The sequence below is a fragment of the Oceanicola sp. D3 genome, from assembly GCF_006351965.1.
Classification (GTDB): Bacteria; Pseudomonadota; Alphaproteobacteria; order Rhodobacterales; family Rhodobacteraceae; genus Vannielia.
The window spans coordinates 720,523-829,351 of sequence record NZ_CP040932.1 but is presented as its reverse complement, the minus strand read 5'-3'; the positions used below and the strand labels follow the sequence as shown (position 1 = coordinate 829,351).

General features: G+C 64.6%; 118 protein-coding genes, 2 tRNA genes and 1 riboswitch (1 of these 121 cut by a window edge). Of the genes, 60 read left to right on the top strand and 60 right to left on the bottom strand.

Annotation, left to right across the window (positions count from 1 at the left end; translation table 11 throughout):
• The first annotated feature begins 14 nt into the window (after positions 1-14).
• The 11 genes from fabA (at position 15) to FHY55_RS04280 (ending at position 10,567) form a co-directional block, all read left to right on the top strand.
• Complete coding sequence (fabA, locus tag FHY55_RS04330; protein WP_140013017.1) at positions 15-524, top strand: bifunctional 3-hydroxydecanoyl-ACP dehydratase/trans-2-decenoyl-ACP isomerase; 510 nt, start codon at positions 15-17, stop codon at positions 522-524.
• A gap of 30 nt (positions 525-554) precedes the next feature.
• Positions 555-1,781, top strand: coding sequence for a beta-ketoacyl-ACP synthase I (gene fabB, locus FHY55_RS04325; RefSeq protein ID WP_140013016.1), 1,227 nt, complete (start codon positions 555-557; stop codon positions 1,779-1,781).
• Between the two features lie 5 nt (positions 1,782-1,786).
• Positions 1,787-2,575 carry an enoyl-ACP reductase gene (locus FHY55_RS04320; protein WP_140013015.1) on the top strand — a complete coding sequence of 263 codons (789 nt, stop codon included), beginning with the start codon at positions 1,787-1,789 and terminating at the stop codon, positions 2,573-2,575.
• Between the two features lie 54 nt (positions 2,576-2,629).
• Entirely contained in the window at positions 2,630-3,415 is a 786-nt protein-coding gene (locus FHY55_RS04315; protein WP_140013014.1) for a metalloprotease, read from the top strand.
• A gap of 96 nt (positions 3,416-3,511) precedes the next feature.
• On the top strand, positions 3,512-4,198 hold the full coding sequence (locus FHY55_RS04310) for a haloacid dehalogenase type II (RefSeq protein ID WP_140013013.1): 687 nt from the start codon (positions 3,512-3,514) through the stop codon (positions 4,196-4,198).
• Positions 4,198-5,019, top strand: a complete 822-nt coding sequence (locus FHY55_RS04305) for an alpha/beta fold hydrolase (RefSeq protein ID WP_371707330.1) — start codon at positions 4,198-4,200, stop codon at positions 5,017-5,019. Before FHY55_RS04310 ends, FHY55_RS04305 begins: the two co-directional genes overlap by 1 nt.
• Before the next feature lie 8 nt (positions 5,020-5,027).
• On the top strand, positions 5,028-5,987 hold the full coding sequence (locus tag FHY55_RS04300) for a threonine/serine dehydratase (protein WP_140015993.1): 960 nt from the start codon (positions 5,028-5,030) through the stop codon (positions 5,985-5,987).
• Positions 5,984-7,174: an endonuclease/exonuclease/phosphatase family protein gene (locus tag FHY55_RS04295; protein ID WP_140013012.1), complete on the top strand. Its 1,191-nt coding sequence runs from the start codon at positions 5,984-5,986 to the stop codon at positions 7,172-7,174. Before FHY55_RS04300 ends, FHY55_RS04295 begins: the two co-directional genes overlap by 4 nt.
• Positions 7,175-7,306: 132 nt before the next feature.
• On the top strand, positions 7,307-8,389 hold the full coding sequence (locus FHY55_RS04290; RefSeq protein WP_140013011.1) for a zinc-binding dehydrogenase: 1,083 nt from the start codon (positions 7,307-7,309) through the stop codon (positions 8,387-8,389).
• Positions 8,390-8,577: 188 nt separating this feature from the next.
• A complete protein-coding gene (locus tag FHY55_RS04285) occupies positions 8,578-9,801 on the top strand; it encodes a mandelate racemase/muconate lactonizing enzyme family protein (RefSeq protein WP_140013010.1) in 1,224 nt (407 codons plus the stop codon).
• A 43-nt stretch (positions 9,802-9,844) separates the two neighbouring features.
• Positions 9,845-10,567: a glutamine amidotransferase gene (locus FHY55_RS04280; protein ID WP_140013009.1), complete on the top strand. Its 723-nt coding sequence runs from the start codon at positions 9,845-9,847 to the stop codon at positions 10,565-10,567.
• On the opposite strand, the gene FHY55_RS04275 is transcribed toward FHY55_RS04280, so the two are convergent.
• Positions 10,564-11,466 carry an endonuclease/exonuclease/phosphatase family protein gene (locus tag FHY55_RS04275; RefSeq protein WP_140013008.1) on the bottom strand — a complete coding sequence of 301 codons (903 nt, stop codon included), beginning with the start codon at positions 11,464-11,466 and terminating at the stop codon, positions 10,564-10,566. The genes FHY55_RS04280 and FHY55_RS04275 overlap by 4 nt on opposite strands.
• A gap of 96 nt (positions 11,467-11,562) precedes the next feature.
• On the opposite strand from FHY55_RS04275, the gene FHY55_RS04270 reads away from it, so the two are divergent.
• The gene (locus FHY55_RS04270) at positions 11,563-12,471 is read left to right on the top strand and encodes an MBL fold metallo-hydrolase (protein WP_140013007.1); all 909 of its coding nucleotides are present in this window, start codon (positions 11,563-11,565) and stop codon (positions 12,469-12,471) included.
• 202 nt (positions 12,472-12,673) lie between these two features.
• Here FHY55_RS04270 and FHY55_RS04265 read toward each other — a convergent pair whose 3' ends face one another.
• From FHY55_RS04265 to FHY55_RS04205, 13 genes are all read right to left on the bottom strand, one after another.
• A complete protein-coding gene (locus tag FHY55_RS04265; RefSeq protein ID WP_140013006.1) occupies positions 12,674-13,735 on the bottom strand; it encodes a YeeE/YedE family protein in 1,062 nt (353 codons plus the stop codon).
• A 78-nt stretch (positions 13,736-13,813) separates the two neighbouring features.
• On the bottom strand, positions 13,814-14,242 hold the full coding sequence (locus FHY55_RS04260; protein WP_140013005.1) for a DUF302 domain-containing protein: 429 nt from the start codon (positions 14,240-14,242) through the stop codon (positions 13,814-13,816).
• Between the two features lie 86 nt (positions 14,243-14,328).
• A complete protein-coding gene (locus tag FHY55_RS04255) occupies positions 14,329-15,597 on the bottom strand; it encodes an NAD(P)/FAD-dependent oxidoreductase (protein WP_140013004.1) in 1,269 nt (422 codons plus the stop codon).
• 30 nt (positions 15,598-15,627) lie between these two features.
• Positions 15,628-16,335 carry a c-type cytochrome gene (locus tag FHY55_RS04250; RefSeq protein ID WP_140013003.1) on the bottom strand — a complete coding sequence of 236 codons (708 nt, stop codon included), beginning with the start codon at positions 16,333-16,335 and terminating at the stop codon, positions 15,628-15,630.
• The gene (locus FHY55_RS04245) at positions 16,332-17,612 is read right to left on the bottom strand and encodes a c-type cytochrome (protein ID WP_140013002.1); all 1,281 of its coding nucleotides are present in this window, start codon (positions 17,610-17,612) and stop codon (positions 16,332-16,334) included. The genes FHY55_RS04250 and FHY55_RS04245 overlap by 4 nt, the downstream gene beginning before the upstream one ends.
• Positions 17,596-18,861, bottom strand: a complete 1,266-nt coding sequence (gene soxC / locus FHY55_RS04240; protein WP_140013001.1) for a sulfite dehydrogenase — start codon at positions 18,859-18,861, stop codon at positions 17,596-17,598. The genes FHY55_RS04245 and soxC overlap by 17 nt, the downstream gene beginning before the upstream one ends.
• A gap of 42 nt (positions 18,862-18,903) precedes the next feature.
• Complete coding sequence (gene soxB / locus FHY55_RS04235) at positions 18,904-20,601, bottom strand: thiosulfohydrolase SoxB (RefSeq protein ID WP_140013000.1); 1,698 nt, start codon at positions 20,599-20,601, stop codon at positions 18,904-18,906.
• Between the two features lie 87 nt (positions 20,602-20,688).
• Positions 20,689-21,549: a sulfur oxidation c-type cytochrome SoxA gene (gene soxA, locus FHY55_RS04230; protein ID WP_210410535.1), complete on the bottom strand. Its 861-nt coding sequence runs from the start codon at positions 21,547-21,549 to the stop codon at positions 20,689-20,691.
• A gap of 30 nt (positions 21,550-21,579) precedes the next feature.
• On the bottom strand, positions 21,580-21,909 hold the full coding sequence (gene soxZ, locus FHY55_RS04225) for a thiosulfate oxidation carrier complex protein SoxZ (RefSeq protein ID WP_140012999.1): 330 nt from the start codon (positions 21,907-21,909) through the stop codon (positions 21,580-21,582).
• Positions 21,910-21,936: 27 nt separating this feature from the next.
• Positions 21,937-22,356, bottom strand: coding sequence for a thiosulfate oxidation carrier protein SoxY (soxY, locus tag FHY55_RS04220; protein WP_140012998.1), 420 nt, complete (start codon positions 22,354-22,356; stop codon positions 21,937-21,939).
• A gap of 46 nt (positions 22,357-22,402) precedes the next feature.
• On the bottom strand, positions 22,403-22,888 hold the full coding sequence (gene soxX, locus FHY55_RS04215) for a sulfur oxidation c-type cytochrome SoxX (RefSeq protein WP_140012997.1): 486 nt from the start codon (positions 22,886-22,888) through the stop codon (positions 22,403-22,405).
• Positions 22,889-23,017: 129 nt separating this feature from the next.
• Positions 23,018-23,578, bottom strand: a complete 561-nt coding sequence (locus FHY55_RS04210; protein ID WP_140012996.1) for a thioredoxin family protein — start codon at positions 23,576-23,578, stop codon at positions 23,018-23,020.
• Between the two features lie 15 nt (positions 23,579-23,593).
• Positions 23,594-24,331 (bottom strand): cytochrome c biogenesis CcdA family protein, encoded by a 738-nt coding sequence (locus FHY55_RS04205; RefSeq protein WP_254695412.1) that lies wholly within the window; start codon positions 24,329-24,331, stop codon positions 23,594-23,596.
• A gap of 48 nt (positions 24,332-24,379) precedes the next feature.
• On the opposite strand from FHY55_RS04205, the gene FHY55_RS04200 reads away from it, so the two are divergent.
• The 6 genes from FHY55_RS04200 to FHY55_RS04175 all read left to right on the top strand — a co-directional run bounded on the left by FHY55_RS04200 (position 24,380) and on the right by FHY55_RS04175 (position 30,713).
• The gene (locus FHY55_RS04200) at positions 24,380-24,796 is read left to right on the top strand and encodes a hypothetical protein (protein WP_140012995.1); all 417 of its coding nucleotides are present in this window, start codon (positions 24,380-24,382) and stop codon (positions 24,794-24,796) included.
• Positions 24,793-25,167 carry an ArsR/SmtB family transcription factor gene (locus tag FHY55_RS04195; RefSeq protein WP_371707321.1) on the top strand — a complete coding sequence of 125 codons (375 nt, stop codon included), beginning with the start codon at positions 24,793-24,795 and terminating at the stop codon, positions 25,165-25,167. The genes FHY55_RS04200 and FHY55_RS04195 overlap by 4 nt, the downstream gene beginning before the upstream one ends.
• Positions 25,168-25,221: 54 nt before the next feature.
• Positions 25,222-26,280 carry a YeeE/YedE family protein gene (locus tag FHY55_RS04190; protein WP_140015989.1) on the top strand — a complete coding sequence of 353 codons (1,059 nt, stop codon included), beginning with the start codon at positions 25,222-25,224 and terminating at the stop codon, positions 26,278-26,280.
• Between the two features lie 15 nt (positions 26,281-26,295).
• A complete protein-coding gene (locus FHY55_RS04185) occupies positions 26,296-27,891 on the top strand; it encodes an FAD/NAD(P)-binding protein (RefSeq protein ID WP_140012993.1) in 1,596 nt (531 codons plus the stop codon).
• A gap of 194 nt (positions 27,892-28,085) precedes the next feature.
• On the top strand, positions 28,086-29,642 hold the full coding sequence (locus tag FHY55_RS04180; RefSeq protein WP_140012992.1) for a hypothetical protein: 1,557 nt from the start codon (positions 28,086-28,088) through the stop codon (positions 29,640-29,642).
• 3 nt (positions 29,643-29,645) lie between these two features.
• Positions 29,646-30,713 (top strand): glycosyltransferase family 2 protein, encoded by a 1,068-nt coding sequence (locus FHY55_RS04175; RefSeq protein WP_140012991.1) that lies wholly within the window; start codon positions 29,646-29,648, stop codon positions 30,711-30,713.
• Here the strand turns inward: FHY55_RS04175 and FHY55_RS04170 are convergent, their stop codons facing one another.
• The 3 genes from FHY55_RS04170 to FHY55_RS04160 all read right to left on the bottom strand — a co-directional run bounded on the left by FHY55_RS04170 (position 30,714) and on the right by FHY55_RS04160 (position 32,568).
• Positions 30,714-31,598, bottom strand: a complete 885-nt coding sequence (locus tag FHY55_RS04170; protein ID WP_168222927.1) for a lysylphosphatidylglycerol synthase domain-containing protein — start codon at positions 31,596-31,598, stop codon at positions 30,714-30,716.
• Complete coding sequence (locus tag FHY55_RS04165; RefSeq protein ID WP_140012989.1) at positions 31,582-32,385, bottom strand: hypothetical protein; 804 nt, start codon at positions 32,383-32,385, stop codon at positions 31,582-31,584. Before FHY55_RS04165 ends, FHY55_RS04170 begins: the two co-directional genes overlap by 17 nt.
• Positions 32,386-32,491: 106 nt before the next feature.
• Positions 32,492-32,568 (bottom strand) — tRNA-Arg (locus FHY55_RS04160).
• Between the two features lie 107 nt (positions 32,569-32,675).
• On the opposite strand from FHY55_RS04160, the gene FHY55_RS04155 reads away from it, so the two are divergent.
• The 4 genes from FHY55_RS04155 to arsB are packed head-to-tail and all read left to right on the top strand — an operon-like array spanning position 32,676 to position 36,773.
• The gene (locus FHY55_RS04155; protein ID WP_140012988.1) at positions 32,676-33,518 is read left to right on the top strand and encodes a helix-turn-helix domain-containing protein; all 843 of its coding nucleotides are present in this window, start codon (positions 32,676-32,678) and stop codon (positions 33,516-33,518) included.
• Complete coding sequence (locus tag FHY55_RS04150; protein WP_140012987.1) at positions 33,518-34,516, top strand: ArsJ-associated glyceraldehyde-3-phosphate dehydrogenase; 999 nt, start codon at positions 33,518-33,520, stop codon at positions 34,514-34,516. Before FHY55_RS04155 ends, FHY55_RS04150 begins: the two co-directional genes overlap by 1 nt.
• 56 nt (positions 34,517-34,572) lie before the next feature.
• Entirely contained in the window at positions 34,573-35,769 is a 1,197-nt protein-coding gene (arsJ, locus tag FHY55_RS04145; RefSeq protein ID WP_254695486.1) for an organoarsenical effux MFS transporter ArsJ, read from the top strand.
• Positions 35,766-36,773 carry an ACR3 family arsenite efflux transporter gene (gene arsB, locus FHY55_RS04140; protein WP_140012985.1) on the top strand — a complete coding sequence of 336 codons (1,008 nt, stop codon included), beginning with the start codon at positions 35,766-35,768 and terminating at the stop codon, positions 36,771-36,773. The genes arsJ and arsB overlap by 4 nt, the downstream gene beginning before the upstream one ends.
• Positions 36,774-36,926: 153 nt before the next feature.
• Here arsB and FHY55_RS04135 read toward each other — a convergent pair whose 3' ends face one another.
• Together FHY55_RS04135 and FHY55_RS04130 are read right to left on the bottom strand one after the other, a co-directional pair.
• Entirely contained in the window at positions 36,927-37,259 is a 333-nt protein-coding gene (locus FHY55_RS04135) for a hypothetical protein (RefSeq protein WP_140012984.1), read from the bottom strand.
• A gap of 11 nt (positions 37,260-37,270) precedes the next feature.
• Positions 37,271-38,584 (bottom strand): thiamine pyrophosphate-requiring protein, encoded by a 1,314-nt coding sequence (locus FHY55_RS04130; protein ID WP_217524713.1) that lies wholly within the window; start codon positions 38,582-38,584, stop codon positions 37,271-37,273.
• A gap of 572 nt (positions 38,585-39,156) precedes the next feature.
• Between FHY55_RS04130 and FHY55_RS20950 the strand changes: the two genes are divergently transcribed.
• Positions 39,157-39,300: a hypothetical protein gene (locus FHY55_RS20950; protein ID WP_371707316.1), complete on the top strand. Its 144-nt coding sequence runs from the start codon at positions 39,157-39,159 to the stop codon at positions 39,298-39,300.
• Positions 39,301-39,498: 198 nt separating this feature from the next.
• Here FHY55_RS20950 and FHY55_RS04120 read toward each other — a convergent pair whose 3' ends face one another.
• The 4 genes from FHY55_RS04120 to FHY55_RS04105 all read right to left on the bottom strand — a co-directional run bounded on the left by FHY55_RS04120 (position 39,499) and on the right by FHY55_RS04105 (position 42,823).
• The gene (locus FHY55_RS04120) at positions 39,499-40,377 is read right to left on the bottom strand and encodes an EamA family transporter (protein WP_140012983.1); all 879 of its coding nucleotides are present in this window, start codon (positions 40,375-40,377) and stop codon (positions 39,499-39,501) included.
• Between the two features lie 186 nt (positions 40,378-40,563).
• Positions 40,564-41,202: a DsbA family protein gene (locus FHY55_RS04115; RefSeq protein WP_140012982.1), complete on the bottom strand. Its 639-nt coding sequence runs from the start codon at positions 41,200-41,202 to the stop codon at positions 40,564-40,566.
• Complete coding sequence (gene wrbA / locus FHY55_RS04110) at positions 41,202-41,828, bottom strand: NAD(P)H:quinone oxidoreductase (protein WP_140012981.1); 627 nt, start codon at positions 41,826-41,828, stop codon at positions 41,202-41,204. Before wrbA ends, FHY55_RS04115 begins: the two co-directional genes overlap by 1 nt.
• A gap of 107 nt (positions 41,829-41,935) precedes the next feature.
• Positions 41,936-42,823 (bottom strand): LysR family transcriptional regulator, encoded by an 888-nt coding sequence (locus FHY55_RS04105; protein WP_140012980.1) that lies wholly within the window; start codon positions 42,821-42,823, stop codon positions 41,936-41,938.
• Between the two features lie 263 nt (positions 42,824-43,086).
• Here FHY55_RS04105 and FHY55_RS04100 point away from each other — a divergent pair, with 263 nt between their 5' ends.
• Positions 43,087-44,472, top strand: a complete 1,386-nt coding sequence (locus FHY55_RS04100) for an IS1182 family transposase (protein ID WP_140012979.1) — start codon at positions 43,087-43,089, stop codon at positions 44,470-44,472.
• Between the two features lie 122 nt (positions 44,473-44,594).
• Here FHY55_RS04100 and FHY55_RS04095 read toward each other — a convergent pair whose 3' ends face one another.
• The 4 genes from FHY55_RS04095 to FHY55_RS04080 all read right to left on the bottom strand — a co-directional run bounded on the left by FHY55_RS04095 (position 44,595) and on the right by FHY55_RS04080 (position 47,156).
• A complete protein-coding gene (locus FHY55_RS04095) occupies positions 44,595-45,227 on the bottom strand; it encodes an alpha/beta family hydrolase (RefSeq protein ID WP_140012978.1) in 633 nt (210 codons plus the stop codon).
• A gap of 15 nt (positions 45,228-45,242) precedes the next feature.
• The gene (locus tag FHY55_RS04090; protein ID WP_140012977.1) at positions 45,243-46,178 is read right to left on the bottom strand and encodes an MYG1 family protein; all 936 of its coding nucleotides are present in this window, start codon (positions 46,176-46,178) and stop codon (positions 45,243-45,245) included.
• 195 nt (positions 46,179-46,373) lie between these two features.
• Positions 46,374-46,685: an ETC complex I subunit gene (locus FHY55_RS04085; protein ID WP_140012976.1), complete on the bottom strand. Its 312-nt coding sequence runs from the start codon at positions 46,683-46,685 to the stop codon at positions 46,374-46,376.
• A gap of 102 nt (positions 46,686-46,787) precedes the next feature.
• Positions 46,788-47,156: a hypothetical protein gene (locus FHY55_RS04080; RefSeq protein WP_140012975.1), complete on the bottom strand. Its 369-nt coding sequence runs from the start codon at positions 47,154-47,156 to the stop codon at positions 46,788-46,790.
• A 95-nt stretch (positions 47,157-47,251) separates the two neighbouring features.
• Here FHY55_RS04080 and uvrB point away from each other — a divergent pair, with 95 nt between their 5' ends.
• A complete protein-coding gene (gene uvrB / locus FHY55_RS04075) occupies positions 47,252-49,459 on the top strand; it encodes an excinuclease ABC subunit UvrB (protein WP_140012974.1) in 2,208 nt (735 codons plus the stop codon).
• Between the two features lie 88 nt (positions 49,460-49,547).
• A complete protein-coding gene (locus FHY55_RS04070; RefSeq protein ID WP_140012973.1) occupies positions 49,548-49,796 on the top strand; it encodes a hypothetical protein in 249 nt (82 codons plus the stop codon).
• A 103-nt stretch (positions 49,797-49,899) separates the two neighbouring features.
• Here FHY55_RS04070 and FHY55_RS04065 read toward each other — a convergent pair whose 3' ends face one another.
• The 5 genes from FHY55_RS04065 to FHY55_RS04045 form a co-directional block, all read right to left on the bottom strand.
• Positions 49,900-50,424, bottom strand: coding sequence for a transposase (locus tag FHY55_RS04065; RefSeq protein WP_140012972.1), 525 nt, complete (start codon positions 50,422-50,424; stop codon positions 49,900-49,902).
• A gap of 73 nt (positions 50,425-50,497) precedes the next feature.
• Entirely contained in the window at positions 50,498-50,797 is a 300-nt protein-coding gene (locus FHY55_RS04060; protein ID WP_140012971.1) for a zf-TFIIB domain-containing protein, read from the bottom strand.
• A gap of 84 nt (positions 50,798-50,881) precedes the next feature.
• Complete coding sequence (locus tag FHY55_RS04055) at positions 50,882-51,460, bottom strand: rhodanese-like domain-containing protein (RefSeq protein ID WP_140012970.1); 579 nt, start codon at positions 51,458-51,460, stop codon at positions 50,882-50,884.
• Positions 51,460-51,777 carry an antibiotic biosynthesis monooxygenase gene (locus tag FHY55_RS04050; RefSeq protein ID WP_140012969.1) on the bottom strand — a complete coding sequence of 106 codons (318 nt, stop codon included), beginning with the start codon at positions 51,775-51,777 and terminating at the stop codon, positions 51,460-51,462. Before FHY55_RS04050 ends, FHY55_RS04055 begins: the two co-directional genes overlap by 1 nt.
• Positions 51,778-51,834: 57 nt before the next feature.
• The gene (locus FHY55_RS04045; RefSeq protein WP_140012968.1) at positions 51,835-52,242 is read right to left on the bottom strand and encodes a universal stress protein; all 408 of its coding nucleotides are present in this window, start codon (positions 52,240-52,242) and stop codon (positions 51,835-51,837) included.
• A 73-nt stretch (positions 52,243-52,315) separates the two neighbouring features.
• Between FHY55_RS04045 and FHY55_RS04040 the strand changes: the two genes are divergently transcribed.
• Entirely contained in the window at positions 52,316-52,813 is a 498-nt protein-coding gene (locus FHY55_RS04040; RefSeq protein WP_140012967.1) for a HugZ family protein, read from the top strand.
• A gap of 24 nt (positions 52,814-52,837) precedes the next feature.
• Here the strand turns inward: FHY55_RS04040 and FHY55_RS04035 are convergent, their stop codons facing one another.
• The 3 genes from FHY55_RS04035 to FHY55_RS04025 all read right to left on the bottom strand — a co-directional run bounded on the left by FHY55_RS04035 (position 52,838) and on the right by FHY55_RS04025 (position 57,353).
• Positions 52,838-55,129, bottom strand: a complete 2,292-nt coding sequence (locus tag FHY55_RS04035; RefSeq protein ID WP_140012966.1) for a glycosyl hydrolase family 28-related protein — start codon at positions 55,127-55,129, stop codon at positions 52,838-52,840.
• Positions 55,130-55,310: 181 nt separating this feature from the next.
• Positions 55,311-55,724: a DUF4864 domain-containing protein gene (locus FHY55_RS04030; protein WP_140012965.1), complete on the bottom strand. Its 414-nt coding sequence runs from the start codon at positions 55,722-55,724 to the stop codon at positions 55,311-55,313.
• Between the two features lie 54 nt (positions 55,725-55,778).
• Positions 55,779-57,353: a lysine--tRNA ligase gene (locus tag FHY55_RS04025; protein ID WP_140012964.1), complete on the bottom strand. Its 1,575-nt coding sequence runs from the start codon at positions 57,351-57,353 to the stop codon at positions 55,779-55,781.
• 146 nt (positions 57,354-57,499) lie between these two features.
• On the opposite strand from FHY55_RS04025, the gene FHY55_RS04020 reads away from it, so the two are divergent.
• The gene (locus FHY55_RS04020; protein WP_140015988.1) at positions 57,500-57,901 is read left to right on the top strand and encodes a tellurite resistance TerB family protein; all 402 of its coding nucleotides are present in this window, start codon (positions 57,500-57,502) and stop codon (positions 57,899-57,901) included.
• 55 nt (positions 57,902-57,956) lie between these two features.
• Here FHY55_RS04020 and FHY55_RS04015 read toward each other — a convergent pair whose 3' ends face one another.
• The 3 genes from FHY55_RS04015 to FHY55_RS04005 all read right to left on the bottom strand — a co-directional run bounded on the left by FHY55_RS04015 (position 57,957) and on the right by FHY55_RS04005 (position 61,500).
• Positions 57,957-59,243: a PAS domain-containing protein gene (locus FHY55_RS04015; RefSeq protein ID WP_140012963.1), complete on the bottom strand. Its 1,287-nt coding sequence runs from the start codon at positions 59,241-59,243 to the stop codon at positions 57,957-57,959.
• Between the two features lie 93 nt (positions 59,244-59,336).
• On the bottom strand, positions 59,337-60,836 hold the full coding sequence (gene dacB / locus FHY55_RS04010) for a D-alanyl-D-alanine carboxypeptidase/D-alanyl-D-alanine-endopeptidase (protein WP_140012962.1): 1,500 nt from the start codon (positions 60,834-60,836) through the stop codon (positions 59,337-59,339).
• A gap of 58 nt (positions 60,837-60,894) precedes the next feature.
• Entirely contained in the window at positions 60,895-61,500 is a 606-nt protein-coding gene (locus FHY55_RS04005) for a nicotinate-nucleotide adenylyltransferase (RefSeq protein ID WP_140012961.1), read from the bottom strand.
• Between the two features lie 94 nt (positions 61,501-61,594).
• Between FHY55_RS04005 and FHY55_RS04000 the strand changes: the two genes are divergently transcribed.
• The 3 genes from FHY55_RS04000 (at position 61,595) to FHY55_RS03990 (ending at position 63,971) form a co-directional block, all read left to right on the top strand.
• Positions 61,595-62,473 (top strand): helix-turn-helix domain-containing GNAT family N-acetyltransferase, encoded by an 879-nt coding sequence (locus FHY55_RS04000; protein WP_140012960.1) that lies wholly within the window; start codon positions 61,595-61,597, stop codon positions 62,471-62,473.
• Positions 62,470-63,084 (top strand): GNAT family N-acetyltransferase, encoded by a 615-nt coding sequence (locus FHY55_RS03995; protein WP_140012959.1) that lies wholly within the window; start codon positions 62,470-62,472, stop codon positions 63,082-63,084. Before FHY55_RS04000 ends, FHY55_RS03995 begins: the two co-directional genes overlap by 4 nt.
• 86 nt (positions 63,085-63,170) lie before the next feature.
• A complete protein-coding gene (locus tag FHY55_RS03990) occupies positions 63,171-63,971 on the top strand; it encodes a hypothetical protein (RefSeq protein ID WP_140012958.1) in 801 nt (266 codons plus the stop codon).
• A gap of 57 nt (positions 63,972-64,028) precedes the next feature.
• On the opposite strand, the gene FHY55_RS03985 is transcribed toward FHY55_RS03990, so the two are convergent.
• The gene (locus FHY55_RS03985) at positions 64,029-64,226 is read right to left on the bottom strand and encodes a hypothetical protein (RefSeq protein WP_140012957.1); all 198 of its coding nucleotides are present in this window, start codon (positions 64,224-64,226) and stop codon (positions 64,029-64,031) included.
• Positions 64,227-64,568: 342 nt separating this feature from the next.
• Between FHY55_RS03985 and ettA the strand changes: the two genes are divergently transcribed.
• Positions 64,569-66,224: an energy-dependent translational throttle protein EttA gene (gene ettA / locus FHY55_RS03980; RefSeq protein WP_140012956.1), complete on the top strand. Its 1,656-nt coding sequence runs from the start codon at positions 64,569-64,571 to the stop codon at positions 66,222-66,224.
• A gap of 40 nt (positions 66,225-66,264) precedes the next feature.
• Positions 66,265-67,302 (top strand): sugar-transfer associated ATP-grasp domain-containing protein, encoded by a 1,038-nt coding sequence (locus tag FHY55_RS03975; protein ID WP_140012955.1) that lies wholly within the window; start codon positions 66,265-66,267, stop codon positions 67,300-67,302.
• A 21-nt stretch (positions 67,303-67,323) separates the two neighbouring features.
• Here FHY55_RS03975 and FHY55_RS03970 read toward each other — a convergent pair whose 3' ends face one another.
• Entirely contained in the window at positions 67,324-67,887 is a 564-nt protein-coding gene (locus FHY55_RS03970) for a transposase (RefSeq protein WP_140012954.1), read from the bottom strand.
• Between the two features lie 201 nt (positions 67,888-68,088).
• On the opposite strand from FHY55_RS03970, the gene FHY55_RS03965 reads away from it, so the two are divergent.
• Entirely contained in the window at positions 68,089-68,295 is a 207-nt protein-coding gene (locus FHY55_RS03965) for a cold-shock protein (protein WP_140012953.1), read from the top strand.
• A gap of 234 nt (positions 68,296-68,529) precedes the next feature.
• Complete coding sequence (locus FHY55_RS03960; RefSeq protein ID WP_140012952.1) at positions 68,530-68,991, top strand: hypothetical protein; 462 nt, start codon at positions 68,530-68,532, stop codon at positions 68,989-68,991.
• 3 nt (positions 68,992-68,994) lie between these two features.
• Here the strand turns inward: FHY55_RS03960 and FHY55_RS03955 are convergent, their stop codons facing one another.
• From FHY55_RS03955 to FHY55_RS03945, 3 genes are read right to left on the bottom strand one after another with little or no spacing between them, the layout of a single operon-like run.
• A complete protein-coding gene (locus FHY55_RS03955; RefSeq protein WP_140012951.1) occupies positions 68,995-69,198 on the bottom strand; it encodes a dodecin family protein in 204 nt (67 codons plus the stop codon).
• Positions 69,199-69,239: 41 nt separating this feature from the next.
• Complete coding sequence (locus FHY55_RS03950) at positions 69,240-69,851, bottom strand: SOS response-associated peptidase (RefSeq protein ID WP_140012950.1); 612 nt, start codon at positions 69,849-69,851, stop codon at positions 69,240-69,242.
• A 3-nt stretch (positions 69,852-69,854) separates the two neighbouring features.
• Positions 69,855-71,684: an ABC transporter ATP-binding protein gene (locus FHY55_RS03945; RefSeq protein ID WP_140012949.1), complete on the bottom strand. Its 1,830-nt coding sequence runs from the start codon at positions 71,682-71,684 to the stop codon at positions 69,855-69,857.
• 160 nt (positions 71,685-71,844) lie between these two features.
• On the opposite strand from FHY55_RS03945, the gene puuE reads away from it, so the two are divergent.
• Positions 71,845-73,266 (top strand): allantoinase PuuE, encoded by a 1,422-nt coding sequence (gene puuE / locus FHY55_RS03940; RefSeq protein WP_140012948.1) that lies wholly within the window; start codon positions 71,845-71,847, stop codon positions 73,264-73,266.
• A 155-nt stretch (positions 73,267-73,421) separates the two neighbouring features.
• Here puuE and FHY55_RS03935 read toward each other — a convergent pair whose 3' ends face one another.
• From FHY55_RS03935 to gcvT, 5 genes are all read right to left on the bottom strand, one after another.
• A complete protein-coding gene (locus FHY55_RS03935) occupies positions 73,422-73,679 on the bottom strand; it encodes a hypothetical protein (protein ID WP_140012947.1) in 258 nt (85 codons plus the stop codon).
• Between the two features lie 127 nt (positions 73,680-73,806).
• A tRNA-Ala gene (locus FHY55_RS03930) sits at positions 73,807-73,882 on the bottom strand.
• A 284-nt stretch (positions 73,883-74,166) separates the two neighbouring features.
• The gene (gene gcvP, locus FHY55_RS03925) at positions 74,167-77,001 is read right to left on the bottom strand and encodes an aminomethyl-transferring glycine dehydrogenase (protein ID WP_140012946.1); all 2,835 of its coding nucleotides are present in this window, start codon (positions 76,999-77,001) and stop codon (positions 74,167-74,169) included.
• 98 nt (positions 77,002-77,099) lie between these two features.
• On the bottom strand, positions 77,100-77,459 hold the full coding sequence (gene gcvH, locus FHY55_RS03920; RefSeq protein WP_140012945.1) for a glycine cleavage system protein GcvH: 360 nt from the start codon (positions 77,457-77,459) through the stop codon (positions 77,100-77,102).
• 17 nt (positions 77,460-77,476) lie between these two features.
• Positions 77,477-78,580: a glycine cleavage system aminomethyltransferase GcvT gene (gene gcvT, locus FHY55_RS03915; protein ID WP_140012944.1), complete on the bottom strand. Its 1,104-nt coding sequence runs from the start codon at positions 78,578-78,580 to the stop codon at positions 77,477-77,479.
• Positions 78,581-78,700: 120 nt separating this feature from the next.
• Positions 78,701-78,789: riboswitch (glycine riboswitch) on the bottom strand.
• Between the two features lie 62 nt (positions 78,790-78,851).
• On the opposite strand from gcvT, the gene FHY55_RS03910 reads away from it, so the two are divergent.
• The gene (locus FHY55_RS03910; RefSeq protein ID WP_140012943.1) at positions 78,852-79,412 is read left to right on the top strand and encodes a gamma-glutamylcyclotransferase family protein; all 561 of its coding nucleotides are present in this window, start codon (positions 78,852-78,854) and stop codon (positions 79,410-79,412) included.
• 180 nt (positions 79,413-79,592) lie between these two features.
• On the opposite strand, the gene gltX is transcribed toward FHY55_RS03910, so the two are convergent.
• The 3 genes from gltX to FHY55_RS03895 all read right to left on the bottom strand — a co-directional run bounded on the left by gltX (position 79,593) and on the right by FHY55_RS03895 (position 82,090).
• Positions 79,593-80,915, bottom strand: a complete 1,323-nt coding sequence (gene gltX / locus FHY55_RS03905) for a glutamate--tRNA ligase (protein WP_140012942.1) — start codon at positions 80,913-80,915, stop codon at positions 79,593-79,595.
• Positions 80,916-80,994: 79 nt separating this feature from the next.
• A complete protein-coding gene (locus FHY55_RS03900) occupies positions 80,995-81,456 on the bottom strand; it encodes a DUF1801 domain-containing protein (RefSeq protein ID WP_140012941.1) in 462 nt (153 codons plus the stop codon).
• Between the two features lie 253 nt (positions 81,457-81,709).
• Positions 81,710-82,090, bottom strand: a complete 381-nt coding sequence (locus tag FHY55_RS03895; protein WP_140012940.1) for a VOC family protein — start codon at positions 82,088-82,090, stop codon at positions 81,710-81,712.
• A gap of 74 nt (positions 82,091-82,164) precedes the next feature.
• Between FHY55_RS03895 and soxR the strand changes: the two genes are divergently transcribed.
• The 6 genes from soxR to FHY55_RS03865 all read left to right on the top strand — a co-directional run bounded on the left by soxR (position 82,165) and on the right by FHY55_RS03865 (position 86,433).
• Positions 82,165-82,650, top strand: a complete 486-nt coding sequence (gene soxR / locus FHY55_RS03890) for a redox-sensitive transcriptional activator SoxR (protein WP_140012939.1) — start codon at positions 82,165-82,167, stop codon at positions 82,648-82,650.
• A gap of 117 nt (positions 82,651-82,767) precedes the next feature.
• A complete protein-coding gene (locus FHY55_RS03885) occupies positions 82,768-83,211 on the top strand; it encodes a MaoC family dehydratase (RefSeq protein WP_140015987.1) in 444 nt (147 codons plus the stop codon).
• 193 nt (positions 83,212-83,404) lie between these two features.
• Positions 83,405-83,911, top strand: a complete 507-nt coding sequence (locus FHY55_RS03880; protein ID WP_140012938.1) for a hypothetical protein — start codon at positions 83,405-83,407, stop codon at positions 83,909-83,911.
• A gap of 100 nt (positions 83,912-84,011) precedes the next feature.
• A complete protein-coding gene (locus tag FHY55_RS03875) occupies positions 84,012-84,947 on the top strand; it encodes a bifunctional riboflavin kinase/FAD synthetase (RefSeq protein ID WP_140012937.1) in 936 nt (311 codons plus the stop codon).
• Complete coding sequence (locus FHY55_RS03870) at positions 84,944-85,387, top strand: YcgN family cysteine cluster protein (RefSeq protein ID WP_140012936.1); 444 nt, start codon at positions 84,944-84,946, stop codon at positions 85,385-85,387. Before FHY55_RS03875 ends, FHY55_RS03870 begins: the two co-directional genes overlap by 4 nt.
• Entirely contained in the window at positions 85,387-86,433 is a 1,047-nt protein-coding gene (locus FHY55_RS03865; RefSeq protein ID WP_140012935.1) for a low specificity L-threonine aldolase, read from the top strand. The genes FHY55_RS03870 and FHY55_RS03865 overlap by 1 nt, the downstream gene beginning before the upstream one ends.
• Before the next feature lie 43 nt (positions 86,434-86,476).
• Here FHY55_RS03865 and FHY55_RS03860 read toward each other — a convergent pair whose 3' ends face one another.
• Positions 86,477-88,603 carry a lytic transglycosylase domain-containing protein gene (locus FHY55_RS03860; protein WP_140012934.1) on the bottom strand — a complete coding sequence of 709 codons (2,127 nt, stop codon included), beginning with the start codon at positions 88,601-88,603 and terminating at the stop codon, positions 86,477-86,479.
• Positions 88,604-88,754: 151 nt separating this feature from the next.
• On the opposite strand from FHY55_RS03860, the gene dapA reads away from it, so the two are divergent.
• The 5 genes from dapA (at position 88,755) to FHY55_RS03835 (ending at position 92,886) form a co-directional block, all read left to right on the top strand.
• Complete coding sequence (gene dapA / locus FHY55_RS03855) at positions 88,755-89,627, top strand: 4-hydroxy-tetrahydrodipicolinate synthase (RefSeq protein ID WP_140012933.1); 873 nt, start codon at positions 88,755-88,757, stop codon at positions 89,625-89,627.
• Positions 89,627-90,094 carry a tRNA (N6-threonylcarbamoyladenosine(37)-N6)-methyltransferase TrmO gene (tsaA, locus tag FHY55_RS03850; protein ID WP_140012932.1) on the top strand — a complete coding sequence of 156 codons (468 nt, stop codon included), beginning with the start codon at positions 89,627-89,629 and terminating at the stop codon, positions 90,092-90,094. The genes dapA and tsaA overlap by 1 nt, the downstream gene beginning before the upstream one ends.
• A gap of 60 nt (positions 90,095-90,154) precedes the next feature.
• The gene (smpB, locus tag FHY55_RS03845; protein ID WP_140012931.1) at positions 90,155-90,631 is read left to right on the top strand and encodes an SsrA-binding protein SmpB; all 477 of its coding nucleotides are present in this window, start codon (positions 90,155-90,157) and stop codon (positions 90,629-90,631) included.
• Between the two features lie 124 nt (positions 90,632-90,755).
• Complete coding sequence (gene sseA / locus FHY55_RS03840) at positions 90,756-91,607, top strand: 3-mercaptopyruvate sulfurtransferase (protein ID WP_140012930.1); 852 nt, start codon at positions 90,756-90,758, stop codon at positions 91,605-91,607.
• Between the two features lie 94 nt (positions 91,608-91,701).
• The gene (locus FHY55_RS03835; RefSeq protein WP_140012929.1) at positions 91,702-92,886 is read left to right on the top strand and encodes an amino acid aminotransferase; all 1,185 of its coding nucleotides are present in this window, start codon (positions 91,702-91,704) and stop codon (positions 92,884-92,886) included.
• A gap of 57 nt (positions 92,887-92,943) precedes the next feature.
• On the opposite strand, the gene FHY55_RS03830 is transcribed toward FHY55_RS03835, so the two are convergent.
• Entirely contained in the window at positions 92,944-94,152 is a 1,209-nt protein-coding gene (locus FHY55_RS03830; RefSeq protein ID WP_140012928.1) for a cytochrome P450, read from the bottom strand.
• 145 nt (positions 94,153-94,297) lie between these two features.
• On the opposite strand from FHY55_RS03830, the gene FHY55_RS03825 reads away from it, so the two are divergent.
• Positions 94,298-95,041, top strand: a complete 744-nt coding sequence (locus tag FHY55_RS03825; protein WP_140012927.1) for a GntR family transcriptional regulator — start codon at positions 94,298-94,300, stop codon at positions 95,039-95,041.
• 119 nt (positions 95,042-95,160) lie between these two features.
• The gene (locus FHY55_RS03820) at positions 95,161-95,604 is read left to right on the top strand and encodes a hypothetical protein (protein ID WP_140012926.1); all 444 of its coding nucleotides are present in this window, start codon (positions 95,161-95,163) and stop codon (positions 95,602-95,604) included.
• 75 nt (positions 95,605-95,679) lie between these two features.
• On the opposite strand, the gene FHY55_RS03815 is transcribed toward FHY55_RS03820, so the two are convergent.
• Together FHY55_RS03815 and FHY55_RS03810 are read right to left on the bottom strand one after the other, a co-directional pair.
• The gene (locus FHY55_RS03815; protein WP_140012925.1) at positions 95,680-96,354 is read right to left on the bottom strand and encodes an SOS response-associated peptidase; all 675 of its coding nucleotides are present in this window, start codon (positions 96,352-96,354) and stop codon (positions 95,680-95,682) included.
• A gap of 5 nt (positions 96,355-96,359) precedes the next feature.
• Positions 96,360-96,662 carry a DUF1992 domain-containing protein gene (locus FHY55_RS03810; RefSeq protein ID WP_140012924.1) on the bottom strand — a complete coding sequence of 101 codons (303 nt, stop codon included), beginning with the start codon at positions 96,660-96,662 and terminating at the stop codon, positions 96,360-96,362.
• A gap of 103 nt (positions 96,663-96,765) precedes the next feature.
• On the opposite strand from FHY55_RS03810, the gene FHY55_RS03805 reads away from it, so the two are divergent.
• Positions 96,766-97,875 carry a glycine cleavage system protein T gene (locus tag FHY55_RS03805; protein WP_140012923.1) on the top strand — a complete coding sequence of 370 codons (1,110 nt, stop codon included), beginning with the start codon at positions 96,766-96,768 and terminating at the stop codon, positions 97,873-97,875.
• Between the two features lie 48 nt (positions 97,876-97,923).
• Here the strand turns inward: FHY55_RS03805 and FHY55_RS03800 are convergent, their stop codons facing one another.
• A complete protein-coding gene (locus FHY55_RS03800) occupies positions 97,924-98,391 on the bottom strand; it encodes a GFA family protein (protein WP_140012922.1) in 468 nt (155 codons plus the stop codon).
• A 385-nt stretch (positions 98,392-98,776) separates the two neighbouring features.
• Between FHY55_RS03800 and FHY55_RS03795 the strand changes: the two genes are divergently transcribed.
• Both FHY55_RS03795 and FHY55_RS03790 read left to right on the top strand, forming a co-directional pair.
• Positions 98,777-99,175 carry a GFA family protein gene (locus FHY55_RS03795; RefSeq protein ID WP_140012921.1) on the top strand — a complete coding sequence of 133 codons (399 nt, stop codon included), beginning with the start codon at positions 98,777-98,779 and terminating at the stop codon, positions 99,173-99,175.
• A gap of 74 nt (positions 99,176-99,249) precedes the next feature.
• Complete coding sequence (locus FHY55_RS03790; protein ID WP_140012920.1) at positions 99,250-99,513, top strand: hypothetical protein; 264 nt, start codon at positions 99,250-99,252, stop codon at positions 99,511-99,513.
• Positions 99,514-99,570: 57 nt separating this feature from the next.
• Here FHY55_RS03790 and FHY55_RS03785 read toward each other — a convergent pair whose 3' ends face one another.
• Positions 99,571-101,139: a bifunctional UDP-sugar hydrolase/5'-nucleotidase gene (locus FHY55_RS03785; RefSeq protein ID WP_140012919.1), complete on the bottom strand. Its 1,569-nt coding sequence runs from the start codon at positions 101,137-101,139 to the stop codon at positions 99,571-99,573.
• Between the two features lie 198 nt (positions 101,140-101,337).
• Here FHY55_RS03785 and FHY55_RS03780 point away from each other — a divergent pair, with 198 nt between their 5' ends.
• From FHY55_RS03780 to arsC, 4 genes are all read left to right on the top strand, one after another.
• Positions 101,338-101,874 carry a DUF421 domain-containing protein gene (locus FHY55_RS03780; protein WP_140012918.1) on the top strand — a complete coding sequence of 179 codons (537 nt, stop codon included), beginning with the start codon at positions 101,338-101,340 and terminating at the stop codon, positions 101,872-101,874.
• A 72-nt stretch (positions 101,875-101,946) separates the two neighbouring features.
• Positions 101,947-102,285, top strand: a complete 339-nt coding sequence (locus FHY55_RS03775) for a DUF952 domain-containing protein (RefSeq protein ID WP_140012917.1) — start codon at positions 101,947-101,949, stop codon at positions 102,283-102,285.
• Complete coding sequence (locus tag FHY55_RS03770; protein WP_140012916.1) at positions 102,282-103,340, top strand: quinone-dependent dihydroorotate dehydrogenase; 1,059 nt, start codon at positions 102,282-102,284, stop codon at positions 103,338-103,340. The genes FHY55_RS03775 and FHY55_RS03770 overlap by 4 nt, the downstream gene beginning before the upstream one ends.
• Positions 103,337-103,681, top strand: coding sequence for an arsenate reductase (glutaredoxin) (gene arsC / locus FHY55_RS03765; RefSeq protein WP_140012915.1), 345 nt, complete (start codon positions 103,337-103,339; stop codon positions 103,679-103,681). Before FHY55_RS03770 ends, arsC begins: the two co-directional genes overlap by 4 nt.
• 63 nt (positions 103,682-103,744) lie before the next feature.
• On the opposite strand, the gene FHY55_RS03760 is transcribed toward arsC, so the two are convergent.
• The 3 genes from FHY55_RS03760 to FHY55_RS03750 are packed head-to-tail and all read right to left on the bottom strand — an operon-like array spanning position 103,745 to position 106,075.
• The gene (locus FHY55_RS03760) at positions 103,745-105,088 is read right to left on the bottom strand and encodes an MATE family efflux transporter (RefSeq protein ID WP_140012914.1); all 1,344 of its coding nucleotides are present in this window, start codon (positions 105,086-105,088) and stop codon (positions 103,745-103,747) included.
• Entirely contained in the window at positions 105,066-105,590 is a 525-nt protein-coding gene (locus FHY55_RS03755) for a PaaI family thioesterase (protein ID WP_140012913.1), read from the bottom strand. The genes FHY55_RS03760 and FHY55_RS03755 overlap by 23 nt, the downstream gene beginning before the upstream one ends.
• Positions 105,587-106,075, bottom strand: a complete 489-nt coding sequence (locus tag FHY55_RS03750) for a PaaI family thioesterase (protein WP_140012912.1) — start codon at positions 106,073-106,075, stop codon at positions 105,587-105,589. Before FHY55_RS03750 ends, FHY55_RS03755 begins: the two co-directional genes overlap by 4 nt.
• 137 nt (positions 106,076-106,212) lie before the next feature.
• Here FHY55_RS03750 and FHY55_RS03745 point away from each other — a divergent pair, with 137 nt between their 5' ends.
• The 3 genes from FHY55_RS03745 to FHY55_RS03735 all read left to right on the top strand — a co-directional run.
• Positions 106,213-106,593: a MerR family DNA-binding transcriptional regulator gene (locus FHY55_RS03745; protein ID WP_140012911.1), complete on the top strand. Its 381-nt coding sequence runs from the start codon at positions 106,213-106,215 to the stop codon at positions 106,591-106,593.
• Between the two features lie 268 nt (positions 106,594-106,861).
• A complete protein-coding gene (locus FHY55_RS03740) occupies positions 106,862-107,260 on the top strand; it encodes a MerR family DNA-binding transcriptional regulator (RefSeq protein ID WP_140012910.1) in 399 nt (132 codons plus the stop codon).
• Between the two features lie 24 nt (positions 107,261-107,284).
• Positions 107,285-108,829, top strand: partial view of an acyl-CoA dehydrogenase C-terminal domain-containing protein gene (locus tag FHY55_RS03735; RefSeq protein WP_140012909.1) — the 5' portion only. The gene runs 234 nt beyond the window's last position; 1,545 of the gene's 1,779 nt are visible here — the first part of the coding sequence; the start codon lies at positions 107,285-107,287; its stop codon lies beyond the right edge, outside the window.

Sequence of the window (108,829 nt, the reverse complement as noted above, 5' to 3'; positions counted from 1 at the left end):
GGAGGCGGGGCCGAATGGCGAACCATCCGAACACATTCGACAAGGAAGGGCTGCTGAAATGCGCCCGCGGCGAGCTGTTCGGGCCGGGCAATCCGCAACTTCCCGAGCCGCCGATGCTGATGATGGACCGGATCACCGAGATCTCGGCCGATGGCGGCGAGCACGGCAAGGGCCACGTGGTGGCCGAATTCGACATCAACCCTGACCTCTGGTTCTTCTCCTGCCACTTCCCGGGCGATCCGGTGATGCCCGGCTGCCTTGGCCTTGATGGCCTGTGGCAGCTGACCGGCTTCAACCTTGGCTGGCGCGGGATGCTGGGCCGGGGCCGGGCGCTGGGTGTGGGCGAGGTGAAGTTCACCGACATGATCACACCGGCCAATAACCAGATCGTCTATCACGTTGATTTCACCCGCGTCATGGACCGGAAGTTGAAACTCGGCATCGCCAACGGCAAGATATTCGCTGACGGAAAGCACGTCTTCACCGCCGAGGGCATGAAGGTCGGGCTGTTCCAGGACGAATAACAACGGGCACACCCCAGAATACGAGGTTACATGCGTCGCGTCGTCATCACCGGGATCGGGATCGTCTCTCCCATCGGGATCACCGCCGAAGAGGTTACCGAGAGCCTGAAGACCGGGCGCTCGGGCATTACCGCCGCGCCGGAATACGTTGAAAACGGCTTCCGCTCCTGCATTCACGGCAAGCCCGACATCGACGTTGCCGAGCACATCGACAAACGCAACCTGCGCTTCATGGGCATGGGCGCGGCCTATAACTTCATCGCCATGGATCAGGCGGTGAAGGACAGCGGGCTTGAGCAATCCGATGTGTCCAATGTGCGCACCGGGTTGATCATGGGCTCCGGCGGGCCTTCGACCTCCAACTTCTTCACCGCGCATAACATCGTGAAGGACAAGGGCTCTCCCAAGCGGATGGGCCCCTTCATGGTGACGCGCTGCATGAGTTCCACCAACTCGGCCTGCCTTGCCACCCCCTTCCAGATCAAGGGCATCAACTACTCGATCACCTCGGCCTGTTCGACCTCGCTGCATTGCGTGGGCAACGCGGTGGAGCAGATCCAGATGGGCAAGCAGGATGTGGTCTTTGCCGGCGGCGGCGAAGAGGTGGATTGGACGCTCTCCTGCCTGTTCGACGCGATGGGCGCGATGAGCAGCAAGTACAACGACACCCCCACCAAGGCCTCCCGCCCCTATGACGCCACCCGCGACGGCTTTGTCATCTCTGGCGGCGGCGGCGTTGTGGTGGTGGAAGAGCTGGAGCACGCCAAGGCGCGCGGTGCAAAGATTTACGCCGAAGTCACCGGCTACGGTGCCACCTCCGATGGTGCCGATATGGTTGCGCCCTCCGGCGAGGGTGGCGAACGGGCGATGAAGCTGGCGCTCTCGACCATCGGCGATCACAAAGTGGATTACATCAACGCACACGGCACCGCGACGCCGGTGGGCGATGTGTTGGAAGTCGAGGCCATCCGCCGGGTGTTTGGCGAAGGAAGCACCCCGCCGATCTCCTCTTCCAAGTCGCTCGCGGGCCATAGCCAAGGCGCAACTGGCGTGCTCGAAATCATATACTCCATCTTGATGATGGAAAACCGCTTCATCCAGGCTTCGGCCAACATCACCGAGCTCGACCCGGGCCTGAACCCCGGCGAGATCGTTACAGAAACGCAATTTGACGTTGATCTCGACTCGGTCCTTTCCAACAGCTTCGGCTTTGGCGGCACCAACGGATCTCTGATTTTGAGCAAGTATCACGGATAAACACGATGGCTGAATTGATGCGAGGCAAGCGTGGCCTCATCATGGGGGTGGCGAACGACCGCTCGATTGCCTGGGGCATCGCGAAGGCCATGGCCGCCGAGGGCGCCGAACTGGCGTTCAGCTATCAGGGCGAGGCGTTTGGCAAGCGGGTGGCACCGCTGGCAGAGAGCCTCGGCTCCGATTTTCTGCTCGATGTTGACGTGATGAACGATGAGAGCATGGATGCCGCATTTGGCAAGATCGGCGACCGCTGGGGTGAGCTCGATTTTGTGGTGCATGCCATTGCCTACTCGGACAAGAACGAGCTGACCGGACGGTTCATCAACACCACGCGCGACAACTTTCGCAACTCGATGACCATCTCCTGCTTTTCCTTCATCGACGTCGCGCGCCGGGCTGCACCGCTGATGAACAAAGGGGGCACGCTGCTGACCCTGACCTATCAGGGCTCCAACCGCGTGACGCCCTATTACAACGTGATGGGCGTGGCCAAGGCCGCGCTGGAAAGTTCGGTGCGCTACCTTGCCAACGATCTTGGCCCCGATGGCATTCGGGTGAACGCCATTTCGCCCGGCCCGATGAAAACGCTCGCAGGGGCGGCGATTGGCGGGGCACGCAAGACCTTCCGCTTTACCGGGGCCAACGCGCCGCTGCGTGAAAACGCAACGCTTGATGCTGTGGGCGGCACGGCGGTTTACCTTGCCTCCGACTACGGGGCCTGCACCACGGGTGAGATCGTGCGGGTGGATGGGGGCTTTCATGTGTTGTCCATGCCGCAGCCGGACAACCTCTAGCCTTTTCCCTTCTTGCGCCAAATTCAGGCCTGATTTCATGACGATACGGAGCGCATGACACTCTTGCTCCTCGCCGTGGCGCTTTGCGCATTTACTGCCTTTTCGCTGCGTGGCGGCCTCATGGCTCCGCGCGGGATGGTGGTGCATTCACTGGATACCAACGGCATCCTGCTGGGTCTGGCCGCCTTTGGCCTGGCTGCGTGGCTTCTCGGCCCGCTTTACGGAATCGCTCTGACGCTTTCGGTCGTGGTGCACGAGTTTGGCCATGTCGCGGCCTACCGCGTGGCAGGCCACTCTGACGCCCGGTTTCGGCTTGTGCCTCTTATGGGCGGCGTGGCGATTTCAAACCGGCTGCCCGACACCCAAGCCGAAAGCTTCTTCATCACCCTGATGGGGCCGGGCATTTGCATTGCGCCGATGGTACTGGGCTTCGCCGTCTCGGAATATTTCACATGGCGGGCGCCGGAAATCGCCCATGCTGCATGGGTTTTTGCCATCGTCACTGGGGCGCTCAACTTCTTCAACCTGCTGCCGTTCTGGCCGCTGGACGGGGGACGCTGCGTGAAGATCCTCGCGCAAACGTTCTGGCCACCGCTGGGCCGCGTGGTGGGCATGGCAATGAGCGCCGCCTTTGCCGCCACGGCGCTGTGGATGCAGTCGACGATGCTGTTCTTCTTCGCGCTGATCTCGGCCCAATCGCTCTTCAGCGAACATGACGAGGCGCGATACCAGCGCCCGATGAGCCGCACGCAGGGCGCGCTGGCGGCGGCGGCCTATCTCTTCACGACCGCCGCACACCTCTGGGGCGGCTGGGCCTTGCTTGACCGCTACCTGCTCTGACGCGAGCGCCTTCGCGGCGATTCCTGCCAGCAGCCAACTGCTGCCCCTTCCGCCCCGGACGCCCCTGTGCCAGTCTGCCGCGAGAAAGGGGGCGGCATGACAATCAAAGCCTGTGTTTTCGACGCCTATGGCACACTTTTCGACGTGTCCGCCGCCGCGCGTGAAGCAGCCGCGGAACCGGGCCGGGAGGCGCTGGCGCGTTGCTGGCAGGCCCTCGCCGCAACGTGGCGTGAGAAGCAGCTTGGCTATAGCTGGCTCCGCGCAATCACAGGAGAGCACGCCGACTTTTGGCAGGTGACCGGCGAGGCGCTGGACTATGCGATGGCCGAGCAAAACCTCACCGACGAAGCGCTGCGCAAGCGGTTGATGGCGCTTTATTTCGAACTGTCCGCCTACCCGGAAGTGCCCGGAATGCTTGAGCAATTGAAGGATGCGGGCTTTGCCACGGCGATCCTCTCCAACGGGTCGCCCGAGATGCTGATGGGGGCCGTCACCTCTGCCGGGATCGGCGCGGTGTTGGATGATGTGATTTCGGTCGAGGATGTTGGCGTGTTCAAGCCGGATCGCCGGGTTTACGATTTGGTAGGCACCGCGCTCGACGTGGCCCCACAGGATGTGCTCTTCGTGTCGTCCAACGGCTGGGATGCCGCCGCCGCCGCGGGCTATGGCTTTCAGACCGCATGGGTCAACCGCGCCGGGTTGCCGATGGACCGCATGCCTTGGCGCCCCGCTCACGTGTTGACCGACCTATCCCCCATACCCGACTTCGCAGGAAGGCTCTGATGCCCAGCTTCACCGCTTCTGACGGCACCCGCATTCATTACCGCGACGAAGGCAAGGGCCTGCCACTGCTCTGCCTCGCCGGGCTGACCCGCAACGCCAGCGACTTCGACTATGTCGCCCCGCATCTGAACGGCTGCCGCCTGATCTGCCCCGACTATCGCGGGCGCGGCGGCTCTGGCTGGTCAGGCGCCGAAACCTACACCGTGCCGGTGGAGGCGAAGGACCAGCTTGAACTGCTCGACCACCTCGGGCTGGCCCAAGTGGCCATTCTGGGCACATCGCGAGGCGGCCTGATCGGCATGGGGCTCGCGGCGATGCAGCGCGACAAGGTGCTGGGCCTCTGCCTCAACGATGTAGGCCCGGCCCTGAGCCGCGACGGGCTGGAACGGATCTTCGATTACGTAGGCCGCAACCCGGCGGCAAAGACCCACGCTGAACTGGCCGCTGCGCTGCCCGGCGCGATGCCCGGCTTCGTTAACGTGCCGCCCGAGCGTTGGCTGGAAGAGGCGCGGAAACATTACGATGAAACGCCAGAAGGGTTGAAAATCAATTACGATCCCGCCCTACGAAAGTCTTTTCTGGCCGCGTTCGAGGGGGATATCCCCGAGGCGTGGCCGCTTTTCGAGAAGCTGAAGGGCCTGCCGCTGGCGCTGATCCGGGGCGAGAACTCTGATCTGCTGACGCCCGAGGCCGCCGGTAAGATGCGCGAGATGAACCCGGATATGATTTATGCGGAAGTGCCAGACCGGGCGCATATCCCCTTCCTCGACGAGCCCGAGGCGCTGAAGGCGCTGGATCAGTGGCTGGAGAAAATCCGTTGAATTTCGAGATGATAGAGGCCGCCGCCGAAAGGTTGCGCGGGCATGCGCGGGTGACGCCGCTGCTCAACTCTCCGTTCCTTGACGAAATCGCGGGCCGGCGTGTTTGGGTAAAGGCGGAGTGCCTTCAAGTGACCGGCAGCTTCAAGTTTCGTGGGGGCTGGTCGGCCGTGTCGGCCTTGGAGGGCGATGGCGGCGTGCTGGCCTATTCCTCGGGCAACCATGCGCAGGGCGTGGCGGCGGCAGCAAGGGCGCATGGGCGAGAGGCCGTGATCGTGATGCCGCGGGATGCCCCGGCGATAAAGGTCGCCAACACAAAGGCTTATGGCGCGCAGGTTGTGCATTACGACCGCGCCACGGAAAGCCGCGAGGAGATTGGCGCCAAACTGGCCGAGGCGCGGGGGCTGACGCTGATCCGCCCCTATGACGAGCCTCAGGTGATTGCAGGGCAAGGCACCTGCGGGCTGGAAATTGCCCGCCAGACCGCCGAGGTGGAAGTGGACGGCGGCGAGGTGCTCGTGTGCTGCGGCGGCGGTGGGCTTACCTCGGGCATTGCGCTGGCGTTGGAAGAGGCCGCGCCGAGCTTTCGAGTGCGCACGGCAGAGCCGGAGGGGTTTGACGACGTCGCCCGCTCGCTGGCTGCCGGAAATATCCAAAGCAACGAAGCACTTAGCGGATCAATCTGCGATGCGATCGTGACGCCGCGACCGGGCGAGCTGACCTTTCCGATCATGAAACGGCTCTGCGGGCCGGGCATGGCGGTGAGTGACGCGGAGGCGCTTCGCGCAATGGCGCTGGCCTTCTTGCGGCTGAAGATCGTAGTGGAGCCCGGCGGGGCCGTGGCGCTGGCATCGGCTCTGTTTCGCGGCGATGACATCACCGGCGAAGATGTGGTGGTGGTGGTCAGCGGCGGCAATGTGGACGCGCGGATTTTTGCAAAGGCAATAGACACTTACGGAGATGCGGCATGACCGATTGGACGGTGGCGAGCTTCAACGTGAAAAACCTTATCGGGGCGGAGAAAGAGTATTACCGCTTCGAGAAATACACGCCCGAGGAATACGCGTGGAAGGCCAATTGGCTGGCCGATCAGGTGGCCTCGCTCAACGCTGATCTCATTGGTTTTCAAGAGATTTTCGAGGAGGAGGCGCTGCGCGATGTGGTTGCGCAGGCGGATCGGATGGGCGAGGCCTCCAACGCGGTATCGGTGCCGGACAAGGGCAAGCCCTATCACCGTAAGGCGATCTTTCGGAAACTGGCCTATGAGCCCTATGGCGATGCTGCGCTGGCCTTTGCGCCCAATGCGCAGGACGGCGCGCCGGGAGAGCGCAGGCCGGGGCTTGCGGTGCTATCGCGCAATGGGTTTGTCGGGGCGCCGAAGGTGATCCAGGTGCTTGATAAACCTCTTGAAATTCCGCTGCGCGACCTTGGCGGCGAGGGCTCGGGGAGCTTTAAGCTGAAGCGGATTTCGCGACCCATTTTGAAGGTGAAAGTGCCGGTGGGCGCGCATGTGGTGACGGTCTTCAACTGCCACCTGAAGAGCAAGCTGGGCGAGTTCATCACCCCTGAGGGGGCGGAATTTGCCAATGAAGCCAACCTGTTGGACTATGACGCCGTGGGCCGGGCGATGGGCTCGCTTCGCTCGGCGCTGAGGCGGATGGCGGAGGCTTGGGTGCTGCGGCGCGAGGTGGTGGCGGAACTGGAAAGAGGCAATCCTGTCATCGTGTTAGGCGATCTGAACGATGGCGAGCATGCGGTGAGCAGCGAGATCATCACCGGAGAGGCCCCCTTCAAGAATTATGCTTGGATGCGGCGGCATGATGCCAAGCACCAAGGGGACCGCTATAGCGTTGAAGAAAATGCACAAATTACAGAAAGCGTAGACTCGACGCGGCTGCATTCGGCGGAAAAGCTGTTTGTGCGTAAGAGCCTGCGCGACATGGTTTACACGGCGGCTTTTGGCGGGGTTTATGAGAGCATCGACCAGATCCTGCTCTCCCGCCACTTCCACCCGGACTTCGAACAAGCCATTGGAAGCATGGACTATTTCAGCGTCCTCAATGACCACCTGACCGACGGCTCGCACCCGGAGGCCCCCTACAACAAACTGGCGTCTGACCATGGGCAGATCATGGCGCATTTGCGCTTTGACGACTGACCTATTCAGAAATGTATGGATGGGCGGGAAATTAACCGTGTTGAGACGGGGTGTGCGGGAAAGCGCACATGCACAACCCATGCACATCCTATGCACAAACCATACCTATGCAAATATGAATAGGAGCGGCGAATGGTGACGATCAAGGCCGCTGTGGCCCGCGAATTTGGCTCGCCTTTGGCCATCGAAGAGGTGGACCTCGCCGCCCCGCGCGAAGGCGAGGTAGAGGTGGTTTTGGAGGCGGTGGCGATTTGCCATTCGGACATCCACTTTGCCGAGGGCGCATGGGGCGGCGGGCTTCCGGCGGTTTACGGCCACGAAGCGGTGGGCCGCGTTGCCGCGACCGGGCCGGGCGTGCGCGGGCTGGCAGAGGGCGCGCGGGTGCTGGTGACGATGCTGCGGGCCTGCGGGCACTGCGGCTGCTGCGCCGAGGGTGCGCCGGTTTACTGCGAAACGGGCTATGACCGGGACGCGCAGAGCCCGATCAGCCAGAACGGCGCGGGGGTGAACCACGGGCTGAGCACCGGGGCCTTTGCCGAGCGGGTGGTGGTGGACCAGAGCCAGCTTGCGCCGCTGGATGAGGATATTCCGGCCACCTCGGCCTGCCTGCTGGCCTGCGGGGTGATTACCGGCGTGGGCGCGGTGGTGAACACCGCCCGCGTGCGCCCGGGCGAGACGGTGGTGGTGATCGGCGCGGGCGGCGTGGGGCTGAACGCGGTTCAGGGCGCGCGGATCGCAGGCGCGGCGCGGATCGTGGCGGTGGATATGAGCGCCGAGAAGCTGGCTGCCGCGAAAGAGTTTGGGGCGACGGACGGGATATTGGCGAGCGCGCCGGAACCGTGGAAAGCGATGCGTGAGATTGCGCCCAAGGGGGCGGATGCGGTGTTTGTGACCGTTGGCGCGACGCCGGTGTATGAGACGGCGCTCAATTATGCGGGCTATCGCGGGCGGGTCTTTGCGGTGGGGATGCCGCACTCGGGCGAGCAGGCGGCATGGGAGCCGGTGATGGTGGCGGCGCTGGGGCAGAAGATTGAGGGGTCGCTGCTGGGCGAGGTTGTGCTGAAGCGGGATATTCCGTGGATGGTGGAGCTATATCGGCAGGGGCGGCTGAAGCTGGATGAGCTGGTGAGCGGGACGTGGCGGCTGGAGCAGATCAACGAGGCGATTGCGGACACCAAGGCCGGTGGGGCGCGGCGGAATGTGATTGTGTTTTGAGGGGTGCTGGGTGGGCTCATCCGCCCTTCGCGGCGTCTTCGCGGGGGTGTTTTGCTCGTTCGCCCTTCGAGGCGTCCTCGCGGAGGATGCTTTGCTCGTCCGCCCTTCGGGGCGTCCTCGCGGGGGGCGGGGCGAAGAAAGGTCCGGAGGCCTTGATGAGCCGGGCTGGAACGTGATGGGGTAGTGCGATGAAACTTGCCGATCTGGATATCATCGTGACCTCGCCCCCTGCCCCCGGTTGGGGCGGGCGTTACTGGATCTTGGTGAAGCTCACCACGGCCTGCGGGATCATAGGCTGGGGCGAGGTTTATGCCGCCTCGGTGGGGCCGGAGGCGATGCGAGGTGTGATCGCGGATGTGTTTGCGCGGCATATGGAGGGGGAGAACCCGGAGAATATTGAGCTGATGTTTCGGCGGGCCTATTCGGCCGGGTTTACCCAGCGGCCTGACCTGACGGTGATGGGGGCGTTCTCCGGCCTTGAGATGGCCTGTTGGGACATCATCGGCAAGGCGCGGGAGCGGCCCGTTTGGGCGCTGATCGGCGGGCGCACGAATGATCGGCTTCGGGCTTATACTTACCTGTATCCCGAGGACGGGATGGCGCTGCCCGAGTTTTGGAGCAGCCCTGAAATGGCCGCTGAGGTAGCGGCACAGCGGGTGGCAGAGGGCTGGACGGCGGTGAAGTTTGACCCGGCGGGGCCTTACACGGTGCGCGGGGGGCATGAGCCTTCGGCCTCGGATATTTCGCGCTCGGTGGCGTTTTGCGAGCAGATCAGGGCGGCGGTGGGGGACCGGGCGGATTTGCTCTTTGGCACCCATGGGCAGTTTTCGGTTTCCGGCGCTTTGCGGATAGGGCGCGCGATTGCGCATTGCGACCCGCTCTGGTTCGAGGAGCCGGTGCCACCAGACAACGTGGGCGCAATGGCAAAGGTGGCCAGCGGGCAGCCGGTTCCGGTGGCCACGGGCGAGCGGCTGACGACGAAGGCGGAGTTTGCGCCGGTGCTGCGGGCCGGGGCGGCGGCGATCTTGCAGCCCGCGTTGGGGCGCGTGGGCGGTATTGGCGAGGCGCGGAAGGTGGCGGCGATGGCGGAGGTTTACAACGCGCAGGTTGCGCCGCACTTATATGCCGGGCCGGTGGAGTTTGCGGCCAATATCGCGCTTGGCGTGGCGATTCCGAACCTGCTGATGGTGGAGTGCATCGAGACAGCGTTTCACCGTGATCTGGTGAAGGGCGCGATCCGGGTGGAAGGTGGCCATGTGGTGCCGCCGGAGGGGCCGGGGCTGGGCATCGAGGTGGATGAGGAATTGGCGCGGGCGCATCCGTGGGAGGGCGACGGGCTGCATTTGGAGATGCAGGACGGGCCTTGCGAATATGGCGCGCCGAATGCCTTTGAAGGCGGGGCGCCGCGGTGAAACTTCGGGATTGGGGAGGTGGGCAGATTGCCCACCCTACGGGATGAAGCCATTTTTGATTTTGCAATTGCGGCCTGAGGCGGAGGCTTCGGACGACGAGTTTGCGGCGATCTGCGCCAAGGGCGGTTTGGCCGAGGCCGACACGCGCCGGGTGCGGCTGGATTGCGAAGAGCTGGGCGCGGTGCGGCTGGAGGATTATTCCGGCGTGATCGTGGGCGGCGGGCCGGGCTGCGTGAGCGACCCGCCGGAGGAGAAGAGCCCGGTAGAGGCAAAGATTGAGGCCGCTGTGCTGGGGCTGATGCCCGAGGTGGCGGCGCGGGATTTTCCCTTTTTGGGCTGCTGTTACGGGATCGGGATTTTGGGCAAGGCGCTTGGCGGCACGGTCGGCAAGGGGCGCTATGGCGAGGCCGTTGGGACGAGTGCGTGCCGGGTGGTGCAGGCCGACCCGTTGCTGGAGGGGGTTGCGCCGGAGTTTGATGCCTTTGTCGGCCACAAAGAGGCGATGGAGGTGTTGCCGGAGGGCTGCGTGCAGTTGGTGGAGAGCGGGCCCTGCCCGTTTCAGATGGTGCGCTATGGGGCGAATGTTTATGCCACGCAGTTCCATCCCGAGGCGGATGCGGGCGGCTTTGAAACGCGGATCAGGGTGTATCGCAACAAGGGGTATTTTGACCCCGGCGAGGCGGATGGGCTGATTGCGATGTGCCGGGCGGCGCGGGTGACGGAGCCGGAGAAGATCTTGCGGAACTTCGTGGCGCGCTTTGGTTAAGGCAGGGTGATGTCGGCATAGACGGGGTAATGGTCTGACGGCCATTCGCCCATGAATTTTTCGCGCAGGACCAATGGCTTGGTGACGGTGATGCCGTGCGAGGCGGCGATATGGTCGATCGCGCCGAGGAGGTTGATGCCGGCGTTGAGGTGGTAGGTCGCACCGCGGGTGGGGGCGAAGGTGAGGCCGGCCTCTTCGAGGGTGCGGAGCGTGTAGGCACCGTGCATAGCGTTGAGATCTCCGAGCAGGATGGTGGGCGTTCCGGCGGCGATGACGGGGGCGAGACGGTCGCGCACGAGGGCGGCGGAGAGGCGGCGGTTGGAGCGGCTTTTGTATTCGAAATGGACGTTGACGACGCGGAGGCGTTTGCCGCCTGCGGTTTCGAACTCGGCCCATGAAGCGAAGGCGGGCCAGGAGCCGTTGAAGGTGCGCGAGTAGATTACATCCGGGGTATCGGAGAAGAAGAACCAGCCTTCGTCCACCGGTGTGAGGCGGGAGGCGCGGTAGAAGATGGGTTGGGTGGCCGGGAAGCTCTGCCAAGGGCCGGAGGCGGCGGCTTGGAGGCCGGGGAGTTCGGCGAGGAGGTAGTCGCGGGCGAGGTTGGTGGAGCCGTCATCGCCGCGCTGGAAGCTCTCCATCTCCTGAAAGGCGATGATGTCGGCGTCGATCTTGCGCAGGGCCTCGGCCATGGGGGCGCGGCGGCGCTCCCAGTCGGCAACGGACCATGCGCCCTCGGGCTTGTTCAGCAGGATGTAATGGGTGTTGTAGGTGGCGATGCGGAACGTGCCTTCGGGGCGCGGTGGCACCGGCTCGGAGCCGGAGTTGGCGACGTGGAGGGCGCAGGCCAGCAGCGGCAGGGCGAGCAGGGTGAGGGCGAGGATCTTGAGGGTGCGGCGCATGGGCGGAAGATAGCGGGCGGCGCGGCGGCGTCCATCTTTCGTTGCCGTGGCGCGTGGGTTCAGTCATATTCACAAAAATAGATATGGGAGGATGACATGCGGATAACACGGCGCGGATTCGTGGCGGGCGCGGCAGCGGGTGTGGCGGCGGGTGCAGGGCTGCCACTGCGCGCACTGGCGGAGATTTCGCTGGGCGGGGCGCGGCTGACCACGGTGAGCGACGGGCACCTGATGTTGCCGGGCTCTTTCGTCTTCGAGGGGCTGCCCGAGGCGGAGGTGGCGGCGATTGTGGAGCCGATGGGGGTTTCTCCCTCTGCGCTGGAGCCGCCCTGCAACGTGACCCTGCTGCGGATGGGCGACAGGGTTGTGCTGTTTGACGTGGGCGCGGGGCCGGACTTTATGCCATCGGCGGGGGAGTTGGCCGCCAATCTCGACGCGGCGGGCGTTGCGCCGGAGGATGTGACGGATGTGATTTTCACCCATGCCCACCCCGATCACATCTGGGGGCTGCTGGATGACTTTGACGAGCCGCTCTTTCCCGAGGCGAATTACATGATGGGCCGGGCCGAGTGGGACTATTGGTGGAACCCGGAGACGGTGGACAGCATCGCGGCGGAGCGGCAGGCCCATGCGGTGGGAGCCAAGCGGCGGATGGAAGTGATCGAGGACCGGGTGAAGCGGTTTGACGATGGCGAGGAGCTTTTGCCCGGGCTGGCCGCCGTGGCGAGCTTTGGTCACACGCCGGGGCATATGAGCTTTGAGCTTCGGGCGGGCAGCGAGAGCGTGATGATCTTGGGGGACAGTATCAACAACCATCATGTTTCTTTCGCCAAGCCCGGGTGGGAGATCAACGCAGATCAGGATCCGGCGCTGGCGGCGGCAACGCGGGTGGGTTTGATGGATCGGCTGGCTGCCGAGCAGATGACAGTGGTGGGCTTTCACCTGCCGGGCGGGATTGGCCGGGCGGAGAAGGATGGCGCGGGCTATCGCTGGGTGGCGATGTAGGCTTTCGGGCCCGGGCCTCGTTTTTGGCTGAGGTGTCGTAGTGGGGGGCCAGCCCCCCACACCCCCCGGAGATATTTTCAGCAAGAAAATGGGGTTGGCGGGGTGACCTGGGGGGCGGGTGCGCGCAATTCTAACCGAATTGGAAAGGTTAATTGCGGGGGCGGTTTGTGGATTTGGCTGCAGGGCGAATTTTAAACTGATTTTAGGCGGCTGCGATGGTGCGGGGGCGGGCGAGCAGTCGGTAGGTGACCATGGCGGAGAGCCACATGGCGGTGAGGGCGAGCCATGCGGTGGCGCTGAGAGCCGAGCCGCCGGAGACCCCTGCCCCGACAGCGCAGCCACCTGCGAGCATCGCACCGAAGCCCATGAGGGCGCCGCCGATGAGGTAACGCTCCATCGGGGTATCGGGCTGGAAACGCTGGAGGGCGAAGGTGCGGGCCGCGAGGGAGGCGGCGAGGGCGCCGAGGAAGACGCCGGGCACGAGGCCGACGCCGAAGGAAAGCGGCAGGGAAGGGTTGCCGACGAGGCCCATCAGCGTGTCGGTCGCCGGGCCGGTGAAGCTGATGGAGCTGACCGAGACCGGCTCGAAGGCGATCTGGCTCGCGTGGTAGGTGACATACCAGCCTGCGGCGACCGCCACGCCGACGAGGGCGGAGGCGAGGATTTGGCCGGGGCTTTTGCGGGCTGCGAGCACGGCCCAGGCAAGGGCTGCGCCGAAGGCGGCGAGAGAGAGCGCGGCGGTGGCAATGGGCGCGAGGCCTGCGAGCGCGCCGAGGTCGCGCGCCGGGCCGGGCGGGACTGTCCAGAGCGAAAAGAGCCAGAGGCGCGCCGGGCCGAGGATGCCGGTGAGCGAGGCCTGTGCGACAAGCGTGAGCACGAGGCCGGTGACCAGCGCGCGCAGGTTACCGGTGGCCGAGAGCACCAGCAGGCGGGAGGCGCAGCCGCGCGCGAGGATCATGCCCGAGCCGAACATCGCCCCACCGATCACCGCGCCGGAGATGGAGCCGGGTTGGGAAAACTGGCGGGCTTCGGAGAGATCGAGCCAGCCCAGCGCGAGGCCGCCCTGCACCAGCGCGAGGGCGGTGGTGAAAACGATGAGCCAAGTTGCAAGCCGGGGGCCGAGCGAGAGGGTGGCGACCTCGATGGTGGCGGCGCGCAGGCAGAACGCGGAGCGCTGCGCCGCCGCGCCGAAGAGCAGCCCCACGAAGAGGCCCAACAGGGCGATGGCGGCGGCTTCGCCGAGGGTATCGAAGAGCCAGATCATCAGGGGTGTCTCCGGTTTTCACCGGGCTACCACGCAGCCGCGCGGGGCGCGTTGACCCGGATCAAACCGGGGTGGGCTTTAGCCGCCGATGGCCTCTGTGATGATGGTTTCCAGCAGATCCTCGACCGCATCCATCGGGCCTTCGGGATAGTCGCGGTGGCCGATCTGCACCTTGCCCTCTTTCTCGGTGACGAAGATGCCATAGGGGCAGTGCTGGATGTTCATCGGGTCGGCTTCCATCACCTGCCGCGAGACCACGGCGGAGCAGAAGAGGAAGATGTCGGCGGCGTCGAAGATTTTTACATCCGAGCCGACATCCTCGCCGGTGCGGGCGAGCATATCGCCGACGTGGCTGGTGTAGTCGATCACGAGGCCTTGGCCGACGATGGCGCTTTCGACCGCGAAGGTGGCATCATCGAAGCTGCCTTCGAAGTCGTGCAGCACGGCATCCTGCGCCAGAGCGGGGGTGGCCAGCGAGAGCGCGGCGGCGAGTGCGATGTGTTTCATGGGGGTCTCCTCCGTGGGTGTGCCTTCAGAATGGAGATAGCTCGGCGGGGCGCCATGACATGTGTCAAACGCCCCGCCGGTGTGGCTTAGCCGAACATGTCGGTGGTGATGCCTGCGTACCAGCCGATGCTCTCTTCATAGGTGGCCTTGCGCAGGGCTGCGTCCTCGCCGGTTTGAGAGATGAAGCTGTCGGTGCTGGCGATCTTCTCTTCGGTCGGCTCGTAGGAAGCGCCCACCTTCACCCCGTCTTCGGTGGCGATGAGCGACCAGCAGGTGTTGGAGAACTTGGCCGGGAACACCCGGCTATCGGTCAGCGCGCCACGAATGGCGTTGGCGGCCACCTTGGCCTGGCTATTGGCGGAGAAGCCGGATTTGGGCATGTCGCCCTGTGCCGAGGCGTCTCCCAGCACGTGGATATCGGCGTCCATCTTCGAGCTCATGTCGGTGGGATTGACCGGGGCCCAGTTGCCCTCTGTCAGCCCGGCGGCATCGGCGATGTGGCCCGCTCTCTGGGCGGGGATGACGTTGCAGACATCGACGTTTTCGACGGAGCCGTCGATTGTGAGGGTCATCTCACCGGGGTTTACCTCGACCTTGTCACCGCCGAAGTCGGGGCCGATGCGCTCGATCATGCCGGTGTAGTGCTTTTGCCAGCCCTCCTCGAAGAGCGCCTGTTTGGAGAACTTCTCCTTGGGGTCGACGATGAGGATCTTGGCGGTGGGGTTCCGCTCCTTCAGCACATGCGCCACCATCGAGATACGCTCGTAGGGGCCGGGCGGGCAACGGTAGGGGTTGGGCGGGGCGACCATGCAATAGGTGCCGCCTTCCGGCATGGCCTCGATCTGGGCCTTCAGCAGCTCGGACTGGCTGCCGGCCTTGTAGGCGTGGGGCATCTTGTTTTGGCTCAGGACCGACCAGCCGGGGACGGAGCCGGGCACGAAGTCGATGCCCGGCGAGATCACCAGCTTGTCGTAAGGCACCGAGCCGCCGCCTGCGAGGGCGACGGTTTTGGCGTCACGGTCCACGCCGATGGCCCAGTCGTGCACGACGTTGATGCCATAGTCGGACGCGAGCGTGCCGTAGCTGTGGGCGATGCTTTGCAGGTCTCGGAAGCCGCCGATGTAGAGGTTGGAGAAGAAGCAGGTGTAATAGGTGCGGGTGGGCTCGATGAGGGTGACATCTATCGCGCCTTCGCTGTCCTTGGCGATGTAGCGGGCTGCGGTGGCGCCCCCTGCCCCGCCGCCGATCACCACCACGCGGGGCATGCCGTGGGCGGCGGCTTTGACCATGGGGGCCGAGAGCGCGGCGGTGCCTGCGGCAGCGGTGCCGAGGAACGTCCTTCTGTTGAGTTTCATGTGTACTCCTCCCTGTTCTATGCGGCCCCTTTACTCCTCCAGGGTCGCAAAATAGGCGGCCAGCGCCGCGATCTCTTCGTCGCCGAGGCGTCCGGCGACCATGTTCATCACCGGGTGCGTGCGCGTCTTTTGCTTGTAGGCGTGCATGGCGATGACGAAATCTTCCTCCGGCCAGAGGGTGATGGAGGGGATGCCCTCGTCACCGCCGGAGGTCTGGTGGCAGGTGGTGCACTCCGACGCCAGATATTCACCATACTCCGGATCGCCCGTCAGAGCGAGGATCGCCGGATCAAGGTCGTGGTCGGTGGCTTGGGCCGTTGGATCGGCCTCGGGAATATTGGCGGGAGAGTCGGAGAAGCGGCGCAGGTAGGCGATGAGGTCGGCGCGCACCTGCGGATCCGCCTCGCCGCGATAGCTCATACGGGTGCCGGGGACGAGTTGCTTGGGGTTTTCGAGAAAGGCATCGAGCGTATCGGCGTGCCACTCAAGGCCCTTGGCCCCGGCCCGCTTGAAGGCGTTGGAGTAGCGGAAGCCCTCAAGCGAGGCGGCGCGGCGGCCGAAGAGGGTGTTGAGGTGGGGACCGATGCGATTGGTGGCCTCGGGGCCAAGCTGGTGGCAGCCTTTGCATTTGGAGAAAGCCGCCTCGCCGCGCTCCGCATCCCCGACCTCGGACGCGAGCGCCGCGCCCGGCGCGAGGCCGAGCGCGGCGATGAGAAGGGCGGCGCGGGGACGGATCATTCAGCGAACGACCCCAGATAGGCTTCGACCGCCTCGATATCACTTTCCTTGCGCAGGCCGTTGAAGGACATTTTGGTGCCCTTCAGGAAGGCTTTGGGCTTGGTCAGAAATCCGGCGAGGGTTTCGCTGTTCCATGTGAGGCCGGCCTCGCCTGCCTCGGCCATCGCCTTGGAATATCGGAAGCCCTCAACGGTGCCTGCCGTGCGGCCCATGATGCCGTTGAGCTGGGGGCCGGTCTTGTTTTCGGCACCCTCGCCCACTTGGTGGCAGGCCTTGCACTTGCGGAAGACCTTTTCGCCTGCGGCGATCAGCTCCGGGTCGGCGGGAGCGGCGGCCATGGTTTCTTCGACGGGGGTTTCTTCGGAAGCAGCCTCCTCAACCACGGCTTCGGCCCCGGCGTCGGCGGTTTCCTCCACGGGGTTTTCGACCACCATCTCGGAGGCGGCCTCCTCAGCCGGAGCGGCCTCGGATGCGCCTTCCTCTTCCGGGGTCACATCGAGCACAGTGGCGCGCATGGTGATTTCGACGCTGTCCTTACAGTTTTCCATGCAGGGCTCGGTGCGCCAGTTCGGGTATTCGGTTTCTGCCCGGTCATCGACGATGAAGCCGTTGGCGTTAGGCATTTCGACGTCGAGAAAGTTTTCGCGGGTGAGCACGAAGTCGTCTTCGACGAGGAAGTTGGAATAGAGGATGTAGGCGGTGATGGCGTAGGTATCATCCGCCGAGAGGGTTTGTGCCGCGCCGAAGGGCATGGAGCGATGGACGTAATCCCATGTGGTCGAGAGGTAGGGCCAGTAGGAGCCGACGGTCTTGAGCGGGTCTTCATCGGCGAGGGTGCCGTCGCCGCCCGCGAGTTTGGGCCAGTTGCCGGAGCCTTCGGCAAATTCGCCGTGGCAGACGGCGCAGTTTTCGGAAAACAGCACCTCGCCGTCTTCGACGGAGCCGGAGCCGGGCGGAAGGCCGCGGCCATCGGGCATGACCTTTACATCCCAAGCGGCGATTTCATCTTCGGTGGCGGGGCGACCGAGGCCGAATTTGGCCTGTGTTACCGGAACGCCCTCGGCTGCCGCCTCGGCGGGGGCGGCCTCATCGGCGGCTTGCGCCGTCTCTTCGGCCTTGGGTTCGGGCGCGCTTTGGGCTGATGCGGCGGGCACGCTTTGGCCGCGCAGGGGGGCGGGGATGTCGGCGACGAACTGATCGGCGAGGATATAGGCGGAGCCGAGGAGAACGGCGGTGCCCCCCATCGTGGGGGCGAAGATATTAAGAAACTTCGACATTTTCAGCGCTCCCGTCGGTGTTTACATGCCAGGTCTGGATGCAGTTGTTGTGGTAGACCGAGTTCAGCCCGCGCACCTCGCGCAGCTGGGTCTTGGTGGGCTGGACGTAGCCGGTTTCGTCCATCGCGCGGCTTTGCAGCAGCATCTCGGAGCCATCCCACTCGGTATCGAGGTAGAAGCGGGTGAGCGCCTTGGTGTCGCCCTGGGTGCGCCCCAAGCGGGCCGTCTCCCAGGTTTTGCCGCCGTCCTTGGACACATCCACGCGGGTGATGCGCCCGTGGCCCGACCAGGCCATGCCGGTGATGACCAGCGGGCCGGGGCCGTGAGTGATGGGGGCTTGCGGCGAGGGCGAGGTGACGACGGATTTGGCATCCATCACCCATGTCCACTTGCGCGCGGTGCCATCGGCCAGCGTGTCGGTGTATTTGGAGGTTTCTTCGCGGCTTTCGACGGCGGCATCTGTGACCTCGATGCGACGCAGCCACTTGATCCACATGTTGCCCTCCCAGCCGGGAACGACGAGGCGCACTGGGTACCCGTGCTCTTTACGCAAAGCCTCGCCGTTGGCCTTGAAGGCAACGAGCACGTCATCAAGCGCCTTTTCCATCGGGATCGAGCGCCCGTTGGAGGAGGCGTCAGCTCCTTCGACATAAACCCAGCGGCCCTCGGTGGTGCCATCATAGCCCGCCTCGGCCAGAAGCGTGCGCAGGGGGATGCCGGTATATTCCATGTTGTGGATCATGCCGTGGGTGAACTGGGCGCCATTGAGCTGGGCCCCGGCCCATTCCATGCCGGTATTGGCGGCACATTCGCAGAAATACACATGGTTTTCGCGCGGGAAGCGCTCCAGATCGGCGTAGGTGAAGACGAGCGGCTGGCCCACGAGGCCGTTGATCATCAGCCGGTAATCTTCCTTCTTCAGCTCGATGGCACCGGAGTGATGGCGCTCGAAGGCGCAGCCTTGTGGCGTGATGGTGCCGTCGAGCGCGTGAATCGGGGTGAAGTTGATGGAGGAGATCGGATCGGCGGTGAGCCAGGGCACGTTGCGGCGCACCACGTCGGCTTCATACTCGATAGGCATGCCGTAGGGGGTGGCATCGACGCCTTCGCCCAGCCCGCTGGCCCATTCCTGCACCTCGGTGATCAGCGGATCACCTTCGGCGCGGGCCTGCGTGGCCAGCGTGCCAGCGGCTGCGGCCGCGGTGCCGGCCAGAACGGCGCGGCGGGAGAGTTTGAGATCGTCGCTCATGGGGGTGTGCTCCTCATTCACGGGGGGGGGTGTGGGTGGTGGTCAGTCGACCACCACTTTCACGTTGTCATGGTCACCTGCGGTGACCGTGCCGAGTTTCTTGATATGGCTTTCGACCACATCCCAGATGGGCGGGCCTTCAGTGCCTTCGTTCACCGAAGCCCAGCCGGCGACGGTGTAGCTCTTGGCAGGGTCGATGGCTTCGCCGGAGGAGAGCAGGGTCATGCCCGAGATGCGCTCGCCCTGGGGCTTGTTGATGTCGATCTGGTAGCCCATGCCGCCGATGCGGACCATGTCGCCGCCCTGCTGGTAGTAGGGGTCGGGGTTGAAGATGTTGTCGGCCACGTCTTCGAGGATGACCTTGATGAACTCGCCCGTCATTTCAGTGCGGTAGGCGTTGGGATAGGTCATGGAAGTGACGTTGAAGATGTCCTCGCGGGTGATGTCCTGCCCCGGGATCATCGAGGCGCCCCAGCGGACGCCGGGGGACATGGCGATCTGGGCGTCGCGCTCGGAGAGGAGGGCGTCGCAGATCAGGTCGTCCCATGTGCCATTGAAGTTGCCGCGGCGGTAGAGGGTGGTGTCGTTCTGACCGATCACTTCGGCCATCTCGGCCTCGTAGGGCGCGCGTTGTTCGTCGATGAGGGCGGTCATCTCCGGGTCGGCGGCGATGACGTCGGAGAAGATGGGGATGAGCTTGTGGCGGTAGCCCATCATCCGGCCATCGCGCACGTCGAGATCCACCCGGGAGACGAACTTGCCGTGGGAGCCGGAGGCCACCACGATGGTGTCGCCCACCACCACCGGCTCGGGGAGCGCATCGTGGGTGTGGCCGGAGAGGATCACGTCGATCCCTGGCACGACGGAGGCCATCTTCTTGTCGACGTCAAAGCCGTTGTGGGAGAGCACGACGACCACCTCGGCCCCGGCGGCGCGGGCCTCCTCCACCACTGCGGCCATATGCTCGTCACGGATGCCGAAGGAATACTCGGGAAACATCCAGCCGGGGTTGGCGATGGGCATGTAGGGGAAGGCCTGGCCGATGACGGCGATCTTGGTGCCGCCGCGCTCGAACATCTTGTAGGGGGCGAAAAGCTCGGCGGGTTCGTCCCATTCGGCGTCGAAGATGTTTTGGCCGAGGGCGGCGAAGGGGAGGCCCTCGACGATCTCGTTCACGCGGTCGGAGCCCAGCGTGAACTCCCAGTGGAAGGTCATGGCGTCGGGGCGCAAGGCGTTCATCACGTTGACCATGTCCTGCCCTTGCGTCTTCAGGCAGGTGTAGGAGCCGTGCCATGTGTCGCCACCATCGAGCAGGAGGGCATCGGGGCGGTCGGCGCGGATGGCATTGATGACGGTGGCGACGCGGTCCATGCCACCGACGCGGCCGTATTGCGCGGCAAGGGCAGAGAAATCACCGGAGGAGAGGGCGTAGTGCGAGGGGGTGCCATCTTCGATGCCGTAGAGGCGGCGGAAGTCGGCGCCGGTGACGTGGGGCACCGCGCCCTTGTTGGCACCGACGCCGAGGTTGACGGAGGGCTCGCGGAAGTAGACGGGCTTCAGCTGCGCGTGGATATCGGTGACGTGGATGAGGGAGACGTTGCCGAAGGTGTCGAACTCCAGAAGCTGATCTTGCGTCAGGGCCTGCTGCGCCGAGAGGCGGGCCCAGTTGCCGAAGCCGGAGGTGCCGAGGAGGGCGGAAGCGGCCATGCCGACTTGAAGGAAATCGCGGCGGGAGATCATGGAAGACTCATCCTTTAGTTATATGCGCATGTATGCATCTGTCGGGGACAGAAAACCCGCGCCGGATCACTCCGACGCGGGCCTAGCTTACTGGCGAACTGCCGGAGTTTCGACCGAGAGACCGTTGCCGCGCGAGGCGACGTAAAGCTCCAGCGCGCGGAACTCGTCGGAGCCTTCGGCGAAGGTCTCGGCGCGGGTATCGCGGATGCAGCCACGGAAGCGGTTGTGCTTGGAGATCAGCTTGGCCTGCTTCAGCCGGTAGGTGGGGAAGCCGTTGGTTTGCCCCTGGCTGAGGTGGTCGGCGCGGATCATGTTGCCGTAGTTGTCTTCGTGGCAATTGGCGCAGGACAGCTCAAGCTGGCCGTAGCGGGTGTAATACATCTCCTTGCCCTGCTCCCAGAAGGGGGCGGCGGGCCCGTCGATGGCCACGCTCATCGGCATGCCGCGCGATTGCAGGCCGATCAGGGCGACCATGCCCTGCATGTCGTTGCCCGACCACTTCCAGGCATCGGCCCCCATCCGCTCGGTGCGGCAGGTATTGATCTGATCTTCCATCGTCACCAGCTTGCCGGTCTCTTCATCGACCTTGGGCATGGTTGGCGTCAGGCCCGCAAAGCTTTCGACGCCTTCGTGGCAGCCCTGACAGCTTTTGCCGGCGGAGCCTTCGGCGGTGGAATAGGCATCCATCGCGGCATCCACGGTGAGCATACCGGGGTTGTCGAAGTCGTCCATTTCGAGCGACTGGGTTTCGTCGGTGCGGAAGCGCCAGCCGGAGTAGATCGTATCGATGGCATCCGACAGGTGGTCGGGGGCGGCCGTTTCGGTGACGATCTCGGTCTCGCCATTGATGACGAGGCTGTCTTCATCCGGTCCGGCATGGGCGGCCACCGCGAAGGCGGAAGCCGCTATGAGTGCGATGTAGCTTGCGCGTTTGCTTGCTTTTGTCACGCGTCCCTCCCTGAACGTGCGCGGCGGCGATCAGCCGACGGTGATTTCCTTGGACTCGGTGTAGGTTGAGCCGTCGTCGTCCTGCCATGTGAACTCGAAGGTCCCCGACTCGGGCACGGTGGCCTCGAATTCAAAGTAGGGGTTGGTCGAGATCGCGGGCTCCATCTTCACGTCGATCACGGTCTCGCCGTTGAAGGTGCAGGTGAACTGATTGATGATCGAACGGGGAATGACGTTGCCGTCGCCGTCCTTGCGCTGGCCGCTCTCCATGGGGTGCGAGATCAGCGTTTTGATCGTGATCGCCTCGCCGGCAGAGGCCGACTTGGGGACTTTGACGCGGGGTTTGACACCAGATGCCATTTTGCTTGTCTCCTCTAACTCTCTGCCTCAGCCGCCGCAGCCGCCGATGGTGACCTTCACGGTTGCCGACGCCCGCTTGAAGCTGCCGTCGGACATTTTGGCCACGGCCACGACATCCTGGGTCTTGGCGAGGCGGATGCGGGTGGACCCGGCCTGGCTGGCGGCCAGCGGGCCGAAGGTGAAGGTGGCGACGGCGGGCGTGGGGTTGCCCGTGGCCAGCACCATGATGCTCTCTGCGCCCTCGGCGCTCACGCCGATCGGCACGGTGTTACCGTTCTCCGCGATTTCGGGCGCGTCGATGTCAACGCCGCCTTCGGCCACGTCGGCCCCGCCAGTGAATTCGGCGATGAGATCGGCCACGGCGTCGGCCATGGCGGGCATGGGCAGCGTGGCGGCCAGTGCGGCGCCCGCGCCCAGAAGCAGGGTGTCTCGTCTTGTCAGGATCATGGTGCCTCCTATGCGGCCCGCCGGTGCGGGCGCGGCTGTGGGTCTGTTACTCGTCCTTGAGCGTCATCAGAAAGGCGACGACGTCTTCGATCTGTTCGGCGGTGAGCAGCGGGGCCACCTCGCCATCAGCATGGGCCTTGCCGGTGTAGGCATTGCCCAGACGGATGAAGCCTTCGGTCTTGTAGAACGACGGCATCATGGTGCCTTCGAAAGTTTTCTTGGCGTTGGCGACGATGCCGCGCAGTTCGGCTTCGCTCCAGCGGCTGCCTGCGCCGTCCAGCGGCGGGCCGATCTCGCCCTGGAACGCCAGTTCGGGCAGGGCCGAGATTTGGTGGCAGGCCACGCAGTTGCCCGAGCCCTTGTTCATCAGCACGGCGCCGTTGGCGACATCGCCCGGCGCGCCGGTCAGCGACCCCTCGATGGCACCGTATTCGTCGTAGACGACGGCGGTGGGTGCGACGGTTTCGGCCATGGCCGCGCCTGTGGCTGCAGCCAGAGACAGGGCGACGATCGCTCCGAGTGTTTTTTTCATGGTCCCTCCCTTGGGTAGCCGGGCGCGAGCCCGCTGCCTCGTCTGTATACGGTAGCGCAGATAGGCGCGAGGCCGCAACAACAAATTCATTTACCTGAATTTTTGATTATGTTGCACTGCAGCATTCGCCTATCCCTGCTGCTCGGAAAACTTGCGGGCGTGATACTTTTGAAAAGGTTCTTCGCCTTCATAGCCCTTTTCCAGCACCCAGTTGAGCAGGTTGATCGTGGTCCATTTGCCGAAGGCGCCCGGCATGGTGACAACGGCGGCCTCGGCCCCGGTTTGCCCAGCGGCGACCTCCTCAGGAAAGAAGAGAATCGTTGGGGTGAAGAGGGCGTTCCAGCGTTTGACCATGTCTTTCTCGGCCATTGCCTCGCCGTCGAAATCGACAACCTCGATGTCGCCGAACATGTTGAGCTGCACGACGAAGTAGTTTTCTTCGATCAGCTGTTTCACCGCCGGGTCGGAGAACACCTCTTCATGCATCTTGCTGCAGTAGATGCAGCCGCGTTGCTCGATGATGACCATGAAGCGTTTGCCCTCCTCGCCTGCCTCGGCAAGGTCTTCGGACATGTCCTTGAAGGTGTCGCGGAACCAAGGCTCCTTGTGCAGCCCGTCGTCACCGATCTCGGCCTGCGCCGTGGTGGTGGCCATGAAGAGGGCCGCGAAGAGGGTTAGGAGGCGTTTCATGGGTCTCTCCCGTTGCTAGCTGGTGAAGGCCGGGAACTTCTCGATCAGCCACCATGCGATGGCGTTGACGGTCCCGGTGAGAATTAGGACGGCAAAGAGGATGAGCAAGATGCCCATGACTTTCTCCATCTTGCCGAGGTGTTTGCGGAAGGCCCCGGCGAACTGCATGAAGGGCGCGGTGAAGAGGGCGGCGATGATGAAGGGCAGCACCATGCCCGCGCCGAAGACGTTGACCATGAGCAGCCCGCGCCATGCGGTTTCATCCGTGGAGGCCATCATGAAGACGCCGGTGAGCACGCCGCCGACGCAGGGTGTCCAGCCAGCCATGAAGGCGAGGCCGACGAGGTAGCTGGACCATATGGTCATGTTGGAAGTGTCGCCCGCGTCCATCTGGAGCGTCCTGTCGAGAAAGCCGATGCGATAGACGCCAAGGAAGTGCAGGCCCATGATGAGCACAAGGGCCCCGGCGGCGTAGCGGAAGTAGTCGATATAGGTTTTGAACAGCTCGGAGATGGCAAAGGCCCCTGCCCCGAGCACGGCAAACACCGTCATCATGCCGAGCGAGAACATGACCGCCGAAGCGATCAGGCGGAGCCGTGCACCCCGGGCCAGCGTGCCATCGGCGGAGATTTCGGACATGCCGACCCCGGCCATGTAAGACAGGTAGAACGGCACGATCGGCAGCACGCAGGGGGAGAAGAACACCACCAACCCGCCTATGAAGGCACTCCAGATGCCCACGTCGAGCAGCATGGCCCGTCCTCCCTTGTTTCAGACCCATTATCATATTAAGTTTGTTGAATGGAACGTCAATCGGGATCGGTGCCCTTGCGGCTTGCGGCCCTTCTTCTGAGCTTGACCCTCACGGTCCTGCCCATTGCGGCACGGGCCGAGACGGTGCTTGTTATGGTGGAAGAGGCCGGGTGCGCATGGTGTGCGCGCTGGAACAAGGAGATCGGCCCGATTTATGGCAAGACGCCAGAGGGCCGCGCCGCGCCGCTGCGCCGAGAGATGATCGGCGCGCCGCCGGATGACATTGCCTTTGAGCGTGGCTTACACTTTACGCCGACCTTCGTGCTGGTGCGCGATGGCGCGGAGTTGGGGCGGATTGAAGGTTATCCGGGCGAGGACTTCTTTTGGGGCTTGCTGGGGCAGATGATGGAACAGAACGGCGTGGCGCTGCCCGCCGGATCACAGGAGGCCGGGGCCGAGGGATGAGGACCGAGGGGACGCAAAACATGCTGGATGACAAGCCGGGCCTTCCGGTGTTTGACAAGAACATGTGCGCTGAGGACATGGACAGGATGGTGGCCAATGCCACCAACGCGGCGAACTTTCTCAAGGCGATCAGCCATGAGGGCCGCCTGATGATCCTGTGCCACCTCGCGACGGGCGAGAAGACGGTGACCGAGCTGGAAGAGCTGCTTTCGGCCCGGCAGGCGGCGGTTTCGCAGCAGCTTTCGCGGCTGAGGCTGGAAGGGCTGGTGACCCCGCGGCGCGAGGGCAAGGCAATTTACTACAGCCTTGCGGATGAGCGCCCGAAGAAGATCATGGAAGTTGTCTACGAGATGTTCTGCAAGGAGGGCTGACCGGCCCGCTGCGGGCGTCCGGGGCTTGGGGAGGAGAGCCGGGTGTTCGACACAGTGCTAGACCGCATCGGCGATGCCAATGCCGTGGCCCTCGTGGGGCTGGCCGGTGGCATTTTGCTGGGGCTGGCCGCGCGGATTGGCCGGTTTTGCACGCTCGGCGCGATTGAAGACCTGCTTTATGCGGGTGACAGCCGCCGTTTGCGCATGTGGGCGCTGGCCATCGGCACCGCCGTCATCGGCGTGGCGCTGGCCAGGGCGGGCGGGCACTTCGACCCTGCCGAAACCCTTTACCTCTCCCGCGTCTGGACCCCGCTTGGCAGCATCCTTGGCGGGCTGATGTTTGGCTATGGCATGGCGATTGCGGGCAACTGCGGCTACGGCGCGCTGGCCCGGCTGGGCGGCGGCGATTTGCGCGGGTTCATCATTGTGCTGGTGATGGGGCTTTCGGCCTATGCGGTGCTGTCCGGCCCGTTGGCGCGGGCGCGGGTTTGGCTGTTTCCGGTGGATGACATGGCGGTTGCGCCGCAGGGATTTGCCGAGAGCCTCGGCGGCATGGCCGGGATCTCGCCGGTGGTGGTGGCGCTCATCGTGGGCGTGGCGCTTCTGGTGCTGGGGCTCGCCAGTCGGGAGATGCTGCGCGCGCCCGGGCACATGGCCTGGGGCGTGGCGGTGGGCTTGGCGGTGCTTTCAGGCTGGCTGGGCACATTCTGGGTGGCGCACACGGGCTTTGCGGGCGAGCGGATCACCACGCACACCTTTTCGCAGCCGTTGGGCGATACGATGTTTTGGGTCATGACGGCGAGCGGAAACACCCTGAGTTTTGGCGTGGGTTCTGTGGCGGGCGTGCTCATCGGCGCTTTCGCGGGCTCGCTCATCAAGGGGCATTTTCGCTGGGAGGCCTGCGAAGACCCGCGCGAACTGAAGCGCCAGATGGCGGGCGCGGCGCTGATGGGGCCGGGTGCGGTGCTGGCGGTGGGCTGCTCTGTGGGACAGGGCATAAGCGCGTTTTCGGTGCTTGCATGGTCGGCGCCCGTCACCTTCGCCGCGATCTTTGCCGGTGCGGCACTTGGGCTGCGGCAGCTCATTTCAGGCTTCCACATCGCGCAGGGATAGCCGACAACTCTCGCCATGACAGACCAGATCGGCGGATGCCGCATTGCCATCATCGGAATGGGGCCAAGGGGCCTTGGCGCGGCCGAGGCGCTGGCCGCACGGCTGCCGGAAGCGCGGGTTGAGATCTTTGACCCGGTGCGGCCCTGCGGTGCTGGGCCGAACTTTTCGCCTATGGAGGCGGAGCTATGCCTGCTGAACCTGCCCATACGCGAGGTGCGCATCGACGACGGCCCGGTGGGGGCCTTCGGGGACTGGTTGCGGGAGGCGGATGCTGAGCGCTTTCCGCCCCGCGCTGACCTTGGGCGGTATTTTGCGGCGCGGTTCGAGGCGCTTCAGGCCCGCCTGCGCCCCCAGCTTCATGCCGCCCGCGTCGAGGCGATTGAGCACAGGGGCGATGGCTGGTGGCTGCGTGCGGATGGAGAGCATGGGCCCTTTGCCGAGGTTTTGCTGACTCAGGGCCAGCCGCGCTCTGCCCCCGATCCGCAGCTTGCGACGTGGAAAGACCACGCGGCGCGCCATGATCTGCCGCTGCGCCCCGCCTACCCCGGCACCGCGCTGGCCGAGGCGGCGCAAGACTGGGCCGGCAAGGTGGTGGGCGTGCGCGGGCTGGGGCTATCGACGCTGGATGTGCTGCGGCTGCTGACACTCGGCCAAGGCGGGCGGTTTGAGGGGGAGCGATACCTGCGCTCGGGGCGGGAGCCGGAGCGGATTGTGCCATTTTCGCTGGACGGGCACGCGCCTGCCCCCAAGCCCGCCGATGCTGCGATTGACGAAGCGTTTGCGCCGGACAAGGCAGAGACAGAGGCTTTTCTCGCAGGATTGGAAGAGGCGACTGGGATGGCCGCGGAGGCCGCGCTAAAACGGGTTTGCGCCACGCTGGAAGCCCCGGTGGCCCGGCTTGCGAAGGCCCAGCGCGCACAGGTGCGGGCATGGCTGGAGAAGGAGCGAGAGGCCCCAGGCAGCCAAGAGACGCGCGGCGCCATAGAGGCGCTGCAGGCGCAGGTCGCGATGGCGCGGGGCGCGCCGCCGGATGTGGGCTACGCGCTTGGGCAGCTTTGGCGCAAGTGGCAGGACGCTTTGCGGCAGGGCTTCAACCCGTCGCGCATGGCACCGGAAACGGCGGCGGCGCTGCTGAAGTTTGACGATGGGCTGAAGCGCTTCTCGTATGGCCCGCCGCTGCGCTCGGCGGAAGAATTGCTCGCGCTGATCGGCGCGGGCGTGGTGGACCTGCGGGCGGTGGACGACCCGGACATTCGGTTGGTGCCGGAGGGCTGGGTGCTGGATGGCGATGCGGCGACGCTGACGGCGCAGGCCATGGTGGATGCGGTGCTGCCCTCCCCTGCCCTCGCCCCGGTGACCGACCCGGCCCTCGCCGGGCTGCGCGAGGCCGGATGGCTGCATCCGCTGGCCGATGGGCTGGGCGCGGCCACCGCAGCAGACGGGTTGGCCCTGATGCGCGACGGCCGCCCCGCCCCGGGCCTCGCGGTGCTGGGCCGAATGGCTGCCGGAAGCGTGATTGCCGTGGACTCGATTCACGATTGTTTCGGAGCCGCCGCCGACCGCTGGGCCGAGGGCGTGGCGGCGCGCGTACTGGACGCCGCCCCCGACTGACACAGGGCCGCTGCGCCCCTTTATTTACTTCATCTCAGAGCATCTTGGCGACCGGTTGATTGCTGGCCGGGCAATGCCTGCTGCCTTTGCAAAACTTCACCCATAAACGCCCCGCGAAGGACGCAATCCCGCCACCTTTTGTTTCCAAATTGGTGACAAAGACAGCGGTGAGACGCGACGAAGAAGGGGCAAACATGCAGACGGGTTCAACGCTCGCTCAGGACGGACATGGCCGTGCTCTATGGGCGCGGGCAGGCCAATCTGCCTTGCTGCCAGCTCTGCTTGCCTTGCTTGCCGGCGGATTTGTTCAGGGGCTGACCTATCTCAACCATGACGTGGCCTGGGTGCTCAACTCTTCGGAGCGTTTGCTGGAGGGCGGCACCTTTGGGCGCGAGATCGTGGCGGCAAATCCGCCGCTGATCTGGTGGCTGAACGCGCCGGTGGCCGGACTGGCCGGGCTGCTGGGCAGCGATCCGGTGGCCACCTTCCGCGTAGTGGTGCTTGGGCTGCTTGCGTTGAGCCTTGCGGCCTTCAACCGCGCCCTGCCCGCCTCGCTCAACCAACTCCACCGCGCGGTCCTGCTTACTGGGCTGGCGCTTTTGCTGACGCTCGGCGCCGGGCGTGACTTTGGCCAGCGAGAACATCTGGCTGTTGCGCTATGCCTGCCATGGCTGATGCTGATGGCCGCGCGCGCCGAGGGACGCCAAGTGCCGCGGCTGACGGCGGTGCTGGCAGGGCTGGCGGCGGGTGTGGGCCTTTGTTTCAAGCCACATTTCCTTGCGGTTCCGGTCTTTGTGGGCCTCTACGCAATGGTCCGCCAGCGCAGCTTGCGCCCGGTGCTGCGCATCGAGAGCCTGGTGATCGTGCTGACGGGCGTGGCCTATGTGGGCGCGACATGGGTGTTTGCACGTCCCTACCTCGCCGAGGTGGTGCCGCTGATTTCGCAGGTTTACTGGGGCTTCAGCCATTCAATTGCGCAGGTTGTTCTGGTTCAGATTTCTCCCACCGTCCTGTGCCTCGTGGCGCTGCCAGTGGCGCTTGGGCGCGGGCGCACTGCCGAGGCCATGGTGATGGCGCTGGCGGCAGCAGGTTTTCTGGTGGCGGCTTTGGCGCAGGCCAAGGGCTATAGCTATCATTTTTACCCGGTCACCGCGCTGGCCCTGCTTTCACTGGCGCTCACGACGCTTGCCCCCGTTGCCACATGGCACCGGATGGTGGCGGTTGGTGCCTTGGTGCTTGGGCTGGCGCTTCCGGCGCTTCAGAACACGCTTGCACTGAGACACCGTATGGCCGGGGGGGCGTATGGCATCGACACCGGCTGCCTCGTCGGCATGGTGCAGCAGCATGTGCCCGAGGGCGGTGGGTTCATGGCCTTCTCGACGCACCCCTACCCCGGCTTCCCTGTGGCGAACTACAGCCACCGTCGCTGGGTCGCGGCCACCAACAGCCGGCTCTATCTGCCAGCAATCGTGCGGCTGCGCGCGCAGGGCACCGCCACGCCCGAGGCCGCCCGGGTGCTGGCACTGGCCGAGCAGGCCGAACGCGCCGCTGCGCTGAAAGACATGGCCCATCGCCCCGCGCTGGTGCTGATCGACGCCCGCGAACACCGCCACGCGATCGGCACCCTGCCAATGGATTTTGAAGCTTTCTACACCGAGGATCCCGCCTTCGCGCGGATCTGGTCGGGTTATCAAGAAATCAACTCCTGTGTGCCAGGCATACGGGCATTCAAGCTGACCGAGGGAACCTGAACCATGCGCAGCTCACCGCTTTCCAACACCGCCGTCGTGATCCCTTGTTATAAGGCCGCAGGCAGTATCCGAGACGTTGTTGCCGAGGTGCCCGAGGGGATTGGGCGGATCTACTGCGTCAACGACGCCAGCCCCGACAATCTGGCCGAAGTGCTGGCCGAGCTCGCCGCCGAAGACCCGCGCGTGCAGGTTGTGACCCATGAGGTCAACGGCGGCGTGGGCGCGGCGACCGTCACCGGCTATCGCGCGGCCATCGAGGGCGGGGCCAAAGTGATCGTGAAGATCGACAGCGATGGGCAGATGGACCCGCGCCTCATTCCGGCTCTGATCGAGCCGATCCTGCGCGGCGAGGCGGATTACGTGAAGGGCAACCGCTTCTTCGACATCGCCGGCGTGCAGAAAATGCCCACCGTGCGGCTGATCGGCAATGCGGGGCTGTCTTTCATGAGCAAGCTGTCCTCCGGCCTCTGGCACCTGTTCGACCCGACCAACGGTTTCACCGCGATCCACGCCGATGTGGCTGCGATCCTGCCGCTGGACAAGCTCCACAAGCGCTACTTCTTCGAGAGCGATCTGCTGTTTCGCCTCGGCACCGTCGGCGCAGCGGTGAGCGACGTGCCGATGGAGGCCGTTTATGGCGACGAAAAGAGCGGGCTGAGCGAGATGGACGCGCTGCTGAAGTTTCCGTGGCTTCATGCCCGCAACCTGATGACGCGGGTGTTTTACAATTACTTCCTGCGCGGCTTCTCCACCGCGTCGCTGATGCTGATGATGGGCACGCTGCTGTTTGCCTTCGGCGGCATCTACGGCGTAACCCAATGGATCGAGAGCGCGCGCAGCGGAGTGCCGGCCACGGCAGGCACCGTCATGCTCAGCGCCTTCCCGGTGTTACTGGGGGTGCAGATGTTGCTCAACTTCCTTGGCCATGACGTAAGCGCCTCGCAGCGCCCGGCCGTGCATCCACATATTGCCCGGGTTCGGGTGCTGAAGGCACGACCGATGGGCGCGAGCGCAAAGGAAAAGGCGAAGGCCAAGGAGCCGGACAGGCTCGCAGCCACCGGCACCCAGTAGTCAGGCCAAGGCGCGCCCGGTCAGCCGGGTGACGGCCTCGATCACACCGCTGGCTGCAGCGTTGGAGAGCAGCAACAGCGGCCGGGCGACGATGGCCAGCGCCGCCGCCTCGGCCATAGGCATGCCAAGAAACACAAGCACGCCTGCCGCGCCGGCTTCGGCCACACCAAGCCCGGCCAGCGAGAGCGCCAGCGCGCCGGCCACGTTGAGGCCCGCCAGCATGACCCAGGCCTCGAATGGCCCCAGAGGATAGCCGGCCGCCGCGAAGCCCGCCATAATCCCGCCTGAGGCGGTGAGCCAGAGCAGCAGCGTGAGCAATGCGGCGAGCAGGCGGGTGGGCGCAAATTGCGCCGGCTCAGGTGGCGGCACTTTGCGAAGGCGGCGCAAGAGACGCCCGGCGAGCGCCACGGTGACATCGGAGAAGTAGAGCGCAGCGCAGCACACCGCCGCCCCGGCCCCGGCCAGCAGCGGCACATGCCCGGTGCCCGCGAGCCCAGCGCAACCCAGCCCGAGAACGGCACAGATATCACGCAGCCGCGCCCCGGCGATGAGCGCCGCTCCCGGGACGGTGGCCAGGCCCACCATGCGCTTTGCGAGCAGTGGAAAAGCCAGGTCTCCCGCGCCAGAGGGCGAGAGGATGAACACCAGTTGGTGACGCCCGGCAAGCGCGACCCAGCGGCCATGGCCCGCGCCGGTGGGCGGGGCCAGCAGGCGCAGTTGTGCGCCCCGCAGCGCCAGCACGGCGACATAGGCCGCGACAGCGGGCAGCAGCAGCACGGGGCGTATGGCGGAGAGGTCGATGGCGCCGACATCGGCAACCCAGAGCACCAGCGCCAGAAGCCCGGCGCTGACGGCAAGGGCGAGGGCGCTACGCCTTGATATCATAGCCGAAGTCCGCCGCCGCCGCGCCGCAAATGGCCCGCTCGGCGGCGGCATTGCGCAGATCGGCCCCGGGGGGCGCGGGGTTGACCCGCTGGCCGAATTCCTCGGGATCGACGCTTGCGGGCGGCTCCAGTTGCAGCACGTCGAACACCCGGCTCATCGCCGCGTCACGCAGGGCGGCCTCGCCCGAGAAGATATCTTCGCTGCGGACTAGGGCGTAGGCCTCGGCATGGGGGGCAAGCGCGGCGATGCGCCGGTTGCACCAGACCCAGCGGTGCAGGCTCTTCTCGAAGGGGCTGAGCCCGCGCCAGCCCGCCGGGCGCGGCGATGGGAAGGGCTTGGCGAAGGGCACATAGTCGATCACGTAGCGATAGCGGCTAGAGGCCTTGAAGGTGGTCATCGACTGCGCCCAGCCGCCCGGCTCGCGCACCACATGCACGATCCGCAGGGGCCGCGTGGGATGCGGCAGGAGGTCTGTCACTGCGCAGAGAAAGGGGTTCACCTCGATCCGCTTGCCCGAAGTCCCGTGAAAGGCGCGCTGGTGGCGGCGCGACAGCCAGCGCGCGGCCGCGCCCATGACACCGAAATCATTGCGCAGGTTTCCGAGCATCATCAGCGAGCGCGTCGGCGCAGGCTCATGTGCGATGGACACCTCGGGGAAATGCCGGTTTATCAGGTTTTCCAGAAAGACGGTGCCTGTGCGCCCGGCTGAAAGCACATAATAGAGCGGGCGCGCGTTTGCATCGCTTGAGGGCGCAGCTGTGTGGGGAGGGGCGTTCATCGGGCTCATCGCTGCTGGTTAGCCTGTCTTTGAGGCAAAGAATAGCCGGGGGCGGCCCCATCCGGAAGCCGGGTGGCGCGTGAGACACGGGCTGGCGGCGGTATGCCGGCTAAACTGGCGATCCCACGAGGACTCGAACCCCGAACCTGCTGATTAGAAGTCAGCTGCTCTATCCAGTTGAGCTATGGGACCGCTTGCGACGTGGTAGCCCGCAGGCGGGGAGTGGTCAACGCGGGCGGCGTGGCGGTGTCATGAAAGTTTCACTTGGGCCTCGCCACTATTTCGCTTATTCGTGAAATATGGAAACAGTGATTCCCGACCGTCTGACAATTCTTGGCCACCCCCAGCGGCTGGCCCTGTTTCGGCTGCTGATGCGCCGCTACCCCGACCGCCTGCCAGCGGGGGAGATCGCGGAGGCGATGGGGCTGAAGGCCAGCACGCTCAGTGCCTATCTTTCGGCGCTGAATGGGGCGGGCCTTGTCACCCAGACGCGGGCGGGCACATCGCTGCTCTATGCGATTGATATGGCAGGCGTGCGACAGACCTTTGAATATCTCCTGCTTGATTGCTGCCGGGGCCGCCCGGAGCTTTGCGCCACTTTCCCTGACCTTATAACCCAAGGAAACGACCCGATGGCTGACCGCAAATACAACGTGCTGTTCATCTGCACCGGAAATTCCGCCCGCTCGATCTTTGCCGAAACCCTGCTGCGCGATGCGGCGGGCGACCGGTTTAACGTGTTCTCCGCCGGCACACGGCCGCAATCGGAGCTGAACCCCTTTGCGGTGCGGTTGCTGGAGGAAAAGGGGCATGACGTTGGGCACCTGAGGGCGAAGAACGTGGATGAGTTTACCGGGCCGGATGCGCCGGACCTCGATTTCGTGTTCACCGTCTGCAACCAGGCCGCCAACGAGGAATGCCCCGCGTGGGAAGGCCAGCCGGTGAGCGGGCATTGGGGAATGGAAGACCCGGTGAAGGTGGAGGGCACGGACGCCGAGAAGGCGCTGGCCTTTCAGCAGGCCTATGGCGCGCTGAAGCACCGGATTACCGCCTTTACCGCTCTGCCGCTGGCCACGCTGGACCGGATCGCGCTGCAATCGGCTGTGGATGAGATTGGCCGCGAGAAAGAGGACCACGCCTGATGACCGCCTATGCTGTGAACGGCCTTGGCCGGATCGGAAAGCTTGCCCTGAAGCCGCTGCTGGAGAAGGGCGCAAAGATTGCCTGGATCAACGACGCGGTGGGCGATGCGGCGATGCACGCGCATCTGCTGGAGTTCGACACGGTGCACGGGCGCTGGGATGCGGAATTTGCGAGTGATGAGGAGAGCGTGACGATTGATGGCGTGCGGCTGCCGTTCATCGGCACGCGCGACTTGGGCGAGTTGCCGCTTGAGGGCGTTGACGTGGTGATCGACTGCACCGGCGTGTTCAAGAGCGAGGCCAAGCTGGCGCCCTACTTCGTGGCGGGCGTGAAGAAGGTGGTGGTGTCGGCCCCGGTGAAGGACGGGCCGACGGCGAATATCGTGATCGGGGTGAATGACGAGAGCTATGACGCCGAGGCGCACAGCATCGTCACCGCCGCCTCCTGCACCACCAATTGCCTCGCGCCGGTGGTAAAGGTGATTCACGAGGGGCTGGGCATCAGGCATGGCTCGATCACCACGATCCATGACGTGACCAACACGCAAACCATCGTGGACCGGCCCGCTAAGGACTTGCGCCGGGCCCGCTCGGCGCTGAACTCGCTGATCCCGACGACCACGGGCAGCGCCACGGCGATTACGCTGATTTACCCCGAGCTGAAGGGGCGGCTGAATGGCCATGCGGTGCGGGTGCCGCTGCTGAACGCCTCGCTGACCGATTGCGTCTTCGAGGTGGAACGGGAGACGAACGCCGAGGAGGTGAACGAGATGTTCCGCGTGGCCTCTGAAGGGGAGCTGAAGGGCATTCTCGGCTATGAGACCCGGCCGCTTGTTTCGACCGATTACACCAATGACACCCGCTCCAGCATCGTTGATGCGCCCTCCACAATGGTGGTGAACGGGACGCAGGTGAAGATTTATGCGTGGTATGACAACGAGATGGGCTATGCGCACCGGCTGGTGGACGTGGCGATGATGGTGGGGGCCTCGCTTTGAGCAAGCCTGAGGGGCTCTCGGCCTATATCGCTGTTACCGCCGCCTATTGGGCCTTCATGCTGACGGATGGGGCGCTGCGGATGCTGGTGCTGCTGCACTTTCATACGCTGGGCTTTTCGCCGGTGCAGTTGGCCTATCTGTTTGTGCTCTACGAGATCGCCGGGATGGTAACGAACCTGTCCGCCGGCTGGATCGCCGCGCGCTTCGGGCTGGTGGCGACGCTTTATGCGGGGCTTGGGCTTCAGGTGGTGGCGCTGCTGGCGCTGACGCTGCTTGACCCGGGTTGGGCCGTGGGCGCCTCTGTGGCCTTCGTGATGTGTGTTCAGGGCGCGAGCGGGGTGGCGAAGGACTTGGCGAAGATGTCTTCCAAGTCTGCCGTGAAGCTTCTGGCGCCTTCGGAGAAGGGCGGGTTGTTTCGCTGGGTTGCGGTGCTGACCGGCTCGAAGAACGCAGTGAAGGGCCTGGGCTTTCTGCTTGGAGCGGCGCTGCTGGCGGTGATCGGGTTCACCGGGGCGGTGTTGGCGATGGCCGTGGTGCTGGGCGTGATATTGGCGGCGATCGCGGCGCTGATGCCGAGCGGACTGCCGACCGGGCGCAAGGGGGCGAAATTCTCTGAAGTGTTCTCGAAATCGGCCAATGTGAACTGGCTTTCTGCTGCCCGGGTGTTCCTGTTCGGGGCGCGGGACGTGTGGTTCGTCGTCGGTATCCCGATCTACTTTTACGCCGTGCTTTCAGACGGCACGGAAGAGGGTAACCGGGCGGCGTTTTTCATGATCGGCACGTTCATGGCGGTTTGGGTGATCCTCTATGGCGCGGTGCAGGCCGCCGCGCCCCGGCTGCTGCGGGCGGCGGAGCGTGACGAGGGCGACCTGATCCGAGCGGCGCGGGGCTGGGCGGGGGCGCTGTTTGTGGTGCCTGCCGCGCTGACGGCCGCCGTGCTCGCCTCGCCCGAGCCGCAACCGTGGCTGACGGCCACGCTGGTGGTGGGATTACTCGCTTTTGGCGCGCTCTTTGCCGTGAACTCCTCGTTGCATTCCTACCTCATCCTCGCCTTCACGCGGGTCGAGCGGGTGACGATGGATGTGGGGTTTTACTACATGGCCAATGCTGGCGGACGGCTGCTGGGCACCGTTCTTTCTGGCCTCACCTACCAGATCGGCGGGCTGGGCCTTGTGCTGGGCACCGCTGCCGTCATGGTGGCGCTCGCCGCGCTGCTCTCTGGCCGGCTCGATGCGGAGGCGCAACCGGCGTGAGTGTTTTTGAACGTTACCTGACCGTCTGGGTCGCGCTGGCCATGGCCGGGGGCATCGCCCTTGGTGCGGCGCTGCCTGCATTGGTGCAGCTTGTAGCGGCGGCGGAGGTGGCGCGGGTCAACCTCGTGGTGGCCGTGCTGATCTGGGCGATGGTCTATCCGATGATGGTGGGCGTGGACCCGGCGGCGCTGAAATCGGCAGTGAAGCAACCCAGGGGGCTGGCGATTACGCTGGCGGTGAACTGGCTGATCAAACCCTTCAGCATGGCGCTGCTGGCGGTGCTGTTCTTCGACTACGTCTTCGCGCCGTGGATCGCACCGGAGGATGCGGCGCAATACACCGCCGGGCTGATCCTGCTGGGCGCGGCGCCCTGCACCGCGATGGTTTTTGTATGGTCGCAGCTGACCAAGGGCGACGAGAACTACACGCTGTTGCAGGTGAGCGTGAACGACGTGGTGATGGTCTTTGCCTTTGCACCCATCGTGGCCTTTCTGCTGGGTGTGACCGACATCGAAGTGCCTTGGGAGACGCTGCTGCTTTCGGTGCTGCTCTTTGTGCTGTTGCCACTGGTGGCCGGGGTGCTGACCCGGAAGCGGCTGGCCACGGCAGAGCGAATTGCGGGGTTTCAGAATAGGGTGAAACCTTGGTCGATGATCGGGCTGATTGCGACGGTGGCGATATTGTTTGCGCTTCAAGGGTCAACGATTTTGGCCCGCCCGCAGGTGATTGCGCTGATCGCGGTGCCGATCATCCTGCAAAGCTACGGGATCTTTGCGTTGGCCTATGCTGCGGCCTTTGCGCTGAAGGTGCCGCACCGGATTGCCGCGCCCTGTGCGCTGATCGGCACCTCGAACTTTTTCGAGCTGGCGGTGGCGGTGGCAATCTCGCTCTTCGGGCTCAACTCGGGCGCGGCGCTGGCGACCGTTGTAGGCGTGTTGGTGGAGGTGCCAGTGATGCTGTCGCTGGTCAGCTTTGCCAACCGAACGCGGGCGCGGTTTGCTTAAGGCTTTGCGGATGACCTGCCTGCGCTACTGAAGATTGCCCAGGTTCAAAAGAGCCTTTCACCACTGGTGGTTCATGCAAGCCCGATGCGCCTGCTCCCGGCTTGTTCTAACCGGTTTTTCGGGCGTCATTCCTCGTCCAGTTTGACCGGCACCCTAGCGGAACAGGGAGTCCACGTAGTCCGCGCCTAGTCCGACCTTCTCGTTATGGGCGTGGCATAGCTCGATGTCGTTGCGCACATCAAAGAACCCATCCGGCTCGCCTGCTTCATCGAGCCAGATCAACGGGCCGTGGACTTGGAAGAACACATTGATCGGCTCGTCATGTTCATAGGCCACCAGCGTATGCCTCTCGCCGAGGCTTTCGAAGATGAAGTCGCCCGCCGCGGCCGCGTCGGGCAGGTAGGCCTCGGGCTTGGCATCGGGGCGGAAGATGTTGGCAATCGGTTTCAGATCGCGCCAGAATTCGGTGGTGGGTTCTTCGGCCATGTCTTTTCTCCTCAGGGGCGCACGCGCACGTCCAGCAGGGCCAGACCGCGCTTTTCATCAATATGGGCCAGGGCGGCGCTGATCGCGGCTGGTAGGTCTTTCCCGGTTTCAACCCGCTGCGCCCAGGCGCGGCTGCCTTCGGCCACCTTGGTGAAGTCGGGCACGGGCGACAGCTGGGTCGGCGGCATCTCGTTGGTGCGCGCGGCAAAGCTGTCGGGGTAGATGCCCAGCACCGACTGGCGCACCGCGCCCCACTCGGCATTGTTGACGATCACCATGAGCAGCGGCAGGTCCAGCGCCTCGGCGATCTGGTGGCAGACGACCGGGTTGGAGAACATGTAGGAGCCGTCGCCCATGGTCGCGACGATCAGCCTGTCGCGATTGGCAAGCTGCATCCCCAGCGCCGCCGGAAAGCTCCAGCCCAGGCCCCCGGCATGGGGTTCCTGAAACCACGCCTGGTGGTGGCTCAGCGTCATCGGCGCCATCGGGCAGCCAAGTTCCGACAGCACGGTGGCCTCGCGGTCTTGGATGGCGCGCGACAGGCAGAGGCAGACCCAGTCCTTGGTCATCTGCCCGTCACAGCCGGCTTCCGCCCCGGCCATGATCCGGGCGCGTGCCTCGGCGTTCTTCGCGGCAACCGCGGCGCGACGGGGCGCGAGCGCGCCTGCCTTGCCGTCACGCAGGCCATCCATCGCCTGTTTCAGCGCCAGGATCCCCTCTGCCGTGTCGCAGGCGATAGAGAGGTCGGAGCGGAAGTTGCGGATCGGGGTGCGGGTTTTCAGCGGGTCCTGCGCCAGTTGAATGATCTTGCAATCGGCCTTGGGCTTGTGCGCATCCGGTGCCCAGGGGGCCAGCGCGTTAAGCACCAAGATCGCGTCCGCCTCTTCGATCAGCGGGGCCGGATCGGGCGCGGTGGCCATCGGGTGATCGGTGGGCAGGGCAAGCGCCACGGCCCAGTATTGGCAGACCGGAATGCCCCAGTCCTCGGCCAGCGCAGAAAGCGCGGCAAACCCCTCGGCGCTGCCTGCGCCGTGCTGGGCAAAGATCACCGGGTGTTTCGCAGCCGCGAGGATCTGCGCGGCCTTCGCGATTTTATCGGCGCTGGCATGGCCGCGGGTGGGCTGCATCGTTGCCGGCAGGTCCAGCCCGTCGGACGGGGTCTCTTCGCAGAGCACCTCGCGCGGGAGGCTGACATAGACCGGCCCGCGCGGCGTGGAATTTGCAATCGCCCAGGCCCGGTCGGCAACCTCGGCCACCTGCTCGGGAAAGCGCAGCTCGTAATCCCACTTGCTCGTCTCGCGCACCAATGCGGTCTGGTCGCGCATCTCCTAGCCCCAGCCGATCGGCACCGTGCGCGCGCCAAAGCGGTCCCGTTCGGTGGTTGGCGTCCGGCCCGAAAAGTGAAGTGGTCCCAGTTTTTCGGACAGGTCAGCGGCTGGTCTAAGGTGTATCCGGGTTGGTTTTCATGCCGCCAGTTTCACCGTCACGGTCAAAGCGGGTTGGTGTTTATGTTGGTCCTTTACAATCTTGACGGCTCTTTGCGAGACGGGTTTGCAGGACTGGCGCGGCTGGGCGAAACGGTAGAACCGGGGCAGGTCGCGACCCTCGGAGGGTCCGTGAAATTCCCCGACAAGGTTGTCCCTTTTCTTATCAGCGGCCAATTCAAGAGCTATGGGATCGACTGCGCGCATGACGCGGATGTAACGTGGCTGCGAAAGGTCGCCTTTCGGGGACGCCGGCAAAACTTGGCAGCACCGAGCCCAGCCTAGCTGATGCGCGGCGGCTTGACGGTCGAAGGCCCGGTCCATGAGCCGCTGGCCCAGCATTTTTGTTTCGACGCGGCTCCAACTGTGATGGTCTTCGACGGCTCCGTGTTCCCGCAGGGCGGGATGACGGTATGGGGTCCGCGTTCGGCAATCGCATCATGGCACTTGCGGGCGTGCCAATTGCCTTCGCCTTCGACGTCGATCCCGGTGCTGTCCACTGCCCGGCTGTGCATCACGAAGTGATGTCACGAGGCGGGGATCAGCAGAAGCGGTGAGCCATAGGAGCCCCGATACGGGATGTGCGCGGCCAGGGGTTTCTGGCGGCACGGCATGCCAGCTCAAAGTGCGGTCGAACCAGATGGTGAGCCCCCCGGCTCTTGAGCGCTTCGTTAAACTCGGTCCAGTTCCTGGCCTTGTAGTCGGGGGCTGCCCATGCTGTCTGGCTACCATGCTGAATTCACGACATGAATCCCTCAACGAACCTGCGCAACAGAGCCCCCGGAACCAGTTCGGTTTGCCCGCTGACCGGCCCACACAGAGGCGAGGACGACGACCGCACCCAGGCCCTGCAGGAGCGAAAGAGATTGCCCCAGCACCACCCAGCCAAGCAATACCGCTGTTACCGGACTCATCATACCAAGCATGGAAACGGCACCGGGTTCGATTCGAGCAACCCCCCGAAACCAGAGCGCGTAGGTCGCCGCCGCGCCGATAAGGCCAAGCCAGACCAGTCCGGCGATGTTCGTCGCTGACAGCGGCGGCAAGGGCGGCTCAGTAATCAAAGCGAGCGGCAACAGGATGAGACCTCCAGCCGTCAGCTGCCAGGCGGTAAAGCTCAGCGCCGAGACCTGCGGCCGCCATTTACGGCTGAGCACCGTACCTGCCGCCATGGAGGCAGCGCCACCCAAACCGGCAGCGATACCGATGGGGTCGAGCGCAGCCTCGGGACCGATCAACAACAGTGCCACGCCAAGAATTCCCACAGCAGCAGCAGCGACCGCTCCTGTTCGGATCGGTGTGCCGAGCCAGCCGTATGCCATGAGAATTACTATAATCGCCTGCAAAGATCCGAGTGTTGCCGCGACCCCGCCCGGCAGGCGATAGGCGGCCACGAACAGAAGCACCCAGAACAGGGCGAAGTTGAAGCTCCCGAGCAGCAAGGCGCGGCCTAGCCATGCGCGCGGTGGCAGGCAACGCGTAAGTGCCAGCAGTAGCAGTCCGGCCGGTAGGGCCCGAAGCGCGGCAAGGGTCACGGGATAGCCCGACGGCAGCGCCTCGGTGGTGACAAGATAGGTGCTGCCCCAGACCGCCGGGGCGAGCGCCGTCAGAAAAATATCACTGGTACGTGACATGGATCGTATCTCCTTCTTCGGGGCTCACCAGAGCAGGTGACAAGTCAGCCGTGGTGGTTTGGTGCAACTATCGAGGCCGATATCGCGCCGCATATGCGGCGAGAGGTCTTGCGCGAAATCGCACAGCCTGCGGGGGTAAACCCGGGTGCGTGAAAGATGGGTGAAAAAGGCCATGAGGAGCTCCTTTCAAGCGACAAGACGGAGGGAGGCGCGGAGCTGCGCGGCCAAATCCTCTCGCGGTCCATTGATGAGGCGCGATCCTGTTTCGCGCACGATGAGCGTGGGGATAGAGCGGACCTGAAGCGCGCGGGCCTGTCGCCGATCGGCGTCGACCGCCTGTGCCGTAACCGGGTCGTCGAACGCATCGCGAAAGGCAGCGGCTTCGAACCCGAGATCCCGAGCCACTGCCAGGATAGTTTCGATATCGGCAATATTGCGGGCTTCGCCGAGATGCGCCCGTTGCAAGCAGTCGAACATGCCCCAATGTGCGGCTTGCCCGCCAATCCGTTCGGCAGCCTTGCAGCCAAGCGCGGCGATCATGCCGTGAGGATAGTCGAAGGGCGCGGCCCGCATGGCGTCGATATCGACGAGCGTTGGTTGGTCGCTGACCTCGCGGCACGCCTCCCAATGGCCGAGGATGGTCTCGCGGGCGTCCTCGGGTGCGCCCCAGCGTGCGGCCATCTCGGCGCGGCTGGCTTGTAGGACGAAGGTCCGGTGCCGGACATCGAGATCGAACTCTTCCTCAAGCGCCCGCATCCGCGACGAGATGTTGAAGCACCAGCAGCAGACGACGTCGTGAAAGAAATCTATGGTAAGGGATGCCATCACGCGGCCTCTTCTTGTTGCCAGTCTGCCCCGGCAAGGCGTGCAGCGATCCGGGCGACATGGGCACCTTGGAAGCGTGCGCCTGCAAGGTCGGTTTCGGATGGTGTGCGTGACCCGTCGGCCCCGGCGATGGTGCCCGCGCCATAGGGGGCGCCGCCTACGATTTCCTCGCCCGTCTTCTGACCTGCAAAAGTGTAGGGCATGCCCGCGATTAGCATTCCGAAATGCTGCAGCGGGATCTGGGTGGACAGCAGTGTCGCCTCATGCCCACCATGCTGCGAGCCAGTAGAGGTAAAGACGGCTGCGACCTTGCCGACCAGCGCATTCCGCGCCCACAGACCGCCAGCCTGATCGAGGAAAGACTTCATCTGTCCTGCCATCATCCCGAACAGCGTCGGGGTGCCGAAAATGACGGCGTCATAGCCTTCAAGATCCACAGGAGATGCAACGGGGGTTTCGTCCACGGCGAATCCGGCCTTTTGCCGGATCTCCTCGGGGACGGTTTCGGGTACGCGGCGCAGATCGACATGGGTGCCCGGCAGCGAGCGGGCGCCTTCGGCCTCGGCCTCGGCGAGCGTGCGGACATGGCCGTAGCTGGAATAGTAAAGAACAAGAACACGGGTCATGGGATCCTCTCTAGGGTGTGTGTTTCGTCACCTGAGAAGATCGGGGATACGGCGGTCCGGAATAACCGGCTCGCTTTGACTTCACTCTTTACGTGGGTTGAAGAATGTCAGGGGCGCAGCGCGACGCGCAGATGATCGAGAAACGCCGAGACCTTTGCATCCATGCCGAGGCGCGAGGCTGTCACCGCGTAGATCTCCGGCGCGGGCAGTTCCCAATCGGGCAACACGCGGACCAGCTCGCCGCGCGCAACCGCATCCCTTGAAACGAAATCTGGCAAGGTCCCGATGCCCTGGCCGGCGATCAACAGATCGCGCAGGACAAGGCTGTTGCCGACGCGGATGGAAGGATCAAGGTCCAAGGTCACTGTGTCGGATGGACCATGAAGGGTCCAGGCGGTGAGATGATCGGCCAGCAAGAACCCGATGACACGGTGCTTGGCTACGTCCTGCGGCGTTTCCGGAGCGCCGGCTTTGTCCAGATAGGACGGCGCGGCAAAGACCTGTTGCCGCATCGTCCCCAGCTTGCGCGCCACAAGCGCGGAATCCGGCATGGCCGCCCGGATCCGGATCGAAACATCAAAGCCGCCCTCCACCATGTCGATCACCCTGTCATCCATCGACAGCGTCAGACGCAGGTCGGGATAGGCATCAAGGAAACCCGGCAGGATCGGCGCAATGACAGTCTGTCCGAAAGAGCTCGAAGCGTTCACCTTGAGATGGCCCCGTATCGCCCCGGCACCGTCACGGATACGCGTCTCGACCTGGGACACAGCATCGAGGATGCCGGATGCCTCGTCATAAAAGAGCTGGCCAGCATCGGTGAGTGACATGGAACGTGTCGTGCGTGTGAGCAATACCGTGCCCAGGCTCTCCTCCAAGAGCTTGATCTCGCGGCTGAGGAGGGCGGGTGAAACACCGAGATCCTCCGCCGCACGCGCAAAGCTTCCGCGGTCTACAATGCGGCGAAAGGCGTTCATGACGGAGAGCTTGTCCATCGTTGCCTCCGATCAGTCTAAATGAAACGTCGCTTTATGCGAGCGATCGAGATGAGGAATACCATAAGTGCGGCATTCGGGCGAGCGGGCCATGGGGTTGTCTGACCGCCAATGCGCCAAATGCGAAGTCGATTAATGCGAAACGCTGCAAGGGAGGAGTCTTTGCTTGAATGGCTCCTTTGGGCCTATTTTGTTGAAAAACTCACGCTTGATCGGGGGGCTTCTGGCTGATTCAATTCCTGCAATGGGTGGGAGGATCGGCGATGATGGGACCGCGGCAGGAGGCGCAACCGGCGTTGTTCTACGAGTTCTCGCTTGATGATCACGTCCCGCAAGACCACTTGCTTCGATCCATCGACCGCTTTGTCGACCTGAGCAGCATCCGCGCCCATCTTGCAGATTTCTACAGCCACACTGGCCGCCCCTCGGTCGATCCCGAGTTGCTGATCCGCATGCTGCTGGTCGGCTATTGCTTCGGCATTCGGTCGGAGCGGCGGCTGTGTGAAGAGGTGCATCTGAACCTGGCATATCGCTGGTTTTGCCGCCTCGATCTCGCCGACCGGGTTCCCGATCACTCGACATTTTCCAAGAACAGACACGGCCGGTTCCGGGACAGCGAGTTGCTGCGCCATCTGTTCGAGGTGACGGTCGCACGGTGCATCGCTGAGGGCCTGGTCAGCGGGCAGCGCATGGCGGTCGACGCAAGTCTGATCGAAGCGGATGCCAACAAGCAGAACTCGACGCCGAAAGAGGATTGGGACGCCAGGCAGATCGACCCTGCCGACGCGCGCCGGGCCGTCCGTGAGTATCTGGAGACGCTGGACGAAGCCGCCTTTGGCGCGGCCAGCGAGGTGCAGCCCAAGTTTACCTCGCATTCCGACCCGGCCAGCCAGTGGACGGCCGCCCGTAAAGGTCCGGCGTTCTTCAGCTATTCCGACAATTACCTGATCGATACGGACCATGGCGTGATTGTGGACGTGGAGGCCACGAGGTCGATCCGTCAAGCCGAGGTCGGATCGACGAAGACCATGCTTGAGCGGGTGAAGGCCAAGTTCGACTTGCACCCAGAGCGCCTGATCGCGGACACGGCCTATGGCACCGCGCCGATGTTAGGATGGCTGGTTGACCGCAAAATTGCCCCGCACATCCCTGTCTTCGACAAGTCGGGGCGCAGCGACGGGACCTGGACCCGGGCCGACTTCGAGTGGGATGCCGAGAACAATCAATACATCTGCCCCGAAGGCCACGAGCTGAAGCAATTCCGCCGGAACTACTCCGATCCGAACCGCGGGCCGACCGGCAAGGGCGTCGCCAAATACCGGTGCCTGAAGCACACCTGCCAGGCCTGCCCCTCGAAGTCGCGTTGCTGCCCCAACATGGACTTCCGGTCGATCACCCGCGAGGAACACGAAGACGCCCGCCAGGTTGCCCGCGACATTGCGAAAACCGAGCAATACGCGATCTCGATGAAGCTGAGGAAGAAGGTCGAAATGCTATTCGCTCACCTCAAACGCATCCTCGGCCTGAACAGGCTCCGATTACGTGGTCCATGCGGAGCAAATGACGAATTCCTCCTCGCCGCCACCGCCCAGAACCTCAGGAAACTGGCCAGGATACTTCCTGCACCGCAGCAAGTGCGGACAGCCTGACGGGAAAGGCGCTCGCGCCGCTTTCGGATGCCAGGATTCTGCGCTCGCGAACGGGTGTTTTTCCACAGTATCGGCCGAAACCTGCCACCTGGATTTCTCCAGCCGCATACTGACGAAGCCAATCAGCAGCAGGAATTTACCCAAACCTTGGTTTGCTCAGCGGTCTCAAGGAGGTGGTCCTCAAGCGTCTTGCCAGTCACGCGTTTACGGGGCTTCAGGTCGTGATCGCCATCTTCCAGCCAGTGCAGCGTCACGGCATTGGACAGGTCGTAATCCTGCACCTCTTCCCGCGTGCCGAAAGGATCGCGTGTGCCTTGGCAGATGAGGGTTGGACAGGTGATGTCGGCAAGGTTTTCACCACGCCGATTGCCGGGCTTCTTCGGCGGGTGGAAAGGGAAGCCTAGGCACAGCAGACCTTTGATCCGCCCCGCGTCATAAAGCTCCTGAGCGATCAGGCTGGCCACGCGGCCGCCCATGCTTTTCCCGCCAATGATCAACGGACCATCGCAGGCAAGCGCATCAATGGCGGCAAGGAATTCTGGCGCGTAGGTGTCGGCCTTTGCTGGTGGCCGCTTAGAGCCGCCAGAGCGACGGGCGGACATGTAGCTGAACTCGAAGCGGGCGAGGCGGAAGCCTTGGGCCGCCAACCCTTCGGCAACCCTATTCATCCAAGGGGTGTCCATCGCTGCGCCAGCGCCATGGGCCAGCAGGATCGTGGTGCGCCCCGTTTCGTCTCCGTTCAGCAGGAAATCCATCGTGCCTCCGTGAGATCAGGCTGTGGGGCCTGTGCGCTCAGCCTCTTCGACGGCCAGTGTGGCCATCTTCAGGGCTGCCTCACGGCTGCTGGCAACCGCGATGAACCGTCCGTTGTGACAGAACTTTGCGCCTTTGACGCCGCTGGCGTCTTCCAGTGCCTCGTCTGTCAGGCCAGCCCATGCGGCGGGCAGATCGGCGCGTTGTTCAAAGCTGTCACCGCTGACGCGAATACCGCCGATGGACCAATCAGTGTCACGGGGGGTCAACACAAACAGCAGATGGTCCGCGCCACTTGACTCAATGGCCGAACGGAAGGGCATGCCCATGGGCAATTCCAGAATGCGCGAGGTGCCAGCATCGTGGATCGCCTTGCTGACGATGGCCTCGGCACGACGCTTGGCGGCTTTCTTAACAATCGACGCCTCGACAAACGCCCGCGCGATCGGCAGCGCCTCCGCGAAGGCTTTATCGTCCGCGTCAGAGCTGCGGTTGTCGAAGACGGGCTTCAGGCTTTCCAACAGGACCGAGAGGGTCAAAGGCGTCAGCGGGCCTGCGACCGAAGGGTTCATCGCGCCATTGTCCATCAGATCGATGGGCAGGACAAAGCTCTGCTCAAAGCTGGCGTGGATGTCTTCCAGATCGGCCTCGGGGATCGCCAAAGCGCGCAGGTAATCAAGGCCGTAATGTTTCCAGATCAGACCGAAGGAACTGTAGGGTTGTTCGTCCTCACGCAGAGGATTGGGGCGCTGGTGGTGGTCAAAGATGCCCGCCTCGGCGTTATAGTCGCGCCCCACATCATAGATGATCTTGCCCTCACCCGGGGTGATCCATGCGGCGTCACGGGTACGCACCACATCGGCCTGCGGATACAGGCGGGTCAGGATGACCGAGGATAGAAGTTCATCCGCGTGAAAACCGCCATTGTGAGTGACGAGATGGGTAATGATCATGATGGGCACTCTGGCAGGTCTGGATATAAAACGGGCGACCGGTTGGGTCGCCCTGAGGAAGTCGTTTTCGGGGGGGGCGGCGGCGATGTGAAGCGCGCCAAAATGTTGTGCGCCGCGCTCAAAAATATCTAAATCTGGGGCTTCGCGGAATCTTCAACCCGATTCCGAGACAACTTTGCCCCGATTTACAAAACCTCAGTGCGACCAAGGCTCGCGGCGGGAGGTAGAGAAGTTTTCGCCGTAGCCGCCGGGGCGGATGTTGGGCTTGCGCTTTTGCGGCTCTGTCACCACCGCGTCGATGCCATGCTCCTTGGCATAGTCCAGTGCCTCCTCCTTGGAGGAAAACCGCAGCCGCACCTGTGCTTGGGTGTCGCCCGAGCCCGTCCAGCCCATGAGGGGATCAAGCTCGCGGCTTTCGGAGGGGCCATAATCGAGCACCCAGCCCTTGGTTTTGGCGGTGCCGGATTGCATGGCGTTGCGGGCGGGCTGGTAGATGCGGGCGCGCATGTGGCAGGTCTCCTGGCTGATGCGGTTGATATATGTGGCAAAAGGGGGGCTCGGCGCAAGGGCGATGCGTTGAAAATCCTGCCTTCTGCCCCCTGCCCCGGCTCAGGCCCGCCGCAGCGCTGACAGGGCTATGCCAGCCAGCAGCAGCTCTGCCGCCACGCCCAGCAGCAGCCGCAGACCTGCCGCCCCGCGCAGCACCTCCACCACGCCGAGCGCCGCCATCGCCAGCATGATACCGATCACGCAGAGCGGCAGCACCCGTTGCTCTGCCCGCCCCTGTGCCCCGGCAGAGAGCGCGGCAAACCCCGCGACCCCGAGGTAGACGACCCCGGCCCGGTGCGCCATCACCGCCGCCCCCGGCTCCGCAGGCAGGTCGAAGACCAGGACGAACAGGCCCGGCGTGACCAGCAGGCACAGCCCCATTCCGGCAAAACAGGCCGAGATGAGCAAAGCGAAGGGGCGATAAGGCATGGCGGTTCCTGACGGCTCCTGACAGTTCGTTGTCAGCATGGGTCTTTACACCGGGCGGTGATGGCACAACTTAGACCTGATGAAGGAGCCTGCCCATGCCCTATGCCCATAACGATGGCTCACAGAGCCTTCCGCCGATTTTGCACTCGCCTGCCCCCGATGTGAAAACCCGGGAGAAGCTGGAGGGTGGCAAGAAGTTCGTCATGCACACCGAGTTTTCGGCGGCGGGCGACCAGCCGACAGCGATTGTGGAACTGAGCGAGGGCGTGAAGAACGGCGAGCGCGATCAGGTGTTGCTGGGCGCGACGGGCACCGGCAAGACCTTCACCATGGCCAAGGTGATCGAGGAAACCCAGCGCCCGGCGATCATCCTTGCGCCGAACAAGACGCTGGCGGCCCAGCTTTATGGCGAGTTCAAAGGGTTCTTCCCCGACAACGCGGTGGAGTATTTCGTTTCGTTCTACGACTACTACCAGCCCGAGGCCTATGTGCCGCGCTCGGACACCTACATAGAGAAGGAAAGCCAGATCAACGACCAGATCGACCGGATGCGCCACTCGGCCACCCGGGCGCTGCTGGAGCGCGACGATGTGATTATCGTTGCCTCGGTGTCCTGCATCTACGGCATCGGTAGCGTCGAGACCTACGGAGCGATGACGCAGGATTTGCATGTGGGCAAGGACTACGACCAGCGGAAGGTGATCGCAGACCTGATCGCGCAGCAATACAAGCGCAACGATCAGGCGTTTCAGCGCGGCACCTTCCGGGTGCGGGGCGATGCGCTGGAGGTTTGGCCGGCCCACCTTGAAGATCGTGCGTGGCGGCTGAGCTTCTTTGGCGAAGAGCTGGAGAGCCTGACGGAGTTTGACCCGTTGACCGGCGAAAAGGCCGGGACGATGGAGAAGGTGCGGATTTACGCCAATTCGCACTACGTGACGCCGAAGCCGACGATGCAGCAGGCGATCACCTCCATCAAGAAAGAGCTGCGGGTGCGGCTCGACCAGCTGGTGGGTGAGGGCAAGCTGTTGGAGGCGCAGCGGCTGGAACAGCGCACCAATTTCGACATCGAGATGCTGGAGGCCACCGGGGTTTGCAACGGAATCGAGAATTACTCGCGCTACCTGACGGGCCGCGCGCCGGGTGAGCCGCCGCCCACGCTGTTTGAGTTCATCCCCGACCATGCCATTGTTTTCGCGGATGAAAGCCATGTGTCGGTGCCCCAGATCGGCGGCATGTACAAGGGCGACTACCGGCGCAAGTTCACGCTGGCGGAGCATGGCTTCCGCCTGCCAAGTTGCATGGACAACCGGCCCCTGAAGTTTGAGGAATGGGACGCGATGCGGCCCCAGTCGGTGTTCGTGTCGGCCACCCCGGCGGCATGGGAGCTGGAGCAGAGCGGCGGGGTGTTTACCGAGCAGGTGATCCGCCCCACCGGCCTGCTCGACCCGGTGATCGAAATCCGCCCGGTGGACACGCAGGTGGATGACGTGATGGACGAGATCCGGCAGGTCTCGGCCAAGGGCTACCGCACGCTGGTGACGACGCTGACCAAGCGCATGGCCGAAGACCTCACCGAATACCTGCACGAGCAGGGCATCAAGGTGCGCTACATGCACTCGGATATCGACACCATCGAGCGCATCGAGATTTTGCGGGATCTGCGGCTTGGGGCGTTTGACGTGCTGATCGGCATCAACCTGCTGCGCGAGGGGCTGGATATTCCGGAATGCGGGTTGGTGGCGATTCTGGACGCCGACAAGGAGGGCTTTTTGCGCTCGGAAACCTCGCTGATTCAGACAGTGGGCCGCGCCGCGCGAAATGCGGATGGCCGGGTGATCATGTATGCCGACCGGATCACCGGCAGCATGGAGCGCGCGATGCGCGAGACCGATCGGCGGCGGGCCAAGCAGATCGCCTATAACGAGGAACACGGGATCACCCCGGAGACGGTGAAGAAGAACGTCGAGGACGTGCTGGCCGGGCTCTACAAGGGCGACGTGGACATGAACCGGGTCACGGCGAAGGTGGATGCCGTTGGGACCGGGGCGAACCTGCAGGCGCACCTCGACGGGTTGCGCGACAAGATGCGCAAGGCGGCGGAGAACCTGGAGTTCGAGGAGGCCGCGCGGCTGCGCGACGAGGTGAAACGGCTGGAGGCGGTGGACCTGGTGGTGTCGGCGGACCCGCTGGCGCGGCAGTCGGCGGTGGATGCGGCTGTTGAGGCCGGGCAGAAGGCTTCGGGGCGGAGCACGGCCGGGAGGCCGGGGCAGCGTGGGGGGAATGTTAAGAGGCGGGGAAGGTAGCGCCTCAGGGTGTCTAGTTCTGGTGCATTGCGAGAAAGCCGACCTTGCTCCGAGACTGCCTGTGTCTATTTCAAGAAAGGAGACACAGATGAATCTCACCGAACGCAAGGCGCTGGTCCTGAGCGCTACGATTGAAGTTGCCGAGTCTCGAGAGAAATACCGAGTTGAATCCATCATTGTGGAGATGGTTGATCCTGACGGGTCAGCTTGGTTCCACACTAGGCACTCCCACACCACAAGAAACTCGGGAGGTCATCCGTATTACGCAGGTTCCGGCCATACCCGCGCCCAAACGCTTCAAGATGCCAAGACCCACGCGATCAATTGGTGGAGCTGACTTGAACGAGCGTCGCACGGATTGGCTGAGTGGTGGTCGTAGGGTGGGCAATTTGCCCACCTTCCGGGGTGCCGCAAGACGGGTGGTGGGCAGATTGCCCACCCTACTCGCCGTAGTCTCCGAGTTCGACGCGTCCGGACCATTCGGGATCGACGCGGCCAAGGCGGATATCCCGATGGATTGAGGACAGTTTCCAATCCGTAGCCCGCTCCACCAAGCCGTGTTTCACTGGATTGCCCCAGCAGTAGGCGAGGTGCCGGCTGTAGTCCTCTTCGTTGCGGATCGTGTGTTCCCAAAAGCGGCGCTGCCAGATTCCCGCCTCGCGCTTGATTTCCTTGCTAAGCGATCGCGCCCTTTTCTGACCGATCCAATGCGTGAAACGGCCCTTGATCCGACGCCAGCGCTCCGAATAGTCGCTGTCTCCTTCCGGTAAGGTCCAGACGGCGTGGATATGGTCGGGCAGGATGACGATGGCATCGCTCCGGAAAGGTGCATCCGCGTGGGTTGCGGCATAGGCACGGCGGAGAATGTCGACATGCTCCGTCAACAACCGGGAACCCGGTGCCGCGATCTTGACGGTAAAGAAGTAGGTTCCCGCGCGCTGGCGGATGCGGCGATAGTTCGACATGGGCCGATATTGCCGCGACTTGGTTAACGGATCCTGAAGGGGCTTTGGAAGGTGGGCAGATTGCCCACCCTACCTAGAAGTCGAATATTTCATCTAGCACGCGCCGCACTCCGCCCTTGCGCTTCTTGCCGTAATACTTCTCCCCGCTCTTGTAGCTCTTCCCGTAGCGCCGGTAGCCGTCGTCGCCTGAGCGCACCGCGCCCTCGTCATAGCGGGTGGGGCGATTGGGGCCTAACGGTTGGCTCGCCCGCTCAATGATCTTGTCCAGCTCTCCCCGGTCCAGCCAGATGCCGCGGCATTGGGGGCAGAAGTCGATCTCTATTCCGGTGCGGTCGGCCATGGAGAGGGGGATGTTGCAGTGGGGGCAGTTCATGGGCTGTCCTTTCGCGAATTGCGTTTGGGGACAGGTAGGGGCCGGGGCTGCCGGTTTTAAGAGGCTGCGGCAGAGCGCCCCGCCCTAGGTGCCGGGCACCACAGTCAGGCCGAGCATCCGCCACATCTGCATGCCGCCACGGTAGTAGTGGATCAGCTCTGCCGGGTAGCCCGCCTCGATCATCCGGCGCGCTGCCTTGGGGCTTTGGCCGCACCAGGGGCCGTTGCAGAAGAGGGCGACCTTCGGGTGGGTGCCTTCGCAGATCCAGCCCTCGAAATCGGGCTCGCAGCCCAGTTCGCCCAGCCGGTCGGCGGCCTCGGTGTAGGGCACGGAGACGGCGCCGGGGATGGTGCCGGCCTCGAACTCGGGGCGGATGCGGCCGTCGATCACCACGGCCTCCGGGTCTTGCAGAAACGCCAGAAGCTCCAGCTCGCCGATGGGGGTGACGCCGGGGGCGGGCACCATGGGCTGGATGCAGAAGTTGGGGCACGGGCGGGCGATTTGCGCGAAGTCGCCTTCGATCACGGCGGCATTGTCCTGCTCGCGGGCGATCTCGACGGGGCCGGAGGGGGTTTGCACCGTCACCGACATCACGTCGGGCGTGATGCCGACCGGATCGGCCATGGCGGGGCTGGCGAGCAGCAGGAGCGCGAGCCAGCGCATCAGAAGACCGCCGCCACGTCCATCATCACCGGCTCGAAGCTTTTGACCTCGGCGTGGATGGCACGGTTGCGCTTGCGCATCTCCGGGGTGCGCAGCATGGCCTGAAAATCCTCGCGCTTCTCCCATTGGGAGTAGTTGGCGATCCGCGTCTGCGCGTCGTTCACGTGCAGTGCGGCGGCGATGAAGCCGGGCTGCTTCGAGATCACCTCGGCATAGGCGACCCTGAGGGCGTCGAGCACGTCTTCGCAGGTACCCGGCGTGACCTCGAAGGTGGTCAGCACCGTCTGGCGGGTGGTGTCGGTGGTGATGGTTGGCATGGGGTCTCCTCCCTTGCCTTCAGCGTAACCGATCGGAGTGGCAGGACAAGTCCTGCCCTACCGGATCACATGCACGCAGCACTTGGCATGGCGCACCACCCGGGCCGCTGTGGAACCGAGGAAGTAATCCTGCAGGCCGGGGCGGTGAGAGGCGATGACGATGAGATCGGCGCCCATGCGCCCGGCCTCTTCAAGGATCGTGCGGCCGGAGTGGCCTGTCACCACATGGGGGGTTACGTCCTTGTGGTCTCCGAGCTTGGCGGCGAGGGCGTGCATCACGCTCTTGCGGGCCTCGACGATCAGGGACTCGTCGAGATAGGTGGAAGCGTAGCTCGGCACCTCCTCGATCACGTGGAGCGCGGTGATGGTGCCACCGGGGGCCAGAAGGGCCTTGGCGATGTCGAGCGCGGCGCTGCTGTCGCGGCCCTCTTCAAAGGCGATCGGGACGAGAATTGTGGAATACATGAGTTTGGCCCTCCTTACCTGGCTGTCGGATTCAGGATAGGCTGGGCGGAGTGCAGCCGCCTTGACCTGAATCATGACCGATCCCATCCGCCCGACCGACGATGAAGCCCGCGCCATGGCCCGCGCGCTGCTGGACGATGCCCGCTTTGGCGCGCTCGGGGTGCTGGACGGCGGGGTGCCGATGGTCAGCCGGATTGCGGTGGGCACCGATGCGGGCGGCGGGCCGGTGACACTTGTTTCATCGCTCTCGGCGCATACCGGCGCGCTGCGGGCCGAGCCGGTGTGTTCGCTGATGGTGGGTGAGCCGGGGCCGAAGGGTGACCCGCTGACGCATCCTCGGCTTTCGCTGCACTGCGCGGCGCGGTTCGTGGAGCGGCAGAGCGAAGCCCATGCCGCCCTGCGAGCGCGGTGGTTGGAGAGCCATCCGAAGGCGAAACTCTACATTGATTTCGGGGATTTCGGCTTTGTCGCGATGGAGGTGCAGGGCGCGTTTTTGAACGGCGGGTTCGGCAAGGCCTTTCGGCTGACGCCCCAGGATCTGGGCTTGGCCGATCGGCCCCGCACCGAGTGATGCGGAGCCGCGCGCCAAGACACGTCAGTTGGGGTTGTCGACCCGCCCGATGACCTGAACGCGGCCGGTGCAGGCGCTCTCCCACTCCAAGTCCACCTCCTGCTGGGTCGCCCCGCGCTCGACCCGCACGTAGGGCATGGACCAGAGCTTGCCGCCCACGGGCTTGTCGATAGAGTTCTCGGCCACCACGCTCTCGACGTTGCGGATGCGTCCGCCAAAGGGCATGTAATCGCCAAAGTTCAACGTCCAGGTGCTTGCGGCTGTGTTCTGATCGAACTGGAGCATTACCGGGCTGACGGTCATCTGGTTGATTCCATTGAATGTGTTGGAATGAAACTGGATGTTGCGGAACCGGCCATAGTCGAACCCGGCGTAGCTTTCATCCACCTGTTCCACCCGGTCGATGGAGCCGTTCACCGTTTTGAAGGTGTTGCCCGTCACCGTGAGCCCGTGGATGAAGTGCCCGCCCCCGAAGGGCTTGACGACGAAGAAGGTGAACCACGGCGCGGCGTTGGTGCAGAAGAAGACGTTGTTTTGCACCGTGAGCGCGCCGAAGGAATAGCCCGAGTTGTAATCGGGCGTGGCATCATGCTCGTTGGTCCACTCGATGAAGTTGTTGTCGACGTAGTTGGAGTTGATCGTCGATGAGACATTGACCGTGGTAAAGACGACCCCTGCCGAGCGCAGGCCCTGATTGACGCCGTCGCCCTGAAACCAGTGGTTGCCTTGGATGATGTAGTTGCTGCCGCCCAACACGAGGAAGTGCAGGAAGCGCACGGCACGGCAATCGCGGACCTTGGCATCGTTGGAATTGATGTTGACGGCGATGGTGGTGCGGTCCTGCACATCTTCGCTCTGCTCGGAGCTGAGAAACTGGCAGCGGTCCAGCTGCATGCCTTGGCACGCGCCGCCGATGGAGGTGATGCCACGATCTTTCGGGGCGGTGATGAAGCAATCGCGGATGTGAAAGTTCAGCCCGTCCTGCGGCAGCATGATGGCCGAGGCCTTGGATGAGCACTGAAACTCGATGTCGGCAAAAACGAATTTGTCCATGTTCACCATGCCGGAAAAGTCGAGCATGTATTTGAACCGGGTGAAGGTGAAGTTCTGGGTGCCCGCCGCGCCGTAGAGCGACTTGTTGAGCGTCACCGTTTGAGCACCGACGTTCTTGGACTTCACGTAAACCTCGCGGCCCACGCCCGCGCCGGTCACAAGGCTGCCCAGCTCGATGTTGGCCACGTTGGTGACGCCGGTGAGGGTTTTGCTATCGGACGTGGTGTAGGTGGCTTGGGAGGTGACAACCGTATCATCCCAGGCTGTGGAGGTTGATGCCTGAAACTGGCCATTGCGGATAACCCGGCGGATCAGGAAGGCATCTTGATTGTCGACGGCGGCGCGAATGTCGATTGGCTCGGTAAGGTCGACCTTGCGACCGCCCATGTCGAGGCTGTCGTGGTCGTTGAAGTTGAACAGCGACTGGATCGCCTTCTCGAAGGCCAGCCGCTCATCGCCGAAGGCGTCGATATAGGTGGGTAGGTCGAAGTTTTTCTTCAGCGACAGGCGCTTGTCGTCGGGCATCACGAGGGTGCCGACAAAGCGAACGGGGTTATCCATGGTGATAGTGCTGCCGATGTAATAGGTGCCCTCCGGCACAAGCACGGCCCGACCGTTTGCAGCATTATCGGCGGCGTTGAAGGCGGCGGTATCGTTGGCCACCCCGTCGCCCACGGCGCCAAAATCTCGGACGTCGACCCAATCCATCATGTCGCGCAGGAAGGCGGAGGTAATGTCTTCGACCACAAGATCATCAATGCGCACGGTGCCGCCGTTGGGGCCGGTGAGATCGAGGCCGATGTGGGCGTAGAGCACATCGGTTGTCCATGGCATGTGCACACCGGTGCGATTGGCGGTGCCGATGATGGCGGAGACTTCTACCACCTCGCCGTAGGAAGTGAGGCTGACGGAGGGGCCGGTTTCATCGAGGCCGGTCACGTGAGCGCTGCCCGCCCCACCGGCCCATGCCGCAATGCGCACCGCGGGCAGGTTGCCTGCCACCGCCTTCACCCGCGCCGTCACCCGGAGGTAACAGCCCGGCAGGATCGGGGTTTCACCCATGTAGCGCAGCTTTTGGGTGCTGGTGGTTTTGGTCAGCTCAAGGCAGCCGGCGAAATCGGAATCCGACGGCACCTGCGCGGCACTCGGGTCTCCATCATAGGTGGCGCTGCCGGGCGTGCCGTTTTCCTTGGACCACACATCCAGCCCGCCCGAAAACGGCGGCGGCATGAAGACGATCCCGTCGGTGATAGCCTTGTTCATCGCAAAACCCCTTTGTCTGCTCTGGGCCGCTTCAGACATGCGGCCACCACCCGGCGCCCGCGGCATGGGGCGGGGCAGGTCTCGATTGTCGTCGTGAGTGCGGAATGGTCCGGCGCGATGCCGGTGCGCAGTTGGGTTTAAGGGGTAAGGTTAAAGGGTTGGTAACCTTGGCGTGCGCACCTTAGGCGGCAACATCCGGCGCGGGGATAAAGCTTACGCCATCAATCAGCCAGCCGCCGTGCCCGTCTGGGATCATCTCGTATTCCAGCGCGTGATAGCGGCCTTCGGCATCGCGGATCGTGACCGTTTGATAGATGCTGCTGCCCTCGGCGCGCCGGGTGCCGAAGGTTACGGCATCGGGGCGGTGGACCATGGGATAGCCCTCGCGGACCATCGCGCCGAAGTTCTCGGGTGTTTGGAAGTAGCCTTTGATCATCGGGGAGGCGAAGGTGAAGGCGCGGGCGTAGTCGTCGGCCTCGAAGGCCTCAAGCTGCTGCCCGATCACATCAGGGATGGCGCTTGGCTCCTGCGCCTGCGCGGCGGGCGCGGCGGGCGCGGCGAACAGAAGGGTGAGAATGACGACCAGAATACGCATGAGGCTACCTCCCTTGACCTCAAGGAAGATAGCTCTGCGCAGTTGTTCGGCAAATCAGGCCAGCTCGCCCGCCAGTGCCTTGTCGATCAGTGCCACGGTTTCATCCACGCCGTAGAGCGCGATGAAGCCACCAAAGCGCGGGCCTTGGTCGGCCCCCAGCAGCACCTGATAGAGCGCCTTGAACCAGTCGCGCATCGGGTCGAACCGCTCGCGGCCAACGTCGTAGACGATACCTTGCAGGCCTTCTGCATCCTGCCCGCCGTCCCATGCCTTCAGCTTGTCGCGCAGCTCTTCGAGCGCCTCGCGCTCATTGTCGGTCGGGGCGCGGAATTGGCGGGTGGGGGCGACGAAATCTTCGAAATATTTCACCGCGAAGCCTGCTGCGGCGTCGAGATCGGGGTGGGTTTCTGGCTCGGCACCCGGGGCGTAGCGGCGGATGAAGCCCCAGAGGGTTTCCTTGTCTTGCGCGCCGGAGACCGAAGCGAGGTTGAGCAGCATGGAGAAGGGCACCACCATGTTCGACACCGGCGGCTTGCCCTCGTGGATGTGCCAGACCGGGTTGGCCAGCTGTGCCTTGGCCTCCTGATCGGGGAAGGCGCGGAGTTGCTGGTGGTATTCGTCCACCATCTTGGGGATCACATCCCAATGCAGGCGCTTTGCCGTTTTGGGCTTTTGATACATGAAGTAGCTGAGGCTCTCGGTCGCCGCATAGGTCAGCCATTCGTCGATGCTGATGCCATTGCCCGAGGACTTGGAGATTTTCTGGCCCTTGTCGTCGAGGAACAGCTCGTAGGTGAAATGCTCGGGCTTCTTGCCGCCGAGGATCTCGCAGATCCGGTCGTAGATCGGCGTGTTGGTGGAGTGGTCCTTGCCATACATCTCGAAGTCGACGTCGAGCGCGGCCCAGCGGGCGCCAAAATCGGGCTTCCATTGCAGCTTCACATTGCCGCCGGTCACCGGCAGCGTCCATTCGCGGCCCTCTTCGTCGTCGAAGGTGATCGTGTGCTCCTTAGCGTCGACGTGCTTCATCGGCACATAAAGCACCCGGCCCGTCTCGGGGTGGATCGGCAGGAAGATCGAATAGGTCTGCTGGCGCTCTTCGCGCAGGCTCTTCAGCATGACCTTCATCACATCGTCATAGCGCTCGACGGCGCGGCGCAGCACCTCGTCAAAGCGGCCATCTTTGTAAAATTCGGTGGCGGAGATGAACTCGTAATCAAAGCCGAAGGTATCGAGGAAGCGGCGGAGCATGGCGTTGTTGTGGTGGCCAAAGCTCTCGTGGGTTTCGAAGGGGTCGAAGACCGAGGTGAGCGGGCGCTGCATGTCTTCGGCCATGCGCTCCTGATTGGGCACGTTGCCCGGCACCTTGCGCATACCGTCCATGTCATCGGAGAAGCAGATGAGCTTGGTCGGCATGTCCGAGATCACCTCGAAGGCGCGGCGGATCATGGTGGTGCGCAGGACTTCGCCGAAGGTGCCGATATGCGGCAGGCCGGAGGGGCCATAGCCGGTTTCGAACAGCACGTGGTCTTTCTTCGGCGGGGTCTTCTCGATGCGTTTGAGCACGGCCCGCGCTTCTTCGAAGGGCCAGGCTTTACTTTCCATCGCGATTTGCCGCAGTTCGGACATCTGTTCGTGCTTTCCTTTCCGGGGGCACCCCATGTGCCGCCCGCCGGTGCTTGCTATTGCGGCACCGCGGCAAGGTCAATAAAACAGGCGCATTGCAATGCCCGCACAGCAGAAAGAGGCCCCACGTGAGCGAAGATACCTCCTCGATGACGTCGCAGGACTGCCTTGTGGCGGTGATGATCGCGGTTTCGGCTTCCGATGAGGCCATCCGAACCACCGAGCTGCTCACCATCGAGCGCATCGTGAACCACCTGCCCGTTTTCGCCGACTACGACCTCGACCGGGTGCGCGGCGTTTCGGCCACGGTGTTTGACCTGTTCGAGAACGAGGACGGGCTGGATGCGCTGTTTGGCCTGATCCGCGACGGGCTGCCGGCGCGGCTCTATGAAACAGCCTATGCGCTGGCCTGTGATGTTGCAGCCTCGGACGGCAAGTTGCAGGAGGCCGAGTTGGCCTTCCTTCAGGAGATGCGCTACGAGCTCAACATTGACAGGCTGCATGGCGCCGCGATCGAGCGCGGCGCGAGGGCGCGGCACCTGACCATGTAATCAGCGGCTTTGGGTGGCCGGCCCCAAGCGGCGGACTGGGCAAGGGTTAATGCCTTCAGGCCGCCTCTGTGGGGGCACTGGCGGGCTGCGGGGCACCAGCAACGCCCCCCACTTCCAGCGAGCGGGCGGCTTTGAGGACAGCGCTGGTGATGGCACCGATCTTGTCGAGCCGGTCTTCAAGCTCGGATTGAAATCTGTCGAGCTGGTCGATGATCGCCATCAGGCTCTCGTTATGGTCGGGCAACCGGGCGCTTTCGATCTTGCACATCATCCGGGTCGTAGAGAGGCCCGCGATCAGGCGCTTCATGTCGCCAACCGCGCGCCCGAAGGTTGTTGCCTCGCGCTCTACGGTGTTCAGGTATTCATCAGAAAGCTTGCGGTATTTCTGCGAAACCTCATGCAGCCGGTCCTTTTCCGCGAGCCGGTCGCCACCCTCCAGCATGTCGTCGGCCTCGGAATCAAACTGCACCTGCGCCTCTTCCATCACACGCGCCGTGGCGCTCAGCATCCGGCTGCGGCTAACGGCGTGGCGCAGGGAGGAAAAGGCACTGTCTTTGCCGAGAATGAACTTGTCGACCCAGTCGGATATCTCCTTGGACATCGACCCATAGTTGGAGGAAATCGCCGCAATCGGCCCGCCGGAAGCCTCAAGGCGGGAGGCGAGGATGCGCATGTTGTGCGGCACTGCCTCAATCGCGCTGAAGGTCTCGCACAGTGCATCGGTGTGGGCTCTTGCCTCGCGCACAGCGGTGGCGACATCGGCGAAACTCCGCGCCCGCTCACTGGCCTTGCGGCCCAGCTTGACGTCACGCGCGGCAAGCTCTTGGGCGAGGCTTGAGGCCATGAAATGCTCAAAATTGGTATAGCCGAGTTCGTTCAAGCGTTTGACGATCAGGTCCGCGCTTTCAGCCGGGGTGAGGCCTTGCTCCTGCTCCAGCTTGAGAATGCGGGCATATTCCTGCGCGCAGTGATCGAAGAGTTCGCTCGACGGCTTGATGCGCACGGAAATGTAGCCGCCGCCGGGCATGGGTGAAACCACGGCGTAGACCCAGTAGTAGAGCCCGTCGGCTGCGCGATTTTTGACGTAGCCAGAAACCAAACGCTCGGCCTTCAGCCGCTCCCAGAACAGGTGGAAAAAGCCCTTGGGCATATCCGGGTGGCGGATGACCTTGTGCGGGGCGCCGATCAGCTTGGACCAGGGATGTGCCGACACCCGTTGAAAGATCTGGTTGCCAGCCTGGATGACCCCCCGTTCATCGGTGCGCGAAAAGAAAATTTCGTCAAACCCGAAGGGGGCCTCTCCCGTGGTCGGGCGTTGCGCTTGGCTTTGGGGTTCGGTCATTGGGCCTCCGCCGATACGACAGGAGCGCAGAGACTCGCCCCGTTGCCACAGCCTTACGCGAAGAGCCTTTTCGTTTGATTAACGACAGTCAGATCAGCCGGTATAAAGCGCCGCCCAGCGCTCGATCAGCCGTAGCTGCAGGTTCTTTGCCCGCTTGTTCCACGCTGCGCCGCCCTCTGGCCGTTCCCGCTCGGCCTTGCTCAGGCGGCGGCGGCGTGGCTCATCGGCCATGAACATCGAAAAGGCGAGGTCTGTGCCATCGGGTGCACGCACGTAACCCGCCAGCGCGGACACGAAGTTGAGCGTTCCGGTTTTGGCGACGATCTGGAGCGGGTGGCCATCAAGCACCTTGCCAGCCGAGTTGCGCATCGGGATGGGCTTGAGCAACGAGCGCAGGCCCAGTTTGGGAGCCAGCGTTGTGAGCGCCTCAACCATCTCTCGGCACGAGATCTCCGACGCGTCGCCAAGCCCGGAGTGGTCGACAAACCGCGCCTTGTTTGTTCCGACCCGGGCAGAGAGCCAGCGGCTCATGTCGCCCGCAGAATCGCGCAGGCTGCGGGGCACCCTGCCGCCGCGCGCAGAGGCCGTCATGCCGACGACCTCGGCGGTGAGGTTGGTGGACCATTTCAGCATGTCGCGCATCACGGTCGACAGTTCGTCTGACAAGACCCGCGCCAGCACCTTGCCATCGGGTCGGCGTGCGACCGGATCACCCAGTTCAACCCGCACGCCCTGCGCCGCGGCCAGCGCCTGAAACACCTCGCCGGCATAGGCCCCGGGGTTGCGCACCGGCAACCAGCGCGAGCCGCCCTTGCCCAGCGCCTTGCTCGCCACCGTCCAGCGATCCACCCCGCCGCGCTGCTCATATGTGTAGACGGGCATACTGCGGTTTGCGACGTCCATGCGCGCCGTTCGGACGGTGGGGCGATACTTGTCGGAGCGTGCGTCCATCGCCACCGAATAGCCGCTGCCGGCACGCTTCCACTCAAAATGCACCCGGTTGTAGTTGAGGTTCAGCCCGGAAATGCCGGGGGAGTAGCCCACATGGTCGGGCTGTTCGGGATCAATGGTGCGCAGATGCGGCAGGGCGCCCTCGTAGATACGCAGGCGGCCAGTGGCACCGCTCACCCCGGCCTGACGCATCCGCGCGGCGAGTTCGGCCAGCTTGTTGGTATCCAGCGTCGGATCGCCGGTGCCGGACAGCACGATATCGCCCTGCACCACCCCGCCCGACACGGGGCCGGTGGCGATGACATCTGTGGAAAACCGAAAGCCCGGGCCCAACCGCTCCATCGCATAAAGCGCGGTGATAGCCTTGGCGGTGGATGCGGGCGGCAGGGGCAGGAGCGGGTTGTGCGCTTCAAGCACCTGCCCCGAGCGGGCGTCGGCCACCACGAAGCCCATCTTGCCATCGAGCTTTGCCGCGTTGATCAGCGCCTCGGCGGCGGTGGAGTGGCGTGCCTGCCCGTTGCTGCCGGTCGGCTTGGCGACAGGCCGCAGAGAGCGCTCAGGCGCCTCCGCCAAAGAACAGGAGGCGGCTGAGGTCAGCAGGCCGGCCAGAACGAAGCGGCGGGAGAGGGTGGGGGCATCCATGACGGCGAAGAAAGCAAAACCGGCGGCGGGGCTCAAGCCTCTGTGCGCTTGTGCGTGATCACTTCTTTGCAGCCGCCCGCTTTGCCCGGATCGCGGTGGAGGATTGGTGGCTCATCGGGATGTTGATGAAGCACCACGCGGGCGGCGTGGCGCGGGGCAGCGTATGGGAGGCAGCGGCGGGCAGGCGGCTGCGGGCGAAGCGTTCTGCGGCTTTCGACATCCGCGCAGAGAGACGCTGGCCGGGCCGGGCGATGACGCCCACAGGCACGGTGGCCATGATATCTTGCCAGCGGTCCCAGAGGTGAAACTGGGCAAGGTTGTCGGCCCCCATGAGCCAGGTGAAGTGGACGCGTGGGTAAAGCCGTTGCACGCCGGCGAGGGTTTCTGCCGTGTAGCGCGTGCCAAGCCGGGCCTCGATACCGGTGACGACTACGCGCGGGTCGGCCAAGAGCGCGCGGGCCTCGGCGATCCGCTCCCCCATAGGCGCAGGGCCTCGGGACTTGAGGGGGTTGCCGGGGCTCACCAGCCACCACACGGCATCCAGCCCGAAACGTTTGAGCGCCTCGCGGGTAACATGCACATGGCCCTCGTGGGCCGGGTCAAAGCTGCCGCCCAAAAGCCCCACCGTCTGACCGGGTGCCGCATATGGAATATCCCATCTCATCAGGGTTTGTTGCGCGGGGCCGAGGCCCCAAGTCAATGTGTTTCAGGCATTTTTCGGATTGACCGCCAATTTTACCTGACTAAAGTCAGCCACCATGCTGAATGACATTGCCCGCATCCGCCGCTTCAATCGTGCCGTTACCACCGAGGTGGGGGCGCTGGATGACAGCTTTTTGGGCCGTGGCCGCCCGCTTGGCGCGGCGCGGGTGCTCAACGCCATCGGGCAAGCGGGCGATGCGGGCCGCGAGCTGGGCGAGGTGCGCGAATTTTTGGGGCTCGACAGCGGGCTGCTCTCGCGGTTGCTGCGCGGGCTTGAGGGCGACGGGCTGGTGACGGTTGGCCCGCATCCGCAGGACGGGCGCAAGCGGCTGGCCCGGCTTACGGCGGCGGGCCGTGAGGAGTTTGCCGCCTACGAAACCCTCTCTGACCAACGGGCCGAACGCCTGCTTGCCCACCACCCGCGCCCGGCTGCCCTGCTGGACGCAATGGACCTTGTGGCCTCGGCCCTTGGCCAGCACCGCATTGCGCTGACCGAGGATGATCCAGCCTCGCCAGACAGCCGATACTGCCTTGGCGAATACTATGCAGAACTGGCCCGCCGCTTCGAAACGGGCTTTGACGTGAACCTCTCGCGCGACCCTGACGCCGCCTCAATGCGCCCGCCGGTGGGCAGCTTTTTCGTGGCCCGGTCTGACGGGCTGCCGATTGGCTGCGTGGGCCTGAAAGGCGGGCAGGCGTTTGGAGAGGTCAAACGCCTCTGGGTGTCGCCCGCCGCCCGTGGGCTGAAGCTGGCCACCCGGCTGATGGAGGCGCTGGAAGCCCGCGCCCGGACCCTCGGCATGACGGTGCTGCGGCTGGATACAAACTCTGCCCTGCCCGAAGCGGTTGCCATGTATCGCAAGGCCGGCTGGACCGAGATCGACCGTTTCAATGACGACCCCTACCCCGACCACTTCTTCGAGAAGGCGCTTTGAGCAGCATCACCATACGTGACGCCCGAGCGGCTGACGTGGAGGCCATCGCCACCAACCACCGTGCCACCCATGCAGAGCATCGCGCCCGGATCGACGGCTACGATGACGCGCCATGGGACGAGCAGATCACCGGCCACCTCACTGACCCGAGCCAGAACCCGCATGGTTTTACCGTGCTCGTGGCCGAATTGGGCGGGCATTTTGCCGGGCACATCGCGTTGCACCCGTTTGAGCACAACAAGGCGGGGCCGGTCTCTCATATCTCCGATATTTCCGTGAGGGCGGGGGATCGGGGGTATGGCGTGGGTCGATCTCTGGTTGCGGCGGCGGAAGGCAGGGTGGCCCAGCAAGGCGGCCATGGCGTTGTGGCGCTGATCTGGCCGGGCAACACCATCTCCCGCGCATTCTTTACCACGATGGGCTACGCCACCCAGCTGGATAAGAAAGAGCGGCATGTCGTTGCCTACAAGGATCTGCGGGATATGCCCGCGCCATCAAACATCGATAGGTTCGCCCTGATCGGTGCCATGTGCTTTCTGGCCTTCATCGTCGCCGCCTTGAGCTTCGGCTGGTTCTCCGGGGGCGATTTACCCTCATATTTCCCGCGCTAATCACGCTGCCGTAACGGCAGGGAAGCCGCGACTCGTGCTACCATGCCGTGCATTGACCCCTCGCCATTTGACCCCGGGAGCACGCCATGAACCCGATTGATGCCTTCTCACAGACCCTCAAGATCAACCCGGCCGCCGCCAAGCTCATCTCCGCCGGGCTCGGCGTTCTGGCCGCGGCCGCCATCCTCATCAGTTGGGGCAGCAACCTCGAAGACCTGCGCCTCGGCGCAATCTACGTGTTGATTTTTGCCTCGGTGGTCACGCTGCTGGCCTTCATCGCCCGCAACAACCGGATGACCACGGTGCTCTCGTGGATCCTCGTTGCCGCCTTCGGCATGTTCGTGCTCGGGCTGGTCGGCTCGGTCTTTCGGATCCCGCCCTCGCTGCCGCCAACGCCCTGCTACCTGCGCATCCTCTTTGAGCTTCCTGACACCTGCATCCAGAACCTGCGCAACACCGAGAACGACGTGCGGATCGGCAGCGCCGCGCCGGTGCTTGCGCCACTAGATGGGCCTGAGCGGCTCTGGCGGGCGCAGGAGGGCGCCACGCCTGAGCCGACCGATCATACCGGGCAGGTGACGATGCAATACACCCAGCAGATTGGGCAAGTTGAGGCTGTGAGGCTTGCGGAAGCCCTCGCTGGCCTGGACTGGGACGTTGAGGATTGGAAGGCGGGCGGCGCGCAGGTGCAGGACGGGCCAGAAACCAATGAGGTGCGCTATTTCAAGGTCGAAGACCGGCAGGCCGCCATCGACCTTGCACAAACGATCCACGGGCTGCACCCGGATACGCCGATCTATGTGCGCGACTTCACGCGGCTTGGCGCGTTTTCCAAGCAAGGCCGGTTGGAGCTTTGGCTTTCTCAGCCACTTGGGCGCGCGGCCTGAGTGGTGTGGCCCCGCTCCGCTTGGGGGCGGAACGGGGGCCGGGTTGCCGGGTGCGCCTTACAGGAAGGTCACCCTGTCGGGCGCCGGGTAAGGGGGCGCTTCGGGTGGCAGCAGCCCAAGGTCACGCCGCAGATACTCGGGCACCTCCGCCGCATCTGCCGATGGCAGGTTTGGCTTGCCGCGCCATAGCGTGAAACTGAGCCTGCTCCAGGCCTGCACTGGCCCGGTGAGAAACGTTCCGAAACTGAGGGTCATGTTGTGCTCTCCTTTGGTCAGGAAAGCCGCGCACCGAGACAGACAGAGACATGAGCAGGAAGAAAGACATGAAAAAGGCCGCGTCGGAGAGCGGCCTTCGGGTCATGCGATGATGTGCAAACCGAGCCGCTACTGGGGGGATACCCCGGCGAGAAAGGCGGTTCGGAAAGTCATCATGGTTTGCTCCTTGGTCCGAAATTGCTTCGGTGCGGCTTCTTTAGCGGCAAAAGCCCGGCGCGACAACCCGCCGCAGGTCGGCCTCCTGAAAGCTCGCAGATTTCCGCCCGATTGCCCTTTGCCGCCGCCTCCCCTAGATGTGCCGCAACCAGACCGGAGGATCGCATGGCCAGCTATCAATACGTCTACCACATGGATGGTGTCTCCAAGACCTACCCCGGTGGCAAGAAGTGCTTTGAAAACATCCGCCTGAGCTTTCTGCCCGGCGTGAAGATCGGCGTCGTGGGCGTGAACGGCGCGGGTAAATCCACGCTGATGCGTATCATGGCCGGGATCGACAAGGATTTCACCGGCGAGGCCTGGGCCGCCGAGGGGGCCAAGGTAGGCTACCTGCCGCAGGAGCCGCAGCTCGACGAGAGCAAAACCGTCCGCGAGAACGTGATGGAAGGCGTGGCCGCAAAGAAGGCCATTCTGGATCGCTACAACGAGCTGGCGATGAACTACTCCGACGAGACCGCCGACGAGATGGCCCAGCTGCAGGATGAGATCGACTCGAGCAACCTGTGGGATCTCGACAGCCAGATCGACGTGGCGCTGGAAGCCTTGCGCTGCCCACCCGACGACGCCATGCCCGAGAACCTTTCGGGCGGCGAGGCCCGCCGCGTGGCGCTGTGCAAGCTGCTGCTCGAAGCGCCCGACATGCTGCTGCTCGACGAACCGACCAACCACCTTGATGCCGAAACGATCGCTTGGCTGCAGCAGCACCTTATCGACTACAAGGGCACCATCCTGATCGTCACTCACGACCGTTATTTCCTTGACGACATCACAGGCTGGATCCTTGAGCTCGACCGGGGCCGGGGCATTCCCTACGAGGGAAATTACTCGGCATGGCTGGAGCAGAAGGCCAAGCGGCTGGAGCAGGAGGCCCGCGAGGACAAGTCGCGCCAGAAGACGCTGGAGCGCGAGCTGGAGTGGATCCGCGCCGGGGCGAAGGCCCGGCAGGCCAAGCAGAAGGCCCGGATCAACGCCTATGAGGATCTTGCGGCGCAGTCGGAGCGCGAGAAGATCTCTCGCGCCCAGATCGTTATTCCCAACGGCCCGCGCCTTGGGCAGAAGGTGATCGAGGTAGAGGGGCTGCAAAAGGCCTATGACGACAAGCTGCTGATCGAGGGGCTGGATTTTGCCCTGCCGCCGGGCGGGATCGTGGGCGTGATCGGGCCGAACGGCGCCGGTAAATCGACGCTGTTCCGCATGCTCACCGGGCAGGAGCAGCCCGATAGCGGCTCGGTGGAATACGGTGACACGGTGAAGCTGAGCTACGTCGACCAGTCGCGCGATGCACTGGACGCGGGCGCCACCGTTTGGGAGGAAATCTCGGGCGGGGCCGAGGTGATCGAACTGGGCGATGCCTCGATGAACTCGCGCGCCTATTGCTCGGCCTTCAACTTCAAGGGCGGCGACCAGCAGAAGAAGGTTGGCCTGCTCTCGGGCGGTGAACGCAACCGGGTGCATATGGCCAAGCTGCTGAAGAGCGGCGGCAACGTGCTGCTGCTCGACGAACCGACCAACGACCTCGACGTGGAAACCCTGCGGGCGCTCGAAGACGCGCTGGAAGACTTTGCAGGATGCGCGGTGATCATCTCGCACGACCGCTTCTTCCTCGACCGACTCTGCACGCACATCCTTGCCTTCGAGGGCGAGGCGCATGTGGAGTGGTTCGAAGGCAACTTCGAAGCCTATGAAGAGGATAAGGCGCGCAGGCTGGGGCCGGACGCGCTGGAGCCCAAGCGGGTGAAGTACAAGAAGTTCGTGAGGTAAATTGGCCAAACCGCGGCGCACCCCTGGCCCTTACCGCGTTTTGGGCCGGGACATTTCGGCGATAGATCCGTCGCAGAACAACACCGCCCGTGCGGCCTATGCGGCGATAACGACTGCCGATCCGAGCCGGGCGCTCGACAGCAAAACGCGACGCCGCATTGCGACCTACGCGCGGGAAGCCTTTGGGCACATTGCCTATGCGCCTTGGCTCGAAACCTACGCGGCCCTGCGCGGCCGGTTTGTGGAGGGGTGCCTGCCCGACAACTACGTGCGCCGTCACCTCGTGCCCTACAGCATCAGCACCTACGGTGACATCACCGGCCCCACCCTTCTTCGTCGGACCATGCCTGCCGCCACCTTGCCCGACATCGCCTACCATATCGCAGGCCAGTTTTACGGCCTGTCGATGGAGCGGATAAGGCCGGAAGAGCTGGCCGATGTGATCTTTGCCGAGGCCTCATTGGTCTACGTCAAGGAAACGTGTGGCCTGCAGGGAAAGGGCGTGACGCGGTTGACGCGGGAAAGCTTCAAGCTGGAGGATCTGCCGCGCCGCGATTTCGTCATCCAGAGCGAGGTGCAACTTGACCCTGAGTTCGCCGCGCTTTCGGCAGGTGGGACAACCACTCTGCGCATCACCACCGTTCACCCCGGAACGGAGCCGGCACGCGCGGTTTCGGCTGGCATCCGGCTTGGGCGGACAGGAGATTCGCACATACGCTCGGCCTCTGCGCTGAAGGTCATCCTCGAAATCGAGGCAGAAGAGCTGGGGCCGGTCGGCTGCATGCCGGACTGGAGCGCAACCACGCAGCACCCCGATAGCGGGCTGCGCTTTGAAGGGCAGAAGGTGCCGGGCGTGCGCCGCGCCGCCGAAGAGATGGCCCGCCTGCATGACCAACTGCCCCATGTGCGCTATGTCGGTTGGGACGTTGGCATCGCCCCCGATGGCACACCTTGGGTTTATGAGATGAACACCGGCCACGCTGGTGTGACCTTTCCCGAAGCCTTCGTGGGGCCACTGTTCAAACAGTTCGGCTGGCACCGGCTGCACGTGCTGGACGACAGCGACGTGTTTCGCTGAACGTGCCGAAGCGCGGCGAGCCTAGGCGGCTTGCCCGCATCGCGCCGAGTTTGCGCCGCGTCCTTGCCAGCTCGCGCCAACCTTCCCCGCCCGGACCTCCCGATGGAACGAGCTTGCTGCCCAGTCCTGCGGCCTCTCCACAAGCCCATGCTTCACGGGATCGTTCCAGCAATAGCGAACATGGTTTTGCAGATCCGCCTCGTCACGGCAGTGATGCTCCCGAAAGCGCTTTTGCCATAGCCCCGTCTCGCCCTTGCGGAACAGCCCGCGCTGCGCCTCGGCATCCGCCGTCGGCCATGGCGGGACGAGCCCCGCCTTTCGGGCCTCGCGGCTGAAGCGGGCCTTGATGCTGCCCCAGCGTTGGGAGTAATTCGGATCGTCCTCGGGGAACGCCAGCACGCAATGGAGATGGTCGGGCAGGGCAACGAAGGCGAGGATGTCGAAGGGGCGGTAGGACTTTACATGCCGCACGGCATCTCGCAGCACCGCGAGGCCGTCGATCAGCAGGGTGGTGCCACGCTCTGCGAGACAGACGGTGAAGAACACGGGCGCTGCGGCAAGCTGGGGGCGAATATTTCGTTGCATGCGCCTAGCTTGCCCAAAAGCGATTAACTGCCGGTAAACACGGCACCCCTTGCCCGAATCCGCACAACCTGCGATACAACGCCCGCGACCGCTACCGCTATTCGATCCACTGTCTCCCTTCCAAAAGGCGTCACGACCGATCCGCTACCGACGCCACGCCGCCGCACTCCGCGGGCGGAACACTACTTAGGAGACACCGGAATGCCCAATGGCACCGTGAAATGGTTTAACCCCACCAAAGGCTTCGGCTTCATCGCACCCGACGAGGGCGGCAAAGACGTGTTCGTGCACATCTCCGCAGTCGAGCGTGCCGGCCTCACCGGCCTGAAGGACGACCAGAAGGTTACCTACGACCTCGAGTCCGGCCGTGATGGCCGCCAGAGCGCGACCAACCTGTCGCTGGCCTGAGCCACCGATTGGCCGCTGGCCACAAGTAAGGAATTGGAAAGGGCGCCCCTTAGCGGGTGCCCTTTTTGCGTTGGAAGCGGTGAGCAAGGCCGCCTTCGGGCTATGCTACCAGACGCCATCTTTGCACGAACGCCACAGGCCCAAATGCGAGCGTTGGCCTTATTTTCTTGCTCCGTGCCTCTGGGCGGCTAAACTCCCTGTCATTCATTTTGAAAGCACAAGGAATTCAGGAAAATGACCACACAACAGGGGTTTTCGCTCGCAGTCTCCGGCAAGGGGATGATGCTGGGCATGTTTATCACCGACGGCATGGAGCGTTGGGGTGAAGAAGTGACGATGTACGACCATACCGCCGCGTTCCAGGCTGCCCGCAAGGGCGAAGCGAAGCTGGGGGAAAGCGGCTATGGCAACAAGGGCGCGCGGGACATGGCCAAGAAGATCCGCGCCCATGACGCCAACCCTCCGAAGATCGACATCCGGGTGCAGTTTGTCACCTTTGGTAAGCGCGAAATCTGCATCGTCAGCGGCAATGGCCAGCAGCGCACCGTGCGGCTGGACAAGGCCAAGCTGGATTGGCAGGGCCTTGAGCACGCGCTGGAGGAGTGCTTCAAGGCGGTTGACGAGATCCGGGGGGCCACGCAGGCCAAGCCGCGCTTTATCAAGCGCCCGAAGGCCAAGCCGGCGGCCGTTTCCTGAGGCTTAGTCGTCAAGCACGAAGGTGACCATGAGGCCGACGCGGTATTCGGAAATCTTTCCGTCGTCGACCGTCACCTTCATGTCTTTCACCCATGCGCCCTGAACGTTCTTGAGCGTCTCGGATGCGCGGGCGACACCCTTCTCGGTGGCGTCCTCGAAAGACTTGGTCGACGATGAGATAATTTCGGTAACGCGTGCAACAGACATGTCTCTCTCCCTTGGTTTCAAGGGGTAAAACCTAGGCCGCGTCAGGCGCCGGTCCAGTCGACGCCTTCGGCATGGGCGAGCTTCAGCCGCCCGTCTGGCCATGGGTGACAGAGGTTCACGGCCTCGGCCATGTTGCCCGCACACCAGATGAGCCACTCGTGCGGCGCAAGGATGACGCCCATGCGGTGATGGATCGGGGCGACATCGCCGTTGGGTTCGCAGGTCACCGTGGCGACCTCTGCAAGCTCGGCCCCGTTGGGGGCCTTCCACACATCCCAGATGGCCGCGAAGCCCAGAAGCCCGCCGTCCTTTGGCGCAATCCGCCACGGTTGCTTGCGCCGCGCCTTGCCTGTCCACTCATACCAGCCATCGCAGGGCACGACACCGCGCCGCACCCCGGTGAAGGCGGATTTGGCAAAGACCGTCTCGGAGCGGGCGTTAACGATGGTTTCCATCACCGGGCGGCCCCGCGCGTTCACCCGGCCTACCGGGATCATCCCCCAGCGCATCAGCCGCAGCGCCGCACCGTCCCACACCACGATCTCTTGCCCGGGCGCGATGTTGGCCCGAGGCCCCTGCCCTTTCGGCATCTCGACCCCGAAGGCCGCGCCCACCTCTTCCGCCGGTCGGGTGAGTAAGAGCCGACCGGGCATCGGCTAGTCCAGCGGCTTCAGAACGTAATGCCCAGGTGCTACCTCATCGTAAACGGATGGCGCGGGTTCGTGGCCCACGGGGAAAACCGGCGAAGGGATGGGCTTGAAGTTTAGCTCGTGCTCGCTCTTGCGCTGGCGTGGGTCGGCCACGGGCACGGCCTTCATCAGGTCGCGGGTGTAGGGGTGTTGCGGGTTTTCGAAGATGGCGGCGCGGGGGCCGATCTCGACGATCCGGCCCAGGTACATGACGCCGACCTGATGGCTCACCCGCTCCACAACGGCCATATCGTGGCTGATGAACAGCAGCGAGATGCCAAGCTCGGCCTGCAGCTCGATCAGCAGGTTGAGCACTTGGGCCTGTATCGACACGTCGAGCGCCGAGACCGCCTCATCTGCGATGATGAGCTTGGGGTTGAGCGCGAGGGCGCGGGCGATGGCGACGCGCTGGCGCTGGCCGCCTGACATTTCATGCGGGAAGCGGCGCAGGAAGCTGCGGGGCAGTTCCACCCTGTCGAAGAGCGCTGTAACGCGGTCTTGCACCTCGGAGCCCTTGGCCAGCCCGTAGTTGAGGATCGGCTCGGCGACCTGATCCATCAAGCGCATCTGCGGATTGAGCGATGCAAAGGGATCCTGAAACACCATCTGCATGTCGGCACGCGCCCGCCGCAGCTCGCGCTGGCTCATGGCGATGACGTCCTTGCCGCCAAGGCGCACCTCGCCCGACTGCGGCTCGACCAGCCGCAGGATCGAGCGGCCGCAGGATGACTTGCCGCAACCGGATTCGCCAACCAGCGAAAGGGTTTCGGATGTTTTCAGCTCAAAGGATACATCCTCAACGGCATGAACGTAGGCCTGCGTGCGCCGCAGTAGCCCGCCCTTGACCGGGAAGCGGGTGGTGAGGTTTTTCACCTCCAGCAGCACCTTGCGATCTGCCGCCGGAACCACCGGGTGGGCCTCGATCTCGCGCCCGAGGATTTTGAGCGGCTCGGGTTCGGCCTTGCCTTCCATCTCGCCCAGCTTGGGCACAGCGGAAAGGAGTGCCTGGGTGTAGGGGTGCTGGGGGGCCTCGAAGATTTGCTCAACGGGGCCTTCCTCAACCTTGTTGCCCTTGAGCATGACAACCACGCGATCAGCCACCTGCGCTACCACTGCCATATCGTGGGTGATGAACAGCACGGCGGCGCCGGTTTCGCGTTTGAGGCGGTCGATCAGGGCGAGGATCTCGGCCTGAATCGTCACGTCCAGCGCGGTGGTGGGCTCGTCGGCGATGAGCAGGCGCGGCTCGCAGGCGAGGGCCATGGCGATCACGACGCGTTGGCGCATGCCGCCGGAAAGCTCGTGAGGATACTGCTTGAGCCGCCGCTCGGGCTCGGGGATGCGCACGCGCCGGAGCAGCTCCAGCGCCTCGGCGGCAGCGGCTGACTTGCTCATTTTCTTGTGGACGCGCAGCCCCTCGGTGAGCTGACGCTCGATGGTGAACACCGGGTTCAGCGCGCTCATCGGCTCCTGAAAGATCATCGCGATCTCGTTGCCGCGAATATCGCGCATCAGCTTGTTTTCGGCCTTGGATACGTCGATCGCTTCGCCGTCTTCGCGCCGGAAGTTCAGCGTGCCATTCGCAATGCGCCCGCCGCCGAACTCGACCAGCCGCATGAGCGAGAGCGAGGAGATCGACTTGCCCGAGCCACTCTCACCCACAACGCAAAGGGTTTCGCCCGGGTCGATTTGAAACGACACGTCTTCAACGCCCACAACGAGCCCGTCGTTGGTATCAAATTCCACCCTGAGGTGGCTGACATCTACCAGCGGTTTCTTTTCGGTCTCGTCCAACATGCGCGGCCCCCTTGTTTCGCCCAAGCTTATGCCATGCCACGCAATTCTCAATGCCTGACACACATGGCGTGACGGCAGGCGCTTGCCATTCGCCCGGCGGGGGTAAAAACTTGGGCGGACAGGCCGTGCGATTGGGCCACTTGAGGATTGGAGACGCCAGATGGACCGTTACGACCGGGATATGCGAGGCTACGGCCCCCGCCCGCCTAATGCAGCATGGCCGAATGGCGCAAAGATCGCGGTGCAGTTCGTGCTGAATTACGAGGAAGGCGGCGAGAACAATATCTTGCATGGCGATGAGGCATCGGAAGCGTTCTTGAGCGATGTGATCGGCGCGGAGCCATGGCCCAACCAGCGGCACTGGAACATCGAATCGATGTATGAATACGGGGCCCGCGCGGGGTTTTGGCGGCTGCATCGGCTGTTCACCGCGATGAAGATTCCGCTGACCGTTTATGGCGTGGCCACCGCGCTGGCCCGCTCGCCCGATCAGGTTGCGGCGATGCGCGAGGCGCGGTGGGAGATTGCGAGCCACGGCTATAAATGGATTGATTACAGAGACTTCTACGAAGCCGAAGAGCGCGAGCATCTGGAAAAGGCGATTGCCCTGCACCGCGAGGTGGTGGGCGCGCGGCCTCGTGGACTGTACGTGGGGCGCTGCTCGGAGAATACCGTGCAGATCGCCACGGAGATGGGCGGTTTTGCCTATTTGTCAGACAGTTACGCTGACGATCTGCCCTATTGGGTGCATATTTCCGGCAAGGATCAGCTGATCATTCCTTACACGCTGGAGGCCAATGACATGCGCTTCACCACCGCATCGGGTTTTGGTGATGGGCAGGAGTTTTTGAACTACCTCAAGGATACCTTCGACGTGCTCTATGCCGAGGGCTCGGCGGGCTCGGCCAAGATGATGAACATCGGCCTGCATTGCCGCCTTGCGGGCCGTCCGGGGCGGCTTATGGCGATCAAACGCTTTATCGACCATGCGATGGCCAAGGAGGGCGTTTGGTTTGCCCGGCGGATCGACATTGCCCGCCACTGGACGATGACGCACCCGCCCAAGCGCATGTCGGCCCGCCCGAGCCAGATGGACCTGACCACCTTCACCAACCGCTTTGGCGAAGTGTTCGAGCACTCTGCGTGGGTGGCCGAACGCGCCCACAAGCTGGAGCTTGGCCCGGCGCACGATACGCCCGAGGGCATCCACAACGCGATGGCTCGCGTGTTCCGCCGCGCCAGCGAGGATGAGCGGCTGAACGTGCTGCGCGCGCACCCTGACCTTGGCGATGCGATCACCAGGGCCGACCGGCTGACCGAGCACTCCAACGCCGAACAGCAGGGCGCGGGGCTGACCGCGCTGACAGACGAAGAGCGCCGCGAGCTGATGGACCTTAACGAGCGCTACATGGCCAAGAACGGCTTTCCCTTCATCATCGCGGTGAAAGACCACGACAAGGCCGGTATCATCCGCAAGTTTCATGAACGAATGAATAACACCAAGGGCGAGGAGATGGCCGAGGCCTGCTATCAGGTTGAGCGGATCGCCCTGCATCGGCTGTACGCGATGGATTGGAGCTGACCTTTAACCGCAACGTCGCGCCCCTGCGCAGGCCTTACGGCCATGGCCCAGCGTGCTTCGGCAAGGCCAGCAATGGCCTATCAACCCCATGAAATCACAGGCCGGGCGCGGTGCTGCCACACCGGCCCGGCCTCCCCTCGCTGCCCGCGCTCGCGCTAGAGGCGCGAGGGGCAGGACTTCTTGGCGTTGGGCTTGCCGATGTGATGCGGGTTCAGGATCAGATACCACTTCACAGGCTCACCGGGGGCCTGTGCCTTGGAGTAGGAACAGCCCGCTGGCGTGGTGTACCACTGGCCCTGATAGCCCGCGGGGGGGCGGGGGTTGGATTTGCCTTTGCCGAAGGCGGAGGCGCTGCCTGAAAGGGCGAGGGCGGCGGCGACGGCGAGGGCTGAGATGGTGGCGAATTTCTTCATTGGTCCGGCTCCCGGGATGTGCTGCGTATCGCCAACCGTTCTGCCCGCCGATGGGGTATTTGCTTGGGCCGAAATGGGGCGAAACTACGCCGGGAGCCTAAGTTTTTATGATATTTTCGGGGAGATCTGGTGGAGCCGATCGGGATCGAACCGACGACCTCGTCATTGCGAACGACGCGCTCTCCCAACTGAGCTACGGCCCCACTGGCGGGGTGTTTGGCCGAGGGCAGCGGCGGAGTCAAGCCGGAGGGCCGGGCAGCGCGCGGTGGGGTAAGGACTGGCGGTTAACCCGGGAAAGCGAGGGGCAACAAGTGATGCACAGTCCATGCACATCCTATGCATACGAGTTTTGCACCGCGCGGATTAATCAATGCACCGCGCGGTGGGCTGTCGTTGTGCTCGGGCCTGCCCCGAGGGCCTTGTGGAAAGAGGTCCTCGGGTCTGGCCCGAGGATGACGTTGCATCGGCGGTGGGCAGATTGCTCACCCTACTCGGCGGCCTCGGCGTAGCTTTCGACCGGCGGGCAGGTGCAGATCAGGTTGCGGTCGCCCGCCACGTTGTCGACCCGGCCGATGGGGGGCCAGTACTTGTCGACCCGGAAGGCGCCGGGCGGGAAGCAGCCCTGCTCGCGGGGATAGGGGCGGGTCCAGTCGGCCACGAGGTCGTTCACCGTGTGGGGGGCGTGCTTGAGCGGGTTGTCATCGGCGGGCATGTCGCCCGCCTCCACCGCCGCGATCTCTTCGCGGATGGCGAGCATGGCGGTGATGAAGCGGTCAAGCTCGGCCTTGGTTTCGGACTCGGTCGGCTCCACCATCAGGGTGCCCGCCACCGGCCAGCTCATGGTTGGGGCGTGGAAGCCGCAATCCATCAGGCGTTTGGCGATGTCATCGACGGTCACCCCGGCCTCCGCAAATGGGCGGGTGTCGAGGATACACTCGTGGGCAACGCGGTTGTTGCGGCCTTTGAAGAGCACATCGTAGGCGCCCGAAAGACGTGCGGCGATGTAGTTGGCCGAGAGGATGGCGACCTTGGTGGCCTGCGTCAGCCCTGCCCCGCCCATCAGCAGGCAGTAGGCATAGCTGATGGGGAGGATGGAGGCGGAGCCGAAGGGCGCCGCCGACACGGGGCCGGTGGTGCCGCCGGTTTCGGGGTGGCCGGGGAGATAGGGCGCGAGGTGCGCTTTGACGCCGATGGGCCCCATGCCGGGGCCGCCGCCGCCGTGGGGGATGCAGAAGGTTTTGTGTAGGTTGAGGTGCGATACGTCAGAGCCGATCTCGCCGGGCTTTACTAGCCCGACCATGGCGTTGAGGTTGGCGCCGTCGAGATAGACCTGCCCGCCGTGCTTGTGGGTGATGTCGCAGACCTCGCGCACGGTGTCCTCGAAGACGCCGTGGGTGGAAGGATAGGTGATCATCACCGCGGCGAGTTTGTCGCCGGCGGCCTCGGCTTTGGCAGTGAAATCCTCAAGGTCGATGTCGCCGTTCTCCGCCGACTTCACCACCACCACCTTCATCCCCGCCATCTGGGCGGAGGCCGGGTTGGTGCCGTGGGCGGAGGTGGGGATGAGGCAGATGTCGCGATCTTCGCCATTGGCCTCGTGGTAGGCGGCGATGGTGAGAAGGCCCGCATATTCACCCTGGGCGCCGGAGTTGGGCTGGAGCGACATGGCATCATAGCCGGTGATCTTGCAGAGGCGTTCTGAGAGGCTTTCGAGCATTTCGGTGTAGCCCGCGGCCTGCGCCTTGGGGGCGAAGGGGTGCATGTTGGCGAAGGCGGGCCAGCTGATAGGGTCCATCTCCACGGCAGCGTTAAGCTTCATGGTGCAGGAGCCGAGGGGGATCATTGCGCGGTCGAGCGCGAGGTCACGGTCGGCCAGACGGCGCATGTAGCGCATCATCTCGGCCTCGGCCCGGTTCATCTGGAAGATGGGGTGGGTGAGGTAGTCTGACGTGCGCAGCAGCGCCTCGGGAAGCGCGGGGGTGCCGCCCTTGGCGGTTTCACTGAGGCCGAAGGCGCGCCAGACGCCCTCGATGATCTCCGGCCCGACGGTTTCATCAGTGCTGATGCCAATGCGGCCTTCGGGCAGCTGGCGCAGGTTGATGCCCTCGGTTTCGGCGGCGCGCAGGATGGCGCCTTGGAGCGGGCCGGCCTCGACCACGATGGTATCAAACGGGTTTTCGGGCGTCACGGTGAAGCCCGCCTCGCGCAGGCCGGAGGCGATTTCGGCGCAGGAGAGGTGGACGCGCTCGGCAATGGCGCGCAACCCCTTTGGGCCGTGGAACACCGCGTAGAAGCTGGCCATGACGGCGAGCAGCGCCTGCGCGGTGCAGACGTTGGAGGTGGCCTTCTCGCGGCGGATGTGCTGCTCGCGGGTTTGCAGGCTGAGGCGGTAGGCCTGGTTGCCGCGCGCATCGACCGAAACCCCGACGATGCGGCCGGGCATCTGGCGTTTGAAGGCGTCGCGGCAGGACATGAAGGCGGCGTGGGGGCCGCCGTAGCCGAGGGGCACACCGAAGCGCTGGGCGGTGCCAACGGCGATGTCGGCGCCCATTTCGCCGGGGGCTTTCAGAAGCGTCAGGGCCAGCAGATCGGTGGCCACGGTGGAGACGGCTTTGGCCTCGCTGAGCGCGGCGCATTCTGCGGAGAAGTCCCGCAGGGTGCCGGTGGTACCGGGATACTGGAAGAGAGCACCGAAGACCTCGGTTGGTTTCAGGTCATCGGGATTGCCGACCACCACTTCGATATCGAGCGGGCGGGCGCGAGTTTGGACCACGGCGATGGTTTGGGGGTGGCAGTTTTCGTCGACGAAGAAGGCGGTGGCCTTGGACTTGGCGACGCGCTGGGACATCACCATGGCTTCCGCCGCCGCCGTGCCTTCATCAAGCAGGGAGGCGTTGGCGACCTCGAGCCCGGTCAAGTCGCTCACCATGGTCTGGAAGTTCAGCAGCGCCTCCAGCCGGCCTTGGGCGATTTCGGGCTGGTAGGGGGTGTAGGCGGTGTACCACGCGGGGTTTTCAAGGATGTTCCGCTGGATCGCGGGGGGCGTGATGGTGCCGTAGTAGCCCTGCCCGATGAGGTTGGTCATCACCCGGTTCTTGCTGGCGATCTTGCGCATCTTCACCAGCAGGTCGCCCTCCGTCATCGGTGCCCACGGCAGCGGCTCGGACTGGCGCAGGCGGCCGGGCACCGTTTGCTCGATCAGCTCATCAAGGGAGGAGACGCCCAGCACCGAGAGCATTTCGGCCATTTCCTCTGGCGAGGGGCCGATGTGGCGGCGGTTGGCGAAATCATAGGGATCATAGTCGGTGGGGGTGTAGGGCATTGGGGCTTCCGGGTTGGGTTTGGGGGGCCGCTCCTCGTGGGGCTTCGCCCCCTCGTCGCGGGGGCGAAGACGTCTCGAAGGACGGATGAGCCGATGTGTTAGGAGATCAGATCCTGATAGGCGTCTTCATCCATGTAGCTGTCATACTCGGCCATGTCGGTGGGCTTGATCTTGAAGAACCAGGCCTCGCCAAGCGGGTCTTCGTTGACCAGCGCGGGGTTGTCGGTGAGGGCTTCGTTGACCTCGACGATCTCGCCATCGAGCGGCGCGGTGATGTCGGAGGCGGCCTTGACGCTTTCGATCACCACCACCTCGTCGCCCTTGGCAACGACGGTTTCAACCTCGGGCAGTTCGACGAACACCACGTCGCCAAGCTGGGTGGAGGCATGTTCGGTGATGCCCACGACAATCAGCTCGTCTTCGGTGCGGAGCCATTCGTGATCTTCGGTGTATTTCATCGGGTCGGTCCTGTTGGTCAGCGTTTATAGGTGGAAGGTTGAAAGGGCATCGGCGCGGTGGCAAGGGGCAAGCGCTTGCCGCGCAGTTCGGCGGTGACGGTGGTGCCCGGCGCGGCGAGGTCGGTGGGCAGATAGCCCATCGCCACGGGGCGCTGGAGGCTGGGCGCGAAGGCGCCGGAGGTGATGGTGCCGATGGGATCGGGTGCGTCGGCGGAGGCGAAGAGTTGCACGCCTTCGCGCATCGGGGCGCGGCCTTCGGGCAGCAGGCCGGTGCGCAGGCGGGCGGGGCCGTTTGCCAGTTGGTCCTCGATGGTGGCTGCGCCCGGATAGCCGCCCGCGCGGGTTCCGCCTGCACGGCGGGCCTTGGAGAGCGCGAAGGTGAGGGCGGCCTCGACGGGGGTGGTTGTGGTGTCGATGTCGTGGCCGTGGAGCGGCAGGCCCGCTTCAAGGCGCAGCGAATCGCGGGCGCCGAGGCCGATGGGTTCGCAGGCCTCGTGAGCGAGGAGCTTGCGGGCGAAGTCTTCGGCATGGCGGGCGGGCACAGACACCTCGAAGCCGTCTTCGCCGGTGTAGCCGGAGCGGGAGATCCAGAGGTCGCCAAAGGGGGATTCGATTTCGGCCACGTCCATGAAGCGGTCGGGCACGGCGCCGGTGACGGAGGCGAGCACCGCTTCGGCCATGGGGCCTTGCAGGGCGATGAGGGCGCGGTCTTCCAGCGGCTCAATCTCGAGGCCCGCACGGCGCATGTGGGCGATATCGGCTTCGGCGTTGGCGGCGTTGACCACCAGCAGGAGGCGGTCGCCGTAGTTGGCGACCATCAGGTCATCGAGGATGCCGCCCTGATCGTTGGTGAATAGCGCATAGCGCTGGCGGCCGGGTTTGAGGCCGATCACATCGACCGGCACCAGCGCCTCGAGCGCCTCGGCGGCCCCTGCCCCGCGCAGCACGACCTGGCCCATGTGGCTCACGTCGAAGAGGCCACAGGCGGCGCGGGTGTGCAGGTGCTCTTTCATCACGCCGGGGGCGAATTGCACCGGCATTTCCCAGCCCGCGAATGGCACCATCTTGCCGCCCAGCTCTGCGTTCAGCGCAAAGAGCGGTGTGCGTTTTTCTTCGGTCACGTGCGATCCCCTCAAGCCACAGTGAAGCGCAGTTTGCGCCCGTTTCTGTGCCCCCTCTGTCCTTTCGCCTGAGATCGCTATCCCTTCGGCGGGCCGCGCGCGGCCTCTCTCCAGAGTTTATCAACCGTCCGGTCCGGGTGCCTGAGAGTTTACCGGGGCGGTTGCTCCTTCGGCACTGGCGCGGGGCCAGATTCTCCACGAACGGGTGGCCCATGGTTAGCGCGGCGCGGGCGGCTGGACAAGATGGCACGGGACAGACAGGTTGGCGGCCATGAATGACGCCTATTTTTTTGGCTATGGCAGCCTTGTGAATCGCGCCACCCACAGCCACGCGCCCGCTTTTCCGGCGAAACTGAAAGGCTGGCGGCGCGTCTGGCGCTCCACCGTGTTGCGCGAGGTGGCCTTTTTGAGCGCCGAGCCGTGGGACGGCGCGGTGATGGAGGGGCTGGTGGCGCATGTGCCCGGCGGAGACTGGGCGGCGTTGGACCTGCGCGAGCGGGCCTATGGGCGGCATGAGGTTTCTGCCGCCTGCGAACATGAGGCCGGGAATGTGCGGGTGGAGGTTTATGCCGTGGCGCCCGAGCATATGGCAGCGGATGCGGCGCACCCGGTGCTGCTGAGTTACGTGGACACGGTGGTGCAGGGCTTTCGTGACGTGTTTGGCGAGGCCGGGGCGCTTGGATTTTTCGAGACCACGGCGGGCTGGCCGCCTGCGGTGATGGATGACCGGGCTGCGCCAGTCTATCCGCGCGCCACCGAGGTGAGCGCGGCGGAGCGGGCCTTTGTGGACGAGGGGCTCAGGCGGCTGGGGGTTGGGGTGCGTGCGGGTTGAGCGATGCACCTGCCCGATACGCGCCGAAGGGGCCGGGCAGCACCGTCCCGCTGCCCAGGGCGGCGCTTCGGTGACAGTTACGCCCCCTTCCGAGGTAAGATGACTACCGCACCATAAAGCGCTCCCAAACGGGCGAAAGATGCGCCACCCCGCGGGACGGCACGGCCCGGCTTGGGTGGCTTAAGAGCCCGGTTTCACCTGCATCAAGGCCATGACATCTGCCATTTCCGGCCCGCGCTGGCGGCCCGTGACGGCCTTGCGGAGCGGCATGAAGAGACCCTTGCCCTTGCGGCCTGTTGCCTCTTTCACGGCGGAGGTCCACTCGCTCCAGGTGGCGTCTGTGTAGGGCGGCTCGCCCAGCATGGCGAAGGCCTCGGCCACGAAATCGGCATCCTCGTCGTCCACCAGCGGGGTGGCGCCTTCGGTGAAGAGCTGCCACCAGTCGGCGAGGTCGGCACGCACGGTGATGTTGTCTTTCGCCACGGACCAGAACCGCTCTTGCTCGGCTTCCGGCACGCCCAGCGCGGCGATTTCGCCCGCCACCGCAGAGAGCGGCTGGGCGGCGAGGTGGCGGTGGGTGAGGGGGAAGAGGTCTTCCACGTCGAACTTGGTGGGGGCGGAGCCGAACTTGGAGAGGTCGAAGCCCTCGATCAGCTCGTCATGGGTGCTGCGCAGCTCCACTGGGTCAGCCGAGCCGAGGCGGGCCATGAGCGAGAGCAGCGCCATCGGCTCCACTCCGCGTTCGCGCAGGTCACGCAGGGCGAGCGTGCCGAGGCGTTTGGAGAGCGCCTCGCCCTGCGGGCCGGTGAGCAGCGAGTGGTGGGCGAAGCTGGGGACGGTGCCGCCGAGCGCCTCGATGATCTGGATCTGGGTCGCGGTGTTGGTCACGTGGTCGGAGCCGCGCACCACGTTGGTGATGCCCATCTCGGTATCGTCGACCACCGAGGCGATGGTGTAGAGCACCTGCCCGTCGCCGCGGATCAGCACCGGGTCGGAGACGGAGGCGGCGTCGATCGAGATGTCGCCAAGGATGCCATCGGCCCATTCGATGCGTTCGTGGTCGAGCTTGAAGCGCCAGTGGCCGCTGCGGCCCTCGTCGCGGTATGCCTGCTTTTGCACCTCGGTCAGCTCCAGCGCGGCGCGGTCGTAGACCGGCGGCTTGCCCATGTTGAGTTGCTTCTTGCGCTTGAGGTCCAGCTCTGTGGGGGTTTCGAAGCACTCGTAGAAGCGGCCCGCCTCGCGCAGCTTGTCGGCGGCCTTGGCGTAGCGGTCCAGCCGGGAGGACTGGGTTTCGACCCGGTCCCAGGTGAGGCCGAGCCATTCGAGATCCTGCTGGATCGCGTCGGCGTATTCGGGCTTGGAACGCTCCGGGTCGGTATCGTCGAGCCGCAGGATGAAGGTGCCGCCGGCCTTGCGGGCGATGAGCCAGTTGAACAGCGCGGTGCGCAGGTTGCCAACGTGCAGGTAGCCGGTGGGAGAAGGGGCGAAACGGGTGGTGGTCATGGCGATGTCCTTGCGGGTCAAGGCCGCGATTTACGCCATGCGGGGCGGGCGCACAACCTTGGTGGGGCTTACGAGGAGCTTACTGGGGATGAATGGCCCAACGGGTGGCGAGGTCTTCCAGCCCGGCGCGGATGAGTTCGGCCAGCACGGCCTCGTCAATCTTGGAGAGCCGCCCGAGGTAGAGGCAGGATTTGCCAAGCTTGTGGGGGCCGAGGCGGGCGAGGATGTGGGAGAAATCGGTGTAGCCGGGCATGATGTAGACGACCATGTTGGCCTTGCGCGGCGAGAAGCCGGTGGCGAGGTGGTCGCCTTCGCGGCCCGAAGCGTAGGTGTAGTGGTAGCGCCCGAAGCCGATGATGGAGGGGGCCCACATTGTGGGCGCGTAGCCGGTGGTTTTGCTGAACAGATCGAGCAGGCGCAGGGCGTCTTCACGGCGGCCCGGGTGGGTGACGCTGTTGCAGAAGGCGCGTGGGTCGGCCTGTGTTGGCTGGGTGGCGTTGGTTGGCTGGGTGGCGTTTGTTTTTTGGGTGGTTTTGGCCATGGCCGGAAGCATGGCCGAGGGCCGGGCGACCCGTCAACACGGGGGCCAAGTGTAGGGTGGGTTCTGCCGACCATTTGGGGCCCGTGCCTGGGGAGCGCGTGATGCGGTGCGACACGGTGGTGGGTTTCACCCACCCTACTTGAGTTGGCGCGGGCCGAGGGAAAGGCCCGCGCCGCTGCGGCTCTGTGACGGGCCTTGGGGGGAAGGACCGAGCCGTTAGGGCCTGTTTACGCCCGGGGCGTAAAGATTCGGTTTATGCGTAACTGATGACCTCGTATTCCACCCCGTCCCAGTCGTCGAAATAGAAGCGGCGGCCCGGCTCGTAATCGGCGTGGGCATGGGGGGTGAGGCCATGCGCCTTTACCCGGGCTCCGACGGCATCGAGATCTTCCACCACCACGCCGATATGGTTGAGCCCGCCGGTGACATGGTAGGTCGATTGGGTTGCGGCCTCCTGATCGTGGTGCCGATAGAGCGCCACGTAGCTTTCCTTGCCGCCCACATGGGCCGTTTCGCCGCCGTGGATCGAGCTGCCGCGCCAGCTCTGCTTCCAGCCGAAGAGATCATCAAGCAGCGCCACTGCGCGATCGAGGTCGGAGACGGTGACATTCACATGTTCCAGTTGGGCGGCCATTGGGGGTTCTCCTTGCTATGGTGCGATTCGGACCCTACAAGCTAAAGTTAGCTTTAGATCAAGAGGTGTTCGGGATGGCAGGAAAACTGCGTGCGGGAGATGTGCTGAGCATCGGGCAATTCGCCCAGCGGGCCGGGCTGGCGGTGAGTGCGCTGCGGTACTACGAGGCGGAGGGGCTGATTGCACCGATGCGGGCACCCTCGGGGCAGAGGCGCTTCAGGCGGGCCGACATTCGGCGGGTCAGCTTTATTCGGATTGCACAGCAGTTTGGCTATACGCTGCCGCAGATCAAGGCGCTGATGGCGGGGCTACCGGAGGGGCGCACCCCGACGGCGAAGGACTGGCGGGATATTTCGGCGCTGTTCCGTGACACGCTGGACCAGAGGATCGAGACGTTGCGCAAGATGCGGGATGATCTGGACGGCTGCATTGGCTGCGGTTGCCTCAGCCTCGAAAAGTGCAAGCTCTACAACCAGCAGGACAAGGCCGCCACGCGCGGGGCCGGGCCACGCTACCTGATGGGGGACCGCTCGGATGAGATCAGCGAGACCGGGGCGTGAGGATTGGGTGCGCAGGATAATTGCGACATTAGTGTTGATTTCGGAATTATCTTGCTTCGCCATATTGCCGCATTGCAGCGGAGGCGCTATATCGACCGCATGACGGAGGAGACCGAGATGCTCGACAACATGCCCCGCGGGACGATTTGCATCGAAGATATCGAGATCGGGATGACGCGCAGCCTGCGCAAGGTTGTCACCGACCGCGATATCGAGCTTTTTGCCGAGGTCTCGACCGACCATAACCCGGTGCACCTCGATGACGCCTATGCGCAGGACACCATTTTTGAGGGTCGTATTGCCCACGGGATGCTGACGGCGGGGCTGATCTCGGCGGTGATCGGGGAGCAGCTTCCGGGCCACGGCACGGTGTATCTTGGCCAGTCGCTGAAGTTTCTCGCGCCGGTGCGCCCCGGAGATATGGTGCTGGCCGAGGTGGAGGTGATGGAGATTGACCACCGCAAGCGGCGTGTGCAGCTCGACACCCGCTGCATGGTGGAGGGCAAGGTGGTGCTGAAGGGGGAGGCCATGGTGCTGGCGCCCTCGGCCAAGTTCGACTGAGGGGTGGCGTTCGTTCCTGTGCCGGGGGTGGGCGATTGATGGGTTCGGACGGTGGGTTTCACCCAGCCTACGCGTCCCTGAGGCACGTGACTGGCGGATCGCCGGGACGTCGTTAACCTGCCGTTAACCACTTATCCGCTCCACTTAGGCCACCTTGACGGCCCTGCGCCGCCTGTTGCCAGTGGAGTCCCGAATGTGCCGATCTGTCCTTGCCTTGCTCGCCCTGCCCCTCCTGTGGCTCACCGGATGCGGCCCTGCGATCGAGGTTTCCAAGCCGTTCAGCGCCCGCGAGGTGGACTATATCAAACGGCCCGGCAGCGCGACGGTCACCGGGCAGGCCTTCTTTCGGCAGCGCGGCGGCGGAGTTGTGACCTGTGCGGGTTACGATGTGCTGCTGGTGCCGGCGGGGGGCTATGCCAAAGAGTTCGTCACCCGGGCCTTTGGCAATGTGCAGGGCGGGTCGATCCCCGTGATCCTCATGCCCAAGATCAAGCACCCGCCAGCCTTTGCTCAGTACCAGCGCAAGGCGACCTGCGATGCGGAGGGGGACTTTGAATTCAGGGCGGTGCCGAATGGCGACTACTACATCTTCTCCGGTATTCTCTGGGAGGTGCCGAACCAGATAGTCCCCGAGGGCGGGGCGCTGGCCGAATTCTTCAGGGTCCGCGGCGGGCGCTCGGAGCGGGTGATCGTGAACTGACGGGGCCGCCGCCCAAGCGGCCCCTGTGCAGAGCGCAGCGAGGCCACTGAACGCCTGCCTGTGCTTGCGCTCCCCCGCCCCCGGCGCTACCTCAGACCCCATGCGGACTATCCAGAGCCTCTCCGATTTCCCGCCCGACCTGCGCGGTGCCAGCCTTGCCATCGGCAATTTTGACGGGGTCCACCTGGGCCATCAGGCTGTGCTGGAGCAGGCCCGGGCCGCCGCGCCGGGCGCGCCGCTGGGCGTGCTTACCTTCGAGCCGCATCCGCGCGAAGTGTTCCAGCCCGCCGCCCCGCCCTTTCGCCTGATGAACGCCGAGGCCCGCGCGCACCGGTTGGAAAAGCTGGGCGTGGATCTGCTGGTGGAACTGCCTTTCAACGAGACCTTTCGCTCGCTCACCGATGTTGCCTTTTGCCGGGAGGTGCTTGCCGAGGGCATCGGCGCGGCGCATGTCACGGTCGGGTCTGATTTTCGCTATGGGAAGGGCCGCGCCGGCGATGTCGGCTCGCTCGCGCGTGACGGGGCCGAAATGGGCTTTGGCGTCAGTGTCGCCGAGCTGAAAGCGCTGCCGGGTGTGGGCGAGATCAGCTCCACCGCGATCCGTGAGGCGCTCACCGAGGGCCGCCCGCGCGAGGCCGCCGCGATGCTGGGCCATTGGCACCGGATCGAGGGGCCGGTGATTCACGGGGCCAAGCGGGGCCGCGAGTTGGGCTATCCGACGGCCAACATGGGCTTGCCCCGGCTTCATCGGCCCGCCTTTGGGGTGTATGCCGTGCTGGCAGAGGTGCTGGACGGGCCGCACAGGGGGAAGCACCGGGGTGTGGCCAGCCTTGGCATTCGCCCGATGTTCGAGGGGGATGCGCCCAACCTCGAAACCTTCCTGTTTGACTTCACCGGTGATCTTTATGGTGCCCATCTTTCGATCGGGCTTGTCGAGTTTCTGCGGCCCGAGGCAAAGTTCGACGGGCTGCCTGCGCTGATCGAGCAGATGCAGCGCGACGAGGCCCGCGCGCGCGACATTCTGGCCTCGTTATGAGGCCGCGCTTCTGGGAGCGCCCGCTGGGCGAGCTGACCGGCGACGAGTGGGAGGCGCTGTGCGATGGCTGCGGCAAGTGCTGCCTGAACAAGCTGGAAGACGAGGAGACCGGCGAGGTTGTCTTTACCCGCATCGCCTGCCGGCTGTTTGATGACAGCAAGTGCCGCTGCTCGAACTACGACGTGCGCCTGAAGATCGTGCCGGAATGCGTGGTGCTGCGCCCCGAGACCATGGACAAGACCGCCTATTTCATGCCCGAGAGCTGCGCCTATCGGCTGCGCCATGAGGGCAAGCCTCTGCCCCGCTGGCATCCGCTTGTCACCGGCGACCCGCAGAGCACCGCCAAGGCGGGCCGGGCGGTGAAGGGCCCCACCTTTCCCGAGTTCGACATTCCGGAGGATGACTGGGAGGATTACGTGGCAGAAGAGGAAGACCTGTAATGCATTTCGCCTCAGACAACACCGGCCCCGCCCACCCCGCCGTGATGGAGGCGCTTGTCGCCGCCAACGAGGGCTACGCCATGCCCTATGGCAGCGATCCGCTGTCGCAGCAGGTTGTGGAGCAGGTCCGAGAGGCCTTCGAGGCCCCCGAGGCCGTGGTGCTTTTGGCGGCCACCGGCACGGCTGCCAACGTGCTGCTGCTCTCGACGCTGGCCGAGCCTTACGAGACCATCTTTTGCTCGACCTGCGCCCATATCCACGAAGACGAGTGCAACGCGCCGGAGATGTTCTCTGGCGGCACCAAGCTGACCCTTGTGCCCCATGAGGCCGGAAAAATCAGCCCTGCTGACCTCGAAGCGGTGATCGCGAATGAGGGCACGCGGGGCGTGCATGGGCCCAAACGCGGGCCGGTTTCGCTGACGCAGGCCACCGAGAAGGGCGCGGTTTACACGCTTGAGGAAGTCGCCGCGCTCACGGGCGTGGCGCGCCGTTTTGGGCTGGCGACCCATATGGATGGCGCGCGCTTTGCCAATGCGGTGACTCACCTTGGATGCACGCCCGCGGAAGCGAGCTGGAAGGCGGGGGTGGATGCCCTGAGTTTCGGGGGCACCAAGAACGGGCTGCTGGGGGTTGAGGCGATGGTGCTTTTTGACCCGGCGAAGGGCGAAGAGCTTGAGTATCGCCGCAAGCGCGGGGCGCAGCTGTTTTCGAAGCACCGTTACCTGGCCGCGCAAATGAGCGCCTATCTGACCAATGACCTCTGGCTGGAAACGGCCAACACCGCCAATGCCGCCGCCGCTGCGCTGGCGCGTGGCATCGAGGCGGCGGGCGGGCGGCTTTTGGCGCCGCAGGAAAGCAACCTGATTTTTGCCGACCTGCCCCGCGCCGCCCACCAGCGGCTAAAGGCGGCGGGGGCGGAATACCACATTTACGTGGGCGAGTTGGACGGCGACGACCCGGATGAGATGCTCACGGCCCGGCTGGTGTGTGACTGGAGTGCGCGCGAGGCGGATATTGCCCGCTTCTGCGAGATTGCGGCGGGCTGATTGAGCCTGCGCACGGTTCGCGGGGGCGGCAGGCACAGAGCGCCTAGTTTGGCACCCCGTGGAGCATTTTGGTGAACTCAAGCTCCTCGACCCGCCCGGTCAGCCTTGCACGGTAGACCGGGATGCTCTCGGTCACGCGCATGACGTAGTTGCGGGTTTCGCGGAACGGGATCATCTCGATCCAATCCACCACATCGACGCCGGGATAGCGCGGATCGCCCCTGTCGCTGACCCAGTTGACCGCGCGGCCCGGGCCGGCGTTATAGCCGACCGACACCAGCACCGGCGCGTTGCCGAAGATGTCGATGAGGCCCGCAAGATAGGCGGTGCCGAGTTGGGCGTTATAGACGGGGTCTTCTGTCAGCTTGCCGATGTCGTAGCGCACCTTCAGTTCACCGGCCATGTCCTTGGCGGTGCCCGGCATGAGTTGCATCAGCCCGCGCGCCCCGGCGGGGCTGATCACCACCGGATCAAACTCGCTTTCGCGGCGGGCGATGGACAGGGCCAGCTCATCGGGCACCGGCCACTCGGTTTTGGCCATCTCATGCAGCGGGTAATAGGCCGCCGGGATCATGATGCCGTTGCGGGCGACCTTCTTGGCGATCTTCAGCGCCAGATGCACCTCGCCGCGCTCGATCATCAGGGCGCCAAGGCTGCCGGCCTCGGGACGTTCCAGCGTGCTGGCGAGGTGGGTCAGGAAGCGTTCGGCCTGATTGGCCTCGCCCTCTTCGATCATCCGCAGGCCGACGGCGAGCACATCGGAGCCAGCAAAGCTGGTATCTGCGAGGGGGGGAAAGGCTTCACGACCCGTGAGGGTGACATCCATCGGCAGCCCTGCGGCCTCGGCGGCGAGCAGGCCGTAGTAGCTGGTTTGGTATTGAGCGCCATAGGCATAGGCATCGCGGGCCTTTTCGGCATCGCCCAGATCGGTATAGGCGCGGCCCAGCCAATAGCCCGCCCGGCCAAGGCTGATCGGCGTTTCCACCGCCTCGCCGAACCGCTCGAAGTGCCAGAGGGCCAGTTCGGGATCCTTGAGGAACCGCAGGGCGATGAAGCCCGAAAGCCACTCCAGATCGGCATAGTCGGACCCATCGGCCAGAAAATGCCGCGAAGCCAGCGCGTAGGCCTCCGCCACCTCGCCTTCGCGCAGCTTGGTGCGCGCGTAGATGCGGCGGTAGTTGGACCATAGCTCGGCCCGGCCCAGCGCCTCGGCAGAGCTGGAGCGCTCTACCATCAGCTCTTCCGCCCCCTCGTGCAGCCCCTTGCGGACGCGCCAGTTGTAACGCTCCCAGACAAGCCCGGCGTTATCCTGCAGCGCCTCCGGCACCGCCTCGATCTTGGCATCCACGCCCGCCGCCCGGGCACGCAGCGCCATGCGGGCCTCGGCGAGTTTTTGCCAATCTTCGCCCACGCGCCCCATCTGGCGCAGCGCGGCTGTGCGGCTGTCACGCCAAAGCAGGTCATCAAGGCGGGCTTCGTGGTGGGGCGCGAGAATCTCTTCGTATTGCGAGAGCAGCGCGCGCTCGACATCGGCGTTCAGCGTGCGGGTGCGCCAAGCCAGAACTGCCAGCGCGGCGGCGTCCCCATCTTCGCCGCGGGCATGGTGCGCCTCGACAAGGCGTAGCACGCCCATAGCGGTTTCGGGGATCTTGTCTCCGAAGTAGGTGACGACCTTTTCGGGATCTTCGCCGCGCCCGATCGAGGCTTCTCCGCGGTCATGGATATACTGGGGCGAGGGCCAGTCGGAATGGTCGCGCAGGAACGCGATATATTCGTCAAACTCGCCACCGCCGCCGCGCAGCTTGGCCCATTGCACGTAGCGCTCCATCACCGGGCTATCGCGCTTGGCGGAGAACAGCGCCTGCCCCCAATCGCCACGCTCCAGCGCCCGCATCATCTTGGTGAAATCGCTGGCCTGTTTGGGCCGGGAGGGCGGCGGCTTTGCGGCGAGGGCGACACCTTCGAGCGCGGGGGCGCGGGGCAGTGGGCCAAGTTCGGCGTCGGGTGCCTCGCCTTCGTCGCCCTCCTCGGACTCCAGCGACGCCTCCTGCACCGTCTCCGGGCCAGGTTCAGCCCCAGCCTCTGCCGACGACTCGGTGGCCTGCGCCAAGGCAGGCGAAAAGGCCACGAGCCAAGCGGTGGTGAGAAGCGACAGGACAAGACGAGGCATGGCTCGGGCGGGCTCCGGAGCAGGCGGGACGGTTTGGGAGAGTGTAGCGCTTCATGGTTAATGAACAATACAACAACTTGGCATTGCCGCGTGGTGGCTCTATAGCTCCGCCCGGATGGGGATTTGGCCGCAAAAAGAGGAGGGCTCTCACATGTTCCGGGGATCAATTCCAGCGCTGGTGACGCCCTTCAAACACGGCGAGCTTGATCTTGAGAGCTTTGAAGCGCTCATCGAGTGGCACATTGCCGAGGGCTCAAGCGGATTTGTGCCGGTCGGCACCACCGGCGAAAGCCCGACGCTGACCCATGCCGAACATGATGCGGTTGTGGCCGCCTGTGTGAAGGCCGCCGCGGGCCGGGTGCCGGTGATTGCGGGCGCAGGCTCCAACTCAACCCGCGAGACGGTGCGCCTCGTCGAGGCCGCGAAGGACGCCGGGGCCGATGCTGCGCTTGTCGTCACGCCTTACTACAACAAGCCCACGCAAGCGGGGCTGATCGCGCATTTCGAGGCCGCCGCCGAAGTTGGCCTGCCGATCATCATATACAACATTCCGCCGCGCTCGGTGGTCGACATGCTGCCGGGCACCATGGCCGAGCTGGCGAAGAACCCCAACATCATCGGGGTGAAGGACGCCACCGCCGACCTTGCCCGCGTGGCGATCACCCGCGAGATGTGTGGCCCGGAGTTCATCCAGCTTTCGGGCGAAGACCCGACGGCGGTGGGCTACAACGCGATGGGCGGCGTGGGCTGCATCAGCGTGACGGCCAATGTGGCCCCGCGCCTGTGCGCCGAGATGCAGGCGGCCACTTTGGCGGGCGATTACGCCAAGGCGCTGGAGTATCAGGACAAGCTGATTCCGCTGCACCGCGCGATCTTTGCCGAGCCGGGCTTGTGCGGCGCGAAATACGGCCTTTCGGTGCTGGGCAAATGCGCCGATGACGTGCGCCGCCCGCATGTGCAGGTGTCGGACTTCGTGAAGGGCCAGATCGAAGACGCGATGCGCTTCGCCGGCCTTATCAACTGATGAAACCGCCCCGCGAGGGCGAGGTGCGGCTGGAGTATGATCCGGCAGAGCGCGTTGACGCGGGGCTTCATTTTATCGGCGTGATCCGCTCGGATTGGCGCGAGGGCAAGGCCCCGAAGAACCTGCGGCTTTCGCGCGCGCAGGGCGGCGGATCGGCGCGGGTAGAACTGCATGAGCAATTCGTCCCCGCGCTGGAGGGGCTAAAGCCGGGCGACTGGGTGATGCTGCTTTACTGGACGGGCGAGGCGCGGCGAGACCTGCTGGTACAGACCCCGCGCCACGCAGACGGGCCGCGCGGCACCTTTTCGCTCCGCTCGCCGGCCCGCCCCAACCCGGTGGCCCTTGGCTGCGTGCGGATTGAGGCAATCGAGGGCCGCACGCTGCATATCGACGCCACGGATGCCTTTGACGGGACGCCGGTGGTGGATATCAAACCGTGGATCGAGACGGTGGACAGCCCTGCGTAGGTCGAACCTTGTCTCGACTACCCTTTCCCCGGCCCCGCTCAGCCCCTATATCCCCTCTTCATGGCCAAGAAAGATGACAACCCCAACTACAAGGTGATCGCCGAGAACCGGAAGGCGCGGCACGACTATGCGATCGAGGATGATCTCGAGGTCGGCATCATGTTGGAAGGCTCGGAGGTGAAGTCGCTCCGCCAGAACACAAGCCAGATCAACGAGAGCTATGCCGCTGTCGAGGATGGGGAGCTGTGGCTGGTGAACGGCTATATCGCGCCCTACGCACAGGCCAAGACCTTTGGCCATGAGGAGCGGCGGCGCCGGAAGCTGCTGGTGTCGAAGAAGGAGCTGGCGCGGCTGTGGAACGACACCCAGCGCAAGGGCATGACGCTGGTGCCGCTCGTGCTTTACTTCAACCACCGCGGCATCGCGAAGATGAAGATCGGCATCGCCAAGGGCAAGAAGAACGCCGACAAGCGCCAGACCGAGGCCAAGCGCGACTGGAACCGCCAGAAACAGCGGCTGCTCAAGCAGAACGGGTGAGGCAGCGGCTCGTCGGGTCTTGCCTTATGGCTCGACATCTCCTCGCCCACCCCTTGCGGCGCACCCTTGCCAGCCCGCCCCCATGGCGCTAACCCTCGCCTGCGATGCGAGAGGGGAGCGACCCATGGCCGACGATCCGAAGACGCTGGTTTCTACCGACTGGCTTGCCAAGCACCTGAAAGACCCGGACCTGCGGTTGCTGGATGCTTCATGGTATCTGCCCGCGATGAACCGCGATGCGCGGGCCGAGTACGACAAGGCGCATATTCCCGGCGCACGGTTCTTCGACATTGACGAAATTTCCGACGCCCGCTCGGACCTGCCCCATATGGCGCCGCCGGTTGAAAAGTTCATGTCCCGGATGCGGGCGATGGGCGTGGGCGACGGTCATCAGGTGGTTGTTTATGACGGGGCGGGGCTGTTTTCGGCGGCGCGCGTCTGGTGGCTGTTCAAGCTAATGGGCAAGAAGGATGTGGCGGTGCTGGACGGCGGCTTGCCCAAGTGGCTGGCCGAGGAGCGCCCGGTGGAAGACATGCCGCCGATCGTGCGCGACCGGCATATGACCGTGCAGCGGCAGGCCGATATGGTGAAGGATGTGACCCAGGTTGCAGCCGCTTCCAAGCTGGGCGACTGGCAGATCGTCGATGCCCGCGCGCCCGAGCGCTTTGCCGGTGCCGCGCCGGAGCCGCGCGAGGGGCTGCGGGCGGGGCATATCCCCGGCTCCAAGAACCTGCCCTTCGGCAACTTGCTGAAGTCAGATGGCACCATGAAGCAGGGGCAGGCGCTGCGCGATGCCTTTGAGGATGCGGGGGTGGATCTTGCCAAGCCCGTCATCACCTCCTGCGGCTCGGGTGTGACGGCTGCGGTACTTTCACTCGGGCTGGAGGTGCTGGGCCACCCGCGCCACGCGCTATACGATGGCAGCTGGTCCGAGTGGGGCCTTTACGACGATCTGGCGATTGAAACCGGGCGGTGAGTGGTGGGCGGATCGCCCGACCCAAGACCTGCGATGCCCCTTGCCGAACCCCGCGACCTGAGCCAGTTTCGCGCAACCATGTCCGGAGACTGCCATGCTTGAAGCCATCCCGCCCCGCGAGGAAGACAAGATTCTGCGCCTGATGAAGCTCTTCGCGGAGGATCCGCGGATGGGCAAGATCGACCTCGGCGTTGGCGTTTACCACGATGCCGAGGGGCGCACGCCGATCTTTGGTGCGGTGAAGGCCGCTGAGCAGCGGCTTGTCGAGCAGCAGGAGAGCAAGGGCTACGTGGGGCTGGCGGGCGACCCGGCGTTTCACCGCGCGATGGCCGGGCTGGTGCTGGGCGCTTTGGCCGAGACCCTGCCCTATGCGGCCTGCGGCACGCCGGGGGGCACCGGCGCGGTGCGGCAGGGGTTTGAGCTGATGAAGCTGGCGGGCAATCCGCAGCGGCGCATCTGGCTGCCTGATCCGAGCTGGATCAACCATGGTTCCATTCTTGATACGCTGGGCATCCCGCGCGCCGAATACCGCTATTATGACGCGGCCACCGGGGGCATCGACCGGGACGGGATGCTGGAAGACCTTGGCCGCGCCGCGCCGGGCGATGTGGTGCTGCTGCATGGGTGCTGCCACAACCCGACTGGCGCGGACCTCAGCCTGCAAGATTGGGCCGAACTGACCCGGCTGCTTGCCGCGCGGGGCCTTACCCCCTTTGTCGACCTCGCCTATCAGGGCTTCGGCGATGGGCTGGAGGCCGATGTGGCCGGGCTGCGCGACATGGTGGCGGCGCTGCCGGAGACCATCATCACCGTCTCCGCCTCCAAGAACTTCGGGCTTTACCGGGAGCGGGTGGGGTGCGTGATCGCCCCTTGCGCCGATCCGAAGGCCCGTGACATGACCCATGCGGCGCTGGCTTGGCTGAATCGGCAGAACTATGCCTTTCCGCCCGACCACGGGGCGCGGGTGGTGACGGAGATCCTGACCGATCCGGGCCTGCGGACCGATTGGCAGGGCGAGCTTGACGGGATGCGCGAGCGGATGAAGACCAACCGCACCGCGCTGGCCGCAGAGCTGCGCCGCCTGACCGGCTCGGACCGCTTTGGCTTTTTGCAGGCGCATAAGGGGATGTTTACCCAGCTGGGGCTGACCCCCGCGCAGGTGATGGCGCTGCGCGAGGCGCATGGGCTTTACATGGTGGAGGACAGCCGGATCAACCTTGCGGGGCTGACCGATGCCACCATCCCCCCGGCGGCCGAAGCGATTGCTGCGGTGCTGTGATGCAGAGGGCGGGGCGTGCCCCGCCGTTGCAGGCGCATCAAGGCATGACGGCGGGGATCAGCCGAGCACGACCGGCAGGTTGAGCGGGCCACGGAAGCCCCAGCCGCTCCAGACCACATCTTCTGGCTCGGCCAGCCGGATGTTGGGGTATTTCTCGAAGATCATTGGCAGCATCACCTGCCCCACGGCCCGGCGGGCGACGTGGGTGCCTTGGCAAAAGTGCGGGCCGTTGCCGAAGCTCTGGTGCGGGTTGCTCTTGCGGTAGACGTTGAACAGGTGGCCATCCTCAAACACCTCCTCATCCCAATTGGCGGAGGCTTGCAGGGTCATCACCGTGGAGTGCTTGGGAATGTGGTAGCCACGGATCTCGGTGTCTTCCAGCACGTAGCGGCCCGACACGGAGATGGGCGCGACCCAGCGCACGCCTTCCTCGAAAGCTTTCACCCAGTCACCGCCTGCCTTCACCTGCTCCAACTGGTCGGGGTTGGTCAGCAGGCCGTAGAGGATGGTGCAGAGTGCGTCGCGCGGCTCGTTGATGCCGCCACCGATGGCGATTTTGATGTTGGCGTGAATCTGGCTGAGCGGGATCGGGTTTTCGGCGTTCAGCATGACCGAAAATGCGGAATTGTTGGGGTGCTCGCGGTGGCGGGCTTCGATTTGGGTGAAGAGCGCGTCCATCTCGTCGTTGGCGGCTTCGGAGCGGGCGAAGATCTCTTCGTTCTCGCCAAAGTTGCCGGCACCGTCGATCAGCGCTTGTGACCAGCGGATCATTTCGGCGTCGCTGGCCTCCTCCAGCCCGAGCAGCACCGCAAGGCCACGGGCAGCGTAGGGTGCGGCGAGCATTGGGAACAGGTCGACCACCTCGCCTTTTGGCAGACGGTCCAGATACTCCTCAGCGACCTTCTGGTAGCGCGGCACCCAATCCTGGGTGATGACCTTGGGGCTGAATGCGCCCTGCATCGCGCCACGCTCGCATTTGTGCTCTTCGCCGTCCTTGCGCATCAGCGTGTGAGCCCGGAAGGCGCGGTGCATCGGGGTGATCGGATCGTTGGAGGAGAAGATCTGCGGGTTGTCCTTCACGTATTTCGTGTCGGCCCATTTGGAGAGGAGGATGCGGTTCATCCCCGGCACGCGCACCACTGGCATGTCGCGGCGCAGGCGGGCGTAGATGGGATAGGGATCGCGGGTGAGCGCCTCGAGGTTGATGCTTTCGTCCACCGGCACCGGCTTGCCGCCTGCCTGCACTTCGGTTGCTGTATCGCTCATGCTTTCCTCCCCTGCCGGGCGGCCCCTCCGACTCGCCCATTGGCCAAACTGTATACCGTTTGCGCGATAATGCCAATATGGGAGCGCAGATGCTTGGATATTGCCGCCAAACAGTATACAGATAGAGCAGAAGGACGGAGGATGCATGGCGGACGGCGGGAAGCTCAGGAACATCGACCACGCGGTGCGCACCCTGCGGGACCGCATCCTTTCTGGCGGGCTACCCAAGGGCGCGCATCTGTCTGAAACGGCGGCGGCAGAGATGCTGGGCCTTTCGCGCACGCCAACGCGGGAGGCGCTAGCGCAGCTTGTAGAGGAAGGCTTGCTGGAGCGCGGGGCCTCGGGGCGCTGCGCGGTGCGCGCGCTGACGCGCGATGACGTGGCCGACGCCATCGAGTTGCGCGGCGTGCTTGAGGGCATGGTGCTGCGGCTGGCGGCCGAGCGCGGGCCGGATGCGGCGGCGCTCGCAGAGGCCGAGGCCCGCGCGGAGGAGATTGAGGCGGTGATCCACGCCGGGGCGCAGGCGTTGGATTTTGAGCGCTATGCCGAGCTGAACGCCGCCTTCCACGCGGCCCTTGCCCGGCTGGCCGCCTCTCCGCTGCTGGAGCGGGAATTGCTGCGCGCCCACCGGCTGCCACTGGCCTCGCCCTCGGCCTTTCTGGGCAGTCAGGCGGCGCAGCTGGAATTTCGGCGCTCGCTGATTCTTGCGCAAAGCCAGCACCGCGCCATGCTGGCCGCCGTCACCGCCCGTGAAGGCAGCCGAGCCGAGGCGCTGGGGCGCGAACATGCCCGGCTGGCACGGCAGAACTTTGACGCCGCCCTGCGGCTCGGGCCTGAAGGCGGGGTTGGCGAGATTCCGGGGCTGGCGCTGGTTTCTGCGCCGACCTGACGGCGAAGAATATACTTACAAAATGACGTATCCCTGCCGTTTTTTGGCCTTCTTTACCGAGCATCAATGCAACATCAAAACTGTGGGTAGGGGCCCGAATGCAGTTAAAGGAGGCTCCGATGCTGCGTACAACCGTGACTTTCGCCGCCCTCGCAGCGGCGCTTTCCGCCGGTGCCGCCACGGCGGCCACCCACGAGGTCAATATCTTCGACAACGACCTGATGCCGCCCGTTGTGCTCGCCGAACCCGGCGATACCGTGCGCTTCAACAACGACGATCAGGGCAACCATGTTGTCTGGTCGACCGACATGTCCTGGTCCACCGGTGAGATCCCGGCTGGCGTGGCGGTGGAGTTTGTCGTGACCGACACGATGTCTCTCGAATACACGCTCGATGAGTCCTACTTCATCGACTACAGCCTGGAAGACGGCGGCGATGACCCGTTTGACGGTGTTATCGAAGAAGGGATCGACATTTCGGACACCAACGCCAATGGCGAGTTGGATGAAGGCGAGATTTACTTTGAAAGCGCTTCCAACAACGGCAACAACGGCAACAACTGACCGGGCTGAGTTAGCTGATGCAGGGCCGCCTTCTGAAAAGGAGCGCGGCCCTTTTGCTGTTTCATGGCGCGATCTTCAGGGCGCGATCGGCTCGATGAGGCTTTCGCCTGAAGCGCGGTTGGAATTGACGGCCCTGTCCACCCGCCACATGCGCAGCGCACCTTCGGGCGGTGGCTGCATGAGCGGCGCCGCGCCCTTGCCCGCCTCGCCCAGCCACAGTGCCCAGTCATCCGGCTCCAGAATGACCGGCGTGCGGTGGTGGATCTCGGCCATTTCATGGGTGGCAGCGGTGGTGACGATGGCGCAGGTTGGCCCATCCACCTTGTCTTCACCCTCGCGGGACCACTCCTGCCAGATGGCTGCGAAGGCCATTGGGGCACCGTCGGCGCGGGTGATGTACCACGGCAGGCGGTTGCCTTCGGCGTCCTTTGTCCATTCATAGAAGCCGCTGGCCGGGACGATGCAGCGGCGCTCGCGGCAGGCGGCGCGGAAGGCGGGCTTTTCGGCCACGGTTTCGGCGCGGGCGTTGATGAGCAGGGGGCCGTCGGTGGGGGTTTTGTACCAATGGGGGATGAGGCCCCAGCGCATGGGACGCAGCCGCCGCGCGCCCTCGGCGCTGGTGAGGGTGGCGATCTGGGTGGTGGGGCAGACGTTGTAGCGCGGCACCTCGGGCAGATCGTTGGAGGGCAGCGCGCCGAAGAGCTGGGCCATGGCGTCATCGGGCAGGGTGATGGCGAAGCGGCCGCACATGGGGGCTAACCGCGCTTGCGGGCGAGTTCGATCTTGGCCTCGGTCATCGACATTTCGCGGACGATCTCGGCCCGGCGCGTTCTGTCACCGGTTTCGCGCAGCTCCTCGCGCAGCCTTGCCAGCTCGCGGGAGAGCGATACGAACTCGGGCACCGCGCCATTGTCTTTGAGGATGCGATGCATCACCGCGTTTTCCGGATCATCGCAGGGGGGCAGCGGCTTGCCTGCGCCCGGCAGGTTATCAAACTGCCCGTCCGCCTCGGCGGCGCGGATCTTGGCGGTGATGAGATCTATCAGCGGGTGGTCCATGCGCCCAATCTAGCCTTTTGCGCCCGCGGCGAAAGCCCCCGGCTTGCAGCCGCCCCTCGGCCAAGGCTATCTGCGGCGAAACTGCCAAACAGGACGCGCCGCCATGCCCTACGCCCTTCACATCGGCCCCAACATTCGCAAGTCGCCCTATTTCGAGGCCACTGTAGCTGACGGGGTGCAGGGCTTTTCGGTTTACAACCACATGTTCATCCCGGGCCACTTTGGCGACCCGGAGGGCGAGTATGACAGGCTGCTGAACGGGGTGGCGATGTGGGATGTGGCTGCGCAGCGGCAGGTGGAGCTGACCGGCCCCGACGCCGCCCGCCTTGCCCAGCGCCTCACCCCGCGCAACCTTGATGGCCTAAAGGTGGGGCGGGGGCGCTACGTGCCGATCTGTGACCATGATGGCTGGCTCATCAACGACCCGGTGCTGCTGAAACTGGCGGAAGATCACTTTTGGCTCTCCGTGGCGGATAGCGACATTCACCTTTGGGCGATGGCGGTGGCCCGCGAGGGCGGCATGGATGTGCAGGTGCGCGAGCCGGATGTGTCGCCGCTGGCGATACAGGGGCCGAAGGCGATGGATGTGGCCGAGGCGCTGCTGGGCGGCTGGGTGCGTGAGCTGCCCTTCTTCGGCTTCCGCGAGGTGGAGCTGGAGGGCATCCCCCTCGTGGTGGCGCGCTCCGGCTGGTCCAAGCAGGGCGGGGTGGAGCTTTACTTGCGGGATGGCAGCAAGGGCGGCGATTTGTGGCAACGGGTGAAGGCGGCGGGCCAGCCCTTCGGGATCGGGCCGGGCGCGCCGAATGACATTGAGCGGCTGGAGAGCGGCCTGATCTCTTATGGCGCGGACATGCGGCGCCAGTGCCTGCCCGCCAACCCGTTTGAGATAGGCTTTGGCGCGATGGTGAACCTTGAGGCGGGCCATGACTTTATTGGCCGCGCCGCGCTGGAACGGATCAAGGCCGAGGGTTGGACGCGGGAGCGGCGCGTGCTGGAGGTTGAGGGCGACCCTGTGGAGGGCAATGCCCACCCCCTGCCCTTGCGGCTTGAGGGCGCAGAGGTTGGCACGCTCTTCGAGATGGCCCATTCGCGTCGGCTCGGGGTGAACATCGCGCACGGCATGGTGCCTCGCGATCTGGCGGAGGACGCGGCGCTTTGGGTTGATCTGCCGGGTGGACCGCGCCGCGTGGCGCCGCACGCCGACACTGATTGAGCGGCCTTGTCGCCACGCGCGCGCACCCAGCGCGGCGGGCCCTGAGCCTCACATCCGGTGCGCCAGCGCCTTCTCGCGCCGCTTTAGGGCCCAATCGGGCCAGTGCTCGGAACGCCGGTAGAAGGCGGGCATAGCGGGCACGCCCTTGGGGAGAACCACCCAGGGCAGCTTGGTTTCGGTGAAAATGTGAATGTCTGGCGGCAGCTGCGCGGCGTCTTCCAGCGTGCCGACCCGGACGAAAGACATCAGCTCGCCCGCGCCAGCGTAATGGCTCCAGAGCGCCACCTTGCAGCGCGGACAGCGGTGGATGATTTGGCCCTTGCCGCTGGCCGAGGGGGTGACGACCTGCTCAGGCGTTCCGTGATGCAGCTCGATACAGGCCGTTTCGATCAGGGCGTTAAGCACGAAGGCGGAGCCGGTTTCGCGCTGGCACCATGTGCAGTGGCAGCAATGGGTGAACAGCGGCCTGTCGGTCAGGCGATAGCGGACCTTTCCGCAGGTGCAGCGTCCTTCCATGTCTCACGGCTCCGAATTGCCCTAGTTTCGTTGCGAATGAGCGTCAGTAACGGGCCAAAGTCAACAGGTTGACGTTACGTCTTGCATTGGGCCCGGCGGAGGCTCAGGCTGCAGGCGAGTTTGACAGAGTGAATGGTTCAGGTCTTGTTTTATTATGTTCTCGGGGCACCGAGCCTATGCACCGTGTTGTTCATCTTCCTGCGCCGGAAACGCCGCCACGCGCGACGACCTCACTTGCCTTCATCTGCCGCAACCGTCCCCTGCCGCTGGGCCGCCGAAGGGCCCGGGGCGCTTCGATGCCAGTCCTGCGGGGCGCTCTCGCGAACCCATGGGCGGGGCGGATCGGCCCGCTGCACCGCCGGGCTGACCGCATCGCGCTGACCCTGTGCTGACGGGTCATTGCCTCTGCGGGGCCGCCGGGTGGCGGCTGGAGGCCCGGCCCGAGGCGGCGACGGCCTGCAACTGCACCGCCTGCCGCCGCTACGGCGTGCTTTGGGCCTATGGCTGGGAGGACAACGGGCTTTCGACCTCGGGCGACACCCGGGCATGGCACCGGCCCGAGGCGGCCAGCATGAGCTTCAACCATTGCCCCGCCTGCGGCTGCCTCCTGTTCGGCCGCGCCTTTGCGCCCCGCGCGGACGGGCGCATCCGGATGGCGGTGAACCTGCGGCTGGCCGACGTTCCGGCAGAGGTGGCGGATGTCCCGATCCGCAAGTTCGACGGGTTGGGCAAGTTCGCCCCGGTGCCCGGCGATGCGCGCTGTGTGGCCGACCTGTGGTGGTAGTCGCCTGACTTGCCGCGCGCCGGGCAATCTGCAAATCTTGCGCCCCGACCCCACCAACCGGAGCCAGCCTGAACGTGCCCGTTCTTCTCACAGCCCTTGCCGTCATCGGCCTCTTCGTCTGGTGGAACTGGGGCCGCGCCCGCGCGCGGAGCGAGCTTTCATCGAGGCTCGATCCGCTGGCAAACAAGGTGCTGCGCCGCCGCAAGTGCCGCTGGCGGCCCACCGGCGGTTCGGGCGCACTGAAGGAGTTTCGGTGCGAGAGCTGCGGGGTTACCGCCTATTCGCAGCGCAGCGCGGGTCCGGCGGAATGCAAGCGCAACCTGCGCAGCTCTCTCTGAGCCGAAGCCACGAAAAAGGGCGCCCCGAAGAGCGCCCTTTGCCGGGTCTGAACAGCCTTACTTCTGGGTGATGCGCCCGTCGGTATAGGGCGTGTAAGGCGCGTTTGCGGCGATGAACTCGGCGGTCACATCGGCAAGGTCGGGCCCGAAGTCATAGGCGTTTTCGGCATCCACGAACATGGCGTAGCCGTCCCCGCCGTTGCGGACGTAGTTGTTGGAGACGAGGCCATAGGTCTTTTCCATGTCCAGCGGCAGCCATTCTTCGCCGTCCTGCACCATCACGTCAGACACGCGCGAACCCGGCTCGGCGGCTCCGTCGAAGGTGAACTTGAGGCCAGCGACCTGCGGGAAGCGGCCAGCGCCCTCCTCCACCTGGCTCACGCCATTTTCGAGCGCCTCTTTCACCACGGCACCCGAGACCTGGAAGGTCGAGAGCGTGTTTTGGAAGGGCAGCACGGTAAGCACCTCGCCCATTGTCACTTCACCGGCGTCGATGGAGGCACGCAGGCCACCCGAGTTGGCGATGGCGATGGACACGCCCTGATCTTTCACACGGTCGAGCATGGCATCGGCCACGAGGTTGCCCATTGAGCATTCCATCGCGCGGCAGACATCACGGTTGCCCTCGATGGCTTCGGCGGCCTCGGCGACCACCTTGTTGCGGATTTCCTCCAGCGGCGCGGCGGCCTCGGTGATTCGGGCCTTGGTGGCCTCATCCTCGACCACTTCGCCGCTCATCACGATGGGCGCCCCAACGGCCTCGGTCACCATGCCTTCGTCATCGAAGGTCACGTTCAGCTCGCCAAGGAACTTGCCGTAGGCGTAGGCCTGCACGATCTGCACGCCGTTCACCACGGTCGGATAGGGGCCTTCGGCGTTGTCCATCTTGCCCAGCAGAGTGTTGGAGTGGCCGCCCACGATCACATCGACGCCGGTGGTGCCTTCGGCCACCTTCTGGTCGATCACGTAGCCGGAGTGCGACAGGACGATGATCTTGTTCACGCCCTCTTCGGTCAACTTGTCGACCTCGCCCTGCACGGCGTCGACCGGTGCGGTGAAGATCACGTTGGGGCCGGGGGAGGCCAGCTCATCGGTGTCTTGCGGGGTGAGGCCGATCAGGCCGATCTTTTCGCCGCCCTGCTCGATCACCGTGCTCTTCATGATCGCATCGGCCAGCAGCGGCTCGCCGCTGACATCGGCGTTGGACATCAGCACCGGGAACTCGACGGCGTCGATGAATCCGGCCAGCACCTCGGGGCCGTCGTCGAACTCGTGGTTGCCCACGGTCATCGCGGTGTAGCCCATCTGGTTCATCATCTCGGCGGCGAGCTTGCCCTTGTAGTAGGTGTAGAAGAGCGTGCCCTGAAACTGGTCGCCGCCATCGACGAGGATCCAGTTGTTGGAGCGGGCCTTGGCCTCCTGCATCGCGGTCATCAGGCGGGCGGAACCGCCGAAACATTCGCCGGCGTCATTGTCTTCAGCCGAGCAGGGGCCGTCATACTTGGAGATCGGCTCGAAACGGGCGTGAAAGTCGTTGGTGTGAAGAATCGTAAGGGAATACTCGGCACTGGCGGCCCCGGCGGATAGCGCCAGCGCGGCCACGGAGGAGAGGATCTTGGAGGACATTTTTATAAGCTCCCGGTTGGATTATTGCAGCGATGTTGGCCCCTTGCGCGTGCAGAGTCAAAGGGGCGCAACGCTACGTCAACGCCGCGGCAGGCGCGGCGGGCGATAGCAGGCGGCGGCCCGGCCCCTCCCCCGCCCACGCCACGCACCATCGGAACAATCGGCGCGGCTATTCCGTTGGCTCTGGAAGGAGGTGGCATGGACTGGTCGGAGATGTTGTTTCAGGGCTGGAGCGGGATCCTGCGCACGGTGATCGTCGGGGCGCTGGGCTACCTGTTTCTTGTCGTCGCGCTGCGCATCTCGGGCAAGCGCACGCTGGCCAAGCTCAACGCCTTTGATCTGGTCGTAACTGTGGCCTTCGGCTCCACGCTGGCCGCCATCCTGCTGAACGAAGACATCGCATTGGCCGAAGGCGCCACCGCGCTGACCCTGTTGATCGCCCTGCAATACGCCGTAACCAGCCTGTCGGTGCGCTCAAGCACCTTTGCCCGCGCGGTCCGCTCGGAGCCAAGCCTTTTGCTGCGCGATGGTGCGCCGCTGGAGCGGGCCATGCGGGCGGCGCGGGTGACACGTGAGGAGCTGGAAACGGTGGCTCGGCGCGAGGGGCATCGGGATCTTTCAGAGGTTGCGGCGGTGATCCTTGAGTCCGATGGATCCTTCTCGGTTATGGGCTCGGCTCGGCAAGACGGGGACCGTGCAAGAGAGGGGCGGGCGAAGGATGGGCTTACGGCATAGCGCCTGTTTACGGCCTCGCCGGGCCACGGCAGCAGGCTTGACCGTTCGGCGTGGCTGGGGCATGCCCGCTGCATGCTGATTTACAAGATCTTCCGCCGCCCCGAATGGGACGCCTTCCGCGACGCGGGCCTTACCGAGGGCGCGCCGGTGGATGTGGCCGACGGGTTCATCCATTTTTCGACCTCCGCGCAGGTGACAGAAACCGCCGCCAAGCATTTTGCCGAGGAGAGCGACCTTGTGCTGGTGGCCTTCGATCCCGATGCGCTCGGCGAGGCGCTGAAGTGGGAGCCCTCGCGGGGTGGAGCACTGTTTCCGCATCTTTACCGGCGGCTGGCGCTTTCGGAGGTGGTTTGGGACAAGTCGCTGCCACTGGGACAGGCGGGGCATATCTTTCCGGAAGGTATGCTGTGAGCCTGATCGAACAGGCCGCCCTCGCCGTGCTGCGCCGGGTTGACCCCGAGCGCGCGCATGGGCTGGCGCTGAAGGCGCTGCACACCCCGTTTGCCCCCCTGCCCGGCCCTGTCACATCACCGCGGCTGGCCACGGAGATTGCCGGGCTAGCGCTGCCCAACCCGGTGGGGCTTGCGGCGGGGTTTGACAAGAACGGCACCGCCATGGCGCCGCTCGCCCGCGCGGGCTTTGGCTTTATCGAACTCGGCGCCGTGACCCCGCGGGGCCAGCCCGGCAACCCCAAGCCCCGGCTCTTCCGGCTGCGCGAGGACCGGGCGGCCATCAACCGCTTCGGCTTCAACAACGAAGGCATGGAGGCGATGGCGCGGCGGCTTGAGGCACGGCCACAGGGCTTTCCCATCGGGCTGAACCTCGGGGCCAACAAGGACAGCGAGGACCGCGCGGCGGATTTTGCCACCGTCCTCACCCGCTGCGGCCCGATGCTCGATTTTGCCACTGTTAACGTGAGCAGCCCCAACACCGAGCGGCTGCGCGACCTGCAAGGCGCCGATGCCCTTACTGCGCTGCTGACCGGCGTGATGGCCGCCCGCGATGCGCTTGAGCGCCCGATCCCGGTGTTCCTCAAGATTGCGCCCGACCTCGACGCGCAGGAGATTGAAGACATCGCCCTTGTCGCCCGCAGCACCGGCGTCGATGCCATCATCGCCACCAACACCACGCTCGACCGCGACGGGCTGCAAAGCGCGCATGCGGGCGAAAAGGGCGGCCTCTCCGGTGCGCCGCTGTTCGAGAAATCCACCCGCGTTCTGGCGCAGCTCTCGCTTGCCACCGAGGGGCAGATTCCGCTGATTGGCGTTGGGGGCGTATCGTCGCCCGAGGAGGCCTTTGCCAAGATCACCGCCGGGGCCTCTGCGGTGCAGCTCTATACCGCGCTGGTGTATGGCGGCCTCAGCCTTGCCGCCCGTATCGCCCACGGCCTCGACGAGATCCTCGCCGCGCGCGGCTACACGCATATCTCGCAGGCCACAGGCACTGACAGAGAGGCATGGCTATGAGCAACCCCGTGATGTGGCACAACCCGCGCTGCTCCAAGTCGCGCGAAACGCTGAAGCTGCTGGAGGAGAAGGGCTACACCCCCGAGGTGCGGCTCTACCTCGACAATCCGCCAGACCCGGAAGAGCTGGAACGCGCTGCTGCCGAGTTGGGCCTTGGCCCGATGGAGATGATCCGCCGCAAGGAGGCCCCGGCCGAGGGGCTCTCTGATGACATGGCCCCCGGCATGCTCTTTGCCGCCATGGCCGCCGACCCGATCCTGATCGAGCGCCCGGTGGTCTTCTACAAGGGCCGCGCTGCGATTGGCCGCCCGCCGGAAAACGTGCTCAGCATCCTTGACTGACCTGTTGCATTTTCTTGCAGCAACCACTCACCCCGCAGCCTCCAGCTGCGCCACCCCGCCGCTCTAGCCCGCCGCGTCGCGCTCCAGCGCCGGGTAGCGCAGCCCCATGAAAAACCCCCGCGCCGCGAAGCTCACCAAGAGCGCTGCCCAGACCCCGTGGTTGCCGAGCCACGGCACCAGCGCGGCCAGCGCGGTGAGGTAGCAGAGCAGCGACCAGAACATGAGATCGCGCATGTCGCGGCTGCGGGTGGCGCCGATGTAGATGCCGTCGAACATCCATGAGGCGGCACCGACGAAGGGGGCCAGCACCATCCAGAACAGATGCGCCCGCGCCGCCTCGCGCACGCCGGGCGCGGTTGTCATCACGTCGATGATGAGCGGGCCGAAGCTGAGGAAGACAAGGCCCAGCGCCGCGCCCGTTCCAAAGCCCCAGAGGCTTGTAAGCACTGCGCTGCGCCGCACCGCCGCCGGGCTTTTGCGGCCATAGGCCTGCCCCACGAAGACCTCCGCCGAGAAGGCGAAGCCATCGAGCGCGTAGGAGGTGATGAAGAGAAACTGGAGGAGGATCTGGTTGGCGGCCAGCTTGATGTCGCCAAAGCGTGCGCCGAGGAAGAGGAAGGAGACGAAGATCACCTCCAGCATCAGGGTGCGCAGCAGGATGTTGGTGTTGACGTTGGCCATGTGCAGCAGGCGGGCCGGGTCGAAGATGAGGGCCTTGTTGCGCCAATACTCGCCCGCGAAGGCATCGCGGCAGAGCCAGAGCCCCAGCGCCGCGCCGGACCATTCGGCGATGAAGGTTGCCATCGCCACGCCGTTCACGCCCCAGTCGAAGCCGAGCACGAAGAGCAGGTCGAGCGCGATGTTGGTGAGGTTCATCCAGAGTTGGATCACCAGCACACCGCGGGTGCGCTCTTTTGCGATCAGCCAGCCGGTCAGCCCGAAGACGGCGATGGCCCCGGGTGCCGACCAGATGCGGATGGCCATGTAGCCCCGCGCTGCCGCCTCGACCTCGGGGCTGGCGGGCGACACTGCGAAGGCCCCGGCAAAGAGCAGCCACTGGGTTGCGATAAGTAGCGCCCCGCCGGTGCCCGCGATGAGCAGGGCGCGCACCAGTAGGGCCGACACCTCTGCCGCATCCCCTGCACCCTCGGCTTGGCTGGTCAGCCCCACAGTGCCCATCCGCAGGAAGCCGAAGAGCCAGTAGATCGAGGTGAGGATGATCGCGCCGATGCCTACCGCGCCAATCGGCACCGGGTCGCCAAGCTGGCCCACGACACCGGTATCCACCGCGCCGAGGATTGGCACGGTGGCGTTGGAGATCACGATGGGCACCGCAATGTGCAGGATGCGCCGGTGGGTTACGGGCTTTGCAGAGCCGCTGGCCTCAGCCGCCGGATGAGTCGTCATCTGGCTTTGGCTGCGGCATCAGGAAATGGCCGGTGGCTTGAGCAAAGGGGCGGTTTACGTTGTCTTGCCATGCCTCGACATGGACGGAGGCGTAGCGCCGCCCCGAGCGGTTGACGCGGGCGCGGGCGTAGGCATCGCGCGGCAGACCGGCACGCAGGTAATCCACCGAGAAGTCGATGGTTTTGGGCAGGCGCGTGCGCCCCTCGGCGACGAACTGTTCCGGGTCGAACGGCCCGCCTTCGATCTTGCTCCAGAGTTCCTGCCATGCCAGCTGCACCACAGCGGCGACCTCCAGAAAGCCTGCCGTCGCCCCGCCGTGGAGCGCGGGCAGCATCGGGTTGCCGATCAGCTTGGGGTCATAGGGCAACACGGCTGTTAGCTCATCGCCGCGCCGGTCGAACCGGATGCCGAGGAACTGCACGAAGTTGATGCCGCGCACCAATGTGTTCAGCGCCGTGTCGCGCCGCTCCTTGATGACCTGCACGGGTTCTGGCGTTTTCATTGGCCCAGCTCCTTTTGACGGTTTGCCAGCGCCTGCATTGCCGCCTGCATTTCCTCGGCCGTGCGCGGTGCGCGCATGTGGCCATAGGTAAAGGCCCCAGCCGCCGTGGCGACCGGCTTGCTCTCATCTTCGTCCCATGCAGTTGTGCGCACAAACACCACCGTGCGGGTGATGTGGTAGCACTCTGCCGAAGCACGCACGCGCTGGCCCGGCGTGGCCGCGCGCATGTAGTCGATCCGCAGATCGAGCGTTGCCGTGCCCAGCCCCTTGGGCAATGTCATCACCGCCGTGCCGCTTGTGGTATCCATCAGCGCCGAGATCGCGCCGCCGTGCAGCACCTCGCCATCGCCGGCAAGCGCCTCGGCGTAGGGCATGGAAATGCTCACCCGCCCTTCTGCAACCTCATCGGCCCGCATGCCGAGCGCCTTCGAATAGGGCAAGGCGTCAATGAATGACTGCACCCAGTCCACGCTGAAATCGCTCATCGGGATCCTTCCTATACTCTTGGTCAGCTCACTATCCTTCTGGGCAGGGCCGCCCGCAACCCTGCATGATTGATAAGCGGCTGCCGCTGTTTTAGGCTGGCGACGATTTGGTATATCTAGCCAGGGAGCCATCGCCCATGGCCGAGGCAAAGAGCGAACAGCGGTTAAGTTTTAAGGAAATGTGCGCGCGTTTCGATGTAACGCCGCGCACCCTGCGTTATTATGAGTACATCGAACTCCTGCACCCCGAGAAACAGGGGCGCTCGCGCTTTTATGGCAGCCGCGAGGTGGCGCGGATGACGCTGATCCTGCGTGGCCGTCGCTTTGGCTTTTCGCTGGAGGACATCCGGCAGTGGCTGGAGATGTATGAAAGCGACGGCAGCCGCCCGCAGCTTGAGACCTGGATCGAGCGCGCAGACCGGCAGTTGGAAGAGCTGGAGCGGCAACGCGCGGATCTTGACTCGGCAATCTCTGAACTCCGCCAATTGCGCGATGAGACGGAGGCCTCACTCTCCTAGGAGGAGAAGTGATCGGGCCCTGCAACGGCCATCCGAATTATAATGATAAATTAACCTCAAACCGATTTGGGGTGATTTCAAAGCGGTTTGGCGGCGAAAAATATTGCGCGTGACCCTAGGTCAGCTTTCCAGATATTTTACCAAGCGGTAAATGACGTAGCGTTCCAACTGCGCCTGCGCTCGCGATGCTTGTATGGTCGCCCCGAACTAATCATGTCCGGTTTCGTTCAGGAAGAGACACGCCTTAGGGGCTAAACGAGGACATGACATGACGGAGAAATTTTTGACGATCCGCGAGATGTGTGACGCTTACGACGTAACAGCACGCACCCTGCGGTTTTATGAGGCCAAGGAGCTTTTGTTTCCGGTGCGCGAAGGGCAGAAACGCCTGTTCACCAAACGCGACCGGGCACGACTGAAGCTTATTCTGCGCGGCAAGCGCTTTGGGTTTTCGCTCGAAGACATGCGCCAGTTGCTTGACCTCTATGACATGGAAAATGGCGAGCACCGGCAGCTTGAGACCTCGGTGCAGATGGCCGAGCAGCGTGTGGCGGAAATGGAAGCCCAGCGCGACGAGCTCGCAGTGGCCATCACCGAGCTGAACGCCCAGATCGACTGGGGCCGCAACGCGCTCGCCGGGAATGATGTGAAGCAAGCGGCCGAGTAAACGGCGCCGCAAGGGAGGAAACCGATGCCCACTTACACCGCCCCCACGAAGGACATGCAGTATATTTTGCATGACGTGCTCAAGGTCACCGAAACCGGGATTCCCGGCTATGACGAGCTTGAGGCGGATTTTACCGGCGCGGTGCTGGAAGAGGCGGGCAAGCTGGCGAGCGAAGTGCTGGCGCCGCTCAACCCTGTTGGGGACGTGCAGGGCTGTGTGCTGGAGAACGGCGTAGTGCGCACGCCAGAGGGCTTCAAGGCGGCCTTCGAGAAGGTGAAAGAGGGCGGCTGGACCGGCCTCGACCTGCCAGAGGAGTTTGGCGGGCAGGCCATGCCCTATCTAATGGGCACGGCGGTGGGCGAAATGTTCTCGGCCGCCAACCAGAGCTTCACCATGTATCAGGGCCTCACGCATGGGGCGGCTTCGGCCATTCTGGCCCATGGCACCGATGCGCAGAAGGCCAAGTGGCTGCCCAAGATGGTGAGCTGCGAGTGGACCGGCACGATGAACCTCACCGAGCCGCATTGCGGCACCGACCTTGGCCTGCTGCGCACCAAGGCCGAACCGCAGGGTGACGGCAGCTACAAGATCAGCGGCCAGAAGATCTTCATCTCTGCCGGTGAGCACGACATGGCCGAGAACATCGTCCACCTGGTGCTGGCCAAGATCCCCGGCGGCCCCGAGGGGGTGAAGGGCATCTCGCTCTTCATCGTCCCGAAGTTCCTCGTCGATGACGAGGGCAACATGGGCGCGCGCAACGGCGTGAGCTGCGGCAAGCTCGAAGAGAAGATGGGCATCCACGGCAACGCCACCTGCGTGATGAACTACGACGAGGCGGAGGGCTACCTGCTCGGCACCGAGCACAAGGGCATGCGCGCGATGTTCACCATGATGAACGAGGCGCGCCTCGGGGTTGGGATGCAGGGCCTCGCGCAGGCCGCGATTGCCTATGAGAATGCCGTTGCCTATGCCAAGGACCGGCTGCAGGGCCGCGATGTGACCGGCGTGAAAAACCCCGATGGCCCCGCCGATCCGCTGATCGTGCATCCCGACATCCGCCGCAACCTGATGGATCAGAAGAGCTTTGTTGAGGGCGGCCGGGCGTTTTTGCTTTGGGGCGCGCATCTGATCGACAAGGGCCACCGTGCCGAGGATGCGGATGCCGAAGGGCTGATTTCGCTGATGACGCCGGTGATCAAGGGCTTCCTCACCGATCAGGGCTTCGACATGGCGGTGCAGGCGCAGCAAGTTTACGGCGGCCACGGCTACATTGAAGAATGGGGCATGAGCCAATACGTCCGCGACGCCCGGATCACCCAGATCTACGAAGGTGCCAACGGCGTGCAGGCGCTCGACCTCGTCGGCCGCAAGCTGGCGCAGGACGGCGGCAAGCATGCGATGGCCTATTTCGAGATGGTGAAGAGCTTCATCAAGGAGAACGACGGCAACCTCGAGCTGAAGTCGGGTTTTCTTGAGCCGCTGAAGCAGGCGTCCAAGGATCTTCAGGCCGCTGGCATGTTTTTCATGCAGAACGGCATGAAAGACCCTAACGCGGCGCTGGCTGGCTCG

Coding starts and splice junctions, on each gene's coding strand:
- FHY55_RS04185 (WP_140012993.1), top strand. CDS start 26,296: ATGACAGACCAGATCGGCGGATGCCGCATTGCCATCATCGGAATGGGG.
- FHY55_RS20950 (WP_371707316.1), top strand. CDS start 39,157: ATGGGGTCCGCGTTCGGCAATCGCATCATGGCACTTGCGGGCGTGCCA.
- FHY55_RS04025 (WP_140012964.1), bottom strand. CDS start 57,353: ATGTCCGAACTGCGGCAAATCGCGATGGAAAGTAAAGCCTGGCCCTTC.
- FHY55_RS03970 (WP_140012954.1), bottom strand. CDS start 67,887: ATGCAACGAAATATTCGCCCCCAGCTTGCCGCAGCGCCCGTGTTCTTC.
- gcvP (WP_140012946.1), bottom strand. CDS start 77,001: ATGCCCTACACCCCCACCGACTATGATCCCTATGATTTCGCCAACCGC.
- FHY55_RS03835 (WP_140012929.1), top strand. CDS start 91,702: ATGCTTGAAGCCATCCCGCCCCGCGAGGAAGACAAGATTCTGCGCCTG.
- FHY55_RS04320 (WP_140013015.1), top strand. CDS start 1,787: ATGGCTGAATTGATGCGAGGCAAGCGTGGCCTCATCATGGGGGTGGCG.
- gltX (WP_140012942.1), bottom strand. CDS start 80,915: ATGACCACCACCCGTTTCGCCCCTTCTCCCACCGGCTACCTGCACGTT.
- FHY55_RS03935 (WP_140012947.1), bottom strand. CDS start 73,679: ATGAAGAAATTCGCCACCATCTCAGCCCTCGCCGTCGCCGCCGCCCTC.
- FHY55_RS03955 (WP_140012951.1), bottom strand. CDS start 69,198: ATGTCTGTTGCACGCGTTACCGAAATTATCTCATCGTCGACCAAGTCT.
- FHY55_RS03745 (WP_140012911.1), top strand. CDS start 106,213: ATGGCCGAGGCAAAGAGCGAACAGCGGTTAAGTTTTAAGGAAATGTGC.
- FHY55_RS04270 (WP_140013007.1), top strand. CDS start 11,563: ATGCGGATAACACGGCGCGGATTCGTGGCGGGCGCGGCAGCGGGTGTG.
- FHY55_RS04170 (WP_168222927.1), bottom strand. CDS start 31,598: ATGATATCAAGGCGTAGCGCCCTCGCCCTTGCCGTCAGCGCCGGGCTT.
- FHY55_RS03780 (WP_140012918.1), top strand. CDS start 101,338: ATGGACTGGTCGGAGATGTTGTTTCAGGGCTGGAGCGGGATCCTGCGC.
- FHY55_RS04180 (WP_140012992.1), top strand. CDS start 28,086: ATGCAGACGGGTTCAACGCTCGCTCAGGACGGACATGGCCGTGCTCTA.
- FHY55_RS04005 (WP_140012961.1), bottom strand. CDS start 61,500: ATGAGATGGGATATTCCATATGCGGCACCCGGTCAGACGGTGGGGCTT.
- FHY55_RS03775 (WP_140012917.1), top strand. CDS start 101,947: ATGCTGATTTACAAGATCTTCCGCCGCCCCGAATGGGACGCCTTCCGC.
- dacB (WP_140012962.1), bottom strand. CDS start 60,836: ATGGATGCCCCCACCCTCTCCCGCCGCTTCGTTCTGGCCGGCCTGCTG.
- FHY55_RS04205 (WP_254695412.1), bottom strand. CDS start 24,331: ATGCTGCTCGACGTGGGCATCTGGAGTGCCTTCATAGGCGGGTTGGTG.
- FHY55_RS04275 (WP_140013008.1), bottom strand. CDS start 11,466: ATGCGCCGCACCCTCAAGATCCTCGCCCTCACCCTGCTCGCCCTGCCG.
- FHY55_RS04300 (WP_140015993.1), top strand. CDS start 5,028: ATGATAGAGGCCGCCGCCGAAAGGTTGCGCGGGCATGCGCGGGTGACG.
- arsJ (WP_254695486.1), top strand. CDS start 34,573: ATGCTGACGGATGGGGCGCTGCGGATGCTGGTGCTGCTGCACTTTCAT.
- FHY55_RS03755 (WP_140012913.1), bottom strand. CDS start 105,590: ATGAAAACGCCAGAACCCGTGCAGGTCATCAAGGAGCGGCGCGACACG.
- FHY55_RS04260 (WP_140013005.1), bottom strand. CDS start 14,242: ATGAAACACATCGCACTCGCCGCCGCGCTCTCGCTGGCCACCCCCGCT.
- FHY55_RS03910 (WP_140012943.1), top strand. CDS start 78,852: ATGAATGACGCCTATTTTTTTGGCTATGGCAGCCTTGTGAATCGCGCC.
- FHY55_RS04035 (WP_140012966.1), bottom strand. CDS start 55,129: ATGAACAAGGCTATCACCGACGGGATCGTCTTCATGCCGCCGCCGTTT.
- FHY55_RS04000 (WP_140012960.1), top strand. CDS start 61,595: ATGCTGAATGACATTGCCCGCATCCGCCGCTTCAATCGTGCCGTTACC.
- puuE (WP_140012948.1), top strand. CDS start 71,845: ATGGACCGTTACGACCGGGATATGCGAGGCTACGGCCCCCGCCCGCCT.
- FHY55_RS03785 (WP_140012919.1), bottom strand. CDS start 101,139: ATGTCCTCCAAGATCCTCTCCTCCGTGGCCGCGCTGGCGCTATCCGCC.
- FHY55_RS04250 (WP_140013003.1), bottom strand. CDS start 16,335: ATGATCCGTCCCCGCGCCGCCCTTCTCATCGCCGCGCTCGGCCTCGCG.
- wrbA (WP_140012981.1), bottom strand. CDS start 41,828: ATGACCCGTGTTCTTGTTCTTTACTATTCCAGCTACGGCCATGTCCGC.
- dapA (WP_140012933.1), top strand. CDS start 88,755: ATGTTCCGGGGATCAATTCCAGCGCTGGTGACGCCCTTCAAACACGGC.
- gcvH (WP_140012945.1), bottom strand. CDS start 77,459: ATGAAATACACCGAAGATCACGAATGGCTCCGCACCGAAGACGAGCTG.
- FHY55_RS03805 (WP_140012923.1), top strand. CDS start 96,766: ATGCCCTACGCCCTTCACATCGGCCCCAACATTCGCAAGTCGCCCTAT.
- FHY55_RS03750 (WP_140012912.1), bottom strand. CDS start 106,075: ATGAGCGATTTCAGCGTGGACTGGGTGCAGTCATTCATTGACGCCTTG.
- FHY55_RS04100 (WP_140012979.1), top strand. CDS start 43,087: ATGATGGGACCGCGGCAGGAGGCGCAACCGGCGTTGTTCTACGAGTTC.
- FHY55_RS04045 (WP_140012968.1), bottom strand. CDS start 52,242: ATGTATTCCACAATTCTCGTCCCGATCGCCTTTGAAGAGGGCCGCGAC.
- soxB (WP_140013000.1), bottom strand. CDS start 20,601: ATGATCTCCCGCCGCGATTTCCTTCAAGTCGGCATGGCCGCTTCCGCC.
- FHY55_RS04020 (WP_140015988.1), top strand. CDS start 57,500: ATGACGTCGCAGGACTGCCTTGTGGCGGTGATGATCGCGGTTTCGGCT.
- FHY55_RS04065 (WP_140012972.1), bottom strand. CDS start 50,424: ATGTCGAACTATCGCCGCATCCGCCAGCGCGCGGGAACCTACTTCTTT.
- FHY55_RS03960 (WP_140012952.1), top strand. CDS start 68,530: ATGACCACACAACAGGGGTTTTCGCTCGCAGTCTCCGGCAAGGGGATG.
- tsaA (WP_140012932.1), top strand. CDS start 89,627: ATGAAACCGCCCCGCGAGGGCGAGGTGCGGCTGGAGTATGATCCGGCA.
- FHY55_RS04310 (WP_140013013.1), top strand. CDS start 3,512: ATGACAATCAAAGCCTGTGTTTTCGACGCCTATGGCACACTTTTCGAC.
- FHY55_RS04090 (WP_140012977.1), bottom strand. CDS start 46,178: ATGATCATTACCCATCTCGTCACTCACAATGGCGGTTTTCACGCGGAT.
- FHY55_RS04280 (WP_140013009.1), top strand. CDS start 9,845: ATGAAGCCATTTTTGATTTTGCAATTGCGGCCTGAGGCGGAGGCTTCG.
- soxC (WP_140013001.1), bottom strand. CDS start 18,861: ATGAGCGACGATCTCAAACTCTCCCGCCGCGCCGTTCTGGCCGGCACC.
- FHY55_RS03800 (WP_140012922.1), bottom strand. CDS start 98,391: ATGGAAGGACGCTGCACCTGCGGAAAGGTCCGCTATCGCCTGACCGAC.
- FHY55_RS04305 (WP_371707330.1), top strand. CDS start 4,198: ATGCCCAGCTTCACCGCTTCTGACGGCACCCGCATTCATTACCGCGAC.
- FHY55_RS03875 (WP_140012937.1), top strand. CDS start 84,012: ATGCGGACTATCCAGAGCCTCTCCGATTTCCCGCCCGACCTGCGCGGT.
- FHY55_RS03895 (WP_140012940.1), bottom strand. CDS start 82,090: ATGGCCGCCCAACTGGAACATGTGAATGTCACCGTCTCCGACCTCGAT.
- soxX (WP_140012997.1), bottom strand. CDS start 22,888: ATGAAAAAAACACTCGGAGCGATCGTCGCCCTGTCTCTGGCTGCAGCC.
- FHY55_RS04030 (WP_140012965.1), bottom strand. CDS start 55,724: ATGCGTATTCTGGTCGTCATTCTCACCCTTCTGTTCGCCGCGCCCGCC.
- FHY55_RS04105 (WP_140012980.1), bottom strand. CDS start 42,823: ATGGACAAGCTCTCCGTCATGAACGCCTTTCGCCGCATTGTAGACCGC.
- FHY55_RS04085 (WP_140012976.1), bottom strand. CDS start 46,685: ATGCGCGCCCGCATCTACCAGCCCGCCCGCAACGCCATGCAATCCGGC.
- FHY55_RS03825 (WP_140012927.1), top strand. CDS start 94,298: ATGGCGGACGGCGGGAAGCTCAGGAACATCGACCACGCGGTGCGCACC.
- FHY55_RS04130 (WP_217524713.1), bottom strand. CDS start 38,584: ATGCGCGACCAGACCGCATTGGTGCGCGAGACGAGCAAGTGGGATTAC.
- FHY55_RS04195 (WP_371707321.1), top strand. CDS start 24,793: ATGAGGACCGAGGGGACGCAAAACATGCTGGATGACAAGCCGGGCCTT.
- FHY55_RS03760 (WP_140012914.1), bottom strand. CDS start 105,088: ATGACGACTCATCCGGCGGCTGAGGCCAGCGGCTCTGCAAAGCCCGTA.
- FHY55_RS03870 (WP_140012936.1), top strand. CDS start 84,944: ATGAGGCCGCGCTTCTGGGAGCGCCCGCTGGGCGAGCTGACCGGCGAC.
- FHY55_RS03990 (WP_140012958.1), top strand. CDS start 63,171: ATGAACCCGATTGATGCCTTCTCACAGACCCTCAAGATCAACCCGGCC.
- FHY55_RS04290 (WP_140013011.1), top strand. CDS start 7,307: ATGGTGACGATCAAGGCCGCTGTGGCCCGCGAATTTGGCTCGCCTTTG.
- FHY55_RS04155 (WP_140012988.1), top strand. CDS start 32,676: ATGGAAACAGTGATTCCCGACCGTCTGACAATTCTTGGCCACCCCCAG.
- sseA (WP_140012930.1), top strand. CDS start 90,756: ATGGCCGACGATCCGAAGACGCTGGTTTCTACCGACTGGCTTGCCAAG.
- FHY55_RS04080 (WP_140012975.1), bottom strand. CDS start 47,156: ATGCCTTATCGCCCCTTCGCTTTGCTCATCTCGGCCTGTTTTGCCGGA.
- FHY55_RS04200 (WP_140012995.1), top strand. CDS start 24,380: ATGGAACGTCAATCGGGATCGGTGCCCTTGCGGCTTGCGGCCCTTCTT.
- FHY55_RS04245 (WP_140013002.1), bottom strand. CDS start 17,612: ATGTCGAAGTTTCTTAATATCTTCGCCCCCACGATGGGGGGCACCGCC.
- FHY55_RS04050 (WP_140012969.1), bottom strand. CDS start 51,777: ATGCCAACCATCACCACCGACACCACCCGCCAGACGGTGCTGACCACC.
- soxR (WP_140012939.1), top strand. CDS start 82,165: ATGGCAGGAAAACTGCGTGCGGGAGATGTGCTGAGCATCGGGCAATTC.
- FHY55_RS04210 (WP_140012996.1), bottom strand. CDS start 23,578: ATGAAACGCCTCCTAACCCTCTTCGCGGCCCTCTTCATGGCCACCACC.
- fabB (WP_140013016.1), top strand. CDS start 555: ATGCGTCGCGTCGTCATCACCGGGATCGGGATCGTCTCTCCCATCGGG.
- FHY55_RS03815 (WP_140012925.1), bottom strand. CDS start 96,354: ATGTGCGGCCGCTTCGCCATCACCCTGCCCGATGACGCCATGGCCCAG.
- FHY55_RS03945 (WP_140012949.1), bottom strand. CDS start 71,684: ATGTTGGACGAGACCGAAAAGAAACCGCTGGTAGATGTCAGCCACCTC.
- FHY55_RS04265 (WP_140013006.1), bottom strand. CDS start 13,735: ATGATCTGGCTCTTCGATACCCTCGGCGAAGCCGCCGCCATCGCCCTG.
- FHY55_RS03865 (WP_140012935.1), top strand. CDS start 85,387: ATGCATTTCGCCTCAGACAACACCGGCCCCGCCCACCCCGCCGTGATG.
- FHY55_RS04315 (WP_140013014.1), top strand. CDS start 2,630: ATGACACTCTTGCTCCTCGCCGTGGCGCTTTGCGCATTTACTGCCTTT.
- FHY55_RS04285 (WP_140013010.1), top strand. CDS start 8,578: ATGAAACTTGCCGATCTGGATATCATCGTGACCTCGCCCCCTGCCCCC.
- FHY55_RS03820 (WP_140012926.1), top strand. CDS start 95,161: ATGCTGCGTACAACCGTGACTTTCGCCGCCCTCGCAGCGGCGCTTTCC.
- soxY (WP_140012998.1), bottom strand. CDS start 22,356: ATGATCCTGACAAGACGAGACACCCTGCTTCTGGGCGCGGGCGCCGCA.
- FHY55_RS03860 (WP_140012934.1), bottom strand. CDS start 88,603: ATGCCTCGTCTTGTCCTGTCGCTTCTCACCACCGCTTGGCTCGTGGCC.
- FHY55_RS04175 (WP_140012991.1), top strand. CDS start 29,646: ATGCGCAGCTCACCGCTTTCCAACACCGCCGTCGTGATCCCTTGTTAT.
- FHY55_RS04255 (WP_140013004.1), bottom strand. CDS start 15,597: ATGAAACTCAACAGAAGGACGTTCCTCGGCACCGCTGCCGCAGGCACC.
- FHY55_RS04115 (WP_140012982.1), bottom strand. CDS start 41,202: ATGGCATCCCTTACCATAGATTTCTTTCACGACGTCGTCTGCTGCTGG.
- FHY55_RS04040 (WP_140012967.1), top strand. CDS start 52,316: ATGACCGATCCCATCCGCCCGACCGACGATGAAGCCCGCGCCATGGCC.
- smpB (WP_140012931.1), top strand. CDS start 90,155: ATGGCCAAGAAAGATGACAACCCCAACTACAAGGTGATCGCCGAGAAC.
- soxZ (WP_140012999.1), bottom strand. CDS start 21,909: ATGGCATCTGGTGTCAAACCCCGCGTCAAAGTCCCCAAGTCGGCCTCT.
- FHY55_RS03880 (WP_140012938.1), top strand. CDS start 83,405: ATGTGCCGATCTGTCCTTGCCTTGCTCGCCCTGCCCCTCCTGTGGCTC.
- FHY55_RS04070 (WP_140012973.1), top strand. CDS start 49,548: ATGAATCTCACCGAACGCAAGGCGCTGGTCCTGAGCGCTACGATTGAA.
- FHY55_RS03810 (WP_140012924.1), bottom strand. CDS start 96,662: ATGGACCACCCGCTGATAGATCTCATCACCGCCAAGATCCGCGCCGCC.
- ettA (WP_140012956.1), top strand. CDS start 64,569: ATGGCCAGCTATCAATACGTCTACCACATGGATGGTGTCTCCAAGACC.
- FHY55_RS04120 (WP_140012983.1), bottom strand. CDS start 40,377: ATGTCACGTACCAGTGATATTTTTCTGACGGCGCTCGCCCCGGCGGTC.
- FHY55_RS03900 (WP_140012941.1), bottom strand. CDS start 81,456: ATGGCCAAAACCACCCAAAAAACAAACGCCACCCAGCCAACCAACGCC.
- FHY55_RS03740 (WP_140012910.1), top strand. CDS start 106,862: ATGACGGAGAAATTTTTGACGATCCGCGAGATGTGTGACGCTTACGAC.
- FHY55_RS04095 (WP_140012978.1), bottom strand. CDS start 45,227: ATGGATTTCCTGCTGAACGGAGACGAAACGGGGCGCACCACGATCCTG.
- FHY55_RS03885 (WP_140015987.1), top strand. CDS start 82,768: ATGCTCGACAACATGCCCCGCGGGACGATTTGCATCGAAGATATCGAG.
- FHY55_RS03965 (WP_140012953.1), top strand. CDS start 68,089: ATGCCCAATGGCACCGTGAAATGGTTTAACCCCACCAAAGGCTTCGGC.
- FHY55_RS03830 (WP_140012928.1), bottom strand. CDS start 94,152: ATGAGCGATACAGCAACCGAAGTGCAGGCAGGCGGCAAGCCGGTGCCG.
- uvrB (WP_140012974.1), top strand. CDS start 47,252: ATGCCCTATGCCCATAACGATGGCTCACAGAGCCTTCCGCCGATTTTG.
- FHY55_RS04150 (WP_140012987.1), top strand. CDS start 33,518: ATGACCGCCTATGCTGTGAACGGCCTTGGCCGGATCGGAAAGCTTGCC.
- FHY55_RS04055 (WP_140012970.1), bottom strand. CDS start 51,460: ATGCGCTGGCTCGCGCTCCTGCTGCTCGCCAGCCCCGCCATGGCCGAT.
- FHY55_RS03985 (WP_140012957.1), bottom strand. CDS start 64,226: ATGACCCTCAGTTTCGGAACGTTTCTCACCGGGCCAGTGCAGGCCTGG.
- FHY55_RS04015 (WP_140012963.1), bottom strand. CDS start 59,243: ATGACCGAACCCCAAAGCCAAGCGCAACGCCCGACCACGGGAGAGGCC.
- FHY55_RS03950 (WP_140012950.1), bottom strand. CDS start 69,851: ATGCCCGGTCGGCTCTTACTCACCCGACCGGCGGAAGAGGTGGGCGCG.
- arsC (WP_140012915.1), top strand. CDS start 103,337: ATGAGCAACCCCGTGATGTGGCACAACCCGCGCTGCTCCAAGTCGCGC.
- fabA (WP_140013017.1), top strand. CDS start 15: ATGGCGAACCATCCGAACACATTCGACAAGGAAGGGCTGCTGAAATGC.
- FHY55_RS04295 (WP_140013012.1), top strand. CDS start 5,984: ATGACCGATTGGACGGTGGCGAGCTTCAACGTGAAAAACCTTATCGGG.
- FHY55_RS04060 (WP_140012971.1), bottom strand. CDS start 50,797: ATGAACTGCCCCCACTGCAACATCCCCCTCTCCATGGCCGACCGCACC.
- FHY55_RS04135 (WP_140012984.1), bottom strand. CDS start 37,259: ATGGCCGAAGAACCCACCACCGAATTCTGGCGCGATCTGAAACCGATT.
- FHY55_RS04165 (WP_140012989.1), bottom strand. CDS start 32,385: ATGAGCCCGATGAACGCCCCTCCCCACACAGCTGCGCCCTCAAGCGAT.